Source organism: Terribacillus saccharophilus, from assembly GCF_002272745.1.
In the GTDB taxonomy this organism is placed as follows: Bacteria; Bacillota; Bacilli; order Bacillales; family Amphibacillaceae; genus Terribacillus; species Terribacillus saccharophilus_B.
This window is the reverse complement of record NZ_NPBD01000011.1, coordinates 1-115,343: the sequence shown is the minus strand read 5'-3', so window position 1 is coordinate 115,343 and position 115,343 is coordinate 1. Positions and strand designations below refer to the sequence as shown.

Sequence of the window (115,343 nt, the reverse complement as noted above, 5' to 3'; positions counted from 1 at the left end):
ATTGCTTCATCTCCGCTGCTTGCTCCGGTGAAACGATACCGCCTCCATAGAATAGCAGCGTGTTTGAAAGCTGATTTTTCACCTTTCTGACAAGTGCAGGATCAGCATATGCTCCGCTGTTTTCTAGATAAAATATCGGGAGCTTGTACATATGTTCCGCCATATAAGCGTAAGCAACCGTATCTTCCTCAGTTGGCAGCATACATTGAGTGTGGGTGAAAACCTTCGCTTCCGGATTGATGACACAATAGCCTTCCATCATGATTTCATCCCAGTGCATCATATCCCGATACGCTTTGACTGCTTCATGATGCAGCCCCATAACCCATTGCTTGTCCTTGCTGTTCATCACCATTGGCACATAATAAAAATCGAAGCCAGGTGTCAAAGCCTCCATCGTGCTAATCTCCAGAATGACCGGTACTGTGTGACGTCGAATCCGCGCGAGCAAATCGAGTACACCATCCAGAGTTACATTGTCTGTACCGCCGACAATGATGGCATCTGTACCGGACTCACAGATTTTCTCCAAATCTTCATCGCTTATTTCCTTGGCTGGATCGAGTTTGAATATATGTTGCCACTCTTTCATGTTATACACGTGTATATCCTCCATTACTTGCTTCCATAACGTTCATTATAGCAAAAATCGACTGGATAATTTAGTGGTTAAGGCGAGGAAAATACGAAGAGTTTGCAAATGAAGAAAGCCCGGCAACCGATTGCCAGGCTTCAGTGTGTCATTGGATCCGATCAGCTGGGTAAATCAAGCCAAACTGACTTCGCGCTTTCTCCATAATTTCGGCTACAGATAGTGCTAGTTCATGTGTGTTGATACTTGATTCCCGCTTTCCAGATTGAATCAGGTTTACGAATTCCTCTATTTCATATTTCATGTTATGGTCGTTATCCTGCGGACCGCTGATGGTATGCTCTGTGCTGTCGTGATATTGGATCGTTACGTCCTCAAAATGTCCAATATGATCGATCCGAATCGTCGCATCTTCTCCTTGAATCTCAGAAGGCAACGTAGAGCTGGTAATTTTCGAATAGTAAACAAGCGCCTCCATACCATCATACGTCAGCGTTATTGTTGCTTGGCCATCCACACCGGACTCAAGCAAAGTTCCGCTCGCCTTGATTTCCTTCGGTTTGCCGAACAAAGCAACAAGTGGATACAAGCAATAGATACCGATATCCATTGTTGCACCATTACTAAGTTCGGGATTGAACGCATTTAGAATCGTCCCTTGCCGGTAAGCATCGTAGCGTGACGAGTACTGACAAAGCTGTGCCACATAGCGGCGCACCGGTCCGATTTTCTCCAGATTCTCCTTAACGGCATGGAAATTCGGAAGAAACGTCGATTTCATCGCTTCCATTAGTAATACATCATGTTGCTTTGCTGTTTGAATGAGATCTTTCACTTCAGCAGTATTGGATGCCAGCGGCTTTTCACATAAAACATGAACACCATGCTGCATGAAAATCTTGGCTTGTCCCGCATGCAAAGCATTCGGACTCGCAATATAAACTGCATCGATTTCCCCGCTCGCCGCCATTTGTTCAATGTCGATGAACGTATGTACTGCTTTATGCTTGCTGGCGAATTCCTCCGCCTTTTCAAGCTTTCGGGAGTAGACAGCCGTCAGCTCGAAATTATCGACCTTTTTACTTGCTTCCAGAAATATTTCTGTAATCCAATTCGTTCCGACCACACCAAAGCGTACCATCCAATGTCAGCTCCTTATTCTTCTGGTTTTTCTTCCAAACGCTCAAGAACCGTATTATAGCCATCGTTCCCATAATTGAGGCAGCGTTTCACACGGGAGATCGTTGTGGTCGATGCACTCGTTTCCTGAACGATTGCATGATACGTTGCTCCATCACGCAGCATCTTCGCCACTTGGAGGCGCTGTGTAAGCGATTGTATTTCGCTGATTGTCGCAATATCATCGAAGAAGCGATAACATTCCTCGACATCTTTTAATGAAAGTATTGCCTGAAATAGTTCATCTAAATGCTCACCACGGAGCTTATCAAGCTGCATACAGCTTCCCTCCCCCATACGCACGTATGTGCTTCTTACCTTATCCTTTATCATACATCATCTCGGCCCATTTGCGTAATACGATGTGCATTGGAATTTTTATACTAGCATAAACACCTGATATAGCAGGAAAAATAGAGTTAATAAAGGAAAGGGGTGCATCAAGCTTGAAACCGAATATTGGAATAATCCAGGCAATGATTCGGATTGCGGCTGGCGTCAGCATGGTCGGGTATGCCACTGCTGCACTTGTCACAAAACCGAAGCAATTAACTGCCCATTTGACTTTGCTGGCAGGCGCCATCAAGATCGCTGAAGGTATTGTGCGTTATTGCCCAAGCATGACTCTCATCAATCAATTTCGCCAAAAACAGGATTCTCAAGGGGAATAAAAAAGAAGAACTGGCCCGTGTACCAGTTCTTCTTTGCTTTATTTCCCGAATCCAATATCAGTCCGGTAGTGGAAATTCGGATTATCTTTAAAGATGGTAAGTCCTGTTTTGACACTTTCCACCGCATCCGTACGATTATGGTGTACAGAACCGATGAACAAGATGCGCCCTCCATTAGAAACATAGCCTTCCGCTGTTTTTTCCGTACCGGCGTGAATACAGTATACGTCCTGCGGAAGTTCTGTTAAGTCAGGAATCAGAAGCTGCTTGTCATAGTTTCCTGGGTAGCCGCTTGCTGCAATAACAGTACCAGTAGCATAAGCGTCCTTCCATGTCAGCTGCGGATCGTTACCAGCAGTAACATCCCGCATTACTTGCAGCAAATCATTTTCTAACAGTGGTAAAATGACCTGTGTTTCAGGGTCTCCAAAACGGGCATTGAATTCAATTACTTTCGGTCCGTCTGTTGTTTCAATAAGCCCTGCGTACAAAACACCAGTAAAGGAACGGTCTTCTTTTACAAGTCCAGCAGCAGCAGGCTTTAGAATTCGTTCGATTGCTTCATCAATCACTTTTTGCTGCAAATCTGGGATCGGAGCATAGGCTCCCATGCCGCCTGTATTCGGTCCTTGGTCATTATCGTAAACGCGCTTATGATCACGAGCAGGCACGAGCGGATAGACATCTTTACCATTCACGAAAGCCATAAGTGAAAATTCCTTACCGTCAAGGAAATCCTCAATAATAACAAGACTTCCCGCTTGGCCGAACTGGTTATTGACCAGCATGCTTTCTACAGCTTCATTTGCTTCCTCAACTGTGTTGGCAACGACAACGCCTTTACCAGCAGCAAGACCATCTGCTTTCACAACAATTGGCGCACCTTTTTTCGCAATATAAGCCTTTGCTTTCTCTGCGTCAGAAAAAGTCTCACTTGCAGCAGTCGGGATAGCATGTTCACGCATAAAGCTTTTAGCGTAATCCTTGCTTCCTTCAATCAAAGCAGCTTCCTTCGTCGGTCCGAATACGTTTAGGTTTTCCTGCTGAAAAGCATTGACGACACCTGCAAGCAAAGGAATTTCCGGTCCGACAAACGTCCAGTCGATTTGTTCTTCCTTTGCAAAATGGACAAGGTCATCTACAGCTGTTACATCAATTGGCACACAAGTTGCCAAATCGGCTATACCGCCATTACCTGGTGCTGCGTACAATGCCGTTATCTCAGTACTTAAAGCTAGCTTTGCGACGATACTATGCTCGCGGCCGCCGCTGCCTATCACAAGAACTTTCACAACGTCTCCCCCTGACAATTAGTGCTTAAAGTGGCGCAGATCTGTGTAGACCATGGCAATGTTGTGTGCATTACATACAGCTACAGAATCTTCGTCTCGTTTAGATCCGCCTGGCTGGATGATAGCTGTAACGCCAGCTTTAATAGCTGCTTCTACTGTGTCTGGCATCGGGAAGAAGGCATCCGATGCAAGAACCGCTCCTGTAGCTTTTTCACCAGCTTGTTCCAAGGCGATTTTAGCTGCTCCAACTCTATTCATTTGACCAGCACCGACACCGATTGTCTGATCATCTTTTGCCACAACGATGGCATTGGATTTAACATGCTTCACAACTTTCCAAGCGAAGAGAAGATTTTTCATTTCTTCCTCTGTTGGCTTACGATCTGTTGCTACAGTAAGTTCCGCTTCCGTAATAGCCCCTGTATCATAATCCTGCACAAGCAAACCGCCGCTTACGCTGACAACCTTTTTCGGCTGCTGAATCGCATCTGCAGCAAGTTCCAATAGACGGATGTTTTTCTTCTCTGTCAATAAAGCCAATGCTTCTTCTGTGAAGCTCGGCGCTATAACAATCTCAAGGAAGATTTCCTTCAGTTGCAATGCCGTATCTTTATCGACTGCACCATTCAAAGCAACAATGCCGCCAAAAATAGATGTCGGATCTGCTTCAAATGCTTTACGGAAAGCATTCGAAATAGATTCTCCAACGCCAACGCCGCAAGGGTTCATATGTTTGACTGCTACTGCGGCAGGCTCTTGGAATTCCATGACGATTTCAAGTGCCGCATTGGCATCCTGGATGTTGTTGTAAGAAAGCTCCTTACCATGAAGCTGTTTCGCATTTGCAACGGAAGCTCCTTTGACGATTGGATCCTTATAGAATGCTGCTGCCTGATGCGGGTTTTCTCCATAACGCAAGGATTGAACTTTTTCATATGTGAGCGTCAATGTTTCCGTATCATGCTCTTCGTTCAATTCGGCAAAATAACTTGCTATCATCGCATCATAGTTTGCTGTATGGCGGAATACCTTACCTGCTAAGCGGCGTTTCGCTTCATAAGAAAGCTCACCCTGTTGTAAAGCAGATAAAGTTGCGTCGTAATCTTCTGGATCAACTAGAACAGTGACACCTGCAAAGTTTTTAGCTGCAGAACGAAGCATTGTCGGTCCGCCGATGTCGATATTTTCGATTGCATCCGCTTCAGTAACGCCTGGCTTCTCAATTGTATTTTTAAACGGATAGAGATTTACCACGACCAAATCGATTGGTGTTATGTCACGCTCTTTCAGCTGCTGCATATGGCTTTCGTCATCTCTTCTAGCCAACAAACCGCCGTGGATGGCTGGGTGCAGAGTTTTCACACGTCCGTCCATGATTTCATCAAATTTCGTCACGTCAGACACTGCTACAGCTGGAATACCTTCTTCCTGCAGCTGTTTCAGGGTGCCTCCAGTCGAAATGATGTCATAATTCAATTCTGCTAAACCTTTGGCAAATGGGATGATTCCTGTTTTATCTGATACGCTGATTAACGCACGTGGCATTACAGTCATTCCTTTCTATCTCGTTCTTTGAGTATGTACGAAATCGTTTCCGGATAAAGGCGGTGCTCTATTGTTTGGATTCGTTGATGCAAAGTGTGGTGTGTATCTTCTTCCAGTACCGGAACTGCTTCCTGGGCGATGATATTGCCTGTATCCATTCCCGCATCAACGAAATGGATCGTCACTCCGCTCACCTTCACACCTGCTGACAAAGCCTGCCCGATAGCATCCTTGCCGGCAAATGCAGGCAGCAGCGACGGGTGGATGTTAAGAATCCGTTCTGGATAAGCTTCCAGCAAGGTTTGTCCGATCAAGCGCATGTAACCCGCCAGAAAAATCCATTCTATCTGTTTCTCCTGCAGCTTAGTAAGAATAGCTTGTTCATAGGCTTGTTTATCTTCAAAGGTTTTCGGGTTGCAGACAAAAACCTCTACGTCCCATTTTTTTGCCTTCTCTATAACAGGTGCTTCCGGTTTATCACAAACAAGCAGCTGGATTGTGCAAGGTAATTCCGAAGCCTGCACAATCGCTTCTGCGTTGCTGCCGCTGCCGGAAGCAAAAACAGCAGCTGAAATCATGCGGTAAACTCCACGCCTGTCTTATCCGTTACATCACCAATAATCCAGGCGCTCTCGCCAGCTTCTTGCAGGATTGTCATCGTCTCTTCCGCGTCTTCCTTGGAGACAATCAGCGCCATACCGATTCCTGTATTGAATACACCAAGCATATCTTCGAATACTAGCTGTGCTTTTTCCATTAGGAATTCATAGATAGCTGGCAGCTCCCAGCTTCCGGTTTGTATTCGAACACCTAGATCCTCTGGTACTGCACGCGGCAGGTTCTCGTGGAAGCCGCCGCCAGTAATATGAGAGATACCATGAATATCGATTTTCTCTTGGACAGCACGCACTGCTTTCGAGTAAATTTTGGTCGGCTCAAGCAAGATTTCTCCTAAAGGACGATCAAATGGTGCGTACACCTCGTCCAGGCTCAGTCCATGCTGGTCAATCAAACGGCGCACGAGGGAGAAGCCATTGGAATGCAGGCCACTTGAGGCAATACCGATAATGCTATCTCCTGCTTTAACATCTGCACCGCTAATTAGCTTTGATTTCTCTCCGATACCAACGACAAATCCAGCTAAATCATATTCTTCCGCTCCGTACATACCTGGCATTTCAGCTGTCTCGCCGCCTATCAAAGCAGCACCTGCTTCGACACAGCCATCAGCAATACCTTTAACGATCTGCTCAATCTTCTCCGGTTCATTTTTGCCGCAGGCAATATAATCAAGGAAGAACAACGCTTGCGCACCTTGAGCGATAATGTCATTTACACACATAGCGACAAGATCGATTCCGACTGTATCATGCTGCTCCATATCAAAAGCCAGCTTCAGCTTCGTGCCAACTCCATCCGTTCCGGAAACAAGTACCGGTTCTTTATAGGAGAAAGACGACAAGTCAAACAGTCCGGCAAACGCGCCCACACCGCCAATCACTTCCGGACGGTTTGTACGGTTTATATGTTTTTTCATTAAATCTACTGCGCGATAGCCTGCTTCAACATCCACACCGGCTTGTTTGTATAGTTCGCTCATGCTTGCCCTCCTAACATTTGTACGCCGGAAGTACTGTATCCGGATAGATTTCAGTTGGATAGTTTCCTGTAAAGCATGCTTTGCAAATACCATGTGTCATCGTATCGTTGTCTCCGACGATGCAATCTTCCAGGCCTTCGACTGTCAGGAATGATAGAGAATCTGCTTCAATCAGCTCGCGCATTTCCTCAATGCTGTGGTTAGCAGCAATTAGCTCAGATGTTGTCGATGTATCAATACCATAAAAGCATGGATTTTGAATCGGAGGGGAAGCGATGCGCACATGTACTTCTGTTGCGCCTGCTTCTTTCAACATCCGGACAATCCGTTTGCTTGTTGTCCCACGCACGATAGAATCATCGACCATGACTACCCGTTTACCTTCGACAATCCCGCGTACAGCCGACAGCTTCATTTTCACGCCTTGTTCACGAAGCTCCTGAGAAGGCTGGATAAAAGTACGGCCGACATAACGATTTTTGATCAAACCAAGCTCATATGGAATGCCAGAAGCTTCGGAAAATCCGATGGCGGCAGAAATACTTGAATCAGGCACACCTGTCACAACATCCGCTTCAATTGGGGCTTCCTGTGCGAGCACTTTACCCGTTTTTTTACGGGAAGCATGAACGTTCTGGCCGTTCAAATTAGAATCTGGACGGGAGAAGTACACATACTCCATGGAACAAAGCGATCTTTCAAGAGTAGAAGAAAAACGCTGCGTATGAAGACCAGTATCGCTGATCGTTATCAATTCGCCTGGCTCCACTTCGCGTACATATTCCGCGCCTGTTACATCAAAAGCACAAGTTTCAGAAGATACAACCCAAGCATCACCAAGACGGCCAAGTGACAACGGACGCAATCCCTTGGGATCGACTGCCACAAACAGCTGTGTTTCGGTAAGGATTGTAAGGCTATACGCGCCCTTAACCATGCTGAGTGCTGACTTGATTGCCTCTTCCAGTTCTATTTGGCCGCTGCGTTTGATCAGATGGGCAATCACCTCAGTATCAGAAGATGTTTGCAAAATGCTGCCTTGCGCTTCCAGCTGCTGTTTCAGTCCGTATGCATTGACGAGGTTTCCATTATGCGCGATTGCCAGACTATCTCTTTGGGAACGGAACAGCAATGGCTGTACGTTCTCATAGCCTCCTCCGCCAGCAGTAGCATAGCGAACATGACCGATGGCAGCATTGCCGTTGAGCTTGTTGAATTGTCCTTCCGAAAATACATCATTGATCAGGCCGATACCTTTGTGCAAATGAAGGTTTTCCCGGTCAGTCGTTACGATTCCGGCTCCCTCCTGCCCACGGTGCTGCAGGGCATGAAGGCCATAGTACGTTACTTCTGCTGCTTTCTCATGTCCCCAAATCGCAAAGACGCCGCATTCCTCATTCAAGCCTTTGATTTCAGCAAGCATGGAATAGCTCCTTTCCAAAGTGCCTCGAGTGTCGGTACTGTTTCTGAGATGATAGATTTTCCGTCTTGTTCTATAGCAAGCTCTGTTTCTTCTGTCACCAAACCAATTTGCTTGGCCCCTGGTACTGTCTGTTCAAAAGCAGCCTGATTTTCTGGAGAAACTGTCAAAAGAAATCGGGATTGTGATTCACTGAAAAGCGCTGCTGTTACATCACCGTCTATTGTTACTTTAGCTCCAAGCTCTGAACCGAATAGGCTTTCTGCCAATGCAACAGCAAGACCGCCTTCTGCAAGGTCATGTGCAGACGCGATTAACCCTTGCTGAATACTAGTTAGTACTGCTTGTTGATTGCTTGCTTCCACATCTAGATCGATAGCAGGTGCTTTGCCGTAATAACGTCCTTCCAGCACATTCTGCAACTCGCTTCCACCAAATTCAGCCTTCGTTTCACCTAGTAGATAAATAGCATCACCAGCTTGTTTGAATTGGCTTGTCGTTACATGTGCCAAGTTCTCTACCAAGCCAACCATTCCGACAATCGGTGTCGGGAAAATCGCTTGCTGGTTGGATTCATTGTAAAGCGATACGTTACCACTGATAACTGGAGTTTTCAAAGCTAGACATGCGGCGCTCATACCATCGACGCTTTTTTCCATTTGCCAGAAGTTCTCTGGTTTATCCGGATTTCCGAAGTTCAAACCGTCTGTCAGTGCAAGCGGCTTCGCACCAGAGCTGATGATATTCCGAGCTGCTTCAGCCACGGCAATTTTGCCGCCGGTTTCTGGATCCAGGTAGATATAGCGGGAGTTACAATCTGTCGTCATCGCTATTGCTTTCTCTGTTCCTCGTACACGCACGATTGCAGCATCACTTCCAGGTGCGACTACTGTACTTGCACCAACCATGGAATCATATTGATCATAAACATATTCCTTGCTGGCAATCGTAGGCTGCTGCAAAAGCTGCTTCAGCGTCGCTGCATGGTTCATGACAGCTGGCTTATAATCGATAGTTTGGAATTCTGTGTAATAGTCTGGTACCTTTGATTCTTTGTAATAAACTGGTGCATCTTCTGCTAGGCTGTCAACTGGAATCTCTGCTGCAACTTCACCGTGATGTAAAAGACGGAACTGCTTGTCATCCGTTACAGTACCTACAGCAACAGCTTGTAGTCCGTATTTTTCGAATACTTCAATGATGCCCTGTTCTTCACCCTTCTTCACGACAAGAAGCATGCGCTCCTGAGACTCCGAAAGCATCAGTTCATATGGCGTCATATGCTGTTCACGCTGCGGCACAAGGTCTAAGTTCATTTCCATCCCCATACCAGCTTTGCTTGCCATTTCACTTGCACTTGATGTCAAACCAGCTGCGCCCATATCCTGGATACCGACAAGTGCTTCATGCTGAATTACTTCCAAGCATGCTTCGATCAAAAGTTTTTCCATGAATGGATCACCAACCTGAACAGAAGGACGTTTTGATTCGGACTCTTCGCTCAAGTCTTCTGATGCAAATGTCGCACCATGGATGCCATCACGACCAGTTGGAGCACCTGCGTAGATAACTGTATTACCGACACCAGCAGCAATCCCTTTTTGGATATCCTTTTGGTCGATCAAACCAACACACATCGCATTTACAAGCGGGTTGCCTTCGTAGCTATCATCAAACTGGATCTCACCGCCAACAGTCGGCACACCGACACAGTTACCGTATCCGGCAATACCGTGGACAACTTCCTCAAGCAAATATTTAACACGCGGTGTAGTCAGGTTACCGAAACGTAAACTATTCAGTAACGCAATTGGCCGGGCTCCCATGGAGAACACGTCACGGATGATACCGCCCACACCTGTAGCTGCGCCTTGGTAAGGCTCGACAGCTGATGGGTGATTATGACTCTCAATTTTAAACACAACCGCTTTGTCATCTCCGATATCAACAATCCCGGCACCCTCACCTGGTCCTTGAAGGACATGGGGTCCTTCCGTTGGAAACTTACGCAATAATGGCTTTGATGTTTTGTAGCTGCAATGCTCTGACCACATAACGGAGAAAATGCCTGTTTCCGTAAAATTCGGCTGCCTGCCAAGGATATTTTTGACGGATTGGAATTCCTCATCTGTCAAACCCATATCCCGATACAGACGATCTTGTTCGATTTTTTCCGGACTGATTTCAGCTTGTTGTAACATACATTTCCCTCCAGTGTTGTAGTACGGATTGGAACATTGCAAGTCCACCGCTTGAACCGAGCAGATCCTCAACAGCTCGCTCAGGATGTGGCATCATGCCTAGCACATTACCTGCTTTATTGACGATCCCGGCAATATCATCCCGGGAACCATTCGGATTGTTCTTGTAAGTAAAAACAATCTGATTATTCTGCTTGAGCTCATCCAGCGTTGCATCGTCACAATAGTAATTTCCTTCACCATGTGCAATCGGAATTTGAATTTGCTGTCCTTTTTCATAGCCGCTTGTGAACATCGTATCGGCTCTTTCGACAACGAGTGTCTCGTAATGGCACATGAACTTCAGCTTTTCATTTCGGAGCATTGCACCTGGCAGCAAGCCTGTTTCCAATAAAATCTGGAAGCCATTGCACACACCAAGAACTGGTGTACCAGCTTCTGCTTTAATCTTGATTTGGTTTAAGACATTCGATACAGATGCGATTGCACCGGAGCGTAAATAATCACCGTAGCTAAATCCGCCTGGAAGCAAGATAGCATCATAGTCTGCTAGATTCGCATTTTCATACCATACTAGATCGACTTCTTCTCCTAAACCATCTTTGACCGCATGGTACATATCCCGATCACAGTTAGAGCCTGGAAAAACGATGACAGCAAATTTCACGAGCGTATACCCTCCTCGACTGTATAGCTGTATTCCTCCATGACAGGGTTGGCAAGCAGCTTATCACACATACGCTGTACTTCCAGTGCTACATCAGCTTCATTCGGCAGTGTTATTTCGATGTACTTACCGACACGAGTATCTGCTACATCCGGGAATCCATTCGCCTGTAATGCTTCCTGTACAGCCTTACCTTGCGGGTCTAAAACCCCTTCTTTCAGCGTGATAAAGATTTTTACCTTTTTCATTTTGCTGCCTCCAGTCGATTTAAGATTGCATCGTATACGTCGATCAAGTTACCAAGGTCTTCACGAAATACATCCTTGTCCATTTTGCCGCCATTCTCCTTGTCCCAAAGCCGGCATGTATCAGGGGAAATTTCATCCGATAAAAGGATGGAGCCGTCTTGGTCACGGCCGAATTCCAGTTTGAAATCGACCAGCTGCAGACCGACTCTATTGAAGAACGTCTGCAGATGCTGGTTGACTTCCAATGCTGCTTGCTTAATGAAGTCAAGCTCTTTCTCATTCACATCCGTCAGCAGTAATGCATGGGCATCATTGATGATCGGATCATCCAAACTGTCATCCTTATAGTAAAGCTCTGTCAAAACGGGTTGGAAAACGGTCTTCTCTGGAATACCAAGTCTTCTTGTAATGCTTCCTGCTGCAACATTTCGAACGACTACTTCAAGCGGTATGATCGTCGTCTTCTTCACGAGCTGCTCTGTTTCACTGAGCGGCTTGATGAAGTGCGATGAAATACCCTGCTCCTGCAAGTATTCGAAAACATGGGTCGAGATAAGATTGTTGTAGCGGCCTTTTCCTTCAAAGCTTGCTTTCTTCTTACCATTGAATGCTGTTGCATCATTTTTATAAGAGAGCACTAGCTCTTGCTCATTTTCGGCTGATTGAAACACTTGCTTAGCTTTTCCTTCGTACAGCAATTTTCCTCTCACGTTCTCCACCCCGTTTGTCAAAGTTTATTCTAATCCAATCTTATGGAAAATCTGATCTACGTTTTTCAAGTGGTACGTATAGTCGAAGCAGTCATCAATTTCTTCCTGGCTAAGGAAGGCTGAGATTTCTGTTGTTGCTTCGATAAGCTGCTTGAACTGTGTTTCTGTTTCCCATGCTTCCATCGCTTTCGGCTGAACGATATCATACGCCTGCTCACGGCTCATGCCTTTATCGATCAGCGCAAGCAATACACGCTGAGAGAAGATGACGCCGTATGTCCGGTCAATATTACGCTTCATGTTTTCTGGGAAGACCGTCAAATTCTTTACAATGTTGGAGAAGCGGCTCAGCATATAATCAAGCGCAATTGTTGCATCCGGCAAGATGACACGCTCTGCAGATGAATGGGAAATATCGCGTTCATGCCAAAGTGCAACGTTCTCGTAAGCTGTGACCATGTGACCGCGAATCAGACGGGACATGCCGACCATGTTTTCAGATCCAATCGGATTACGTTTATGCGGCATTGCAGAAGAACCTTTTTGACCTTTAGCGAAGAACTCTTCCACTTCACGCGTTTCTGTTTTCTGAAGCCCGCGGATTTCAGTCGCAAACTTCTCGATGCTTGTAGCAATCAATGCCAATGTGCCCACATATTGCGCGTGACGGTCACGCTGCAATGTTTGCGTAGATACTGGTGCTGGTTTCAAGCCTAGTTTCTTAGTAACGTATTTCTCTACATACGGATCGATATTCGCATATGTACCGACCGCACCGGAAAGCTTACCGTATTGAATCGTATCAGCAGCATCATCAAAGCGCTCTAGATTACGTTTCATTTCTTCATACCATAATGCCATTTTCAAACCGAAAGTCGTTGGCTCAGCGTGAACACCATGTGTACGTCCCATCATGACTGTATGCTTATGTTCCTTCGCTTTCGTTTCTAAAATCTCGATGAAGTTGACGATGCCTTTGCGAATGATTTGGTTTGCCTGCAGCAAAAGATATGATAAAGCTGTGTCGACTACATCCGTGGATGTCAGGCCGTAATGCACCCATTTCCGCTCATCGCCCAAAGTCTCGGATACAGCGCGAGTGAAAGCAACAACATCATGGCGTGTCTCTTGCTCGATTTCTAAAATGCGATTGATATCAAAGGATGCATTTTCACGCAATGCTTTTACATCGGATTCTGGGATGATGCCTAGATCACTCCATGCTTCACATGCTAGAATCTCGACCTCAAGCCATGCCTTGTATTTATTTTCATCCGTCCAGATGTTACCCATTTCTTCTCTTGTATAACGTTCAATCATGCTTTGTTTCCTCCTAGTGATCGTGTAAAAGCGTCGGTTGCATCCAGTAAGGTCTTACGTGACGTTCCAACCATTGTGTAATGCCCCATTTTCCGTTTTGGCTTTGCTTCTTGCTTGCCGTAATCATGGATGTGGGCGAGTGGTCTGTCAGGCTGCTGCCAATACTGGTCCAGCTCTTCTCCTAATAAATTTATCATAACGGCGGCCCCGATAAAATGGACTGGCAAAAGAGGCAGTGCGCATATGGCGCGGATATGCTGCTCGAATTGCGATACCGTACAAGCTTCAATTGTATAATGACCGGAATTATGAGGTCGCGGTGCCACTTCATTCATATAAAGCTCATTGCCTGAGACGAACATCTCGACGGTGAAAGTTCCAACAACCCCAGCTGCTTCTGCCAGCTTGCCGGCAGCGTCGCGTGCTTGCTCGGCTACCTCTTTAGCGATGGCGGCAGGTGCAATTGTCCGATAAAGAATATGGTCACGGTGTTCATTTTCTGCTACCGGAAAATAAGTGATCTCCCCATCCTTGGCTCTTGTCAGTACAACCGATATTTCTCTATCGAATGTAAGCCATGATTCTACAATGCAGCGTCCATTCTGCCGAACGAATGCAGCAGCTTCTTGCAAGTCATCCTTAGATTCTAGTTTTAGCTGTCCTTTGCCGTCATATCCGCCGCGGCACGTTTTTACAACAGCTGGAAAACCGATTTTTCTAACGCCTGTCAGCAGTTCCTTCTCGTCTGAAACAATCGTAAAAGGCGCTACTGGAAGATCCAGTTCCTTCATGAGATTCTTTTCATTCGCTCGATCTCGGCTGATTTCCAAGAGAAGGGAGCCTTGAGGAAGCTTACCCTTTTCCTCCAGCAGTTTCGCTGCTTCCAGATCAACATTTTCAAATTCATATGTGACAACATCGCTTAAGCTCTCAAGTTTTCGGATAGCGTCCCTATCATCATAGGCCGCTTCAATATGCAAGTCCGCTACTTGTGCAGCTGGACAATCGTGCGTTGGATCGAGGACAATAATTCGATATCCCATATGTTTAGCAGCTGTCGCCATCATGCGGCCAAGCTGCCCGCCTCCAAGAATGCCGATAGTGACGATATTATTTGGTCGCAAGCTGATTCCTCATTTCCGCTACTTGTTTCTTCATACCTTGCTGATATCCCAGCAGACGTTCAGCAATTTGTTTGTCATGAGTACCGAGAATTTGGGCCGCCAGGATGCCAGCATTTTTAGCTCCTGCTTTTCCGATTGCTACTGTAGCTACCGGAACGCCGCCTGGCATTTGAACGATAGAGAGCAAAGAATCCATTCCATCAAGTGCTTTAGTTTGTACTGGAACACCAATCACTGGCAACGTAGTCTTGCTGGCTACCATTCCTGGCAGATGGGCTGCACCGCCTGCGCCAGCAATAATTACCTTCAAGCCTCTTTCTCTAGCACTCGCTGCATAGTCAAACATATCCTCAGGTGTCCGATGAGCTGAAATCACTTCTTTCTCAAAGGGAATATCCAGCTCTTCCAATAGCTTGCACGCATGCTCCATTGTCTCCCAATCAGAGATGCTGCCCATGATGATTCCAATCTCCGCCATCTCAATCCCTCTTTCCTCTTTTTGCCGTAAAAAAAGCCTATTCACCTCTCCCGCTAACTGAGAGAAGACGAATAGGCATACGGTGTCGTAGGCTCATAATCATGCAGTTCATCTTCCCTCATAGTCCGCCATTTACGGTAGCAGGTAGAGACTTCCGGACCATATTTCCGGAAATATATGAGGTACGATCTATAAAGCACAGCTTCACATCTCACGCTGTAGTGTTGTCAAATCTAGCCGTGTCTTTCATGCATGTTTATGATAACAATTCTGACACACATCGTCAATGAAAAAATCGAACGATGGTTATATTGTTATATTTAATGTTCGGTTTTTAGTAATTTTGTATCAAAAATAACTTTTCTTCCTATCGGTTCTACCTTCTTTGCACCATTCTCAGTGGTTTCCCGAAAGATTGGTTCTTCCACTTTCCGGACTGGCAGGTAACCCTCTGCTTTAATACGATCCAAGCAAGCTTCGATTGTCTCATTTTCACCAAGCTCAAATCGTTTCTTTGTCGGCTTCTTTTCTTTTGGCATTACGAATACGCTCCCTTTTAACACTTTTCACCCAGAAACCGCCGAAGATCTGACGAGGCTCGTAAGCAATGATAAAAGCCTTCGGATCGACTTCCTTAATAGCCTCATACAACTGGAGTTCGTATTTACGAGGCGTCAGAATCTGCATGGCGAGGCGGTCCCCATCCATTCCATAAGCAAACCAGCTGGTGACACCATACCCTTTTTCACGAAGTCGTCTAGTAAATTCGATACTAGGATCAGAAGAAATGACATTGACGGTAATATAACCAAGCGCCAGCTTCTCCTCTATCTTCGAACCAAGAATAACACCGATGCCGAAACCAAGTGCATAGGCAATCAGGTTCTGAATTTGATCCAAGTTATCTAGAACTAAGCCGAGACCAATCGTATAGATCGTAATCTCGAAAACACTGACGGATGCTGCAATATAACGCCTTCCTTTTAGTGTCAGGATGACCCGTAATGTATTAAGGCTCACATAGACGATGTTGACGACAAAGATGATTAGCAGCATGACGATTGGTATTTCCAGCAACTCGCTTCCTCCTCTTACACATAAAAATTATTCCTTTAATGAATCAATAGCCATACTTACGTTTTTTTCTCCGGAACAAATGAATCGGTATGGCAATTAAAATGACCACTGCCATAATACTTGCTACCGCTGTAATAGCCGGAAATTCTTCTGCTCTCGCAGCAGCAATGGCCAAATACGCCCAGATAAATACGAGCGGATAGATACTATCACGGAAAACGTGCATAAATGCAATTGCAAGAACCGCACCGACGATTAATATAATAATTGTCCAAACTTCTCCTGACAAAAGCCATCCTTCAATATTATCTATTCCTAGTGATACTAATAAAATTCCGACGTTCAGAATTGTAGCGACGGAAACCCAGCCGATATAGATAGAAAACGGAAACAAATCAAATTTCCGGCGGTCTGATGAAGTGGCGATGGTTTGATACAGGATAATCAAGGAGACCAGCAGCGCCACCATCGGAATGATGGAAATGCTGAACAGCTGATAATGAAAGCTGAATAGCCAGGCAATATTAAAGATACAGCTTGCAATGAATGCTCCAGCTGCTCTTCCATACCACTCTGTTTCACGTGTCGACCGCAGAAATAAGCGGATGACCCAAATAAAAGCGAATAGATAGATTACTCCCCAAATGCTGAAAGCATATCCTGCTGGCTGAAATAATACGCCAAGTTGATCAGATAATTGACGGGTGTTCTTCCCACCGAGCGGCAAGGCGTTGGACAGATAATTGACGACGATGGCTGCGATAAATGCCAGTAAACTGAGCCAAGCCAGTTTCACTGAATGGTTACTCATAAAAACTCCTCCTCCTCGCCCGCTGACAGACGATTATAATCTTTCGTAAGTATAATACAATTATACCCGCCACCGTCGCAATCAACGCATAAAGGTAAAATCCGACCAGAAATTTGTCATATTTCGCCTAAATAAAAAGCCGCCCCGATAGGAGCGGCTTCTATTTATGCCAAAAAGATGAAGTATAAGAGGAATACGACGAACAAGAACCACATAACTGGGTGGATCTCTTTTACACGCCCTTTTACAAGCAACGTAAGCGGGTAGAAAATAAATCCGACCGCAATACCAGTAGCAATACTGCCTGTGAGCGGCATCATGAGAATTGTGAAGAAGGCTGGTACAGCCAACTCTACTTTATCCCATTCAATTTCCTTCAAGGAAGAACACATCAGTACACCAACCACGATCAAGGCCGGCGCTGTTACTTCGTTGGTAATGACAGACAACAGCGGACTGAAGAATAGTGCCAAAAGGAAACAAATCGCAGTCACGACAGCTGTAAATCCTGATCTTCCGCCTGCGCCTACACCAGTTGTTGATTCAACATATGCAGTTGTGTTGGAAGTACCAAGCACTGCACCTGCAACAGTAGCACCAGAATCCGCAAGCAAAGCCTGACCTGGATTTGGAAGCTTGCCATCTTTCATCAAACCAGCTTTCGTAGCTACTGCAACCAATGTACCGGCTGTATCAAAGAAATCCACGAATAAGAAAGTCAAGATGACAGTCAGCATTTGAATAGTGAAGATATCACCGAAATGTGCAAAAGCCGCTCCGAATGTTGGAGCAAGACTTGGTACACTTCCGACAACGTCTCCTACCGCTGTTGGCGGGTCAATCAATCCGACAATCATGCCGGCTGCAGCCGTAATGATCATTCCAATGAAGATTGCTGCGCGGAATCCTTTAACCAAGAGAATTGCTGTAACAAAAATACCAAAGATAGCTAACAGAGCTGGCCCACTATGGATATCTCCAAGAGCTACTACTGTATCCTCACTCATAACTACGAGATTAGCGTTTTTCAAACCGATGAAAGCGATGAAAAGTCCAATACCAGCACCGACTGCCAATTTCAAAGTCGGCGGGATTGCATTGATCAAAAGCTCACGCAAACCAGAAAGAGAAAGAATCATGAAAATCACACCAGAAGCAAGTACGCCTGCCAATGCAGTTTCCCATGGAATTCCGTAAGTAAGGACAACCGTGAAAGCAAAGAATGCATTCAATCCCATACCAGGAGCAAGCGCGATCGGCAATTTAGCGAATACACCCATGATCAGGGTGCCGATTGCGGAAGCGATTGCTGTGGCAGTAAAGATTGCACCAGCGTCCATCCGGCCGCCTGGCAGCGCACTATCAGGAACACCTTGCAGAGTCAGAACATTAGGATTAACGAACAGGATGTACGCCATCGACAGGAATGTCGTGATACCGGCAATAATCTCAGTCCGGTAAGACGTGTTTAATTCGTCAAAACGGAAAAAACGTTTCATAACTTGTTACTCCTCCTGTTGCTTCGATTGGGCAGGATAAGCTTTCAAATAAAAAACACTTCTGCCCTAAGAGCAAGAAGCGTTTCCTATCTACACCACATCTGCGTATGTAACTCAGATCGAAATGTCAGCGTAGTCAGGTTAATGACGGTAACCTGGTAGAAACTCATGGGCCATATTCCCAAAATTATACGAAGACGAAAATATATAGTATTAATACTCTTTCACTATAAAAGCATTTTGCCTGCTTCGTCAATGTTTTTTCGGTAAATGTACCTAAGAATAGTATTAGTAATCGTTTCCAACTTATTCAGCTGATAGTGGATTGTACCTTTTCTGCATTTTGTTCTTCGAAATATGATTGAATAATTGCGTGGTCAGAATGCGGAATAGCCTTTCCTCTGACGAACTGTGCACCATTGATTTGTCCGCCTGTAAGCAGGACAATATCTCCTTCCCGACTCAGATCGAGCGCAAGACAGACAGCTTTGGCTCTCGTCTGTGCCGTGGACACATTCTGCACGCGGTCACTAAAACCCTTACATACCGCATCGATGATGTTTTTTGGATCATGATGACCTGGATGATCAACAGACACAACAATCTCATCTGCTCTTCCCTCAATTGTCTGCGCCATTTTCGGCATCTTCCCGAAATCCCTTATGCCGACTCCCAATATCATTACGATCAAGCGACGATGCGGAATAGCATTCACCGCTGTTAATAACTGATCCAATGCAGCTGGAGTGTGGGCATAATCAAGAATAATTTTCCTGCTGCCGTACTGTTCGATTACTTCAAAACGCCCTTCAGGATTCTCCATTGTAACTAAGACATCCACGATTGATTCCAAATCGTAACCAAGATGCATTGCTGTTCCAACTGCAGCAAGAAGATTAGACACGTTGTACGCACCATAAATCGGTGCACGAATCGTATATGTTTTTCCATTTGTATAAAGCTCAAATTGGATACCATGCGCATCTGTCTGAAGATTTGATGCAATCAAATCTGCCTCGCTATTTTTCTTAAGACTATATGTCAGCAGCTTCCCTTCGAACGTATCCAGAATATCCTGCGCCATTCCTTCGTCGTCGATATTTACGATTGCAGTAGCGGCTTGCTCAAACAATTTCATCTTCGCCTGCTTGTAATTATCCATTGTTTCATGGTATTCCAAGTGCTCTGGAGATAAATTTGTATGAATTGCAACATCAAATGTCATGGCTGCCGTACGCTTCTGATCCAATGCAATAGACGTTGCCTCCATAACTACCGCTTTTTCGCCCTCCGATTCCAGCAATTTGAAAAGCGCATGCAAATCAGCAGATTCAGGCGTAGTAGGCGTGCTTTTAAAGAAGTCGAGCTTCTCTTTGGACGTAACAATACCGCATGTTCCAATTGACGTTGTCCGAAGCTGGAGCTGATTCAACAAGGAACGGACATACGCCGCTACTGTCGTCTTCCCATTTGTTCCGGTGACAGCAACTGTAACAAGCTTTGTCCAAGCCTCATCTGATAGCAGCACTGCCAACTGTGCCATCGCCAGCCGGGCATCCTCTACAACAAGGAAGGTACAATCCTCATACTGGCGATAATAGGATTTCAGCAGATCTTCATTTGTTCCTACAATGATAGAAGCACCTTGTGCAATGCTATCCTCTATGAAAGCGTGCCCATCATGGTTATCCCCTTGGATACAAACGAAAACATCATGTTTCGTTACGTAACGGGAATCAAATCGGACACTATTAGCAATAGTACTGGAAGTACCGTAAATACGCTTGAAATTAACTTTATTCTGTTTCATTAGATTGATTAACATGGCTACCCCCTGTATTTCCGGTCCAAGTTTTCTTCTTTTACCCGAAACACACGGCGTTTATACCATCACGTCAATAATCATGCTTCAAGCCCTATAAGTCTTCCAGTTACAACCATTGCCTGTCTGCTTTATTCACTTTATAATGTAAACACGCTACATCAAAGGTGTTGACATAAAGTGAAAAAGTTTTTCATCGGCAGCCGTGTCATCAAGACAGGGATTGCTGTGTTTTTTACTGCATTAATTTGTGAAATTGTACACATATCTCCGGCTTTTGCGGTAATTGCCGCTATCGTAACGATTGAGCCGACAATTCATGCATCTATACAAAAAGGACTTATTCGTTTACCAGCCAGTATGGTCGGAGCAGCATTTTCCGTTCTTTCGATCTATTTATTCGGAGCTTCTCCGCTGACCTACACGGCAGCGGCTTTTTTGACGATTCTGGTCTGCTATAAACTAAAGCTCCATGCAGGTTTGATTGTAGCGACAATTACAGCAGTTGCTATGATCGATGTGGAACATACAAGTTTATGGGCAGATTTCTGGGCACGGCTCGGCGGAAGCATCATCGGAATTATTATTTCTACATTAGTCAATATGCTTATCCTGCCGCCAGATTACTTTAAGAAATCGCGTCAGCAGCTAGATTTAGTTATTTCGCATACGAATGAGCTGCTTCATGCTTTCGTTGATATAAGGATCTGGAAAACACAAGGAGACCAGCCAGTCCACAGTTTAACAGCATCATTTCGCCAACTGACAGACGAACGGCTGCTCTTGGAACAGTATGTGCAGCACCAGCAGCTGGAAATACGTTATCATCTCCCCAATTCAAACGCAAAAGCGGTACTGGATAAAGAGGCTGTCCTAACTCAGAAGCTAAAGCTAATCCACTACCATCTTTGGAATTTGATTCACGCCGGGCGAAGTGGCAAGCAGCTGCATTGGAATACAGAACAGCAAAACTGCCTCACTGCCGCAGCTGAAGCAATTCAAGAGAGGCTGTCACATTGGATGAAGGAAGATCAAGTGTCAGACGAAAAGCAGATTCATGACTTGTTCCAGTTATTATGGAGCATCGATATGCCGAAGGATCCGTCAGATGGTTACTTCCCGATTGAAAGTATCTATCTGTACGAACTGCTGTCCATACACGAGCTTGTTTATGACCCACAATCAAGTAAAACTCATCTGCTCGTACAAAAAGAGGCCATGCTATCTGATTGATAGCATGGCCTCTTTTTTTATTCCCACTCGATTGTTGCTGGTGGCTTACTCGTAACGTCATACACGACGCGGTTTACATGTTTTACTTCGTTGACGAAGCGTACAGAGATACGCTCCAATACATCCCAAGGGATACGAGCCCAGTCGGACGTCATACCATCAATAGAAGTTACCGCACGAATTCCTAGCGTGTAGTCATACGTACGAGCATCTCCCATTACACCGACGCTCTTGAATCCTGGAAGGACAGTGAAGTACTGCCAGATATCACGTTCAAGGCCAGCTTTCGCAATTTCCTCATGCAGGATTGCATCGGATTCACGTACGATTTCCAGCTTTTCTTCTGTAATCTCACCGATAACACGAATTGCTAGTCCAGGACCTGGGAATGGCTGACGGTGAACGATTGCATCCGGCAAACCAAGCTCAGTTCCTAGTTCACGTACTTCATCTTTGAACAATGTTTTCAATGGTTCGATCAATTCGAACTGCATATCTTCTGGCAGTCCGCCCACGTTATGGTGGGATTTGATTGTCTGTGCTGTTTCTGTACCACTTTCTACGATATCCGTATACAGTGTACCTTGTGCAAGGAAGTCCATGTTTTCAAGCTTGGATGCTTCATCATCAAATACATAGATGAACTCATTTCCGATGATTTTACGTTTTTCTTCCGGATCAGAGACTCCTTCTAATTTGCCCAAGAAACGATCCTGTGCATGAACAGCAACCAAATTGATTTTGAACTGGTCACGGAATGTTTTCTCAACCATTGCACCTTCGTTTTTACGAAGCAAACCATGGTCCACAAAAATACATGTCAGCTGATCGCCGATTGCTTTGTGGATAAGGGCAGCTACTACGGAAGAATCTACACCGCCGCTCAATGCGCAAAGAACGTTTTTATCGCCGACTTGCTGGCGGATTTTTTCTGTTTCCATTTCGATGAAGTTTTCCATTGTCCATTCCGCTTTTGCATGGCAGACGTCGAAAACGAACTGCTTCAGCATATGGTTTCCGTACTCGGAATGGCGCACTTCAGGGTGGTACTGAACACCATAAAGGTTACGTTCCTTGTTGCTGATGGCAGCAACTGGGGTGGACGGGCTTGTCGCATCGACGCTGAAGCCTGGTGCTGGATCCAATACTTTATCACCATGGCTCATCCAGACTAGCTGTTTTTCCGGTGAATCTTTAAAGATGACAGACGGGTTTGTCAATGTAATCTCCGCACGGCCGTATTCCCGGCTGTCAGCACGCTGAACGTTTCCGCCGAAATGCTGCGTCATTAGCTGCATACCGTAGCAGATACCCAATACTGGAATTCCTAGTTCGAAGAGTTCTTCGTCACAGCGGAAGCTATTTTCGTCATATACACTGTGCGGTCCACCGGAAAGGATGATTCCTTTCGGGTTCATCTTACGAATCTCATCTGCTGTCAGTTTGTGGGAATGTAATTCGCTGTATACACCGAACTCCCGGATCCTTCTTGTGATCAATTGATTGTACTGGCTGCCAAAGTCCAGTACCAATATCATATCTGTATCGATATCCAAAGTCTGTCCACTCCTTCATTATTCTCTAGATATAAGCAGGTCGGGTGCATGCACCACATTTTACCTTTATCACGTCTTGAAAAAACAGAAGCTGAATCCGCGCCGTGTTTAAGGCGGAATCCAGCAAAAGTAACGTTGTCGGCTCAAGCCTTCACAATCGTCAGCAGCATTGTACTGCGTCCTTCTGAAGGTGCTTATTGCCTCTTATTCTATCAATGTGCCCAAAATGGGTCAAGATGCCGCTTGTTTAATTAAATTTTCCCACAATTCGACAGCATTTATCCATGCAGGCGCGCTTTTTTCGTTTCGGTACAAGATTCTTTCGTATTCGCTCGTCAGTTCAGACATCTGTTTATTGCCAAATTCCCGATCAATTGTAATGGCATATTCCCTGAGCGTCTGACCAGAATGACGTTTGAAGCCCTTATGTGCCAGCAGGCGCAGTAAATAATGATAGGCTTTTTCATACGTCTCCTCAGATCGCTCATTCCGGTATTTTCGAATGTAATATGCTGTCAGCCATTTGTAGCGAGTGACATACAGGGCGAGTGCTGCTATAAGAAGTACTGCCGACGGAATAATCCAATACAGTGGATGAACTGAATTGCTATCCGTTTGACTATCTGCCACCTGTTCTTCTTCCTGCTGCTGCTCTTCTGGCTGCTCTGGAGCCGGGCTTTGTTCTTCTTCTGGCGTTTCTGTTTCTGCTTCCGGAGTCTCTGGCGCCTCATCTTCTTCGCTAGTAAACTCCGCTGGGTTTGCAAATCCTTGAGTTGGTTCAAATGGAACCCAACCAGTTTCCGGGAAATACACCTCTACCCATGAATGAGCATTTCCGTTCGTAACGAGATAAGAGGACATACCATCAGGAGTAGATACACTTGGGTTCGACCCAGGCTGTCCTGCCGTGAACCCTTTCACCCAGCGCGCGGGTATATCTGCTGCTCGTAACAGTACAACCATTGCAGACGAGAAGTTATCACAATAGCCGATTTTGCTTTCAAATAGAAATTGATCAACATAATCCTGATCATCTTCTGGTACAGGAATATCCTGTGTCTGGTATTGGAAGCCATTTTGATTGAAATATTGTTCCACTGCCTTTGCCTTATCATACCGTGTATCGGCAGAAGAAGTGATTTCGTCGGCTAATTCACGGACACGCTCCGGCAAATATTCAGGCAGCTGCGTATAGCGGTAATGGGTATTGTCATCATCCAACTCTGAATCATTGCGTAGATCATCGATATTATACTGTGGTTCTTCAAAGGCTATCGTGTAATTCTCATCTGGATATTGCGCACGATTAAATGTTTCTACGACACCGAAATCAGAATCGACAGCAGCTCCTACCTGCCCGCTGAAAAATGTCTGCACACCATATGGATATACGAGCCTGTCCAGTACTTGATTTTGACTTGGATAGACAATTGCTTCCCGCGCTTCAGTGGCTACATTTTCTGTGTAGAGATCAATACCGACCTGGTCTCCGCTTTGGAAGCTTTGCGGTTCTGCATCCCTTGAACGTTCCCAGCCTTTGCCTGTATACACATCCTTACTGTCAACACGCCAATAACCACTCGCTTCTGTCGCTGCCCAGAATGCGATTGAATTATCCTGAACAAACGGACCTCCAAGACGGGAATCATTTTCTCCGTAGCCTACTTTTTGGATGCCGCCTTCCCCTTCATTTTCATTGTTGTTATCTGACATCGTTTGGATAAATGGCACAGGGTCAGCCCATTGTGGCGGCAGCTTCGGTGCTGCATAGCCTACTGCAGCGGAAACAGCAAGTATGGAAAGTAGCGGGATGCTCCAAAGCAGCACTTGCTTCGGAAACTTCCGTTTTTCTCTGCCTTGATAAAGTCTTGCAAAGGTAGAAATCCCCATCGCAAAAAAACTGATAAGAAAGACACGGACAATTGCTCCGCTGCCATCGTAAGGGGTAAATGTATCAAGAATCCCGATGTAAAGGAAAGTCATAATAATAAAGAAGAAAATACGATTGGCTACAATGAACCAGTAATAGAGCAAATAGCTCATCAGCCAAAGCAAAGTCAAAAATAGTAACGTTCTAAAAAATGGTGTCAGCGAGACAAAGTCACCAGTAAACAGGAATTGAAGATTATTTTGCAGCTCCGTTAGGATAAACGTGAACCAGCTTCCGGATATTAAGTTTTCCTGTATAAGAAAAACTTGAAGAACTATTAACATTAAAACAAACTTCAGCAAAAAGCTGACCCACCAGCGCAGTTTAAGCGCGGACAGCAGGAAGCAGATCGCTGTGAACACAACGAAGATGGGCAAATTGCCTGTATCGCTAATCTGATCAAGCGGACGGAGCCATTCCCAAAACAAGAGGAATCCACAAACAAAGATAAGATAACGCAGCCACTGTATTTGACCGATTTTTCTACGCATTTCGCTGAACCTCCGTTTGTACCGTTTGCTGTATCGGATAGATATCCATCTGATGACCAAGCTGTCGAACTTCCCGTATTAGGTTCTTTTCCTTTGTTCCAACTTCTGCATGACGACAGATGTATAAAACGGTCAGTATATAACCGCTTTGCCTTAATTTGCGGAGCACTGCCAGCTCCCGACTGTCCAAATCCGTTGTTACATAATAAACTGTTGAACCTTTAGGCTGTCGGGACAGTTCTGCTGCTAAAGCGTGTAACCGCGGCTGTTCCTGCTCCTGTTTCACAGTAGTCAAATACTGCTGCACACGCTGAAGCTGAGCACTGCCCATTGCGGCTGGCAGCCACTTAGCTGAATTGCCGATGCTCATGAAGCCGACTTGCTCATTTCTGCTTTTCAGCTTCTGGTAGACAGAAAAAGCAATGACGACGCTATATTCAAAAAGATCTTCTGCCTGCCTTGCTCCCCTTCTGTCGAACGCCACGAGTACATCCGCACTCTTTTCCTGTTCAAATTCTTTCGTCATCATATCTTGTTTTCTGGCAGATGCTTTCCAGTCTATCCAGCTGAACCGGTCACCCGGGGTGTACTCCCGAATACCTGAAACAACGCTAGTCTGCTTTGAACGCGGAGCATAGGCAACAGCAGCACCTTCTTCAAAGACGCTTTGCGGATTCCCAACTGTAACCTCCCTTTCAGCTGGATAAACATGCAGCTTCTGTAAGACTTCAAAAACCACTTCTTTTTCGACCAGCTGAAACGGGTCGCCAGTACGCAGACGAATTTGATAGAAGCTATGCTCCCCTCGTGGAAGCCTGTCCAGCACATATTGGATTTTAATATTCCTCCGAAACCAGGGAAATAGAATATGCTGCTTCGGCTGACGCGATTGGCCAATCTGCAGTGTTCCGTCTGGTCGGCTTACTTTCAGCAGAGATCGGTCATAAAGATCTTCCATTTCCAAATATACAAGCGGGAAGGGAAAACGGCGGGTCAAGCTGACTTCAACAGTCACTTCTCCACCGCTCCTGATATATGTTTTGGAAAGCGTACGATTCACCTTCCAGCTAGCAAGCGGGTAGCACAGCACCAGCAGCACATAAAGCAGAATTGGAAGAAAAGCATAAAACAGAAACCAGCTGACAAAACCGCCTTGGAACATGCTGTAACAGAATAAGATGGCAGCCAGCAAGACGATGCCTCCGAGCCTAAAGGCAAAGCGGAACTTACCTTTCATGTACAGATTCCCTCTCTACAGGTACGTCCACTGCTCCCAGCAAACGGTGGACCAATCTTTCAGGTGTCAGGCCATCGTAGCGTGCTTCTGAACGGATTAAAATTCGGTGACCAAGTACAAAAGGCGCCAAAACTTGCACATCATCCGGTAAACAATAGTCGCGATTATGAATATAAGCATAAGCCTTCGCTGCCCGCATCATAGCAATGGATCCGCGCGGGCTAAGTCCTAAATAAACATCCGGATGACTGCGGGATATCTGCGCTAAATCCACTATATATTGCTGTATCTGAGGAGCGACATACACATTGGCTGCCGCTTCCTGCATTTTTAGTAAATCTGCTTTAGTCATAACTGGCTCAACACGATTAATTGGATGTTTCATACCAACAGCATCAAGCATCTGCATTTCCTCTTGTGCATTCGGATACCCCATCCGCAGCTTGAGAAGGAAGCGATCCAGCTGTGCTTCAGGCAGAGAATACGTACCTTCGTAGTCGACAGGGTTCTGTGTTGCCATGACAAAAAACGGATCTGCAAGCGGCAATGCATTCCCCTCTACAGTAATATTTTTCTCCTCCATCGCCTCAAGCAAAGCAGACTGTGTCTTTGGAGAGGTACGGTTAATCTCATCGGCAAGCACGATATTCCCTAAAATCGGTCCGGGACGGAACTCGAATTCCAGCGTTTTTGGATTGTAGATAGAAACACCTGTAACGTCAGATGGCAATAAATCAGGTGTGAATTGGATACGTTTGAAATCACAATCAACTGAACGTGCAAGGGAGCGGACCAGCATCGTTTTACCGACACCCGGTACGTCCTCCAGCAAAACATGACCGCCAGCAAGGAGTGCAGTCAGACTAAGTACAATTGGTTCTTCTTTTCCAATGATCACTTTATTAATATTATCTATAATCCGCGAGACTGACGGATGATAGGTTGATAGCTTCGTCATACAAGCATTCCCTTCAAATTGGATTCGACAGAATATTTTGGACAAGTGTTCCTTATATGTTACCTGCCATACACGGCTTGCCGCAAGCTATTTACTTGTAAAATTATTGGCATAACAAAAAGAAGGCACACTCTGTGCGCCTTCCTTTCAAATTAGGATTCACGAACCCTTTTCGGTTTGACTTCCTGCCATTTGAATATTTTATTAAGGAAATTAAAGATATGCTTGGATTCTTTTGTCATCAATGGGCCAAGTATGGCAAGAATCAGCACGTACAGCGCTGAAAACGGCTGCAGCACACCCATAAGTCCTCCGGCCAAACCTATATTGGCCATGATAATGGAAAACTCTCCACGAGAGACAATAGTTAGACCGATGTTCGTGGACGCTTTATGTGATAGACCTGCCCGCCGGCCAGCGATCATACCAGCAACAAAGTTACCGATTATCGTGATGGCTACAGCTCCGAGTGCAAGCCATACAGCGTCTCCCAGTGTCGTCGGATCGATACTCAGACCAAAGCTGAAGAAGAAGATGGCCCCAAAGAAATCACGGAATGGGACTACCATATGCTCGATCCGCTCACCTTGATCTGTTTCAGAGAATACAAGTCCGAGTAAGAGGGCCCCGATTGCTTCGGCTACATGGATTGTCTCCGAGAAGCCTGCGATAAAGAATAGTGATGCGAAAATGACGATGATAAATATCTCATTAGAGGAGATACGTAGAAGCTTGCTTAAAAGAGGTGCTGCCTTCCGTGCGATGACGAAGAACAACAGCATATAACCTAGCGCGATCAGAATGGACAGGATTGTTCCTCCCAAAGAATTGGAGTCTCCTAATACCAAGCCTGATACAGTGGATAAATAAACAGCGAGGAAAATGTCCTCAAACATAATGATACCTAGGATCAATTCAGTTTCCGTATTACCGGTACGACGCAAATCTACAAGAACTTTTGCAACGATCGCACTGGAACTGATTGTAATGACACCTGCAATAATCAATGTTTCTTTGATTGGAAAACCGAGTATAAACGGATACAAGAAGCCTAGGGCAAAGTTGATACCGATATAGATACTGCCGCCTACAACAATATTTTTACCTGATTTAATCAGTTTCCCTATTGAGAATTCCAACCCTAGATAGAACAGGAGGAATAGAACACCAATTCGTCCGAGGAATGCAATTATATCTTCACTGTGGACAAACTGGAGATTAATAATGCCAAAACTAGGTGCATGTGGTCCGACCAGCATCCCGATGATAATGAGGAACGGGATGATGGAGAAGTTTAACTTGTTGGCAAGTATGGCTGCGATTGCGATTAAAACAAGCGCAGTCCCTACTTCAAATACTAAATGGTCCATAGCCTATCCCCTTTCTTTCAAGAATAATTCACTGTTGGCACGTTTAATATCGGCCCGCTCTCCTGAGATAACAATCGTATCTCCACTTTTGAATACTGTATCTACACCAGGGTTCAGTTGCTTCGAATGATTCTTGCGAACGATCCCAATGATGTTGATGTTGTAATTCTGACGGATACCGATTTCTCCAATGGTCTTACCGATGATCGGAGCACTCGGGCCAAGCTTATACCATTCGATTACAAGGTCATCGAATGCGACTTCAATTGTTTCCACTGCCTTCGGCTTATAAGTCATACCGCCGATGATAGAAGCGAGCTGTCTTGCCTCAGAATCGGTGAAAGTAACACCGGAAATGCTTTCATCCAAATCTTCGTCATCGTAATGGTAAACTTCCCGACGGCCATCGTCATGGATGATAACGACTACCTTATCGTCATTATCCGTCATAAGCTCGAACTTTTTTCCGATACCTGGCAAATCTGATTCACGGATGTTCATACTGATGCCTCCTATTTCAATTGTTTTGCCTTCCGGACGACTTCCTTGAACTTACTGTCACTTAGTATTTCTTGCAAATCATGAATCGAATCAAGATCCGCTTTCGCCATGAACACAATACCGCCTTCTTCAACAAATGCGACATGCTCTCCTTCTTTGACGCTGAGCACATCCCGGATATGTTTCGGAACGGTGATCTGCCCTTTTGAACTAAGCTTTGCTAACTCCATGATTTCGCCCTTCTTTCAAGTATTCCTTACATTCTTTACTTTCCTTACAACTAAAGTTTACTATACATCCAGGATAGGTGCAAATAGCGCGCTTACAATACTGAAAATTTTCTACATCTGCTGTTCAATAATTTGTCACAATCAATCAGGGATTATTTTGCCAATTTACACTAGTCACCTTATTGCATATCCTTTATACTATAAAAAAAAGAACAAACGTTCTGATTAATAGAGCATACCTAGGAGGACGAACAGCCAGATGCAATTTCGATACGCATATACTGCAGGCAAAGAAGCAGTTATCCGGCATGAGCTAGAACGGAGCATTTCCGATTATGTAAAGGAAATCATCCCGGATGCACATCGACTCTATTCCAAGAAGACAGCTTCCACTAATAAAGGACAAATTCGACAGGATTGGCGCAATATCATCAATAGAGATGGCCAGGAAATAAACCAGATCTATATTGAGATGTACAAAGAACTAACAGATGGGTCTTCCTATTACATTGCTGATGTCGAATTGACAAAATAAAAAACGATGCGGAGTTACTCCGCATCGTTTCGTGTTTTTATTGATAATAGTTCTCCAGCCCCTGCACAATTCCAGAAGCAGCTTTTTCCTGATAGCTGCTTGTTGCCAGATTAGCAGATTCTGCTGAATTGGTGATATAACCAATTTCCGCTAGGATCGCTGGTGCATTGGTATTACGCAGTACGCTGAAATCAGCTGCCTGCGTCCCCCGGTCAATCGACCCAAGCTGAGAAGAAAGATTCTCCTGTACTGTCGAAGCAAGCTGGACACTCGTATCGCCATCCGGATAATAATAAACTTCTGTACCGCTGACGTATTCCTCTGAAGTAGCATTCAAGTGAATACTTACGAACATGGATGCATTCGCAGCATTTGACATAGCTGCCCTCGCTTCCAGCGCTACAAATGTATCATCGTCTCGCGTCATGATTACATTCGCTCCCATATTCTCCAGCTGTGCTTGTGTTTTTAATGCAATGGACAAGACAACGGACTTCTCATAAAAGTAATCCCCGATTGCGCCGCTGTCTTTTCCGCCATGACCTGCATCAATCACAATTGTTTTTCCTTTTAACGGTGACAGGCTGTAAGATGCTTCATTTTCACTTGTTGTTATGAAATCCATGCTCACATAACCCGTTGTACCATTATGTTCAATTTGTGCCCAATTATTTTCAATCGAAAGAATAGAGACAGCATCTCCATTGTACAGACTATCTACCACAGAAGCTGACATATCCGGAGTTGATCGGACATTCAACGAAGTGGCAACTTGGACATAGCCTTCTGTTGCATCAGCAGACTGTGACGTCTGCTGCACATCTGCTTGTGCAGATCCCGAGTCTTGGGCTCCGCTGACAAACACCATACTTATGTATCCCTCTCGCCCATAATAATCTATCTTGCCCCAGTCATGATTGACTTCCTTAATTTCAATTGCTTGCCCGCCTTGCAGTTTACCAATTACTTCTGCATCATTAGAAGGCTCTGCTCTTACATTCAGAGACGTCGATACGTCGATAGTTCCGCTATTCGCATAACTCGTTGCCGGCATAAAAGCAACTACTGCTATAAGTGCGATAATAAAGACCAACAGCGAGCGGTGCGTCAGATGTTTTCCTAGCATACGATTCCCCTTCCGTCTTTGTAGAATTTTGTAGATTCGCCATCCATTATAGATGAATATGTTACCAATTAATAGTCTAATAGTCTTGCCAAATAATTTACAATTCTCGCTTCTCAGAAGAAATCTAAGCTTTTACGGGCTACTTGACCAAGTCATGGAAAGTAAAAGGCAGCAAATACTAGATTTGCCGCCTTACACCCGAATGAATAAATAGATTATTCTGTGTATTCTTTTACTCCTTGCACAAGTCCAGTGGCTGCTTTGTCCTGATATGCACTCGATGCTAGCTTCTTCGCTTCTGCAGCATTTGTGACGAATCCGATCTCTGCTAGCACAGCAGGCATGCTTGTGTTTCGAAGAACATTGAAATCAGCACTCTTAATGCCTCGATTACGTGATCCAAGCTGGTTCACGAGACCACTTTGCACACTGTTCGCTAGTGACTGGCCGCTGGATGAGCCAGGATAATAATAGACTTCCGTACCGCTTGCTGATGTTGCCGAGGAAGCATTTGCATGAATACTCACAAACACATCAGCTCCTGCTGCATTTGCCTTAGCAGCTCGGTCTTCCAGTTCAATGAATGAATCCCCGGATCTAGTCATGATCACATCAGCACCTTGTGCTTTGAGCTTCGCTTCTGTTTTCTGTGCAATAGGAAGAACAACATTCTTTTCGAGCACACCGTTGGCGACAGCACCGCTGTCTTTGCCGCCATGCCCAGCATCAATAGCAATTGTCTTTCCTTCTAATGCACCTGAACTCGTCTGTATATAAGTCATGCTTACATAGCCTGTTTTGCCTTTGTATGTAATCTTGCCCCAGCTGTTTGTCACTCCTAACAAATCAACCGTTTCTCCCGGATGCAGACTTCCAATAATGGCAGAAGAAGTGGATGGCTCTGCCCTAACATTCAAAGTCGTATCAACATCGACCGTTCCGCTTTGCGCGAAACTTGTCGACGGATAGAGCAGGATAAACGCACCAAAAAGAACTAAAACCCCTATTAATAACTGTCGTTTCATATACATGCATGTCCTCCTTTGCTGATACTAATCAGATGTTGTCACAATTATAGAGGACATGCTGTATAGCAGATAGACCCAAACCAGTAAAAGGTGCAGACGTTCTAGATGACATACTTGTTTTTCCAGACATGGGTGTACCTGCATAACCTTTTCCCCATTACTAAACTGCCATAATTCGCTTAACGGTTAGCAAAAATCTGTTCTGTACTATGTGAATAAACTTCGATAATATTTCCGAATGGATCCTGACAGTAAACGAGATAATACGCCTTTTCTTCATCTAGCGGCCATATTTTGCTGATGATTTTTCCGCCTGTCTTCTCGATTTTTTTTGCCATGCCGTGCACATCTCCGCCTTCAGCCACTATACAAAGATGGAATATACCCGGTTCCCAAGGTTTTCTAGCAGTCTCCCCTTTCGTTTCCGGAACGACAAACTCAAATAATTCAATGCCAACCTGATTTGATGCACTCATATGGACATTCCGGATATGCTTCACTTCTTCTCCCTGAAGATCACGAGTCATGTCACCTTCTTCTGTTTTCATGTCGAATGGTCCAGCAATGATTCGGAAACCTAAGGCCTCCTTATACCAATTGATTGCAGCATCGAGATTGGAAACCGTCATGCCAATGTGCGTAATTGCTGTCATTTCGCATCTTCCTTTCCATTTTTCGGATGTTTTTTACAAAAAAATTATATCCTTCTCCTTTTTCACTTCACAAACGTTTTCAAACACCGATTATATAGGTGAACGGATCTATGTTCAGAGGGGGATTACCATGAAAAAGAGACATGGCTTAGCAACAAGGTTAATGATTGCCGTTGCAGTGATCACAATCATCTGCGGCGCGGCTGTCGGTACAATCAGTTATATGACGGCCAAAAACGAGCTGATTGATGCTGGAAAGATGGATTTGCAACATATGGCCAACAGCGCCACCAGTCTTCTCACAGTGTTGAACGAACGCGTGGAAAATGGTGAAATGACCTTAGAAGAAGCACAAGAAGAAGCTCGAAATATATTGAACGGTCCTATAGAGGATGGCGCCTATGATTTATCGCAATCAAATTTTAATTATAAAAATGGTGCCGGCTATATTATCGCTTACGATAGCCAGGCAAATATGGTGCTTCATCCAAGTGAGGAAATTGGTTCGCCGCCAGGAGATGACAATACAAAGAAAAACAGGAAAGACATGATTTTATTAGCACAATCGGAAGATGATAACGACAGTTTCCTGAGCTACGACGACACTGACGAGAAAACAGGAGAAGTAAGAGAAAAGATGGCGTATGTGAACTATTTCCAGCCTTGGAACTGGACGGTTGGTATTACAGTCTATACCGACTTGTTCTATAAGGATCTGGAGACAGTCAAATGGATCATCATCGGAGTTACGGCCGGTATTACAATACTCAGCCTAATTCTTTTCTACTTCCTAATCCGTCCGAAACTGACACAATTAAAAGCGGTGACCGACGCAGCTACACAGCTTGCTGCCGGTGATTTCAGAGAACAGGAATTGAAAGAAACGAAGGATGAAATCGGTGTCTTGAGTAATGCTTTCACCAAGATGTCTGGCGAACTGCGCACATTGGTACAAAGCATCATCCAATCCAGTGATAAAGTATCAGATGCAGCTTCAGAGCTCTCTGCAGTAAGTGAGGAAACATCTGCAAGCAGCGAACAAGTCGGCGTGGCAGTAGATGATATTGCCAATGGAGCCAGCTCTCAAGCATCTGATCTGGAAACGACAACATATCATTTAAGCGGATTTAACGATAGCATCCTGACGATGACTGCACAAAGTGATGCAATTGCCCAAGCCGCGCTCCAAACAAGTGAAGCGACGACAAAAGGCAGCGATATGATGCATAATCTGACGTCGGCGAATAATGCTTCCATGCAGTCAGTAGAAGCTATCTCAGCCGGAATGCAGGAACTCGATAAGAACTTGCAGAAGATTGTCCGAATTACTGATGTAATCGAGAATATAACAGAAGAAACGAATCTACTTGCTCTTAATGCAAGTATCGAAGCAGCACGCGCAGGAGAACATGGCAAAGGCTTCGCAGTCGTTGCTAGTGAGGTTCGAAAGCTTGCTGATCAGTCAAATGCGGCTACGAAAGAAATCCAGCAAATGATTAGCTCTATTACGAAAGAAGCAGCTGAGAATGTAGCTCGGATTGAATCGAATAAACAGCAGGCAGAACAACTAAATCACTCCGTCGTTGCTACAGCTGCTGAGTTCACAGCCATCGAGGCGGCAGCAGAAGCCACAAAGAATGCCGGCAACAGATTACTCGAAGAAATCAAGCGAGTCACTGCACAAACGAATGACATTACGGACAGCATCCAAAATGCATCCAGTGTATCTGAAGAAACAGCTGCCAGTGTAGAAGAAATCGCAGCCTCGATCGCCGATCAAATCCAGGCTGTCGCAAATATCGCAACATCCGCAGAAGAACTGACGCATATAAGCCGTCAGCTTAATGAATCAATTGCAGTATTCAAGCTATAAAAAAAGCGACCATGAGCCTTAGCTCATGGTCGCTTTTTAATCAGGTGCATCCTTCACATTCGTAGTATTGTTTGCTTGCATCCAATGTACGCAGCAAGCTGCCGATTTCGACTTCTTCTGGTTCAACGAATTCCAAGTCTGCCACACGTTCCTTAATGGACTGGCGCGCTTCTTCTTCAGAAGCTGCAACGTGACTGAATTCACTTGTTTCGCCAGTTGGCAGGATTTTGTACTCGAATAGGTATCTTTGCATATTAACGGCCTCCGTAACACAATATCTAGTGTACATCCACTATACACCATCCCATATATACAGGTCAATTGTAAAAATGCACTTCTAATATATTGCTAGTTTTCTTAATAATCTGTTTCCCACCCCCGCCGCCTGCTAAACAGTTTTTCTGCTCATAAAGGAAATTTAACTCCATCCTTAATAAGTTGGGACAGCCTAGCATACGTTATACAAAGGAGGTAGGGACGTTGGAATTTCCTATGATTATGACGAACTTCTGGGATGCCGTGCTTGGTGTGCCCATCGTTCTTATTTTTACGCAAATCGTAAAGCACCTGCTGCCACTTTCCGGCAAGTATACGCCTACGATTGCCTTACTGAGCGGTTTGATTTTATCTATCTTTTTCAGCCATCCCAACAATTTGATTGCAGCCATATTTATGGGCTATTTTTATGGCTATGCTGCTATTGGAAGCTATGCAGCCTTACGATCTACTCTTCGCGCCTATCGGAAAGACAAGCATGATTACCGTTAACGACACGAACGCCGGACAGGCGTTCTTTTATATTCCGTATACGTTCTGGAGAATTGTATCTTTAACTCGCCCGAATGTTTCTCCATCATAAGCATATGGATAGCTCATAAGCTGCAAAGGAAGAGGTGCTTCTCCCTGCCGCAAGGGCGGCTGTTCATAAGGAAAATCATGAAGGTGAAACCCTAACTTTTCATAAAATCGCACACGACGTGCAGCATTCTCTTCCCTGTTTGGCGGCTCTACCTCGAGAATGATTGGTTTTTCTGAGCTAATTATGACTTCTTTCATGATCTTACTGCCCATCCCTTGGCCTCGAAAATCTTCATTGACTGCAATATGTTCAATAAACGCTAATTCCGGCAAAGTATAAATCGCATAAAATGCCGCAAGTTTACCTTGTTTTTCATATATGTGAATGTGATAATCTTCCCTCTCAAGCAACGCTTTTTGCTCCGCATAACTGCGATACTCCTCAGGAGGAAAAGCATTTTCCATCAACTTATATATTGTATTGAAATCCTGCATTTTAAAACGTCCCTTTTTTTCTATTATTATACATGAAAAAAAGCGTCAGCCGCAGCTGACACTTCTTTTTTTTCAACCTTTAGGACACTACTTCAGAAATACCTTTCACTACTGCAAAGAACGTAACCCAAAGAGGAATACTCAAGCCTGTACCATATAATAATCCCACGAAAAAATTATTCTCATTTTTCTTCATTACTGTCCACTCCTTCTTTTTTGAGGATGCAGAACTTGCTTATATACATTCTACAATGAAAGCGTTTACATAGCAAAGGTTTTTCTTATGCCAAATTTCTGCACCATACGCTTTCTTACTTCAAGCTTTCCCATATGTAGACGTTGATAAACGCTTCAGCTCTGGAACAGGACATTTGCAGGATATAAGCAAGAAAAATACCAGTCAAACTACCGAACATATTTTGACTCTATTTTGAGAAACTAATGACTATATGGAAGGAGGAATACAGATGGCTAAATCAAAGCAAGAAACTGCCAATGAAGTAGCAGAAAAGATGTATGACGCAAAAGATTATGGCTATACAGATCTTATCGATAAGGGAACAGCCCTTACACATGAACAAGTTACAGATACTTACACCGAAGGCACCATAGACGGGAAGATCGATAATGTAAGAAAAGATGGATCTCTTAAAAATGGAGAAGGAAGAGAAATCCCTCGAGAGGGGTTTTGAATGAAAAGGGACAGCACGTATTGAGCTGTCCCTTTTTCCCTATTGCCTCCGGACATCTTTTGTCCGTTGGTGAAACCATTCATAAAAACGGTTCGCTTCACTTGCTGGAATATCTTTGATTTTATTATGCAGAACCGGCTTGGCCCGATTGATGGATTCGATTGTTGCCAATTTAAGCCAACGCTGCAGCGGATTCTGATTTCTAGCTACCTCAATCATTTTGTTTCTTTTGGTCACAAACAATGTCGTTGTTAATGCTCCCGTCTTAATCTGGAAGAATTTCTCGCTGATTAGATAGCTCGTATGTTTAAAACTCAAATAGCGATGCCCTTCTATCAAGATAAGCAGGACAATAGAGACAATCCACCACTTTATTTCATATCCTAGCAGTTCTGGACGCCAGAAATACAAGGTGATGGTCACTCCGAGCCAAATAATACTCGGCTGCAGTAAGCGGTAAAGCAATACCTTCTGCTCCAGTCTCTCCATTGAAAGCTGCACCTCATACTCCGGCAATATCTCGGTAATCAGGATCTTTGCCTGTTTCAGCGGAAAATAGGGATAAAGCGAGTTGATAGTTTCCGTCTCGTCGCTAATATCCAGTGAACCTGTACTAATCAGCTTCACCTTCGCTAATCCTAACAGACGATGCAAAATCGGCTGGGTGATTTCAATGCCCTGTACCCTATTTTTCCGAATGGAAAAGGCTGATTCACTTAAAAGTCCTGTCTGGATATAAATATGCGTATCATCTGATGCCAGCTCATAGTTGCCGTATTTCAGTACGACCCGCCACATCCCGATAAGCAGGGACACCGAAATAATTCCAATGAGTCCAAACGCCGTAACCCACCAGACTTTCAATAGCGGTAAATACTGACGTATCTCGCTCCAATCGAAGAAAATATCGAATTTCAACAAAAAGGATATCAACAGTGGCGGAACCAGTAAAAAGCTCAACGAAGTGAACGATGCTCTGATAAGTTCCTTCTTTGTAGGCTTGAAATGGATTATTTTCTTCTCAGTATGAGGAACTGTCTGTTCAGATACTCCATCTTCTTCTTCGACATCGTCTCCACTTATCTCTATTTCCTGTATAGCAGCTTGCTCCTGTACATTTCCTTTCGTCAGCTGTTCTAATCGAGAGGCTTCTTCTTTGGTCAGGACTTGGAAGTCTACAGCTTTCTCCTTCGATCCTGTTTCAAATTTAATCGCAGTTAATCGAAGTAAGCGATGTAAAAGATTTGTATGCTTCGTTACATTTTGGATTTTTTCGTACGGAACAGTTCGACTTGTTTTTGAAAAGATGCCGTTATACAAGTGAAACGCTCGCTCATCGGCTGTATATTTATCTGTAAACCATTTTAGAATACTACTGATAATAGAAAGCAGTATTATTCCTAGAATGCCGTATTTTGCATATGCTCCCCAACCATCTGTATTGTTGAAAAAGAAAACAATTATAAGCGGTACAATCCAGCCCCTAACTGTTTTCACAATAGCAAACAACATATTAGCCGGATGATAACGTCTCTTCTCCATCAGTCATCCTCTTCCTTTGCCTTAGCATACGCTGCGATTTCATCCCTCAATGCATAGGCTTCTTTATCAGGCAATGCCGGGATGCTGTATTCGCCAGCCATTGTCTCGATCTCTACTGCCCGAAGTTTGTATCTCCTTAAAAGTGGTCCTTGCTTCGTTTCGACAGATTGGATTTTCGTGACCGGAATAAGCTGATCTTTCTGGAACCATGCCCCTTGTCTTAGTTGGACATATTCCTCGTCTATATCATAGCGCCAGTTGCGATGGTCGATGATAGTTCCTAAGTAGCCAATAATTAAGAGCGGTACAGAGATGATTAACAGAATTAAAAGTACTGTTCCAATCCAATCCGGCCATTCGAAAAGAAAATCTAGTCCAAACAGAACAGCAAAAATCAGCAGTATGACAGCATCAAAAATGACATCCCCTATCAATCCGACGCGCAATGATTCCTTTGGCAATTTATGCTGGGGTTCTTTTACTTGAGTTTGCATCGGTTTCCTCCCTTTTATCTCTCTACTAATTCTTTACGAGAAAGAAAATGAATAAGTTCCAAAATTGTACTAATGAAATAGTACACCACTACCAAAAGGCAAGCAATATAATTTTGGTAAAATATTCTTATTTGTAAAGAGTTAAGGGATAGAATGTACAAGCAAGCGAAATGCGTCTATGGCTTTCTTCCTAACGGCTGTAACATAACGGAGAACATATTATCTACAAAAAAATGGACCCGGTACGAGACCGGATCCATTCTTTTATTTTGCGGGCTCAGGATTTACCTGACCGCTCCTATCTTGTTTTTCAATTTTCCTTACAGCATCACTGCTAGTATCCACACGTTTTACAAATAGTGCAAGCACCAATGCCACAATATTAATCGCTAGTGCTACCCAGAAGGCAGCTTGGATACCTGCCAACAGTGCCTTCTGCGTCATTAGCGCAGTAGATGCTTCTGTTAAAGTGGCTGGGTCAACTCCAGCCATCAAACTTTCACCTTCATTTTTCGTTACAGAGTTCATGATTGTTACTAAGATGGCTGTACCGATTGAACCGGATACTTGCTGAGCCGTGTTGTTCACTGCTGTACCATGCGGGTTCAGAACAGTTGGCAACTGGTTCAGACCATTTGTCATGATTGGCATCATTACCATCGACATACCGAACATCCGCAATGTGTAGATGAAGATGATATAGGCATAGCTGGAATCTAGCTGTAAGTGTGCAAGCATATAAGTAGAAACTGCTGTTATAGCCAATCCAACCACTGCCAAAATTCGCGGTCCGAATTTATCAAATAGACGACCGGTAATCGGTGACATCACACCCATGATAATGGCACCAGGAAGCATCATCAATCCTGAATCCAATGGTGAAATTCCGCGTACATTCTGGACATATGCTGGTGTCAAAATCATACCAGAGAACATTGCCACAGCATTTACGACAGAAATAACCGAGGAAAGTGCAAACATTGGATGCTTATAAACACGCAAGTCCAATAACGGTTTGTCCATGCGCAATTGACGCATGACAAAGATAATTAAAGCAACTGCACCGACAATCAATGTCGTTAGAACGATTGGATCTGTCCAACCGTCAGAACTTGCAGAGCTGAATCCATAAAGCAATCCACCAAATCCAATGGATGAAAGCACAATGGAAAGATAATCAAGTGTTGCATCCGTATTCTGCTGCATGACATTCTTAAGCTTCCAGACAGCAAGTAACACACTGATAATTGCCAATGGAAGAATCATTTCAAACAATACGCGCCAATCGTAGTATTCTACAATGTAACCAGACAAAGTAGGCCCGATAGCTGGTGCTGTAATCATAACAAGACCGAAGATACCCATAGCTGTACCGCGTTTTTCACGAGGGAAACTAACTAGCATAATGTTCATCAGCAAAGGTCCCATTACAGAAGAACCTGCCGCTTGGATCATACGTCCAGTCAGCAATAAGCCGAAGTTCGGCGCGAATGCTGCCAAGGCAGTACCTAATGTAAAGATAATCATTGCTGTAATGAACAACATACGGTTGGAGAACCGAGTAACTAAAAATGCGGAGGCTGGAATTAGCACCCCACTGACCAGCATATAACCGGTCGCAAGCCATTGTACTGTTGAATAATCCTTGATATCTAAGTCAACCATGATAGATGGCAAGGCGACATTCAGCAATGAGTTATTCAAGAAGGAAACAAATGCTCCTACAAATAAAATCGCAAGCATCAAATATGGTACTTTTCTAGGTTGTGTTGCTTCGGTGTTCAAATTTCTATCTCCCTTTATTCATTTTTTAGTGCTGCATAAGCGGCCGTTTGCAGAGTGTTGCGTTGATTCCTTGCTTTTGAAGTGTCTCAACTAGCTTCTTCATCAAATCATCGCTTTTTTTGATTACTGTGCTGTACATCAGTCGACCTCTTTTCTTTGCAGTCCTTTTTTTATCAAGCTAATTTGTGCATCATAATTGAAGATGGCTTCTTCATCCGTAAGATCATGGACGAATACCTGCACAAGATTATGAAAAGTAATAGCTCCGACAATCCTAATGACATGCGATAGCTCCTGCTTATCTTCAATGTTGAGATAAGAGGTATCCACCATCTCAAGTGTTTGAGAGCGTTCATTCTTTAAGCTTTCTTTATAAATGTTGTTTGCCATAGTATTTTCTTTCCTATGGTTCATATTCAGAAAAGCATATCGAAGGAAGTCTTTATGCTCCTCATCATGGCGTAAAGATATCATATAGCGGAACTGATCCGCTAAAGCATCCATTAAGTTCCCTTTCTTTTCCTGAAGAATAGAATTCAACTTTTTATTATTCTCCTGCGCTACCTGATTCAGCAGATAATAATACAGATCCTCTTTATCCTCGAAATACTGATAAAAGCTGCCTCTAGGTATTCCGGCATCTTTAATGATGTTTGCTATAGACGCTTCATGCAGAGGGACGCGAGAGAATTCTTTTTTAGCTGATTGAATCAATGTATTTTGTTTATCTTCCGGTAAAGAAAGAAAGGTTTGCTTCGGCATTTCTTCCCTCCTGCCCAAACATATGACAGCATGTCACAATTGATGATTATTTGATTATATGTGACACCGTGTCACATGTCAAGACTATACTACTAGTTATTACTATACGAAGAGAAACGGATGCCCGATAGACAATCCGTTTCTCTTCTTTCCTATAATTAAGGCAAGTTATTACCTGCTGTTCGATACAATTTGTACCACTCTTCCCTAGTCAGCTGAACATCCTGGGCCTTACAAATAGACTGGATTCGTTCCGGATTCATAGAACCAATGACAGCTTGAATAGAAGCAGGATGGCGCAGTATCCAGGCAATCGCAATTGCTGATTTGCTTACAGCATACTTATCCGCCAGCTCCTGAAGTGCTGTATTTACTTCCGGGAAGTCTGGGTTGTCGACAAATACGCCTTCTATCATACCAAATTGGAATGGAGACCACGCCTGAACCGTCATCTTGTTAAGCTGACTATACGGAAGTAAACCGCTGTCCCTCACGACTGACTCTCTGTTCTGCATGTTCACATTCAATCCAGCGTCAATTAGAGGCGTGTGCATCAAACTGAGTTGAAGCTGATTGATTATCAGATCATCTTTTACATAGTGCTTCAGCAGTTCTATTTGTTGGGGATGATGGTTGCTGACACCGAAGTACCTTACCTTTCCGGTTTCCTTCAGCTTCTGGAAAGCCTCCGCTACTTCCTCTGGCTCCATCAGTGCATCCGGACGATGCAGCAATAAGATATCGAGATAATCTGTCTGCAGCCTATTGAGGATAGCATCCACACTGGACTGAATATGTTCCTTGGAAAAATCGAAATATCCCTGGCGGATTCCGCATTTTGACTGCAGAATCAAATCCTCACGCTTTATCGTACTCTCTTTGAGTGCAGCAGTAAAAACCTCCTCTGACGCACCTGCTCCGTAAATATCAGCATGATCAAATAGGTTGATGCCAGCCTCTGTGCTTGCTTCAATCACGTTAACAGCTTCCTGCGTATTCAAATCATTCATACGCATACAGCCGAGGGCGATCGGGGCAGTGTTCAATTCAGTTGTTCCAAGCTTCATCGAATCTCTCCCTTTTGTCTTTTACTGTAATACTAGCTTCAATCGTTCCAAAGCCCATTCCAGTTCATCTTCGGTGATAATTAACGGCGGAGCAATGCGAATTACTGTCTCATGTGTCTCTTTGCAAAGCACACCAAGCTCTTTCAGTTTTTCGCAGTACGGCCTTGCCGGCTCCGTCAATTCGATACCAACAAACAACCCTCTGCCTCTGATTTCCTTGATCTTATCCGAAGTTAATTGCTGCAACTGTTCCTGGAGATAGGTTCCGAGACGATAAGAACGAGCAGCAAGATTTTCTTCTTCAAGCACATCCAGCGCGGCAATTGAAACTGCACAAGCTAACGGATTTCCGCCGAATGTGGAACCGTGTGAACCAGGGTTGAAAACACCTAAAACATCTTTATTGCCTGCTACACAGGAAATAGGAAACACTCCGCCTCCTAACGCCTTGCCAAGAATAAACAAATCAGGAGAGACATCTTCCCAGTCACAAGCAAAACGCTTACCCGTACGTCCCAATCCTACTTGAATCTCATCAGCGATAAATAAGACATTCTCTTGCCTACACAATTCTGATGCTGCTTTCAGATACCCTTCTGGCGGAATAATAATGCCAGCTTCCCCTTGGATCGGTTCCAGTATGAAGGCAGCAGTGTTTGGCGTGATGGCCGACTTCAAAGCATCCAGATCACCATACGGAATAATTTTAATTCCAGGTATCATCGGACCGAATCCGCGGCGATATTCTGCTTCTGAAGATAACGAGACTGCAGTCATCGTCCGGCCGTGAAAGTTTCCGCTGCACACGATAATTTCTGCATGGTCATCAGCAATCCCTTTTACATCGTACCCCCAGCGTCTGGCCGTCTTGAAAGCTGTCTCCACGGCTTCAGCACCAGTATTCATTGGCAGAATCATATCCTTGCTAGTTAAAGCCGCAACTTTTTCGTACCATAAGCCTAGCTGATCATTGTGGAAAGCACGGGATGTGAGCGTAACCTTTTGTGCCTGCTCAATGAGTGCTTCGATAATTTTCGGATGTCGATGACCCTGATTCACCGCCGAATAGGCACTGAGCATATCCATATAGCGCTTGCCATCGGTATCTTCTACCCATACTCCCTCTGCCTTTGAAATAACGATAGGAAGCGGGTGATAATTATTCGCTCCGTATTGGTCTGTCAATTGCATCAAATCCTGTGCATCTGTAGCCTTCATCCCAACTGCCCCTTTCCAGGTTCATTTGGCGCCCATGATACAGCGCAATCATTCTGCTTTTATTTTAACAAAGTAACAACACTATGTAAGCGCTATATCAGAAATAAAATAATGAATCGTCTTCCATTAGGATTTAGACGATTCATAGGTTGGCATAATTCCGAGGCGCTGAAGAACAATAAATGCATATTGCAGCAAAAAGCCTCCTAATAATACAGTCAGTACAGTACCCGGTCCAATCGGGCCTGCAAGTAAAAAGGCAGAAACAAGGCAGACTGCATACAAAAATGTTTTAGTAACAGCTACACTTGTATGTAACTTATCGATTAATACAAGCATAAGCCGATCAATCGGAATAGGTGCGAACTTTGTATGCAGATACAAAGCTGTTCCAGCAGCGAGGAGCAGCTGTGCACAAAGAAATAAACCTGCCCGGCTGATTATCGACTCTAGATGCATCCCAGCCAGCAGAAATAACCACCCATCGAGGAAAAGACCAGTTGCGAATGCAGTCAGCAAGCCCGCTAATTCGGGTGCTGTACGAGTGAGCAGGGAATTTATCAAAATAAAAATGCCCGCAAGGATAATTTCCCAGACTCCTACCGTCATACCCGCACTTTCCGCTAATCCAACAAGTACCGCATCGAACGGCGATGTTCCCAAGTCCGCTTCGATAGTTAAGGCAATTCCAAGGGTCATGAAGAGAAGACCTGAGAAAAAGAGTGTTCCTCTAGCCCACATTCTCCTGTTTTTCCATAATAACATGAGGAATTCCATCCTCCTCAAATTCATCTGAAACGCCCTTATAACCGAGCTTTTCATAGAATCCTCTCGCTTGAACTTGAGCATGGAGTTTGTATTTCTTTTTACCAGTTTGTCGAGAAATTTCTTCAAGACTTGCAATGATTACTCGGCCCAAACCATATTTTCGATATGGCTCCAGCATACAAATACGCTCCAATTTAGCATAATCATCGACATAGCGAATACGGCCCGTTCCAACCGCTTCACCCTCATGGTATACAAGAATATGCTGGCAGCCCTCTTCTAACCCATCGAACTGATCGAATTCATCCTCTAACGCGACTCCTTGCTCCTCTACAAATACCGCTAAACGTATCGCCTTTGCTTTCTCTAGATCATTCTTATCTTGTATAATTTTATATGAAGCCATAATACACCCTACTCTCAATATTGATAAATCTATTTAAACAATATTATGTTGCAAGTGCAACATAATAAAAAGTGAAATCAGGGTTTCTTACTATTTTTCCACATATAAATCTCCTCCTTTACAGAAGAGTGTATAGATGAAATTCTATAAAAAAAGAGCTGCAAATTATATTTGCAGCTCTCTTCAACCACGTATCTCTTTCCCTTCCAACGGCTTATTTCGGAATAAAGCATATATCCCCAAAATGACTCCTCCGAGCAATCCAGCAATCAAATCCGTCATTGTATCCGTGTTCCCGCTCCGCTGCATGACACTCGTTACTGTCATATCTCCAATGAATTCGATACTTTCCCATATCGCACTTCCTATCGTGGCCATACCGCAGACAAAGAGGAAAATGATCCACCGTGAAATATAAATGCCTGCTGGCCGCAGTACTTTATAGCGATAGATGGCTAAGGCAAGCCAGGCAATATACATGCTTCCAACCACATGAAGCGTAACATCCCACCACTTGTACTTATCATAAAAGTGGAATATGGCTCCCAAGATGAACGTACAGACAAGCAGACCATAAAATCCAAGAATATGCGGTATACGGAACGGAGAACGCTGGAGAAAGAGCAAGCCTAGCGGTAGCGCACTCATAATTACCCTACCCCCGCCTTTCGTCCAGGAATTTGTATCTCCGTTCTTCAGCTCTAGTACAAAGGAGACTACCATGAAGCATATGAATAAAAAGCTTAAGACAATTATCGTTTTCTTCAAACCTCATCTCTCCTTAACTCTTTTTCCATAGTCTAACCAGTTAAGGATGATTCTAGTGCGAAAATGATAAAGAGGCTGAGACAAAAGTGTTTCAGCTAGACGAAAACCCGAACTCACACAAATCTTCAAGACTTGTGTGAGCTCGGGTTCTTATTTACGATCAGCTATACTAGCGTAGGCAGAACACGGTGACTCCTCGAAAATACCAACCAATTTTCTTCGTGCGAAGTAAAGCTGTCGAAGTATTCCTTGTCCAACGGGAACAGCACGAGCCGAAGACCCCACAGTGGTGCCTTTCCACGAGGAGGCTGAGGCCGTGCCCGTGGAAAGCGGAGTGTTCTGCCGGAGCGGTGCTATTATGCGTTTATTAGCATAGGCAATTTAGTTTTTTCCTGGTTTTTTCTATTGAAGGAATTTCTCCATGTCCTCATCTAAGTAAACCCAGCCCTTCCAGCCGATATGAATCGTGTCACGCATGAAATGCGGATCGTATTCATGGTCAGAATAGTCGGCATAGGTAAAACCATTATCATCAATCTGTTTTTTGATGCGATTATAATAGTCTTCTCGTCCTTGTTTCGGGAATCCAGTATAATCGTAATACTCTCCGTTAACCGGAATGATGACAAAGAGCGGTTCAGCGTCTGCTTTTTTTAGAATATCGAGCATAAGCTGGAAATCTGCATATTCAGGCGATTCCGCATAGGAATGTCCTTTGTTTTTGCCTTCCATCTTTTTGATGTGATTTTTTTTATGTTTGTATACTTTATAGTCGATATTAAATTTTGAATCCTTCGTGCGTTTTTCGCCGTAGGCATCAGCTTGAGCTTGCAGTTCCTCCCAAGTCTTGTTCTTAACTTTATCAGACTGATGCCGGTTCGATGGATCATCCTTGACGAGTGTGTAATATAGATCCTTCTTCTTTAGCATTGATATGTAAGCTTTAGCTGGAGAGGCTAATAAATTAAACTTGATTTCCTTCTCATTCAAGTACGCATCATAAAGCTCATAGAGCATTGTGTCATTCTTCACGGCATCATATGACATAAGCCTTTTCATCAGATCCTGCTTTACCTGCTCATCTATTTCTTTATTGAATGGCAGCTGGTAGGCCTGCAACGAAGAATAGTTTGGTGCGAAATGCTGTTCATCGGTACCGTGTTTGACAAACCACTGCGGCGATACGATGATGACCATTTGCTTATCTTTTAGCTCTTCTGCGTGTGTTGCAAAGTTGAGATCGTTGATGATGGAGGTTGTACCGCCTTTTCCAACTAAGTAAGGAGTAAAATCAGCTCCAGTTGCTTTGAAGTAATTCGATGGGTGAAACGGGTCCCAGCGTGACAGCTCGGAGGATCCGTAAATTGGAATATATCCTGGATCAGCAAGCATCTCACTTTGTAAGTATGTCCCCTGAAACATATTAGGCTCCAGACTGGTTGCTGACTCTTCCAAACGATCCGCTGGCACCAGTTTAGCCAGCCAGGAAGCCGGCACAAAAACGAGGGCAGCAAACAGGACCAATGCTAATATAATCGGTCCGAATAGATACTTCTTCTTCATTATTTCAGCTCATTCAGACGATCGATAATTGCATTTGGTGTATTCCACGTATCACGGTCGAACTCTGTAATCGGCACATTGATGCCCAGCTGTTCTTCAAATTGCACAATCAGCTCCACTGTAGCAAAAGAATCCAGCAATCCTGCTTCAAAAATATCAAGATCGTGCTCCTCTTTTACAACATCATCTTCACAAACTTCTGCAATTACTTGTAGTACTTTCTCTTTAAAATCCATTAGTATAATCCCCTTTTATTGAAATGGTCTTCCGGAAAAAAGATAGAATCCGAAACAGACGACATGGAAAGTGATGACAATCGATACAATTGTCATGGTTTTGCCGGTCGGCCAGCGTTTATGTTTTTTGTTCCACGTCTCAAAATAATTGAAAGCTGTCATCATCAAGGCATGATAAGCACCATAGATGATGTACTGAATCGCTAATCCATGCCATACTCCCATCAGCAGGAATAAGAGGATATAGCCTAAATTTGAGACGAGCATTTTATTTTGGATCCATTTTTTCTTTTTCATCAGGAAGACAAAACGCATAAACACATAATCTCGGAACCAGAACGACAACGACATATGCCATCTGTTCCAGAAATCCTTTATGTTCCGGCTGATGAATGGCATGTTGAAGTTCTCCGGTGAACGTATGCCCATAATATAGCTGACGCCTACTGCAAATAACGTATACCCGGCAAAGTCGAAGAACAGATATAAGCTGTAGCTGTACATGTACAACAGATGATAGCTGAACCTTCCATCTGCTATATGATCTAGATTCATGATGAAATAAGTGTTGATTGCATACCCGATTATGAACTTGTACAAGAAGCCCAGGAAGATCTTATTGATACCTTTATAAAGCAGCTCCTTGTATTCTTCTGGCGTCCATCGTTTCTCCTCATCCTTCTGAAAGCGGCGGAACCGATCGATCGGACCAGACGAAATCGTTGGGTAAAACAGCATGAAATTCACAAGCTGATAAATCGACAGCTGCTGTTTGATCAGACCATCTCTCGTTTCGATAATGATTTGGACAGCTCGGAACGTCAGATACGAGATTCCGAGAAAGCTTGCCCAGTTATCCACTGCCAGGAACGGCAGGATTTTCGAGAGGATTAAAGGCAGAATCGATAAGAAACTCATTAGATAGAATACAAGACTACTATTCTTTTTCTGCCGGTATGAAATATAGCCTTTAATCAGCACTAGCTGCAGGATAGTGAAGATGACGAGTGAATAAAATCCTTCATCTCCGCCTGAAAAAATCAAGGCTAGTACAGCAATCGAAACAAACACATTGTAATAACGCAAACGCTTGCCCATGATGCCTAGTATCATCGTTGGCAGCAGCAGGATGCCTAGTATAATGAAAAAAAGAAACGAACTATACGGGGTCATGCGAATACCTCTTCCTTCATCTTCTTACGATCCGCTTTCCCATTCATCGTCATCGGAATAGTGAAATGATAGGTAAATTTACGCGGAATCATATAAGCTGGCAAACGCAAAGCAAGATCCTTTCGAATAGCTGCTGTAAGCTGATATTCCTTTTCAAAATCATTTGCTTCTGGTACGACTGCGGCAATCAAGTATTCAATTTCCTCTTCCGGCGCATACGGAATGATGATGGCAGATTTAATATAATCGGATTGCTGTAAGTGAAATTCAATTTCCTCCAGCTCCATCCGGTAGCCGTGCAGCTTGATCTGATAATCCAGTCTACCCTGGCAATAGACTAAGCCGTCCTTTATCAAACCAGCATCTCCAGTTTGATAAGCTTGCATATCGTACACAATGCCGTAGGCTTTTCCAGTCAGCAATGGCTCACCAAGATAACCTTTTGTCACACTCGGACCTACGAGAATAAGCTCTCCTTTTTCTCCATCCGGGAGCGGATTACCTGTTTCGTCCACGACAAGAATACGCATATCCGGTTTCGGGCGGCCGACCGGCAATGCTTCTTCTTTTGCCAGCAATTCCTCTGTAATTTCGATAGAAGTCACGGCAACTGTTGCTTCTGTTGGTCCATATGTATTGAAAATCCTCGCTTCTGGGAAACGTGCCTTCAATTCTTTTGCTACTGCAAGTGGAAGTACTTCGCCACAGAAAAGGAAGGTATCAAGCTCTGGAAGCATCTCCGCATTAAAATCAGGATTAGGAAAACACATTTGAACAAAGGATGGCGTGGAAGTCCAAATTTCCAAAGCAGAACCGCTGAGATTCTCGAAAAGCTGCTTTGGCTTATTGATCACGTCCTTAGTCAGCGCATGGATGGTACCTCCGCTTTGTAATGCGGGATAAAAATCCATCACAGATAAATCAAATGAGAATGGTGCTTGATTCAAGAATACTTTTCCTTTTTCGAGCGGAAAGTCACTCGTCATCCAATCGGTAAAGGATTGCAGGTTCGCTGCTGTTACCTGTACACCTTTCGGATTTCCTGTACTTCCGGATGTGTAGATGATATAAAACACTTCATTTTCCTTCACCCATAAATCCCGATCGATAACCTCTACTTGTTCCAGCTGCAAAGCTGCTGTATATAAAACAGCTATATTATCGAGTCCAAGATCAGAATCAGTTGTATTGATGACCAAGCCCGCACCGGATTTTTCCACGATAAGACGCACCCGCTCCATCGGAATGGATGTATCAATAGGTATGTATGAATAGCCAGCCTTCACACAGGCAAGGAAGGATACCGGCATATCCGTCCCCATATGGCCGTACACAACAATTGGCGTCTGTCGTTCAAGCTGACAGCTATTACGGATTAGAGCAGCCAATCTGTCCGAGCGGTCCCAAAGCATCCTATAGCTGATCGCATCCTCTCCATTACGGAATGCTGTCTGCTCTGGGCTTACTGCCGCATGTTGTGCGATGGTTGTTAAAAGTTTCATTGTTATATCTTCTCCAATTAAAAATCGTTATATATGTAGTTACCTGTATTAGCTGTATGGAAGCCATACAGCATGAACAAGGTGATAAGGATTGCCAAATAGAAACACGTATGCACGACAAAGCGAACACCTGTATGCGCATACAGCTGCTTGATCTTATTCATTTTTTCCTCTGCCTTCTATTCAAATTTATATCCAGTACCGATAACGGTCCGAATATGATGAGATTCATCCCCCAGTTTGGCACGCAGCTTCTTAATATGCGTGTCTACTACTCGGTTATCTCCTTCAAAGTCTATGCCCCATACATGGTTCAGAATTGTTTCACGTGAAAGGACGTTGTTTTTATGCAGCAACAGGAGCAGCAAAAGATCATATTCCTTTGGTGTCAACTCGACTTGCTGTTTATCCAATTCCAGCTGACGTGATTTTGTATTGACCACTGCATGACCGAAGCTGAGCATATGTCCATTCGGTAAATAATGTTCTGTTGCCCGCTTCATCAAGGAATTAGCCCGCGCAACCAGTACTTTCGGACTAAACGGCTTCGTTACATAATCATCTGCTCCTAAATCAAAACCATGAATTTTATCATCATCACTGGATTTAGCTGTCAACAGGATGATTGGTACACCTGATTTTGCTCGAACCTCTTTTGTAACAGCAAATCCATCCATCTGGGGCATCATGATATCCAGAATGACAAGGTCAGGATAAATAGCGTCAAACCAATCAATAGCACTGCTGCCATTATCTGTTTCATGCACTTCCCAGCCATCCATTTTGAAGTAGTCCGCCACTACTTCCCGGATACGTAATTCATCCTCGACAAGCAGTACTTTCTTTCTCATCGTGAATCCTTCCTTCCAACTGATATACATAAATTAACAAGCTCATATGTCCTTCATGTGTCCATATAAGTAATTTATCCCATTACTTATAGAAATTCACTATGAAGCGTACTCCATCTGGTGTATTCTCCACCCCATAGCTGAAATCGTGCAAATCGAGTATTTGCTGTACGATAGCAAGTCCCAAACCTGTGCCGCCTGTCATTCTGCTTCTAGAAGTTTCTGTACGGTAAAAACGGTTCCAGATTTTATCAAGCTGCTCCTCTGGTATTTGAATTCCTTTGTTGTCTATCATGAACACACTGCGCGAGGTGTCCAAGTCAGTTTCGATACGGATAGTAATGACAGAATTTGTTTCACTGTGACGTACTGCATTAACAAGCAGATTCCGCATCACCCGCTCCATCCACTCATAATCCGCCGTAATTGGCATTTCATTCCTCGGCATCACTTCAATGGAAACTTGTTTCTCTTTTGCCATGCAATACAGTTTATCGGAAAGATCCTCTATCATTTCACTCAGCAGAAATGATGATTTTCTTAGTTTAATAGCTCCGTTCTCAAGCTTGGCCAAATCCAGCATATCTCCGATCAGTACTTGCATCTTGTCGGATTCCTCGATGATTACGTCAATATAGTGATCGTGTTTGTCTGGACTAATTCCATCTTGCAGCCCTTCTGCAAAGCTTTTGACAATACTGAGCGGTGTCTTGAGTTCATGAGAAGCGTGCTCGAAAAATTCTCGCTGCGCTTTTTCCATCTGTTTGCGTTTCTCCATATCCTGCTTCAGCTTTTCATTGGCACGTTTCAAATCGTCCAGTGCTATATCTAAGTTCTGTGCCATGATCAGCATGTTATTGGATAGACTGCCAAGTTCATCTTTTTGCTTGATTGGCTTCACCGATGAAAAGTCCAGATGAACCATTTTTTTAGCCATTTCATTCAGCTTGATTAATGGGCTGCTCACAAGACGAGAGTAAAACAAAGAAAGCAAAAGAATGAGGAAGATGCCAGCAATACCGATATACAGATAAAATACCCGCAGTGCTTCATTTGTATCTTTGGTTTCCTGTAAAGATGTGACCGAGAACAAATATTGCATTTCTCCGTCTTTTTTAATCGGCTCTATCAGTACTAGATTATGCTTTCCAGTCCATGGTTCCACCCAGTTCAGCTGCTGGCTTTTCCCATCGTTAAGCTGCTTCAGCAGATCTTCATCAAGTGGGAACCATTCCAGCAGGGCATCATAAAGCAGGCCTAATCCTCTATTGGACATACCGGCCTGAGGAAGCGAAACACTTTTTACTTTTCCTTCGAGTGTTATTTCATTCTCTTCCAGATGTTCACCGACACTTTCCTCATCCTTCGTGATAACAGATGGGTAAATGACCGAAGTGACCGACAAATCTGATTCTCCATAAATCTCTAGCGTATCTCCTTTTCTGATGTTCAACGCATTCAAGTCGTTGCCATAATCAGTGACAAACAAAGATAACGCCACTTCGAGAACCCCTCCGTCCTCTGTTTCCAGCATAATGTGGAACGGATCTTGTACCAGCTGATATCCTTCTGCATCGACAATCGTTAAAGGACTCTTCGCCTCCTGCATATAAGACAGCGTGTGTTTTGTCAGCTCCTCTGCATTCCAGGAATTCTCCTCATAGCCTTGTGCCATTGAATGCAGATGTTCGGCCGCTTCTTTTGTTTTATATTGCTGGTAAAAGCTATCAAAAAACACAAGCTGGAAAATCATGATCATTGCGTAAAATGCCAAGAAGAATAAAGCTGTCACAGCGAACAGCTTGATAGTAATACCTCGTTTTCTCATGTGGTACTCCTTTATGTACTACGACAGTTAGTTATGTATACTGTAATTTACAGATATGTTTTCTGTGTGTCCGCACACAGCTTTCATCAGCGTACACGCATTTACACAAATACGGAACCCTTTTTTTGTAAAATCCAAAAGCCCGTCTCCTGCATAATCTAAACCGTAACATTTCAATAGAAAGAAGGGGAAGGCATGGGGAAAGAAAATGAGTACATGGACTACACCAAGGGCGATGTCCAGTATTTTAGTGATGTAAATAAAAACCGATTATTCACTAGGAATAACCGGAACTATATCAACCGGCTCGGCCGGGATGTATTGAATACACTGGGAGATGTGTCCCTTCTCGATATCTTTTTGAGCAAAGGAAAAACAGTCGAACCTCATTACCACCAAAATGCAGCTGAACTTGTCTATTGTATTAGCGGTTCAGCTCAAGTTTCCCTAATCAATCCGTTCACGAATAAGGTCGAAAATATCCGCATCACCCGCGGTCAAGTCGCAAATGTCCCTCAAGGCTGGTGGCACTGGGAAACAGCAGCAGAAGACCAAACGCATCTGCTGGCCATTTTCGATGCGCCATACCCTGAATATATTTTCGGCTCTGATATCCTAGCTAGAACACCAGCAGAAGTACTCGCTAAAACCTATTGTCTGGATAAAACGAAGCTTCAGGAAACACTTCGTCCGCTCAACAACCAGACCATTATCATTGGTCCGCCAGATGAATGCAGTCAGCAACGGTCTGACGAACAAGTCGCTTATCAAGAATCAAAGAATCCGAGTCAATCAGATGACTACACAGACGGCTATCACTATTATCGTTTCAAATAAAAAACAGCCCCTCCTTCAACAGGAGAGGCTGTTCTTATTTGAATAATGTATAAGTGCAAAATTAATTTGTTTATCGAAGCAGCATCCGTAAATCTGCTTCATTCTCTAGTAGATCCTGTAGGGTATACGCATCAAGCACCTGCAGATATGCATGCAGTGCTTTACCTAAAATTCCCCTTAAGCCGCAAACAGAAGCAATTGGGCATGTATTGTTCTCTCGGTTGAAGCATTCTACCAAATGAAAATCATCTTCCATCTTCCGCACGACCGCACCGATATTTATCTCTTTTGGTTCACGTGCCAGTCTGATACCGCCCGAACGCCCCCTCACCGCTTCAATATAGCCGGCTTGGCGCATTTCGTGCGCTACTTTCATCAAATGATTTTTGGATATATTATATGCTGTCGCGATCTCTTGAATCGTCGACAGCTTGTCTTTTTCTTTTGTTCCCAAATAAAGAAGGACTCTTAGGGAAAAATCGGTATACATCGTCAATCGCATCTTGATTACATCCTCCTCTTCTTGAGGATTATAGCATAACTGAATAACGGATTGGGCATAAAGAGAATGTGACACTTTTGTTAAAGTGGTATTTTAAATATATCTTTTATCTGCAGTTAGTTCTATGATAGAGATAGATCAACGAAAGAAGGAATCCAAAATGTTATCACAAGAAACTATCGACATCATCAAAAGCACTGTACCTGTGCTAGAAGAACATGGAACTAAAATTACAACTGTCTTTTATGAAGAATTGTTTAAAGCGCATCCTGAACTACTGAACATTTTCAACCATGCGAACCAGGCAAGAGGCAAACAGCAAACAGCACTTGCTAATGCAGTCTATGCAGCTGCGGTACATATCGATAAGCTGGAGGCAATACTGCCGACGGTCGTACAGATTTCTCACAAGCATGTCAGCTTAGGTGTAAAACCCGAACATTATCCAGTTGTAGGCGAATACTTGCTTAAAGCAATCAAGATGGTTCTAGGAGATGCTGCGACACCTGAAATTTTGAAAGCATGGGAAGAAGCATATGGCGTCATCGCAGATGCTTTCATCGGTGTAGAAGCCAATATGTATGAAGAAAATGAAAAGAAAGAAGGCGGCTGGGCATTCTTTAAAGACTTCGTTGTTGAAAAGAAAGTCCAAGAAAGTAATGTTATTACTTCCTTTTACTTGAAACCTGCTGACTCTGAACGTGTGCCTGATTTCGAACCAGGTCAGTATATTTCCGTCCGTGTTTCCATACCTGGAGAAAAGTACACGATGATCCGTCAGTACAGTTTATCTAAAACTCCTTCAACGGATACGTTCCGTATTTCTGTGAAGAAAGAAGACGATAATAATCCGGATGGCAAGGTTTCCGTCTACTTACACGAACAAGTAAAAGAAGGAGACAAACTAGAAGTAAGTGCACCTGCTGGTGTCTTCACTCTTGAAAAAAATGCTGATAAACCGATTACCTTCATCGCAGGCGGTGTAGGTATCACGCCAATCATGAGTATGCTTGAGACTCTTGCAGCAGAAGATTCCAAACGAGAAGTCGTCTTCCTGCAAGCTGCCCGCACTCCAGAGTTTGCTGCTTTTACCAAGCAAATCCAAAGCATTCAAGAAAGAATGCCTAATTTAACGTATCAGACATATTATGAAGATAAGAGAATCGATGAAACTGTCCTCAAGGATATGGTGAAGACTGACAGCGGTGTTTATGTCTGTGGTCCAGCTGGTTTCATGGAATTCGTCATCTCTACCTTATACCACTCTGGTATAAGTAAAGAACAAGTTCATTTTGAGTTCTTCGGCCCTGCCGCTGATCTTGAAAAAGCTCAATAAAAAAATTAAGCGCACTGCCTCGGCAGTGCGCTTAATTTTTTTATTCAATCTGCTTATCTTGCTCCTCGATACTTTGTACAATATCCTCAATCGTCACATGTGCCAATGCTTTTTCCATGACCGCCTGTGCTCCAGCGAATATTGGTAGAACGGCTGCTTGGATATTCCTGCCGACCGTACACTGTGGATTCGGATTTCCATGAACACTGAAGAGTTCATTTTCTGGGACTGCTTCCACTGCTTTGTACACATCAAGCAGCGTGATTTCATCAAGCTTACGTGCTAGTTCCGCTCCTGCTACTCCTGGCCGTACATTGACCAGCTCCGCTTTTTTAAGCATACCCATGATCTTACGGATAACGACCGGGTTCGTATTGACACTGGCTGCGATGAACTCAGACGAATTCACTTCGTCCTTATTCACTTCCAGAAGTGTCAGTATATGAATACCAACAGCAAAACGGCTGCTTATTGACATAATTTCCAGCTCACTTTCAAATGAATTCCTATCTCTATAGTATAACGCAAAATGAAACGGGTAAAAGGAAAGTGTTGACAAGTTATCACCTGTAACTTATTATACTACATGTAACCAAATAAATTACAAGTTAAACACAAGGAGGATTCCTCATGAAAATAGGGATTATCGGAGCCACAGGTAAAGCAGGCAGCTTAATTACAAAAGAAGCATTGGAGCGCGGTCATGAAGTGACAGCAATTGTACGCAACGCTGCAAAAGTAAAACAAGACATTAACGTACTAGAAAAAGGCATATTTGATATCCATACATCGGATATCAAGGACTTTGATGTAATCGTTAACGCCTTCAATACTGCTCCCGGCCAAGAAAAACAGCACATTGAAGCTGGTCGAAATCTGATGGAAGCATTAAAGAAAGCTCCTTCCACTCGTATACTCGTTGTCGGCGGAGCGGGAAGCTTGTTCGTAGATGAACAGAAAATTACTCGTGTATTTGAAACACCTGGCTTCCCGGATGCTTATTTGCCGACAGCTACCAATATGGCTGAAAACTTAAAAGAGCTGGAAAGCAGTGAAGGTATCCAGTGGACATACATCAGTCCTGGCGGATTCTTCGATGCAGAAGGAAAACGTACCGGTAGCTATCAAACTGGCGGTGATGTCATGATTTTGAATAAGAAAGGCGACAGCTATATCAGCTATGCTGACTATGCTATCGCTGTCTTGGATGAAATCGAAAAACCTGCTCATAACAATGAACGCTTCTCCGTTGTCGGTGAAAAAGAATAAATAAAAGCGCTAGACCACGTGGTCTAGCGCTTTTCTCTTACTTATTTCAACAGGTTCAATGATTCGCGGTTGAATGCTTCTAAATCATCAGGTGTTCTGCTTGTTACGATATTATGGCTTACGACTACTTCTTCATCTTTGTAGTTAGCGCCAGCATTAATCAAGTCTTTACGAACACTGCGGTAGCCCGTAATATCTTTGCCTTTTAGCAAGTCTGTGTCAATCAATACTTGCGGACCATGGCAAATAGCGAATACAGGTTTTTCATTTTCTACGAAAGCTTTCGCGAATTCACCAGGACGGTCATCTCCACGAAGCAAGTCAGGAGAAAATCCTCCAGGAATCAATAGTGCATCGAATTCACTTGCATCCACATCGGAAATCGCTTTGTCGATTTTCACTTTCTCACCGTGCTTACCGTTAACTTCTTTACCAGCTTCGAACTCCACGTTTACGACACTGTGCCCAGCTTCTTCGTATGCTTTTACCGGACTTGTATATTCGATATCCTCAAATTCATCTGTAATTAAAACTGCGATTTTTTTGCTCATATATAGTCCCTCCTATTTTATCTTTAATTTAAGACTAACAGAGGCTTCTCACTCTATTCAACTATCGTGCTCACAGCTTTTCATCCAATACTAATAACTCCGAATATCAGTGCTGCAATCGTCATTACGATCGTCGACCCGAATGCCCAGAGCATAGCATACCGCTGCAACTCCCCAAATTGGATGCCTACCATACCGATTAATAGATGGGCTGCGGCTACTAGTGGGCTTAGTACGTGCACTGGCTGGCCGAGTAATGCTGCACGACCGATTTCGACTTTGCTCACTCCATATGCCTGCGCTGCTTCAGCCAGAATTGGCAGTACACCAAGATAAAATGCATTATTGGACATAAAGAAAGTAAACGGCGCACTGATAATGGCAATGATGACAGCGAGATAAGGAGACATGAACTCTGGGATGATTGATACAAGCGTATTCGCCATCGCGTCAATCATTTCCGTTCCGGACATGATACCGGTGAAGATACCAGCGGCTATGACAATTGTTGTTACTGCCAATCCATTTTTCGCATGAGCTGCCATTCTTTCCTGCTGATCACTCATGCGTGGATAGTTGATCATAAGAGCGACAGCGAAAGCAACCATAAATAGGATTGTCAAAGAGACGAAGTCCAGGATTAAGCAAACAAGCAATATGATTGTAAGCAGGAGGTTCACCCAAACAAGCTTTGGACGGCGATAAGCAGGCACCTCTTCTGCTGCACTGATTTCCCGCTGCGTTTGATTATCCAGCTGCACAACGCCTAGACGCTTTCTTTCCTTTCTTCCAAGGATGAAAGCTACAGTTATCGCATAAATAAGTCCTACTCCCATCACTGGAATAATCGGTATGAACAACTCAGATGCTTCCAAATTCAAAGCAGCCATGGCCATAGCCGAAGCCCCGCCCCAAGGGGTGATGTTCATGACACCCATTGAAAGCATAGCAACTGTAGCAAGAATCAAACGGTTCATCCCTAATCGCTTGTAAAGAGGCAATAAGGCAGAAACAGTAATCATATACGTTGTTGTACCATCTCCATCCAGAGCTACCATCATGGAGAGAATGGATGTACCAACAACAATCTTGAGCGGATCTCCTTTTACTACCTTCAGAATAAAATTAATCAGGGGATCGAACAACCCAGCATCAATCATGACTCCGAAGTAAAGGATAGCAAACAGAATCATAATAGCTGTGGCCGCAATTCCTTCTACACCTTCCAGCATCATTGGCCCTAATGAAGAAGTGAAGCCGCCAATTATAGCAAAGAGAATAGGAATAAGCGTTAACGCCACAAGCGGCGATAGCTTTTTGGACATGATCAAATACATAAATACAGCAACCATGGAGAAGCCCAATAAAGATAACAAAAGAAAGTCCTCCTTCAAACAGCGCCAATTGTTAGCGCTTTCAATTGAAAGAAGTGTAACATTATGTTCACAAAATGCACAGTTTACTTACATTAAGTGCATTTTTTTCATTTTTCTCACGAAAATCAAATAGCGTTCTCGGCTCTGTATTTATACTTGCGGACAGGCCTTCCGACTGTTCCATAGGTGACTTCCACTTCCGCTTCTTTTCTCGACACCATATATTCCAAGTAGCGGCGAACTGTAGAATGGCTTACCCCTATTTTCGCTGCTATTTCCTCTGCCTTTTCGCTGTTCTGCTGCTCCTTCATTGCCTGTCGTACCGATTCCAAGGTAAGGCGATCGACTCCTTTTGGATAGACCTCCTGTTCCACTGATTCTGCTGTATGTATATTAGGATGAAAGATAGCATCTACTTGCTGCTGACCGATTTCATTGCCAGATTGAAGTTCTTTCTTATAGATAGCATATTCCTGGAGCACACGCTGGAAGCGATCACCATCTATCGGTTTTATCAGATAACTGTACACTCCTCCACGCATCGCCTCACCAACTGTTTCCGTATCATTCGCTGCTGTCAGCAGAATTACATCCGTCTTGCGGTAATTCTGGCGGATGAACCAAAGGATATCGATACCATTCGTATCAGGAAGATAGACATCAAGCAGCACCACGTCAGGCTTTAATGCCTGAAGCAGACTTTTCGCCTGTTCTCCATTTTCTGCAACACCAATCAGTCGATACCCTTCCATCTCATTTAAGTAATTCTGAAATATCATTGATGCTTCTACATTATCTTCCACTATCAGAACGTTCATCCGGTCCATTTTCCACGCTTCCTTTCGGGAGAACAATCGTCGCGAGAGTTCCTCCTGCTTCGCTATCTCCATAATACAAAGCTCCATTCAGTTTCTCCAGTGCTGCCTGTACAATAGTCAGTCCAATACCATGCCCATCGCCAGCTTCCTTTTTAGTTGAATATCCATCCACCAATACTGTCTGTTTTTCCTTCTCAGACAGCCGCTTGCCATTGTCCTCGATATCGACTATCACTTCTTGTCCTAGATCTGTGAAAGATACAAAAACCTTTCCTTCCGTACCCTGGTGCTTCGAAGCGGACTCAAAGGCATTCTCTAGTAAGTTTCCTATGATAGTCACAATCTTCTCTGTTGCTTCCGGTCGCAGGTCAATGTTCATGCTGCTGCCTTCATCAATCATTAATGACACCTTTAACTCTTTGGCACGATTGAATTTTCCTAGCAGGCAGGCTGCAATCATCGGTTCCTTTATGCTTGCCATCAGCAAATTGACGACGCTCTGCCGTTCCTCTACTTCCTCTGAAATGAGTACGAGTGCCTTGTCATATTCCTGTAAGCGAATCAAGCCGTACAAAGTATTTAACTTATTCATAAATTCATGATTAGAAGCACGCATCTGATCTGCTTGCTGCTTCATTTTTGCAATTGTCTCTGATACGTCAATCACTTCTGTTTCAGGACGTAATGTAAAGACGACTCCCAATGTTTCTTCCGCTTCTTTTATCGGAGAAGCATCTACTATATAAATATCGCCAGCAACAAAAGTATATTTGTTATACCTTCCTTCCCCATCTGCCAAAACTGCTTGATAAAGAGATTGCAGATTCTTCTGGTCGATTGCATCCTCCAGCACGGATTTACGCTTAAATATCTCTTGGGCTCTACGATTAATAGATGTAATATGACCTTTGCGATCAATCGCTATGGTAGCATCTTTGATTGATGCCAGTGTCGTCTCCTTCTCTTTAAATAAGAAGGAAATCTCTTCTGGCTCTAATCCATAAATCAGCTTTTTCACCCGTTTCGCAACAAGATAGGCACCAAGAAGACCAACAGCAAAGATGAGCAGGAACCAGATGATTACCTCCTGCAAATAGGAAAGTATCTGATCATTTAAGTTCTGCTTCAAAAAACCGACTGATGCTACGCCAATGATATCACCTGATTCATTTCTTATCGGTGTTTTTGCCTTAACCGCATAGCCGGAAATACCATACCCTTCGTATATGACTTCCTTTCCTTCTTCTAATACCTGGTCATTGCTCGTCTTGGTTGGTTTACCGATTCTCTCCGGTTCTGGATGTGAAATTCGGATTCCATTCGTATCAGCAATTACAACATAATCTGCACCGCTATTTTGCTGGATCTTTAACGACTCCTGCTGTATCGCATCGTCATTAACCCTCTCCTCCAGATGCTGAAGAATTGTGTCATCCTTGGCAGCAAGCTTAGCGACGGCCATCGCAGTGTTCCCTGCATCTTCCTCGACTATCTCATCAACCTTCCTTATGAATAGAGCGCTTACAAATAATAGACTAATCATAAGCAATATTGTCACCAATAAGACAATCTGACCTAGTAAACCAAAACGCAGTCGTCTCCGCAGTTCCCCCATATAAGTCGTCCCCTTTGTTCTCCTCTACTATTATCTTACTACTTTACAGCTAGGAAGAAGAAAGGTTATGAAAATTAAAAAGCACCCACTCAAGGAATGGGTGCTAAACTCGTTATCTGCTTGTATAACCTGCATCAGCATGAATAGTCGTACCAGTCACATAAGAAGATTGATCAGACGCTAACCATAGGCTTGCTTGAGCAATCTCTTCTGGCTGACCAAATCTGCCAAGAAGGCTTAGCATCGGTGCGAATTCTTCTTCTGTCTGGCCCGTTTCTTCCAGGGAACCTCTAAGCATCGGTGTATCAATTGCTCCAGGAGCGACTGTGTTTACACGAATGTTCATCGGACCGTTTTCAAGAGCTGCAACCTTGGTCATACCTACAACGCCATGCTTAGCTGCAACGTATGCGATGTTATTAGGCTGTGGACGGAAGCCGCTGACAGAAGAGATGTTTACGATACTGCCGCCTTCTCCCTGCTTGATCATTTGCTGTAATTCATATTTCATACAAAGCGCTGTACCTGTTAGATCGACCGAAATCAAACGGTTCCAGTACGCTTCATCGAATTCTGCTGCTGGCGCATTATCCGGTGTAAGAGCTGCGTTATTAATAGCAGCATCCAGACGTCCGAACTTTTCTACTGTTTTTTCTACCATCTGTTTTACTTGTGCTGAATCAGATACATCTACTTTCACGAAGAAAGCTGTTCCGCCAGCTGCTTCAATTTCTTCCACTGCAGCTTTACCTTTTTCTTCATTGAAGTCTGCTACAACAACTTTTGCTTTAGCTTCGGCAAATAGTTTCGCAGTAGCTAGACCCATCCCCATTGCTGCGCCAGTCACGATTGCTACCTTACCTTCTAAAACTGGAAATGTCACTGTTTCTTCCCCCTTATGTTCTACGCTTACATTTCTATCATAGAGGAATCCTTTTGTTGCGAAAATATGCGATAATAGAGATAGAAAGTTATTTTGAACAAGAAAAACCGAACTGTTCAATAAAAGTGAGGAGAAACATGTGAGCATTACCTATCCTGACAAACGAGTAGAAAGAACCCAGCAGGCGTTAAAAGAAGCTTTAATGAAACTGATGGCAAAGAAAACACTGCATAAAATCCATATTTCTGAAATAACCGAAGAAGCTGGTGTCAGCAGGGGATCCTTCTATACCCATTATGAAAAGAAAGAAGATCTGCTGGATGAACTTTTTGAGGATATGCTTGATGAGATGACCATAGCTTTCCGAAAACCTTACGAGCAGTTAGGAATGGTAGACTTTCGGAGCCTGCCAGCAGAATCTATTGTTCTGTTTGATCACTTCCTGGAAAATAAAGCATTCTACCAGCTAATGCTTGGTAGCACTTCGGACAATTTTTTTAAAGAAAAGATGACAGATCAGCTTCATTATCTTTTCCGAAGAGACTATGCTTTTTATTTTCGTCAAATTGATGCAGAAATAGATCTTGAACTGTTCTGTACGTATCGCATTCATGGCATAATTGGATTGATTGTTGAATGGATTCAAAAAGGGTTCGATAAACCTGCTCCCTTCATGGCAGAACAGCTGCTGCATATTTTCAGGTTTCATACCGAGAGTGTTATGATCAGGCATTAATTATTCGCTTAAAAGCATAAATAAAAAAGCCCTCCAAAAGAGGGCTTTTTCTAATCAATTACTTGCTGCATTATTCTTCGCTTTTACACGAACCTGATAAACAACCAACAAAATAATGAACCATATAGGTGTGACAAACAAGGCAATACGTGTATCTTCAGCTAATGCTAGTACTACGATAACGAATGCCAGAAATGCTAGGATTAGATAGTTGGATATCGGTGATAACGGCATTTTGAATTTGCTTTTCTTTGCTAGCTCTGGACGTGTCTTACGATATTTCAAGTGGGCTAGAACTGTAATACCCCAGATGAAGATAAAACAGACTGTCGAAATGCTAGTAATTAAGGTAAATACACCTTCAGGTATAACATAATTCAGAATAACCGCAATTAATATGACGATTATGGAGAAGAACAATGCGTTCTTCGGTACTTTACGCAAATTCAGCTTCTTGAATGGCTGCGGTGCGTGGTCTTCCTTGGCTAAACTATAAACCATACGGCTTGTACTAAAGACCGCACTGTTACAAGCTGATGCTGCTGATGTCAAAACGACGAAATTGACGATACCTGCAGCTGCGACGATTCCAACTGCTGTAAATACTTGGACAAACGGACTTTCCGCAGGATTGATGGCATCCCATGGATAGATACTCATGATAACGATGAGTGCACCAATGTAGAATACAAGAATCCGAATCGGAATATTATTGATTGCCCTTGGAATGACTTTTTCCGGATCTTCTGTTTCTCCCGCTGTCAGACCGACAAGTTCAATTCCGACAAAGGCGAAGACAACCATTTGGAACGATAGAATAAATCCGTGAATGCCATTCGGGAAGAAACCGCCATGATCCCAAAGGTTCGCAAAGCTGGATGGTCCAGCATCTGTCGAGAAACCGCGGAGAATCATGAAGACACCAACAACAATCAATGCCAAGATTGCAACAATCTTTATTAAAGCGAACCAGAATTCCATCTCACCGAACAGCTTTACTGTCGCTAGGTTCATAATGAGTAAAATCACAAGTGCAACCAACCCTGGCATCCACTGCGGTACTCCCGGGAACCAGAATTGTGTGTAGATTCCCACTGCAGTCAAATCTGCCATCGCAATCGATATCCAGCAGAACCAATAGGTCCATCCCGTAACGAAGGCAGCTCGATCACCAAAGTAATCACCGATAAAGTCCACAAAGGATCCATATCCAAGATTACTTAATAGAATCTCCCCTAACGCTCGCATGATAAGAAAACAGAAAATACCGGTAATTAAATATGCAAATAGAATGGATGGTCCAGTCAGGTGAATTGATTTTCCGGCACCAAGGAATAATCCTGTACCAATCGCTCCGCCAATCGCAATCAATTGGACGTGCCTGTTTTTCAACCCTCTGGCTAACTTTTCTTCAGCCATATATATGCTCCCCTCTTCCTTCATTTCGAGCATGGAAATATGTGTAGTAAAGCCCTGACTCAAAATAAGTATACTAGTATATAGTATCCGAACAGAAAGAGGGGTGCAATAATCAAATTTTTCTAAAACTTAACTTTACAGGTAAGGATTATAGCCTATTTTTGCGCTTCTTGATAAAGAATGCTCCTATAATAACCAAATATATTGTTAACGTCACTCCTGTTATAACTATAGATGTTGTCCAGATTACTCCTATGAGTATGAGCAGTAAAGCAATGATTGCAAGCCATGTCGTTACCGGAAATGCTTTGACGTAATATGTGCCTTTATCAGGCTGAACTTTCCGTGATTTCAAATGGGCAAAAGCAATGATCAGCCAAATGAACAGAACCGTGTAACCAAGAGATCCCATTAAATAATCAAATGTCTTACTTCCTATAAACAAGGAAATAAGCACGCCTACATATAAGAAGGATGTACAAACAAGTATAGCGACTACCGGCACTTGTCTTTTTGACAGCCAAGCAAACCGTTTCGAGATTCTGCCGTCGAGTGCTTGCGTATAAAGCACGCGTGATGAGCCATAAAGACCTGAATTCATGGACGAAATAATCGCCAGTAAAATGACTGCGTTCATGACATGGTCTGCTCCCGGAATTCCGATAAGCTGGAAGACAAGTACAAATGGACTTACTGCCGAACTGTTCACTTCATTCCATGGAATAAGGCTCACAATAATGAAGAACGGAAACAGGTAGAATGCAATGATTCGAGTCAGTGTGCTGCGTACAGCCTTTGGTACAACCTTTTCCGGATTTTTCGTTTCTGCCAACGTTACACCAATGATTTCTGTTCCTCCATAGGAATAGATAACGACAAGCATTGCTGTAACCAGTCCTCCGGCACCATTTGGGAAAAATCCGCCATGTGCTGTTAAATTGCTGAATCCAGGAGCTGTATGATCTCCGAATGAAACAAGCAACAGGACAACACCAGCAAGAATGAATAGAATAATAACACTTATCTTGATTAATGCCAGCCAGTATTCTGTCTCAGCGAATGCTTTTACGGAGAAAAGATTGACAGCTGTCACAAGCACTGCAACAATTAGCGTCAAAAGCCATACCGGATAATCAGGCAGCCAGTATTGCAGGAAGATAGCTGCAACGACAGCTTCTGCAGCAATGTTCAATACCCACATCTTCCAATAAATCCAATCCAAGAAGAATGCCGGAAACTTTCCGATACTATTCTGGACCAAATCACGGAATGTTCTTGCTTCCTTATTTTGTACTGCCATTTCGGCAAGACCTTGCATGACGAATAATAGAATAATGCCTCCAATTAAATAAGCAAGAATGACAGATGGTCCAGCCATATCGACAGCGGAGCTTGAACCTTTGAACAAGCCGGCCCCGATTGCCCCGCCCAACGCCATCATCATAATATGGCGTGCTGTCATTGTTCGTTTTAATCCATGTTGATCCTTCTTCATGATGTTGCCTCCTTGTTGTTCTCTAGCATTTCTCCAAAGAAAAAAGCCTTCCGTCTCATCTCCATCTAGGATGGAAAAGAGACGGAAGGCTTCTTCACTTCCGCGGTACCACTCTCGTTGGTTTTATAAAAACCCACTCTTCACCTTGTAACGAAGGTCACTCGTCAAAACCTAAAGAATAAATCTATCAGTTCTGCTGCTCCAGGGTGAGTTCGAAGGTAGACATAGTCTGCGTTTCACCAACCCGCAGCTCTCTATTGCTATGCCTATCCTACTACTACTCCCATTCGTCGCTTTTGTTAAAATATTTCGGTCAATTTAGAATTATTCATAACTATAATCGCAGCAGGATAGTTTGTCAACATTTCTTACAAATTAATTGACTGGAAGCTTTACCATGCCTAATAAACTGAACTCAGCTTCATACAGACCCGATTTTCTAATTTTCAGTAAAATTTCATTTAACACGATTTGTTTACGAGTATTACCTCTGTCCAATACACACTTAGCTCTGTAACCACGCAACAAAAAAGCACCTATCTGTGATAGATGCTCCCATTTTGCCCTTATTTTTCGATTACTTTTGCATTCGTCACATTCGCAAGATTAACTACTTCTCCAGCTACACCGAACCAGCCGTTTTCGCTTGCCTTAATCTCGTTGACAACGTGAACATAAGATCCAGACTGATAATCTGTGAATGTGTATTTCTCTCCACCAATGAACGTAAATTCTACATCAAACTTTTCCTGCACGAATAGTGCCTCCTTCAATTTTATCTCATAAGTCCTTTTCCCTTCATTGGCTTAGTTAAACGTTTATTTGCTTATTGTCAAACTATTTAGTAATCTTAACACATAGCATTTTTGCTTAAGAGGGAGATTATGATGGAAAAGTACATATTTTTGCATCTTGTTGGAATCTTTATCCTGATTGGCGGTATTTTCTTATCTCTAACAAATACATTTGTCGGTGTGAGTATGGCTATTTTTGGGGCTCTTTTGCTTGGAGCTGGAGCCTACTTGGTGCCGAATAAAAAATCGAAGTCTTAGTTTTCAGGCATTATAAGTTCCATGTTATAAGCTCCAAAAATATATCCGAGCCTTATTCGCAAAGTTACTTCCAGCGCTGATGCTGGATTTTTTCTTTGGACAAAGCAACCATCTTAAAACCTGTTTGCCCCCGAAACCAGTTTCTCTCTACTATCTTTCTAAGGATTCTTCCAACAACATCATTTCTATTATTCGACTCTTTCTTTCAAAGAACTACAAATTAAGCCTCTATAAACAAATTGTCAAACCGCTTACAATATTAGTAAGACAAGTATATAGCGGAAGGATGATGCAATGTGGTGCTTAAAATGAAATGTATCTCCATCTTACATACTTTTAAGAAAGGTGATCCAGGCGGTGCGTCCATTCTTTACTCGCGTTATTTTCTTGTAACTTCCAATTAATTCACTAGAAAGACTCTCTATTACGGATTAATTAAACTTAACAATATTGGTTGATCCTTCCATTTATGTTACAGTGAACTTAAACATTGTAAGTAATTAGGAGGACCTTTTTTGAAACGACAAAGCAATCTTATTATTACATATCTTGTTTTTCTTTTGCTGCTCGCTGCAGGCTGCAGTAATATGGAAAAGACAGCCCAAGCAACGACCCCAGAAGCAGAACTACATACTAAGGAAAATCAAATGCAACATAAAGAACAACCGGCAATAACAAATGAAGTTGAAGCTGAGGAAGAAACAGCAGCTGCAAAAGACCTAGAAACAGACCAGGATAATGAAGCTGAAACAGGTGCTGAAGGCACGAAAACTACCGAAGAGGAAATGGCTCAGCAGATCCAGGATCTTAAAGCAGTTGGCAGTTCAGACGAAGCAGTGGCATTGCTTTCCAATAATCTTGGTATTACAGCAAATGAAGATCTTGAGTTTGATTTGACAGCCGGTGGAGAGGTTACAATGGATGGAACCGGTAACTACTATACTTTGGTTCTGAAGTCCAAATCCATGATAGAAAATGGCGGCTCTGGAACTGCAGGCATCTATCGTGTGTATGAAGATGGTACGATTATCGACGAATACGCAGAAGGCTCCCAATAAGGGAGCCTTCTCATTTTAAAAATCATATTCTGCTTCTTTTTTCGTTCGTATGGAAGCTTGTGCTTCCGCCAAGTCGAAGGCATCTTCAATAAGTCTTTGCAATCGGAAGTGCACATCATCATTGATGATTTTTCCGTTCAGAAAATCCTTCTCTTCTGCAAATACGTACGACGATACAAGATGAGCTTTCATATACGAAAGAATCGGTTTTAGCTGCTGCTCTGCCACTAAGAAATGTCTTGCTGAGCCAGCAGTGACTATGATAGCTGCGACTTTATCGCGTAATGCCTGTGTTGGCAGCAGGTCGAATACATTTTTCAATGTGCCGGGAATGGACGCTTGGAAGATTGGTGTACCGATAAACAGAATGTCTGCTTGCATGATTTGCTCGGTGACATATGCCGTATCACCAGTGTAATCCAAGTAGTTTCTTCCATCGCTGAATTGCAGTTGATAGTCCGCTAAGTCCAATAGCACGTGTTCTGCATTAGGATAAGCCTTACTCATCTCTTCCCAAAGAAGCGACATTGCTGTCTTTGTCTTTGATCCGACAATCGAGCCGGATATACCTACCACTTTCATTGCTCAGCGCCTCCCTGCTTTGTATATTTCTTAATAGCCGGCAAAATTTCAGTGCCAATATACTCGATGTTCCGCGCCATTTTCTCGAAAGGTACACCCCCGAAGTCAAGCTGAGCTAAATAACGCTGATGTCCAAATTGCTCGTGCTGATAGAGAATTTTCTCAATGATTTGCTGTGAGCTGCCGACATTGATGATGCTTCGGTGATCGGCACCTTGTGCGAATAATTGTTTCGGGAATCCTTGTCCATTCGTCTTTTTCATACCTTCATTAATGTGCGGATAATAATCGCGTAACGCTTCCTGAGTCGTCTCCGCTGCATAGAAGAATCCTGTCGTTGCTACTGGCAGCTGAGTTGGATCGAATCCACGCGCTGCCAACGCTTCCCGGTAAGTATCAATTGTCTGTTTGAACACGCTTGCCGGTCCGCCAAGCATTGCCAATGTCATTGGCACACCAGCATAACCTGCTTTGATTGCGCTGGCAGGTGTTCCGCCAACAGCACGCCAAATAGGCAGAGAGCCATTGACTGGACGAGGCAGTACTTCTGCATTTCGCAAAGGTCTGCGGAATTCACCGCTCCAATTGACGACTTCGTCCTCATTTAGTTGAAGAAGCAAATCGAACTTCTCTTCGAAAAGCGCCTCATAGTTTTGAAGATCGTATCCAAGCAATTCAAACAGCCCAACACGTGATGCACGGCCGGCGATAATTTCTGCGCGTCCATTGGATATCAAGTCGAGCGTTGCAAAGTTCTCATACACACGTACAGGATCTGATGTACTAAGGATTGTCGAGGAACTGCCGATTTTGATTTTTTCCGTAGCTTGCGCAATTGCTGCCAGTATAACAGCATGAGCCTGCGATGCAAAGTAAGGTTGATGGCTTTCACCAACACTGAAGAAATCGATGCCAGCCTGGTCTGCAAGCTCGGCGAGCCGAACCATCTGTTGGATTCTTTCTTTGGCAGAGATACGTTCGCCTGTTCGCGGGTCAGCCAAGTGGTCTCCTAATGTATATATTCCAAATTCCATACCCTTACTTGGGTCAATGCGGTATTTTTCCATAGTCCTGTCTCCCTAAGCTTTATCGTACAACCATTATCCTCCAAAGAACTCTTATTGGAAAGTACGCACTTCAAAGTGGTATAGTATAGAAAAGGATACTGTGGATGGGGGATATAAAATGAAAGATCTACCTGTAGAAATACAACCGGAAATGTGTAAAGTGACGGATGCGCTTGGTATTCTTGTAGGAAAATGGAAACCGGTCATCCTTCTACATCTGCTAAACAGTGGCACGCAGCGCTTTAATGAACTGAAGCGCAGTTTACCCGGTATCACGCAGAAGATGCTTACAAACCAGCTTCGTGAATTAGAGGAAGAGGATATCATTGAGCGTAAGGTATACGCGCAGGTTCCTCCGAAAGTCGAATACAGCGTTACAGAATACGGCAGAAGCCTTGAACCAATCTTGCATGCGATGCATGAATGGGGAGCCAAACATACGATTCACAAGCAATCGAAGAAACATAATCAAGCAGAAGCTAAATAAATAAATAAATACAAAAAAAGATGAACTGTCGCCAGTTCATCTTTTTTTGTATTATGCTAAAGTTTTCAAACGTGCAGCTGCTTCTTTCACTTGTGCAAGACCAGCTTCTACGATTGAAGCTGCTTCGCTAGGAGAAGCATTATGACCTTCGATGATTACTTCATCGATGATTTCCATTCCGAAGATACCGCCGAATACATTACGCATGTAGTTAACAGCCATTTCCATTGGTGCAGCTTCTGGTGCAGAGTATACGCCGCCGCGTGCATTTAGGAAGATTGCTTTTTTGTCAGTCATCAATTGGATCATGTTGCCTTCTGCATCATATTTGAATGCAAATCCTGCAGCATAAACGTAGTCGATGAATGTTTGCAATTTAGCAGGAATAGTCAAGTTCCAAAGTGGGAACGCGAATACTACTACATCAGCTGCTGTAAGAAGATCCATCGCTTTTTGTTTTGCAGCCAATAGACGCTGCTCAGTATCGTTTAGTTCAGCACCAGTTTGTACTTTACCGAATGCATCGAACAACTCTTGGCCGAAATAAGGTGTATCCTCTGCGAATACATCATAAGTAGTAACAGAAAGATTTTCTGCACCTTCAATTTCTTGCATGAAAGACTCATACATTTTGCTAGAAATCGCCTCGGAAGCCGGGCGGTTATTTGCTTTGACAACTAATACGTTCATTCTGTAAAACCTCCATTATTCCTCATTCAGGATCGTATTCCCCTAAATCCCCTGTTATCTATTATCAAGTTTTTTAGACACTACAACAAGTACGCACTTAAAAGTGGCATAGTATCTTTTAGGATACTATTGGGAAGGTACAACAAAAAAACAGCCTATCCAGGCTGCTTCTTCATCTTAATCTTCTTTATTTTGATGCAATGGCGGCGGAATCAGCCAGCCTTTTTCCTTCAAAAGCTTCAGGAATTTCGCACCTAACATCGCTTTGTTTGTATGGAACTGTCCGAACATCATGCCAACATCTTCTCTGATAGACTGACCCATCATCGTACTGCAGCTGACAAGACCAGCCGCTGTAGCTGCAGAAGCTGTAGCTGCAACATCAGGATCAATAAAGCGTGCTCCGACTGGGATAGATTCTAGATCTACTTTCGGGGGTTCCGGAGCAGCAGGAGGTAATGCAATACCATTAGCCTTCAGTATTTCCGATACTTGCTTAACCTCTGCCTGTGCGCCATCAATTGCTTCGCCGATCAATTTCTTCAGATCATCATCACCAACATGATTCAACAGCATCTGATGATTTGCAATCATCTTATTACCTGTCAAAACAAACGTCCACAGACCATATACTTCTCCATAATGCAACGGCTCATCCTGCGGGTTTCCGCTCAAAATTCCCATTGTCATCCTCCTAAACAAGTTCATACTTGTGCCGCCTTTCCCTTGCACAGATATTAGGATGAGCCAATTCAGGAAAAATTATGTACAAAAAAAGCCGGCCCTTAGGCCAGCTTTTCTACGCTTGTTCCTTTATCTGTTCAATTCCTTTACGAAGTGGCGTCACTTGTCTGCCAAGCAATTTTTCGAAATCATCACTCGCTACTTCCAAAGCACCCTCACGGATTCCTTTTTGGATATCAACAAGCATAGGTAGAAGAAATTCAGGGACACCTGCTTCTTTCATGATTCCTGCATAAGTCTGATCGTCCACTTGCTGGACTTGTACTTCCTTACCAAGGACATCGCCTACTTCTTTTGCAATTTCTGCTTGAGTAAGGAGTGGTCCTGACAGTTCATAGATTTTATTCTCATGCCCTTCACCTGCCAATACAGCTGCCGCAGCTTCTGCATAATCCTGCTGCAGTGCCCAGCCGACTTTCCCTTCTTCTGCAGACGTCACCCACGGCGCTCCTGCAAGCACCCCTTCAATACTTGAAGCTTCATTTTCAAAATACCAGTTATTGCGAAGGAATGCGTAAGGAATTCCTGTGTCCATGATCGCTTGCTCTGTAGCTTTATGCGTCGGAGCCAGGAACAACTCACTTTCCTGCGCATTTACAACGCTTGTATAAGCAATAAATTTTACATTGGCCTTAGCAGCTGCTTTCACTGCTTGGGTATGCTGGCGAATTCGCGTGTCATTATCTCCATCTGCAGAAATAAGCAATAGACGATCGACCCCAGCAAATGCTTTATCCAAAGAATCAGGCTGATCAAAATCCCCCTGCCGCACCTCTACTCCTTGCGCTTGCAAGTCTTCAGCTTTTTCTGGATTACGAACACTTACCGCTACATTTTCAGCAGGAACTGTTTCAAGTAGTTTTTTTAAAGTTTTGCTTCCGAGATTTCCGGTAGCTCCAGTTACTAAAAGTTTCATATATATTGCCCCCAATTTCATGTAATTAATTACGTTACTTGTAATCAATATAGTTACCAGTTGGTCTTTTGTCAAACGGTAGGACTTATAAGAACAAGAAAAACACGTGTAAACTTATAGTATTTCATAATATAAATGTTTTATCTTTTGACTGGAACCTCTAATGGATAGCTCATCACAATAAGCATCCCTTTCGAACCCATAACCCGACGGCCCGTATCCTGATAACCAAACTTCGTATAAAGCTTACGAGCAAATTCATTTGCGACATTCACCGCAAGTACTATCTCATCTATGTGCGGAAATTGAAGCTGTACAAATTCGGGTAGCCGTTGCATTGCAGCTTTTCCGAGTTCATGATATTCAGTGGATAAAGTGCGTAGCAGTATTGCTTTGAGATTATCTGAATATGGCTGTACGCCTTCCTGTTCATGCAAAGCGAAATAAACTACAAGGCGATCATTTTCTATACCTAAGATAGCATGACGATTCGGTTCCGCCTTACATAAGGGGATACTTTTGGATGGATGTGCAGTAAAACGAAGCTGTTCTTCTGATAGTACATAGGCATCAACCAAGCTTGCATGTGTTTCTTGAAAGCGAATTAGTTTCATATTGTTTCCCCCTTTCAGTAAATTTGATGAACTAAATTTAAACTGTAAAGCAAAAATGCGCAAGAATTTCGAATAATAAGAATAAAAAGCGGAATTCGGTAAAGTTATTTGTATTAAATTTACAATTATATACTTGATTGAAGTATATAACTGAATTAATCTTATATCATGAACAAAACAAGTTTACTCAAAGGTCACTTAGAAATGTGTGTATTATCGATTTTAAAGAAGAAAAAAAGCTATGGATATGAAATTATGAAAGAATTGGAGAAATACGATTTAAAGCTGAAAGGAGTAAGCAGCATTTACCCTATTCTTAATAAATTGAAGGAACAGCAATGGGTTGTTGTCAGCAGTGAAATTACCGATAGCGGTAAAGCGCGTATCTACTACACGATAAATCACCAAGGGCCACTGGCGAAGATGAAGATAATGTTACCCCAAAAACACCCTTTGCTCTAGGTTCCATCAGTAAATCTTTCACTGGTCTTGCAATCGCAAAATTAGTCGATGAAAAAAAGCTTACTCTTGATGATCCTATAAGTAATTACCTTCCGTCGTTGCAGCTCAATGGAGCTGAAAGCAAGATAACTATACAGCATTTGCTGACACATACAAGCGGCATAAGCAGCTATGACGGGTTAAAAATCGCTGATTTAGGTATTGAAGAACAAATTGAACTAAAGACAATCGTTCAAAAGCTGTCCAGTATATCACTCACACATGATCCAGGTTTCGTTCATCAATATAGTGCTGCTAATTATTTAATTCTGGGAGCGATCATAGAAGAAATTTCAGCTCAGAAATTTGCGGATTATATGGAAAAGCAAATTTTCTTTCCGTTACAAATGACACATACCGCAGCTGATGTGGATATGGCCAATCGTACTGGTTATCACACAGGGTATCAATCCTGGTTCGGCTTTCCTGCTAAAAGTAAACTCCCATATGACAACAGCGGTGCTCCATACAGCACCATCACATCCAGCGCGGAAGATATGAGCCAACTCATCTTATTACTTTCTGGCAGACGTAATGATACTTTTGAAACATCTGTTTTAAATAGATACACAGAAAGACTTTACGAGAGAAAATCCGAAGACTATTACGGTTATGGACTTCGGCACACGAAGCTTGATTCAGGAAAAGACATCGTTTGGCATTCTGGATCCACTCCTGATGCACATGCAGAATTGTTTTATATCCCAGAAGAAGATTGGGGAGCTGTCATTCTAACCAATAAGAATCACATTCTTGAAGAATCCTCCTTGCCTTTACTCAAACAAGGTATTATTGACATCATGCATGGCAATGAGCCTGAGAAAATACCTAGTTACTTTCCAACCTCACAATTGATATTAGGTCTTATTGTAACTGGACTCTTTCGCTGGACTATTATCTTGATAGTAAAAAGGAAGAAGCTCAAGAAGAGAAAGACTATGCTAATGATAGGCGTCCTCTCTTTAATGATTGGAGCAATTCTAATACCTTTTTTGATCTATACTATGCAGTCACCATGGCACAGCATCTCAGCATTCGCTCCGGATATCGCCTTCCTGACAGTAATAACTGTACTATTACTAGCAATAAGCGGCATGCTTTGTTTCCTGAACTATTTTCGCAGAGCCACTAACTAGTACTCTAAAAGTAAAGAGCACAAATTGTGTGCTCTTACTTTAATTTTTAGTTCATAAGCCATGTGAAATATCTGCCGTGACTTTCTGTCTCTGCTATCGTAGCAAAATGTCCTTTACCATTTTCATAATAATCCAAATGAAGCTTATCATCTTGGATATTATTGTAGATATGATAAACATCTCTTGTTTCCCCAATCAATTCGACCTTTCGTAGCAAATACTTCTTATCTTCAATGGACATTTGATTCGCAACATGCGTATGGTAGATGCAAATTGTTTGAGTCGATGGGATATCCTCTACATAGTGATCTAATAATTCCAACCCATCGCCCTCTATTAAGGTCAACTTATTCTGCAGCACATACTCTGTTGCTTGTTTGAATATCACTACTCTGTCCTCATGCTCCGGCCAGATGAGTGATCTGAGCCATAATTTTTCCTCTTCATCATGTAAATTTACGATATTCAAATCGAACCCTATTCGCAAACCTACTTTTGGGGATTGATTAGTCATCTCAGGAAACTTATCACCATTTACACCTACTACGATTCTTAACTTTGAATCGTTGTTACCATACCATTTGTTATTACCATATGAGTATGCATAATGATCCCATAGCAACTGGAAGCCTGCACTAGTTCCGATTTCAATCAATGCCAGCGGCTTATTGATATTCTCATAAATTGCAGAGAAAACTGGATAAAGATAACCACAACGCCTTACCTCATTGGTTTGGACAAGTCTCACCTTTAACAAATATGTTATTTCATCTTTATAACAAAGACAAAACTCTTTGAATTTAGGATAGGCTTTCTTTGGATTTTTAGGTTGATTGACTATGCTGGCGTAGTATTCCTTTAAAGGATGATTCTTACCTTTCAATAAAAGATAGTGCACAGATCCAAAAAATAGGTTAGGGATAGGTTGACCAGAACGTGCATATTGACATAACTCTAATAATTCCATATCACTTGATACGCCCCTTGCTAATGCAACATAAAGAGGACTGGAACCTTGACATTCGTTCTCTGAAAAATCAATAAATGTTTTTGCAATGTCTTCATGGCTTTTCATTCTACCTCTCCCTTTCTTCTTTGGTTTCTTCATACACTTCTCTTCTACTCTCTCACTCTAAAACCCTCTCATAAAAAAAGAGCATATTAATATACGCTCTTTGCTCAATAATAGTAATGCTTCCCATTAAAAGATCCCTTTCTATTCTATGAAACTTACGAGGTTACCCGAACATAATATCCATCAGGATCCACTATGCGAAAATCAAGTTTCCCCCATGGCTGAGAAGCAATTGCAGATTCAATAAAGTCTGGATATATACGATTTATCTTGTTAAATACCAATTCCACGTCGTTTACAGGGAGAATCAGTTCTACGCCCTTTCCTTTCTTGGATTCTGCCATAGCGGCAAAATAGTGATTACTACCTAGCACAGATTCATCTGTCAGCAAAAGTGAAGTGCCATCTTCATCCTTAAAGACTGCTCTTTTCTCGTTATAATCCACACAAGCTTTTCCAAACAAACAACGATAGAAAACAATAGATGCAGATAGCTTATGTACGAACAGTTCAGTATGAAACATACTAATCACCACCACATATTTTTTGTACTATCAGAACAATGGTCCCTTGAATCCATTCAACTTGGCAATAACTCCAATCTGACCAGCATGATACGCTTCATGAGAATAGACATGATGGAACAGCCAGCGTATCGTCGGTTCAGATGGGGGTTTCCATCCATCTGAGAAGTCAGGAACATCTACCAGCTTGTCCCAGTCATTTGCTTGTAAAGATTGCAGAACTTGATCAGTTTCTTTCCTGATTTGGAGATACTGTTCTAACGGATTCTGATCACTTCCCGATAATCTGCTTTCTTCACTCAGTCCAATCTGAAATACCCAATAATCCTCCGTTTGAGCCATATGTTCGATTACCCAGGAAATAGTATTATGGTAGGCATCGGCATTCCATTGCTGCGGAGAGAGTTTCTGCAAATAAGGAATTAGAATCTTTCTGACATCATTTCGATAAGTAAATATGAAAACAACTCCTTCCATGAAGGGTACCTATGAATTTATAAAGAATATTCTATCAACATAAACATTATTTGGAAAGGATGAGACATTGGTAGATCTCTTCGGAAATAAACTAGAGCTGATGGAGTTTTCCAAGGAAAAAGAAACAATTGCTTAAATGGAAAAGGTCGTATTCTTTTTGTCGCTCTTTCGTTTAGGATAATAAATAAAAGCTGTCGAAATTTTCCGGCAGCCTTAAAAACAAAAAGTTATATTAATGAATTAATGAGGCTCTCAGACTACTAATGTCATTTTCCAAATAACCCTTCAAACAAGTTAACGTATATACCCAGCCTTCTTTTTGTCCTAGCATCTTTCTTACTATATCAGGGTCGCCTTCCTTAAACCCTGATTCAACCACTTCAATGACTGAACTTGTATCATCCAATTCTTTCAGTGTAATGGTAACAACTGTTTTTTCATTGGATTCTTCTCCCCATAAAAAACGATTTTCCTATCTTCTTCGACTTCCAGAACTTCTATAGTTACTTCTGCATTGTATTCATCATATTTTAATGTAACAGTCGTGCCTTCCTTCCATACTTCGGAACTCGACGAAAACCAGAAGTTGCCTATCTTAACGGGATCTACTATAGGATCATATACCACACTAGCTGGCTTATATTTTCATTTTCGAAGTTACTTGGGTATCCATTAAAACCAACTCGCCTTCGCATTTTATTTCTTCCATTATATCCTTCTAGAGATACGCTGATAGCATGTCAAAAGAGCTCCTATCTCATTCTTCAAGCATAATAAAAAAGCTGGAGGTTATCCCCAGCTCATTTATTGGCCAAAAACAGTCCTAACTCTGACAATAGGGCACTGCCGACATATGTTCCTGTAAAGACAAACACTGCTACAATACCGACTTTCCAGGAAGTTTTGCGCAAATCCACTAATCGATCCACTACCGAGATTCCTGCAAAAGTTAAGATAGGTGTTGTAATAGCAAGAAAGTCCACATAACCAATTGCCTCTACAAAGAAATCAAAGCACATGCATAGAACAAGGGACGTAACTGCGACCCAGCCAAGCATTGGAAATTCCTGCAGTATCTTTATTGGCGTTTTTTTCATCAAATCAGATAACAGCACACCAATCATCGAGAATAGCCATAGAGTTAATAAACCCATGATTGTCATCCATTCTACTGGTGTAGATGCAGGATCTTTCAACAGCTTGATTTGCTGCGTAAATAGAATCAGAGCCGTACTAAGGAGGATGACTAGTCCATATTTAAAATATTTATTCAGCTGCACGGACATCTGCTGGCACCTCCGGTTGTTTTTTCGTTTTTGTCAGTTTGTTGTACAAGAAACGCTGCAACGGAACGGCTAGGAATACCATCGTGAAAGTCCCTAGGAAACTGGTGAGCAGCTGACTGGCTGCGGCATAGCCAAGGATGGTGCTCTCCATTTCTGGAACTCGCTCTATTAATGTAGCGGATGAAGCGGTCATCATGCTCGCTGAGCCTACCCCTGATGCCATTGCCAATGCTTCTACACGGAAACCGATATCAAGCATTATCGGTGCAATCAAGCTGAAGAAAATGGTACCGAAAAGTGTACCGATAATATAAAGGGACAGTACTCCCTGCCCTTCCTTTGATTCAAGTGTATACTTCTCAGATATATATGCGAGCTCTCCTTCTCGGCCAAGACCAAGCGTTGCTCCAATCGCTTCTCGACGCAATCCGATAAGCAGTGCCACTGGCAAACCCAATAACACAGTTCCGAGATTTCCGAGTTCCTGGGCAATGAATACCCACCCGACATTAAGGATTTCCTTTAGCTGCGGTGCAACATCGGCACCATATCTCGCCATTAGCGGCAACATGATAAAAATGAGATACTTGCTGGAGAATTGCACATTCACCTTGCTATATATTTTCTTGATGAATCCCTTACGAACAAATGGCAAGCCAAGAATCATTGTAATTAAAATAGCAAAAGCAAGAGGCAGTAGAGAAACAGAAAATGCCCCGAATGATAGAGATTGTGTCCCGATCATTTCTGCTGCAGTGATAACAATAAGTGCGAAGACAAGTAAAATTACATAATTACGCTTCAATTCCATGCCCCTCCTTTTGTTCTAAGATAGATTGAATCAACTCGAGATATTCCGCGTAAGACCTTTTATACAGCTTGCTTCTATCAATCTTGCCATTCATCTTGCCTAGCACCTGAAACAGGAATTTCGGAAAGATATCATAGATATATTCCGGATCGACATCGATGAAATCATCACCATGAATCGTACCTGTAAACCCACTGTAGCCAATTTGGATACAAGGCATCATATAGGACAAATCCCCAATATCACCAGCTGCACTGATGCTGTTATCTTCACAAATATCCTCGATTTGTTCCACTTCTTCATAAACTGCTTTCACAAACGTGGATAAATAACGATCCTGCTGAAACGGTAGATAACCCATTTGCGTATCAATGTTTACTTCACCCTGGAGGGCCATCGCACTGCCTTGTGCCGCAGCATCCAATCGTCTTGCGACAGTTTGCATATACGGTGTCGATAATGTGCGTAAATCAGTTCCTACTTTTATGTGATTTGGTATGACATTTGTCGACATATCCGATTCCATCACAATTGGGTTTAGACGGACTTTTTCCTTTTCGTCCAGCTGCTGTCGGCCAAGACTGATTGCCGTGTGAAACAACGTAGAAATATTGTAGGCGTTAACCGAAGAAAATGGGTCAAACCCAGCATGTGTCGACTTACCTTTAAAAGTGTAGCGCTTATATAGGAAGCCCGCCAAATCACAATCAATTTCGATTGTCCGTTTCGCAAATTTCCCACCCATTGCATGCACACAGATACTCACATCAATATCATCGAACACACCAAGCTTCATTGCTTCCGGTTTTCCGCCATAATGTGAAATGACTCCTTTCTGCATCAGCTCATCACGAAAAGCAAGATCCAGATATTCCTCTGCAGGAACAAAAATAAAACTGATTGTATAATCAAATTGTTCATATGCCTTTGATTCGACTAACTGACGATAAAGGGAAAGTGCAATGGCCACCTGCGTGTAATGTCCGCAATTATGAGCAGCTCCTGTTTCTGGGTTTGCTCGGAAATGTGACGGTGCATAAACAGCATCCAATTCAGCCAAAAAAGCAATATGGATAGGCTTCCCTTCTCCGAGAGTCGTTCGAAGACCAGTCGTGCTGAATTCTTGAATAGCACACTCTGGATTACATTTCTTTAAGTAATCAATGACTGCCTGTTTCGTATGTTCCTCTTTGAAGCCTAATTCCGGGTTCTCGTAAATAGATTCACCAAGCTTCTTAATTTCCTCGTAATATGTACTGGACAAAAATCCGCCTCCACCCACTAAATATTTTAACAATTAAGATTAATTAAACTATTCATATTATGTAAAGTCAATAGAGAAAATGTGATTTACTATGCAAAAAACCGAACTATCGAGAGATTTCATTAAATAAAATCTCTCGATAGTTCGGTTTTTTGGTTTTATTTAGTTTAAGCACAGGTGGAACTCAGAGTGCTTACGAGTATTATTCGATTGATGTTCCATCTCTTACAACTATTGATTTCTTAACTCGTTTTCACACAAAAAAATACACCGCAAAAGCCCTGGCTTCTACGGTGTATCTAAAGAATACTTTAAAAATCTCCTTGTTTAACTCGCTTGATTAACTCTTCCAACCAATGAATGGTATGTTCCGTTCTTGTTGTTACATAGCCACTCATAAAATCAATGAATTTTTCTTTATCTTCATCCTTTTGCACAAGCTTATCGAAGGTTTTGATTTGCTCCCAGCGATCCGTAATTCTTTCTAGCTTATCTTCTAGTATACTGACTACTTTATCACGATCAACATATTTAATATTAGCTAAGCAAACGACCATGTCGCTAATCTTATCTGCATTTTTCATGACTTTATAGATCTTTTTCGGCAGCTCTTCGCGACCCTTTGCTGTTATCTGAAACACTTGCTTATCGGGGCGATGTTCTTCTTTAATGATTTCCACTGCTTCAATTAATCCTTGCTTAGCTAAGGAATCGAAATGATAGTAAAGCTTGCTTTCTGTCAGCCCGCCAAGCTTATCTAATGGGATAGGCTCGGATAGCTGTTTTTTTAGTTTATAAGGATAATTATTATCCTCCATCAGTTTGCTGAGTATGAAAATTTGAATGGACATTCTCTGTGCTCCCTCAAGCAGAATGATCTTATTATATCAAATTTAAACTGTTACTTTAATAGCTTCAGCTTCTTCGCTGCTATTTCCGCCTTCTGCCGCCTTAGGCTTATGAACGAAAGCAACAATGATAATGTTAATGAGCATTGCAGCAGCACCTACCGCAACCATTGACCAGATAAAGGGACTTGGGCTTGTGCTTCCGAACAAATTAGCAAAGTATGCTTGAACAGAGTAATACATTGGAGAGATATGACTCATCCATTCATATGGAGCATACATCATATCACGAGACATCGTAGCACCATTTGCTAGTGTTTGCATCAACAGAATTGGCAAGTTTAGAATCATACCAGCTTGACCAAGCAAGAAGATGAAGATTGCTGTGAAGTTGAAGCACACCATATAGTTCAAGATTTGCTGACCTAACATACCAAAGTACAAATCACCGCTTGGATCATTTACTAGGTAGACGATTCCTGTCGCAACCAAACCAGCAAATACTGCTATTAACAATGCAGTCAATTGGACATATAGGAATAGACGAGTTCTGCTTGCCTTTCCTTGGCTTTCTTTGAATGCACCTACTAATTGCATTGCACCAATCATGGCTCCGACATAACCAGCCATTGTTAAGAACATAGGCAGCATGTTGTTGTTCATGCCATCTGGCATTTCGTTGATGGTTACAACGTTACCTTGATAAGCTGTTTCAATTTGATTGCTTAATGCTGCAGCTTGATCTTTCGGTACGTTGAAGTTCATCAATACACCTTCAGCAGTCTGCTGCGAGAACTGGGCACTCAATTGGTTGTTAATTTGCCCAACCACTGAGCTCATTGTAGAAGAGACAGTCGTTGCACCTGCTTCATTAATCGTAAAGTCGATACTAGAGGAAGCTTCTCCGCTTTGTATATTTTCGGAGAAATTCTCCGGGATATGCACAACTAAAGCCAGATCATTTTTATCCAAATCATCTAATGCTTGTTCATTCGTCAAATCAGTTTCGATATCTTTAAAAGGCAGCTTTTCTGTCAGCTGATCTGCAATTGTAGCACCAACTTCTCCAGCATCATCATTTATGATGGCAACTTTTAGTTGATCCACGTTTCCTGGTATTGCTGAATAACCGGGCAAGAATATCCCGAGCATAAAGATGGCATATAGAATCCCCATGAAAATAGCTCCGATAGCCCCTTTAGATTTTAAGAACTGTGTATATTTCATATTTGCATCCTTCCTTAAGTAAGAGAGTAATTTATTTTATTCAAAGTACTCAAATTAGAGTACTTTTGTTAGAGTAATTAACATTTTATTTCACTTTCTCTCTAAAGTCAATTGGAATTTGCTCTTGTTCAGGTTGTTAATGGTGAAATACTACCTCCTTCACATAAATGTCACATGAATCACTTTTTAAAAACCACAAATAAAAAAGTGCACTCGTTTTTTAACGAATACACTTTCTAAATTCATTTCCATATATCTTTTAGTTTCCACAGATTAAAATCATTTATCTTAGCAGTGCCATTTTCAGCAAACACTTCCACACCAAGCATTTCATTTTCCGGATAAATGCGACTCGTCATGGTCGCCTGACCTTCATTTATAAAAACCTCAATAGATGATCGATCAACAAACACTCTTAACGATAGGACTTCATCTGTATAAAGTTGTGTACGTCTAATTCCATCATCACGTTTACCTGACCGGGAACAGTCAAGCGTAAATATCCCTGTACTCTTTTCAAATGATAATACAGTTTGTTCATCTTTTTGCCCACGTATCTTAATTCCTGCTGTCTCTGCATTTGTGTTTTTTAAATCAAGTTCTATTTGGAACTCAATTAATTTTTCTTTTGTTTCTATTAAATGACTTTCACCAATTATCTTATCTTTAAAGGCTTCCGTTTTTGATTCCCTCAAAAGATCCATCTCATCCGGTGGATTCATGTGAATTTTGTTATCTTCTGTTAAAGTAAGTACCCTTGGCATTGTTAGTGCTCCACACCACCCGTCTTCCTTAGTTGACATAAGGGATTCCCACATATCCATCCAGCCGATTGCAATACGTCTTCCCTGCGCATCTAGAAAAGTCTGCACTGCATAAAAATCATGACCATTGTCCAACTCTGTAAATGTTCCATGATTATAAGTATTTCCTTCGTAATCATAATCTCCGATAAAGTAACCAGTCTGAAATAGATTACGATACTTGTTTCCATCTGCTTTCATTCCTTGCGGCGAAACTAACAATACTTGCTTTCCATTCAGCTCAAAAAAGTCAGGACATTCCCACATATAACCTTGGGTTCCGTCACTTTCCGCCACTACCCCTACATATTCCCAATCATATAAGTCGGAAGATTTATAGAGAATTACCCGGCCTCTCTCTGTTTTAGAAGCATTTCCGATTATCATATACCACGAATCACGATACTTCCATACTTTAGGATCTCGAAAGTGATGGCTGCTATCCACCGGCGGAATAGATATAACCGGATTAAATTTCGATTTCTTAAAAGTAATTCCATCTTCGCTGGTTGCAATATTTTGATTCTGATAAAAGATATCATTTTCCTTATCTATATAATGGTGCCCCGTATAAATTAGAGTCAATTCCCCATCATTATCAACTGCAGACCCTGAGAAACAGCCATCACGGTCACATTCATCTCCTGGCACCAGCGCTATAGGTAGGTGCACCCAATGAACTAAATCTTTGCTCTTGACGTGCCCCCAATGCATCGGGCCCCAATTCTCATCATACGGATGATGCTGATAAAATACATGATATTCATTGTTGAAATAAATTAGTCCGTTAGGATCATTAATCCAATTCGCCGGAGCCATGATGTGATAGCCAAGCCGGAATCGTGTGGTCATATTCTCTTTCGCAGATTGCAGTGCAGCCTCAGCCTGCTGTTTTTTTTTCTGTGTTAGCATTTTGTATTTCCTCCTAGATCACTTTTTCTATTATGTTTTTATTTTTGGTTTTTGAATTTAAGAGTGTAAACATGGAAATTACAGTGAAACAAAGCACCAGTAAACCTATGATGATGTATGTTTGGCGAAAACCGATAGTATCATATAGATTTCCTGCTATCGGCGATAAAATAGAAGCTCCCACTTGTGACGCAAACTGAAAGCCTACAAGATACAATACAGAAGATAATCGAGTATCAAAGTTTGCGGCAAGATATTTAAAAATAGCGATTAACATAATCGGCAGCTCTAATGCATGAATTAATTTCATTGCTGATATACCGATCGGCTCAAATGCCATCCCGGAACCAATGATTCTGAAAGCCATCAAAAATCCTGCTAAAATCAAACTATTTTTAGCACCAAGCTTATTAACAACAAATGGCGCAAGGAACATCATCCCAGCTTCTAAAAACACTTGAAAAGAGTTCAGATACCCAAACACCTGATTTCCAGTGGCCTCAGTGGGAAATAAAGACGAATAATATACGGGAAATTGCTGGTCATAAACGCTGTATACGCACGTCACACCAACCACGTATAAGATAAAGAACCAAAAATCTTTTAGAAGAAACAATTCTCCTACATCTTTTAAACTTACTGACTTCGCACTCACTACTTCTTCATTGGTCATTTCTATCCTTATCGAAAGGATGATACCTACTAAAACTACTGCTGAAACTGATGCGACCCAAAAATTAATATTCGGATTAATATTGAATAGCTGTCCCGCAAAAAATGTAGCTGCCGCCCATCCCAAAGACCCCCACATTCTTGACTTTCCGTATTCGAATCCGTACTTTCTGCTGATTTTTTCGATATACGTTTCAATTGCGCCTATGCCTGCGAGGAAAGCTACTCCTAGGTATAATCCTCCAATTATAGCTCCCAAGAATGCATTATATTGCAGCAATGGACCGTAGACATAAATATAAAAAGGTCCAGTAAAAACTAGTAATATACTGATAAAAAATAAGATGTTTTTCTTTAAACCAATCTTGTCAGAAATGTAACCATAAAGAGGTTGTATGCATAAGGCAAAGATAGCGTTTACAGAAAAGATCATGCCTGTCTCTGCCCCGCTTAAATTAATCTCTTGCCCTAACCAGATAGCAAACAAAGAATAACTGGCTGACCATGTGAAAAAGAAAAAGAAAAAGTATGCACTTAACTTCCAATAAAGTTTCTTTGATTTTTCCATTTCCTGCTCCTCCTTTAAGGACTTCAGTAAAAAGAAAACGTTTTCAAATTTAATATATGTCAACCGGTTTCATATGTCAACGGGTTGACATATGAAAATTAAAAAAACATTGCCTAAGGCAACGCATTTTTATGTAGTGGACCCTTCTATTAAACTGATTGGAAGTTTAGTTTCATGCAAAGGATCTGTAAATTCACCCTCTATCTCCTTCAGCAAAATGTTAATTGCCTCTTTAGCAATCATCTCAATAGGCTGTCTGATTGTTGTAAGATCTGGTAAAACAGTTCGTACCGTTTCCGTACCATCATACCCAATAACTTTAATATCTTCAGGAATTTTCTTGCCGTGTCGCTTTGCAGCAGTTATAAAAGATGCAGCAAATATGTCGTTTGTAGCAAATACTCCGTCCACTTCGGGGTGTTCGCTAAATATGTTTTCAATAATTTCTTGCTGACTCTGCACATTAAATACTTCCGGTATTTCATAAATGATTGGTGTTTTCCCTATTTTGTCTAGTGTATCTATGTACGCTTCTCTTCTAAGATAAGACTTCTCTATCTCTTTTACTCCGTCAATTAGTACAATATGTTCGCAACTCTTTCTAACTAAAAGTTCTGTTGCTAATTTTCCTCCTTCGTAATTATCTGAACTCACAACAGGAATCGTTTCAGACAAATACCGGTCTATCGATACGACAGCTAAATTTTGCTTCTGATAATTTAATATGCCTAAATTATGAGTACCAACAATAATTCCATCAACCTGATTGCGCATCAGCATATCTAGATATTTTTTTTCTTTATCTTTTTGGTTCAGACTATTACAAAGAAGCACTTTATAGCCTAAAGAAGCGCAGATACTTTCCAAATGAAATGTAAGCTCTCCGAAGAATGGATTGCTTGTTGTTGGCATGATAATGCCAAGTAAATTCGAACGCTTCGTATACAATGATCGGGCAATATCATTAGGAAAATAATTCAGTTTGGTCATTGCATCTTGCACTTTCTCTTTCGTCTCATTACTTATGTATCCACGATCATTCAAGACTCGAGAAACTGTTGTAGGAGATACGCCTGCTAATCTTGCTACATCATCAATTTTGGGTTTCAATTGTCACCATCCTCTTTCACAATTCCTTTACAAATTATAATATCAGAATATATGAACTCCTGCCTTTATCAACCTTACTTATTACTACGTATCATTTAGTTCAATGTTTGTATTTATATTTACCTCCTCACAATTATTAGATACTTCAAAAAGTCCTTATACAACTGTATAAGGACTCCCATTTACTCAATTATTATTGTTGCTTTTACCTTGCTCAAATCTTTAAGCCTATATCCTGGTTCACCGAAATACGGCATTCCATCCTTCCAGAAGAAACGCTGGATGCGGGCATGACGGTTCGGGTCATATAGAGGGTTTCCTTCAATATCCTTATAAGGTCTAGCATGATAGACAAGCAGATCAAGGCCTTCCTCTGTTACTGTAAAGCTATTATGGCCAGGTCCATAAAGACTGGTATCCTCCGAACTTGTCAGCACAGGATCTGGCAGCTTTGTCCATGATGCAGGATCAAGCAGGTCAGCATTTTCATCTGCATATAGGAGACCCATTGCATAGCGATCATCCGTTGCACTGGCAGAGAATGTCAGGAATACTTTTCCGTGGCGATGCAGGAATGCTGGGCCTTCGTTAACGTCGAAACCGTCAGTCTCCCATGGATGCTCAGGTTTTGCCAGCAGCACTTGCTCACCCTTTATCTCCCAAGGATTTTTCATTTCGGCAATATAAAGATTGGAGATTGTATCGTTCTCTGTTTTCTGAGCCCAAACAAGATATCGTCTGCCTTGATGCTCGAACGTTGTGGCATCCAATGAGAAGCTTTGGAAATCTGTATTGATTGCTCCCTTTTCCGTCCATTCATCAGTAAACGGATCACCTGTACACTCCAGCACATATGGACGTATTGCCCACACATCCTCTTTATCTCCTGCTGCAAAATGTATGTACCATTTCCCATCTATATAGTGCAGCTCCGGAGCCCAAATATGCTCTGACAATATGCCAGATTCACGTGCCTCCCAAACCGTATGTTCCTTTGCCTCACGCAAACCTTCCAATGTCTTAGCGCGGCGCAGGACTATTCTGTCATATCTAGGATAGGAACCTGTAAAATAGTAGAATCCATCCTCTGCTTTCAGAATATACGGATCAGCACGCTGCTCGATGAACGGTTCAGGGAAATCTTCCGTTTCAATCTTTCCTTCTAATTCATATGTTCCAGCTTTACTTAGATCCGGCAGTTTCGGCCAGCTGACGCGATATGCTGCTTGTACACCCTCGTCAATATATACGTCGACTGTCTTTGGAAGCTCTACAAGCTCTCCTTGCTTCACACGAACTTCTATATGTTCGACATCAATTGTTTTCATCGTATCTCCTCCATATTCCTAAGTGAATGGAAGTTCCTTGATGGATGGCAGAATCAGATCTGGCTTTATACTAGAAATATCCGCCTGTTCTTTTGTTGTATTTCCAGTGAGCACTAAAGCTGTCTTTAGACCGAACATAGCGCCCATGGCTATGTCAGAAGTCAGGCTGTCTCCGACGATCATTGTCTTTTCTGGTTCACTGCCAGCTTGCTGCATTACCTTTTGATACATGAAGTGTGATGGCTTGCCGACGATAATATCGGTTTTCTTGCCTGTTGACGCTTCAATTGCTCCAATCAATCCACCAACATCCAGCTGTAAGCCATCATTTCCTGGGAAAACAGGATCCTGGTTAGTTGCGAGAATCCTGGCGCCGTGAATGACAGCCCGAAAAGCCTGGTTCAGATCATGATAAGTGACACCTGTGTGCAACGAAATCACGAGCCAATCGGCATCCTCCGGTTCTTTAGCAAGTGTCAGACCTGCTTCACTCAGTTCCTCCCGTAAGCCTTCTTCTCCGAGCACCCACACAGGCAGTCTTGGGTAATGAGTCTGCAAATAATCAGCTGCAAGATAGGAGGACAGAATAATATCTTCTTTGTCCCACTTAATACCCTGCTCCCTAAAATAATTTGTAATCTGTTTTCGGGAATGCGTGCCTCGATTACTCAGCCCAATCACCCGTTTACCCGCTTCCTGCAGCGTCCGGATTGTTTCAGCAGCTCCGTCAATTAACGTGAAATCCTTCCACACTGTTCCGTCCAAATCGAATAGAATGCTATCTAATGTTTTATAGTAAGCCATAACTATCGCCTCCTTGCTTAGATTATACCTGCTGCCAGCGGTCTCCGTCAGGATCTGGGCAGCGTTTATCCGGTAGGGAGGCTCGGAACGCCACAAAACAGCCGCAGCGCGCACAAGTATGATCTGCTGAAAGCGATGGACAATCTGAACAGATTGCTAAACGAGCAGACACTGTGCCTTTTTCAGCCAAAAAGGGTTCCAATGCTAATTGATCTGCAACAAGTGCTGTTGCTTCCTCCACTGTATAGCTTTTCTTTTGCAGACAAGTCCGGCAAGTCATCGACTGCCAATCCTATCCTGCAGCGGGTAGCTGATATGCTCTTTCTTAAATTGATTGATGAGAAGCAGACCAGTGCAGCGATCACGCAAATGGTACGCTTCATTCAAGCTGTTTTGTACAAGCTCTGATCCTATCCCAATTTCCTCAGCTGTAGCAGGTGCTCCGACCTGGTACAAATAATATTGCAGTGCTTCCGGCGTCGGCAGTGCAGCAATCAATAAACTGATTTCTTTCCAATTCTCCAGTAATCCTGCAGCATAATCTCCATTTGCCTCAGAAGGATCAAACTGTTCAATCCAGTTTTTGTACAATTCCGTAATGATACTGCAAGCAACACCAACTTTAGCTCCATGAAGAAGCTGCCGTTTATCTGTTTCGAGTAAATGCATCTCCCAATAATGGGACAAATGATGCTCCGCTCCTGAAGCAGGTCGGGAGAAATCCAGCACTTGCATGACAAGACCAGACTCGATTAATGCTTCCATTAAAATTCGTATGCCCGCTTCATCCGCCTTGGCTATTTCCTCGACATGATCGACACAAGTATCAAGCGAATGTCGCGTCATTTTGGCAGCCAATGCATTATAGGCTTCTCCTCCGACTCTTGCGGAGATTTCCCAATCAAGCAGTGAAGTGAACTTTCCTAAAATATCTCCGAAGCCAGCTGCTGTAAGTGACTTAGGAGCTGCACATAACACATCCAAGTCGGCAAATACTGCCACCGGGGCAGCTGTCTGAATCGTCTGCTTCACTCCCCGCAGGATCAGTGGCGCTCCTTTGGAGGTGAAGCCGTCGACTGATGCTGCTGTCGGAACTGCCACGAATGGAATCGAAAGCTTCTGACTGCAGAAACGCGTAATATCATGAATCGTTCCCGCCCCTACTGCCAAGAGGACATCTGTATCCACCGGTGTTTCAACAAGTACCTGTACAAGCGAAGCTTCATCGGCGTTCACTTGGCCATGGTGATTCGCTAAAAGTTCGATAGCCTGGACATGGATGTTCTCTCCTTCAAGCAGCGCTGCCAGTTTGTCCCCTGCGGCTGCTCTAGTCTGGGCATCCATAATAAGGACAGCTTTGCTCATGTTCTTCTCATTCAAGTAAGCTCCAATTGATGAGAGTGCTCCAGCTTCCACTTGCAAGCGCGGAAAAGTGTCCGAACTTATCCCGTATTCATCTGCTAATGCCAGCATATCTGCCGATAACTGCATCAGGCACCCTCCTCGATTGTCAAAACCGTTACGCTCATTGCTGGTAAAGTAACTTGTAATCCGCCATCCTGCTCGGCGAAATTCGTAAACGGCACTACTTCCACGTCATTAGGCGCATCGAACGTATTACGGGCATCTTTCTTATCTGATGTGAGAATTTTGCCGCTTACAGTTCCGAGTGTTGCACCGCGAAGCTCTGTATCTACTGTAACCTCATTTGTGTGATCCAGATTACAGAAACTAACATGAATCTTGCCATCTTTTCCTCTGGATACAGAAGTACTGACAGTTGGATAAGCCAATTCACCATGCTTTATTTCATCTGATTCCAGATGAGACGAAAGACGTTCCGCATCTTGATGCACTTGATACAAATCAAATACATGATACGTCGGTGTCTTGATCATTTCCTGTCCTTCTGTCAGGATCATCGCCTGCAATACGTTGACTGTTTGCGCAATATTCGCCATCTGAACTCGTTCGCTATGGTTATTGAAGATATTGAGTGAAGCACCAGCTACAAGTGCATCACGGATTGTATTTTGCTGATACAGGAAGCCTGGGTTAGTGCCTGGTTCCACGTCGAACCAAGTTCCCCACTCATCGATAATGAGCCCGACGCGTTTCTCAGGATCGTATTTATCCATTATGGTGCCGTGCTTCTCGATCAATTCTTCAATATGAAGTGCGCGCTTCAGCGTCAGATGCCATTCGTCTTCGGAGAAATCAGTAGCAGAGCCCTTACCAAGCCAGAAATCACCTGGAATCGTGTAATAATGAAGACTTAATCCATCCATCATTGGTGCTGCTTCTTGCATAAGTATCTCTGTCCACTTGTAATCGTCAATATTGGCACCGCCTGCAATCTTATATAGCTTGTTGTCGCCGTAATTGCGTACATACGTCTGATAGCGACGATAGAGATCTGCGTAATATTCCGGCCGCATATTTCCACCGCAGCCCCAGTTCTCATTACCAACACCGAAATACTTCAGCTTCCACGGCTCCTGGCGACCGTTCTCCTGGCGCCAAGCCGTCATCGGTGATTCGCCATCGAATGTCATATACTCGACCCACTCAGACATTTCCTGGACGGTGCCGCTGCCAACATTTCCGCAAATGTATGGCTCTGCTCCGAGCAGCTCGCAAAGCGTGAAGAATTCATGTGTTCCGAAATGGTTATTCTCCACAACTCCTCCCCAATGGGTATTAACCATACGCTTGCGCTCTTCACGAGGTCCTACTCCGTCTTTCCAGTGATATTCATCTGCAAAACAGCCGCCTGGCCATCGTAGTACCGGGATGTTCAGCTTTTGGAGTGCCTCCAGTACATCGTTGCGGATTCCTTTTGTATTCGGTATGGAAGAATCCTCCCCGACCCAAATTCCTTCATATATACCTCTGCCAAGATGCTCCGCAAAATGACCGTAAATATTTTTATTTATTTTTCCTTCTGTGACATCAGCTTGAATGATCAATTTTGTCGACATGCTTATCGCTCCAATCTATCAAAAATAAACTAACTGGCTAACTGTTCTTCGTGTTTCATCGTGGAGAACACCTTCATGCTCAGCCACATCCAGCCAAACGCACTGATACTGAAACAGAAGAACAGCAGCAGCACCGGCAAGCCGATGCTATGATACAAAAGCGCGAACAGAAGTACACCGATCGATAGCGTCATATGGAACCTTGTCAGTCCAATGATGAACGCACTCCTGATGACCTGGAACGTACCTGACTTATAATTCGCAAGTAGCGGAAAGCTCCAGAGCACAACCGTCATATAGCAGAATATGAGCACATAGAAAAGGAAAGGCACCAGGAAGAATAACTGTCCATCCGCTTGTCTGATAAGCAGATAGTTTGTATACAGGATGAAACCCGCTGCTCCTAGGAGCCACCCTAACTTGTTTGCTGACCAGAACTCCTGTTTAAATGCTTTGCGGAATGCTTGGTGCACCTTTACTTCCTCTCCATTCAGAAACCGGCGAGAAACCTGCAATGCAGCTACCGTTGCCGGAGCTGCTCCGGCAACGACCAGCCCTAAGAGGCTATATAACAGGAACAATGCATTCAAGTGTGCAAATCGGGTGATCCACAAGAGAGACTTATCGAGATTACTCATCGCTTTCTTCAGCATGGTTCTAACTCCTTTCTAATCAAAACTAGAGATTCAGCCTTTGACGCCGCCAACAGTTAATCCGGAAATGAAATAGCGCTGGAAGAAGATGAACAGTATCACAATCGGAATAATTGTCATAACAGACCCAGCAATCAAGACGTCATAGTTATTTCCGTACGGTGTAAGCAGCGTTGCCAGCCCGAGCGGCAGCGTGAACATATCGTTCGAACGAAGTACGAGCAATGGCCACAGGAAGTTATTCCAGCTGCCAAGACCTTGCAGGATTGCCATCGCTGCTAGTGAAGGTCCCATCAACGGGAGCATGATTTTAAAGAAGATGCCGTATTCGGTCGACCCGTCAATCCTTGCAGCATCCATTAGCTCTTTTGGCAAACCAAGCGCATATTGCCGGAAGAAGAACACTGCCACCGGTGCTACGATACCTGGCAGTATCACCCCTAGATACGTATCAATCAGCATCATATCCATCATAAGACGGAATAGCGGCAGCATTAGGATTTCAAATGGCACCATCAAAATAAATACCACCGCAACGAAGAAGATATTGCTTCCTTTGAAATCGTACATCGCCAGCGCATAACCAACCATGGAAGAAAAGAACAGAGACAGAACAATCATCAACGCTGAAATCCAAAGGCTGTTTCCATACCAAGTCCAATATTCTGCTGATTGTGTAAAGATGTATGTGTAATTGCTAAGCGTCAGTTCATCCCAAGGGAAACTGAATGAAATACCGTTTCGCATCAAGGAGCCGGAAGGAATGAACGAAGATAGCACGATACTGATGATCGGGAATAGCGCTATCAAACTGACAATAGCCATGACAACTGTAGCGACAACTCCCAGCAGTTTGTTATTATTCTTTTTCATCATCTATCTCCTTTCTTGAATGTACCGGTAGCGATCAAATAGATAATGCTGATCACAAAGATGATAAGCATTAGTACGACACCAAGTGCAGCTCCGAAGCCCATGTCATTTTGCTGAATACCTTGCTGGTATATATAGGCCGCAATCGAAAGGCCGATGTTACCAGGAGATCCTACAGCCCAGAACACATAGCTTTCTTCGAACATACGGAAGCCATTGATGATTGTAATCGTACTGACGAAAATAATGATCGGTTTCAGCATCGGCATCGTTATGAAACGAAAGCGCTGCAATCTGGTGGCGCCATCAATTTCAGCCGCTTCATACATCTCATCCGGTACATTTTGTAAGGCTGCTAAGAAGTAGAGGATATTCACACCGATCCAGCGCCAGCAGGCAAGCATGACCATAAGACCGATTGCTGCCCATGGAGTAAACATCCACTTGAGTGGATCAAAGCCGAACACCCCAATGAGCTGGTTTGCGACCGCCCCTTGCTGCTCACTAAACATGAAGCGGAAAATCATACCGCCGACAATCGTCGATGTAAGCGCCGGTATGAAAAGCGATGCCCGGAAAAGCGTTCGGAAGCGGACATGCTTCGAGTTCAGGATAACCGCGAGTACCATCGGAATGATGGTCAGAATTATTACGGTAAGAACCACGTAAGCCGTCGTATTCGACACAGCCCGATAGAATGTCGGATTCAGTACTCGCTCATAGTTACTCATTCCGATGAATTCCACTTGTCCAGGAAGTACACTCTGGAAACTCATGATTACTCCCTGGATAGCCGGATACACTGTGAAAAGGAGCAGCGACAGTACAAATGGCGATATGAAAACGAATGGTACTACCTTTTTTGAATTCAGAAACCGGAGGAACTTATTCTGTTTCTTCCTTGTTCTCACCGGTGATACTGGCGTAACTGTATTCATCACAATCCCCCCTCACCCTTAATTTGTTCTGGCTTTTTGCAGCCGGATGACATTCCAGGAAGTCTGATTCAATTGAGCCTTCAGCCTACCGTCTTCTAAACTTGATTCTCCTTTGCCATGCGGTGCAACACGTGTCGTGTCTTTTGTATTGGCAGCCTTCAGATCATGATGCTCCAGCACGATATGCTCTGCAATTTCATAATCTTCAAAGCTCCTTACATCAACATCGAGCGGGATAGATTCTTCCAAGTGCTTATTCACTAGGAAAATCGTCAATGCTTCTTCCTGCTCATCATAGACAGCAGCACTATCAATGAACGGTACATCTGTGAAGTCTTTGCTATCATACTTAGGAGAAGAAAGGATTGGCTGCAAGCTGATTCCCCGACCGTAAACGGATGCGTGCAAATAAGGATAGTAGATTGTCTGTTTCCAAGATTGGCCATTGTTTTCAGTCATAATCGGCGCAATGACGTTCACCAGCTGTGCCATGCAAGCCATTTTCACGCGATCAGCATGACGAAGCAAAGTGATTAACATGCTTCCTACTAAGAGAGCGTCTTCGAAATTGTAGACGTCCTCCAGCTGTGGTGGTGCAACCGTCCATGGATCCAGCTTTTCATCATGCTCTCTGGAGTGATACCATACGTTCCATTCATCAAAGCTCAAGTTGATTGTTTTCTTGCTGCGATGCTTCGCTTTAATGTAATCACAGGTAGCAGTAACGGTTTTGATGAAATGATCCATATCCATGTTCTTCGCCAGGTAGTTGGCTGGATCATTGGAGGTGTTGCCGTAATATTGGTGCAGTGAAATATAATCCACTTCGTCATATGCGATATCAAGCGTTGTCGCCTCGTACTCCGGGAAAGTCGGCATATCCGTATTGGAGCTGCCGCACGCAACAAGTTCAATACTCGGATCAACGAGTTTCATAGCCTTGCCAGTCTCTTTGGCAATTCTGCCATATTCAGCAGCTGTCTTATGCCCTACCTGCCACGGTCCATCCATTTCATTTCCCAAACACCAGGTCTTGATGTTATGCGGCTGCTCATAGCCATGCTCTCTGCGCAAATCACTCCAGTACGTCCCGCTAGGATGATTTGTATATTCAATCAGATTACGCGCTGCATCAATACCTCGCGTACCAAGGTTCACTGCCATCATGACTTCCGCTTGTGCTTTTTTCGCCCAATCCACAAATTCATTTGTTCCTATTTCATTCGTCTCGATTGTGCGCCAAGCCAGCTCCAGCCGCTTTGGTCGACTTTCCTTTGGTCCGACACCATCTTCCCAGTTGTAAGCAGATACCATATTTCCACCAGGATAACGAACGATAGGCACTTGCAGCTCTTTCACCAAGTCAATAACATCTTTTCGAAAACCTTGTTCATCTGCATCGGGGTGGCCCGGCTCGTAAATACCGCCATATACTGCTCTACCTAGATGTTCAATAAATGATCCGTAAATTCGCTTGTCGACTTCGCTTATTTGATAACTCTTATCTAAAACCATCTTCGCTTGCAATTTTTCTGCCATTTATCCCCACTCCTCTTTCTTTTTGATAACGCTTACAATTGAGGTAAAAAAAGAAGGTGACACATATCGCATCACGTACGAACATATTCCACCTAAAATCTCCACAACCAGAAATATGTACGTATAAGTTTATATATTCAGTATAGACAGATGTGTCTGTAAAAACAAGCGTTTTTTGCATTAGATGGAAATAATATAAAAACCCCAAGCTGCTGAATTGCTGCTTGGGGTTTTAGAGTCCTAGCTATTACTTCATACTACTTTCAATTTTATCAGCAGCTTCTTTCATTGCTTCCTCAGGAGTCTTATTCTTCTGCCTCAGCACAGAATCTGCAATTATGGTATTATACTCCGTCGAAACATCCGGTGTATTTTCGGTAATATTCAGTGTATTGATCTCATCCTTTATCTCCAAGAGCATATCGAAGATACCTTCACCAAAGAATTGATAATACTCGTTATCTTCTTTGACTGCTTCACTTTCCCATACATCCCAGCGCGGCGGGTCAAATCCGAGAACTTTCCATAGATTGATACTTCCTTCTTCCGACAGCTTGGTGTACGCCAGGAATTCCTTCGCTAAGTCCGTCTCTTCTGACTGATTGGTCACGACTGTTCCCGTACCACCCATACCAGCGGAACGCTTACCGCCTTCTTCCCATGCAGGCAGCGGCTTGATGGCAATTTTCCCTTCCATTTCCGGCATGTTATCAAGGAAACGTCCCATGTACCAAAGCGGCGCTAGGATAGCAGCCGACTTTCCTTCTGAATAATACTTATAGAAATCCTCTGATTGGTTCATTCCACCAGGAGTAAGTTCAGCAATTTCCTCAGTATAAATAGCATCATACAAGAATTGAAGGGTCTTTACATTGGTTTCATTATCCAATGTCAAATTTCCTTCCGCATCAAAGAAATCTGAATCCTGCTGTGAAACCATTGGCCACAAATCCATCAGGAAGTCACCTGTACCGACGTTCCACATAACTGCATCTGTCTTTTCCGTCACTTGCTTGCCGGCTTCTACGAAGTCATCCCATGTCTGAATGGAATCGATATCCACTCCAGCTTGATCCATAATTTCTGTATTATAATACATGACAGTTGCACCTACGTGTGTTGGTACGCCGTAATAGTCGCCTTCTTTTGCATATAGATCAAAACGAGCCTCTACGGAATCAGCAAGCACCGGTTCCACATATTCGTTCATCGGCTCAAGCTGTGGTGTTCCTTGTAAAAAGTTTGGAAACTTACTTAATTCGATATCCGCAATATCCGGTGCACCTTTACCTGATTGCAGACTAAGCAGCAGGTTATTATGCATATTATCGTATGGATACGTTTCAGCTACGAGCTTGATTGGTCGATCCGGAAATTCTTCATTCCAGCGTTCGGCTGAATCCTTGAATAAATCCATATGTTGACCAACAAATGTCCAGTAAGTCAACTCTGTAGCATTCTCTAGATCTGCACCGACAACTTCCGTTTCATCCGCTTCACTGCCTCCACCACCACTGCCTTTGCTACAAGCTACCAGTACGATGATCATCAATCCGATCATCAGTGCCTTCAAGACCTTCTTCATAAAGCTACCCCCTCATTTTTAGAATCAACAAGCAGTATTTGAAAGCGTTTACTAAAGAGGTCATACCTCCCTTTCCGTACTCGGCTAACTTGGGAATAGTCTAGATGATAGCGCATACATTTTGGTGCGTCAGCCTATACGATGCGTGTTACATATATCCTATCACCGCTCTCCTAATCAGTCAATAAGTTTCACATTATTATCTTTATAACTTATACGAACAAGATTTTATAATGAGAAATTATATAGAAAACTTGTTCAACAAGTTATAAAAAAATGAAGCTGATTAACTCAGCTCCATCTGTTTACTTTATTTTTTCTAATGCGTCTGCTTTAATGGCTTGGGTTGACTGCCTTGGTACTAGCTTTGTCGGGAAGACAACACTCTCAATCGCCCCTTCAGAGCCTTTGCCTTGATTACTCTCGATTAAATCCAGAATCAATTTACCAGCTGCCTTGCCAAGCTCTGCTTTCGGGTGTTCAACAGAAGTCAGTTTCACTTCCGATAATTCGGTCAGGAAGGAATTATCAAAGCCTACAATCGACATATCCTGCGGAATTTTCATATTACGTTCACGCAGTACATTAATCAATTTAATTGCCAGTTCATCATTATAGCAGACTAATCCAGTTGGCTTGGCATCTGTTTGATTCAATAATGATTCAAGCTCCTGTACTGGCTTTTCATGCTTTTCTTCTGTGCTGTATGTCACGATATGCTTCGGATTAATTGGTATCTTATATTCTCGATGCGCTTTCAAATACCCTTTCATCCGCAGTGTTCCCTGCATGTCGTCCGTTTTGAAGAAACCGATGATATCCCGGTGCCCTTGTTTGATGAGATGCTCAGTTTGCAGAAAAGCACCGCGCTCGTCATCGACAAGTACTCGATACGGCTCAAGAGCATCATAATAAGCATTAATCATAATATATGGAATCTGCAGACGCTCCAAATTCAAATAATAGTTGATATTCGGGTTGGCAGATGCACTCTTGGTTGGCTCAATAATAGCACCGTCAAAACCGGTAGTGATAATTCGCTCTAAATACTCCCGCTCTTTTTCATGATCATTATTTGTATTGAACAAACTCACATTATAGCCACGATCACTTAAATAAGCTTCCGCTCCGCGAATGATCGATGGGAAAATATAATCGGAGATATACGTCGTTACGATGGCAATATTTTTATTTTGCATAGCGTTCTGCTGCAGCTGAAGTTTCGACCGATCAGCACAGAATGTACCAGCACCTTGTTCTCTGTAAAGCCAGCCTTCATTTACCAACTCACCAATTGCCAGCCGTACCGTGTGACGGCTCACATCGAATTGCTTCATCATCTCGCTCTCAGACGGAATCTTTGCATGTGGCTCATACGTACCATCGAGGATTTTGGACTTGATTGCCTGTTTTACAATTGCATACTTTGTCTGCATAACTTACACCAGCTTCCTTCACATGTTCGTATAAGTTAGCATAACACATGAGAAAGGATTGGGCACTATGTTGCTATAAATTACATTCAATCAAAAGAAGACAGATGATGGGGTAAGGGTTAGATTTCTTGCGACTTTTGCCGATTAGATAACGATATGATACGATCAGGACATATGTCCTTTCTTTTCCGATATACGTACATATAATATAAGTAAAAGGCAGGCCTGTTTATGCAACTTATACATGACGCAACGCTGCTAGAATCTTATATAGAGAAGTATGGAATCAGGCAGCACTTCCCATCTGAGGTTGTGAATCATTTTTGTTTATACAGCGCCAGTATCGGTGATGCCATCTGCACGCAAGGAGAACACGTAACGCAGTTGTATCTGCTCGTTAAAGGTAAAGCCACTGTATCCTATGTTGCAGAGAATGGTAAAAAACTGATTGTTTCTTTCAAGCAAGCTTTTGAATTATTTGGTGATATAGAATATATCAAACAGATAGATGCATTACATACGGTAGAGGCTGCGAGTGTTGTCCACCTGATTGGGATACCAATTGATTCACTACATACATATGCGGCTTCATATCCGCCATTTCTACAGCTTCTGCTCCGTGAAGTAACAGAGAAATTCCAGCTGAAATCAAGAGCGTTCAGCTTCAGTCTGACCCACGGAGCACTCACCAGGTTAGCAAGCTATCTAATGCGTGTGATGACAGCAGATGACGGCAGACAGCTGACCAGCCCATTGCCAACTAGCCGAACAAGCGATATTGCGGATCATATCGGTACAACCTCTCGGCATGTGAACCGTTTACTAGCTACGTTAGCTAAGGAAGGCATTATTGAACGCCGCAAGGATGCAATATCTATAAAAGACTGGGAAAAGCTTGAACAACTAGCACATCAATCAATCTATGCCTAATAACTGGAGGAAGACAACATGACGAAACAATATGATGCTTTATTTTTTGACGTTGACAACACCATTCTAGACTTCACAAAAACCGAGCAAGAAGCTCTGCCGCTTCTATTCAACCAACACGGTCTGCCAACTGATGAAGCAGCTATGACTGCGTACCGCACCATCAACCAGCGCTTGTGGAGTTCTTTTGAAAAAGGGGAAATCAATCGCGATACTGTCGTCAGTACTAGATTCACCGAGTTCTTCGCCCTCTACGACCAGCAAGTAAACGGAGCTGATCTGGATGCTGCTTATCGAGAGCTGCTTGCACAAGGAAGACATATGATAGCTGGTGCGGCTGAAGTATTGGAGAAACTATCGGAGCACTACCCTTTATATATCGTGACGAACGGCGTTTCCGATACACAATTCCGCCGTCTGAAAGCGACCGGACTGCTTCCTTACTTCCAGTCTGTTTTTGTTTCTGAAGATACCGGATTCCAAAAACCGATGGCAGGTTTCTTTGATTATGTGTTTGAACGCGTTCCTGAAATTAAGCCAGAGCGTTCATTGATCGTCGGGGATTCCTTAGTAGCAGATATCCAAGGAGGAAATATGGCTGGTATGGACACATGCTGGTTTAACCCTGGCAGACTGCCGAACCACCTTCCGCTTCATCCGGATTTTGAAATAACAAAATTAGAGGAATTGCTTGATATTCTGAAGTAGTAAAAGAGATACATGCACTATTAAGTTAATTTAAAATCGAAATCTAGCTGTAAATAGTGTGATATAAAAAAAGGGGGCTTTTACGCCCCTTTTTGCATTTTCTTTCGATAGTATAAAGAACTGCTGAATGATCTTATTTCCATACCACCTGGTTCCACTGCAATTCTTTCCGGAATTGCTTCAGAACTGTATTATTATCAATCGTCACACATTCGATGCCGACCAATTCTGCGAAGTCCTCAAGCTGCTCTGCTGTGAGTGCAAACGAAAGCGCAGTATGATGGGCACCGCCAGCATAGATCCACGCTTCGGTTGCTTCACTTAGTGACGGTTGCGGCTTCCAAAGTACTTTGGCAACCGGCAGGTTCGGTGTTTCTTTTTCAGATTCGACAGCGTCCACTTTGTTGATAATCATGCGGAAACGTCCGCCGAGCTCGATAATTGAGACATTGACCGCTTCACCGGCAATACCATCGAATACAATACGAGCTGGATCTTCCTTGCCGCCGATGCCAAGCGGATGCACTTGGATGGACGGTCGATTTGCTGCCACTGTCGGACAGACCTCCAGCATGTGTGATCCTAGAATTAGTTCATTACCTTCTTCTAAATGATACGTGTAATCCTCCATAAAGGATGTCCTATCATTATTCGCCATCGCCTTCAGCAAGCGCACGAGTGCTGCTGTACGCCAGTCTCCTTCTCCGGCAAAGCCATAGCCCTGTGCCATCAGATGCTGGACTGCAAGACCTGGGAGCTGCTTCATACCGTGCAGATCTTCAAAGTTTGTGCTGAATGCCTGATAGCCTCCGCGATCTAAGAAACGCTTCAACGCAACTCCAATGCGTGCCTGCTCCCGAACAGAAGCTAGCTGATCTTCTTCTGTCGGAAGATCATATGCTTCCTTATACGTCGATACCAATTCATCAACGTCGGATTCACTAACTTCCTTCATTTCGGCAACAAGATCACCTATACCGTAATAATCGACAGTCCAGCCAAATTTAATCTGAGCTTCGACCTTATCACCGTCTGTGACCGCTACCGTGCGCATATTATCACCAAAGCGCGCTACTTTGATATGCTGACTTTCATTGAATCCGACAGCAGTTGTCATCCAATCCGCGACCCGGTTTTGTATTTCCTTATTGCCCCAATAGCCGACAATGACTTTTCTGGCTTTATTAAGGCGGGTTCCCATAAAACCATATTCACGGTCACCATGAGCGGATTGGTTCAGGTTCATAAAGTCCATATCGATTGTATCCCATGGCACATCGCGGTTGTATTGCGTGTGCAAATGAAGCAATGGTTTTTGTAATGTTTTCAATCCGCCAATCCACATCTTTGCAGGTGAGAATGTGTGCATCCATGTAATCAGCCCGGCACATTCTGGATCCGCATTCGCTTCCAGACTTACCCGCTGAATATCAGCTGCATTCGTCAGCACTTCCTTGAAGGCGATTGGAAACGGTAATGTTCCTTGTTCATTCAGTTTGTTTACCAAATCCTCAGAGTTCCCCTGCACCTGATTAAGCGTTTCTTCTCCGTATAAGTGCTGGCTTCCTGTCACGAACCAAAATACATATGGCTTTACTTGTAACATCCTAGCTCCCCCTTTATTACTGTACTGTCAATTTTCTTTCAGACTGAGACCGAATCGCTTTCAGGCGTTTCATCACATCGTTTGCTCCCCGGCCAAAATAATCGTGCAACGTGTTATATTCCTGATAGATTAACTCATAGATCTCAACATTTTCCGGTATCGGCTGAATAACCTCTTCTTTAACTCTTGCCATCTTGTCAGCCGCATCAAGTACGCTGTCATATCCGCCTGCTTCTGCACCAGCAGCTACGGCACCGAACATAGCTGCACCGACAGCTGGCGTTTGCACTGAGTCAGCAATATAAATAGGTCGGTTCGTCACATCTGCGAAAATTTGCATGAGCAACTTATTCTTCTGCGGCAAACCGCCACATGCATAAAGCTCTTCTACCGCAACGCCACTTTGATGGAAAGCGTCTACAATTTTACGAGTACCAAATGCCGTTGCTTCGAGCAATGCGCGATATACTTCTTCCGGCTTTGTCGCCAGCGTCAGTCCGAGAACCATCCCGCTTAATTCCGTGTCAACTAGTACCGAACGGTTACCGTTCATCCAGTCTAGCGCCAACAATCCCGTCTCTCCCGGACGATACGTACTAGCTCGCTCCTCCAGCCATTGATGCACATTCTGCCCGGCAGCTTCTGCCTGACGATAGACATAAGCCGGCACCTGCTCATCGACGAACCAGCCAAAAATGTCCCCAACAGCAGACTGTCCAGCTTCGTATCCATAGTAGCCCTCGATAATGCCATCCTCGACGACACCGCACATTCCTTCGACCGTCCGCTCTTCTGTACCAAGCAGCATGTGACAAATCGATGTTCCCATCGCCATAACAAGTTTTCCAGGAGTAACAACACCCATTGCCGGAACTGCTGCATGGGCATCGACATTTCCTACTGCGATTGCAATACCTGGTGATAGATTCATAGATGCTGCAAATGAGTCTTGAAGCTCTCCAGCTTTTGTTCCGAGTGGATAAACTTCTCCTCGCAGCTTCGTATCAGCCAAATCCCGCATAGCTGGATGCAGGCTTTCGAAGAAATCTGCCGTTGGATAACCATCCTGCTTATGCCAGATTGCTTTATAACCAGCTGTACAGCTATTTCGTTTTAGTTCACCTGTCAGCTGAGAAATGACCCAATCTGTTGCTTCGATGAACTGATCGGCAGCTTCATAGATTTCAGGAGCTTCATCAGCAATTTGCCAGATTTTTGGTACCATCCATTCCGAGCTGATTTTCCCGCCATAGCGAGCTAAGAATTCCTCTCCACGCTCACCGGCAATTTCATTCAGCTTATTCGCTTCTTCCTGCGCAGCATGATGCTTCCAAAGCTTTACCCAGCTGTGCGGGTTATCACGAAATGCCGGATCAAAGCATAATGGTTCAAGATTTACATCCACCGGTAAAATTGTACAAGCAGTGAAGTCAATGCCAAGTCCGATAACATTTGCCGGATCCACCCCAGCAGCCTGCATAACCGCCGGAACTGATTGCCGCAGTACATCGAGGTAATCCATTGGATGCTGCAGCGCCCATTCATAGCCAAGCGCTTTATCCAAATGCGGCAGCTTTACATCCATTACACCGTGACGGTATTCCGTCACATGCTCTGCTATTTCCATCCCATCTTGAAGCCGAACGAGCACCGCTCTGCCGGATTGTGTTCCATAATCAATTCCAATCGAAAATTTGTCCGTACCCATGGAATTCTCCTCCTAAGTGGTCTGGCCGTAGTATGCGTCAGCCCCGTGTTTTCGTAGATAATGCTTATCCAAAAGCTGCTGGTCCATATCCTCCACTTGCTGATCCAGTTGATAGGACAAATGTGCAATCTTAGCCACTTCTTCCAGCACTACAGCGTTATGTACCGCTTCGGCCGGTGTTTTCCCCCAATTGAAAGGAGCATGTTTGTGTACAAGCACACTCGGCACCTGATTTGGATCAAGCCCCTTTGTCCGGAAAGTTTCCACAATCACATTGCCTGTCTCCAGTTCATAGTCCTGTTGGATCTCTTGTCCGCTCATCGGCCGGGTACAAGGAACAGTTCCATAGAAGTAGTCCGCATGAGTTGTACCAAGTGCAGGCACCCCTTTACCCGATTGCGCAAAGGATGTAGCCCATGTGGAATGCGTATGGACAATCCCGCCAATATCTTCAAAATGCTTATACAAAACCAAATGAGTTGCTGTATCCGATGAAGGCTTCATGTCGCCTTCTACTACTTCGCCATTCAGGTTAACAACTACCATATCCTTTACTTTCAGCTTCTCATATGCCACACCACTCGGCTTGATGACCACCAACCCGGCATCCCTATTGATACCGCTTACATTTCCCCACGTAAAAGTTACCAGCTCATGCTTTGGAAGGTCTAAATTCGCTTGTAGTACCTGTTCCTTTAATTCCTCCAGCATTAGGTCCACCTCTTCTTGTACGTATATTTGATTTCATATTGTGATTTTACCTTAATTGGTACGTACAATCAATTACTTTTTCTCAACATAAACGTACAAGTTGAATAATTGGCATAAAAAAGAAGGCATTTCCGAGGAAATGTCTCCTTGAACTTATTTTTTTCTTTTGATCGGAGCTGGTTTCGTATCGGACGGAATCAATGATCTATACGTTTCTCCGCCAAGATTGGTCCGGTGTTCTGTCTTTATTCCTTCAAGCAGCTCCGGCTTCTCTAATATTTCTATAGCAGATGCAGCCAGCACTTTACCTGTGAACAGCATGCCTTTATGGGCAATAGATGTTTTCCCTTGCGTAACAAGCTGCCAGCTATGGAATGGTGTCGCATAAGCACAGGTAGTAACATAAATCTGACCCGTTGGGACAAGCCAGCTGACATCTCCAACATCTGTTGATCCTTTGAAGAAGCCTGGTACTGTAGGAAAATCCAAAATTCCCTGTGCGATCGCTTTATTATCATTTTTCTGTATGACAGCTTTTTCTTCTACACTAAATGTTTGCTGTACCTCTTGCGCAAATGCAAACTCTTCTTCTGAATAGTTTGGAGCATCAGTTGCTTTCAAATGCTTATGTATCAGCTTTCCTAGCGTCTCATTTGGAATTAGATCCGCAGATGCCGCATCGAATTGGATTTCCAATTTGGTTCCTGTCATCAAGGCTGCTCCTCTGGCAACGTCTTTGACGCGCTCCAGTATCTCTTCAACCTGACCCATTTTTGGAGCACGGATTTTGTAAAGCACCTCTGCATTAGCCTGTACAACATTTGGGCTCATTCCACCAGTATCGGTAATCGCATAATGCAGCTGCCCTTCCGGAATGATATGCTCACGCAGGAAATTGGAACCGATGTTCATCAGCTCAACTGCATCCAATGCACTTCTGCCAAGGTGCGGACTGAATGCTGCGTGACTGCTTGTGCCTGTAAAACGGAAATATACTTGGCATGTCGCCAGCATTCTTGCATGATACACTTGATTTTCATCCCATGGATGCCATGTTAGGGCCACATCCACATCATAGAAAAGACCGGCACGAGCCATAAAGGCCTTACCGCCTCCGCCTTCTTCTGCAGGACAGCCATAATAACGCACTGTGCCTTGCAGTCCGGTTTCTTCTATCAGCTGCTTCACTGTAATAGCAGCTGCCATCGCACCTGTCCCAAGCAAGTTATGTCCGCAGCCGTGTCCGTTGCCGCCTTCTTCTATCGGATCCTTCGTTGCGCTATCTGCCTGCTGACTCAAACCAGATAATGCATCAAATTCTCCTAGAAATGCAATGACCGGCTTTCCGCTTCCGAAGCTAGCAACAAATGCTGTTTCTATTTCACCCGCATTTCGCTGCACTTCGAAACCTTCGTTTTCCAAAGTCGTCGCTAGTTTTTCAGCAGATTGGACCTCTTCGTATCTAGTTTCTGCAAAATCCCATATTCGATCGCTGACAGCAGTCAGTTCGTTACTTTTACCTTCTAAAATTTCCGATATTCTCGTATACACTTCGTGACTTGTTTGCAATATAGGGTTCCTCCTGATAGTAGAATTGTTCACCCCAATTATAACATTTATAATTCTGAAAATTTAGTCGTTTATCTGTATATCTTAAATAGACTCAAGCATTGGCTTGAGTCTATTTAAGCCTTATTAATAAGTGATCTGATGCTTCTCATTTATTTTGAGTGTTCATCTATTTTGACTGGCAGCAATTCTGTACACAGTGCCAAAAACTCACTTGCCATTATCTTGATAGTTTCACTAGATAACATCTGATCCTCCGCATGTGCAAGAAGCAGTGAAAACGGCAGCATTTCTCCTGTGGCTTCTCTCTGAATAAAGGAAACATGCACTTTATGGATCTGGTTATATGCTTTATCTCCGGATGCCATTGCTGACTTTGCTCCCTCAAAATCCCTTCCTCTTGCCAATCGCATGGCTTCTACGTAATGACTGCGAGCATCCCCCGCATGCGCTATGATCTGGAAGGCTGCCTGCTGCATTTCTTCTAATGTCTCTTTCACCAGATCCCCTCCTATTGTCTCTGACTTGCTAACTGCAGCGCTTTTTCCAATAACTTCTCTCCATCAGCAGTGCCATACAATTTCACATCCATTACATCCACAGGAATTCCATATGGTGCTGCTCGTTTTTCTGTCGCTCGTTTAGCAAATCTGACTTGAGGACCTAACATGATGACGACCACCTCATCGTGATGTGCTTGCAATTCTTCCTCTATTGCTCCTTCCGGGATAGCATAGATATAATACTCCTCTCCCCCTAAAGCATCTGCAGCCTTTTTCATCTTTGATACAACCATCGATGTTGACATACCTGCTGAGCAGGCTAGTAGAATTCGCTTCATACTGTTACCCCCTATTATTTGTATTCCTTATCTGCACAGTTCAGTAACCTTGAATGGATGACTTGCTGATACTTCAACATCTGCCGCCGTTTTTCCCCGTAAACGTAAATCTGATGAATGACAGTAGAACAAGATGTAGTAACTATACTATCTTCGTACTACTTTCATCTTTGTTACCTTCATCTAGCCTGCGTGTGCGGTTCGCGATGAAAATGAAAGGCAGGTAGATCAAAATGGAAGCAGCTATACAAATCAATTGGGTAACGACCGCTCCCCAGCTGCCGCCTGTAGATAACCATGCATTAATAATCGGCGGCGTTGTCCACGGAACCATGACGACAGCTTTATCTGCGAATCCGATAACAGTTGCAATATATCCAATTGTACCCGTAATTAGCGGAGTAATAATGAATGGAATCGCCAGAATAGGATTCAGCATGACCGGTACACCGAAAATGACAGGCTCATTAATGTTGAATACACCCGGTCCGGCGGATAGCTTTGCAATACTGCGCATCTCCTGCTTTTTCCCCGCAATGAATATCGCAGCCAGAAGTCCAATTGTGACACCTGAGCCTCCGATGTTCATGTAAACATCCCAGAAAGGCATCGTGATTATATTCGGGATTTCCTCACCAGCAGCGTAAGCATTCATATTGACTGCTATAGACCCGAGCAAAAGCGGTTCCCGAATCGGTTTGATCATCTGGTTCCCATGAATACCGATTACCCAGAAGAATTGAGCAACGAACATTAGCAGTAAGATCCCCGGCAACCCTTGTATAGCAGACTCCAAGGGACGCTGTATCACGTTATAGACTGCTTCATGTAAATAAATTCCTGTCAAACGATGGAATGCAAACCCGAAGCTGGCAATGATCGTTACCGTAATAATCGATGGAAATAAAGAAGCAAACGATGTCGTTACATTGGATGGAACACTGTCAGGCATCTTGATCGTAAGTTTATCCATCTTGGAAAACCAGGTGAACAGCTCTACAGATATGAGAGCAATGAACATGCCAAGGAAAAGACTTTTTGGATCTGAGAACTCCCTAGCTAATACATTGACTACTTCCTGCAAAGAACCGTCGACCTCTAGTAATACCGTTGTTGGTATGACGGAGATATACGAAATCAAGGCCATCAAGCCTGGGAATAATGATTTGTGACCATTGATTCTCCCAAGCTCTATCCCGATCAGTACCACTGCTGCAATGGTAATGAAGTTCAATGTCGCATAATTTATTGCGCCCATGATTCCTTGTAATTCAGCCAAGAATGAAAACATACTGAAGGCTGCTAAACCAGTCTCCGGATCCAGAATCATATTCTCGACCAGGACTGCAAACGCCCCGACAATAATGACTGGCATTAAGGTGACGAATGATTGCTTAATCGCCTTTATATGCTTCTGATTGGATATGGTATAAGCTACACTTTCCAAGGCACCTGTAAATTTATCCATTTTCTTGCCCATCTAACTCTCCCCCTTCGCTTATACCAGAGTCTATTATAAAAGCGCTTACATTTACATACATTGTTTTTCCTCATTCATAGGAAAACTATCAGCTTAACAGGGGGAGACAGGCTGCTAAATCCTGTGCGTGTATAAGCTGTTTCACTTTCTGTCTATCTTCGATGAAAACGACCATACTTTCGTAAAGCTGCTGTAAACCTTCATTATATTGTTTCGGTATACAGAAAAGGAATATGATTTGTACTTCATTTCCTCCCCAATCAATCGGCTGCTGCAGCGTACAGCAGAGCACCACTGGTTCATCCACGACTGGATAAATAGGATGTGGGACTGCAACAAGGTTCTCCTGGAATGTCGGAGCCATCTCTTCTCGTTCCTTTATAAGTGCCAGTAGATTCGATGGAACAACGAAGCGCTTTTCCATTTCCGCAACCAGAAACTGCAAAACATCATCCCGATTCGTATAGGTTTGCTGTAAGAAGATATGATCTGCCCGGATATAGGCTGATAGGGTCTGCTTTCTATCCGTGAGTATACGTTCAATCTGGCCTACATCAGACTCCCGAAGCAACGTATGAACATTAACAATTGGTGTAGACAGTGTACTCGTCAACGGCACTGTGCTGATAATGAGATCAATATCTTCAAGTGACCGTCTTTCTAAATCTGCAGCACTGCACGTACCTGCAACTTCCATCCTGCCGCTAAATCGTGCTCGCAGTTTATAGTACAGCAGTTGCGAACTAGCTATGCCAGTTGCACATACGACCAAAGCCCGTTTCTTCACACGCTGACTTTCTTGTCTCTCCATCGCAGCTCCGACATGTAACGCTAAGTAGCCTAGTTCATCTTGATTAATCGCCACATCTGTCAGCTCCTGCAATTTCTTTCCCATCAATACGCTGGCATCAAACGCTTCTGGATATGCTTGCTTAATCTCTGAAAGCATTGGATTCCGAATCGTGAGTCCGTATTTGAAGCGGTTCAATGCTGGTTTAAGATGCAGAGCGATACCAAAGAGAAGCTCATTATCCTTCGAAAGTGCAAGCTGCATATGGTTATCCACGATACGTAGCAGCTCTGTTGAGATTTCCATGACACGGGGCTCTACAACTTTTGTAAAATCTTTCACTCCTTTTTCTTCATAAGAAACCGACTTAGCTCCTAGTAAATGCATTGTCATGTATATAATCTCGTCTTTTGGCAGGTCTACTCCCAGTACCATCCCAACACTTTTCGCAAGCTTTTGCGCCACTTGGTATTCCTTCGATCGAGTAATAGATTCCTGATCTGATTGGGATATATCTGCAACTAAACCTGCATCCATTCGTTCACTAGCAATCCAAATATGAATTACTAGATTGTCCACACCTATATCCGTTACTAATGTATCTTCTTCCTTGAGAACTGAAACTACCAACTCCCGAAGCTCTTGATACCGTTCATCCTTAAGTCCAGGTATCATAGCATCTGCTTCAAGGAATGAACGATACACATTTCGCAGCTGTCGTTCAGATCCAATGATTCGTATCCCATATTTCGGCTTTGTGATAACAGCCAGACCTCTGGATTCCAAATCTTTTTTTAGCACTCTCAGATCATTCTTAACGGTAGATTCGCTAACATACAGTGTTTCTGCAGCTTCCTCTAATTTCAAGAAAGTCTTTCTTTGTAACAGCAAAAGTGCTAATTTTGCAACACGGTCTGATTGATCCTCCATCTCTTGCGTCTGCATTTTCATGCGATTATAGGCTTCAGGATCATGCACGGTCAGTCTATAACCCTTGCCCCTTTTCGAATCGATGACCGCTCCGAAAGTTGATAAAGTACTAGACAACACGCGCATATCAGCTCTTACTGTTCTCGCTGTTACGCCCAGCATACCTGCAATCTGTTCACCAGTATACTCGTCCCCGAGTTGCATCAATTCAAGAATTCCAATCTGTCTCTTTGACAGCAAATTCTATCACCCCTATCTATGAGTCCGCTCATACAGCACGGATCCCGACAACATATTTAACTTATATTCCATAGGAAAGAGGCATACTAAGTAAATGCCTCTTCCTAATGTCACAGAAAAGCTGTCTACTTCGAAAAAGCAATAGAACCTTCTTTAAAAAACCTATACCACGTATCAATCTTCTCGTCTTCCCGAATAGCCAGCAGTTTTAAGATATCTTGCGCAAATTCCAAAGGTGCAGTTCCATTAGCTGTAATCAAGTTTCCATCTCGGACTGAATGTGCATCAATATAATCTTCTTCCTCAGCATAAATTGGAGCACCTTCCTTTAGATATTCCAAGGTGTTGCTTGTATGCTTCTGGCCATCCAAGAAACCATACCTCCCAAGGAAAACAGTTGCATCACAAATGGCTGCAACAGGAATATTGTTTGCCACACAGTGTGCAACCAGCTCTTTTACTGGGACAGTTTCGGACTGTCTCCACGTGTTACCGCCTGGCAGAATAAGCATGTAAAAGTCGATAGTCTTTGTTTCTGCCAAACTATAATCTGGGAGAACCTTGAATCCTCCTATAGATGAAACTGGCTTTCCATTCAGCGTGACAGTCTTCACCTGATACTCTGAATGCGGTGCTTGCAGTTCTGCTGCTACATAGCTCGCTTCCCAATCCGCATATTGGTCGGTAAGAAAAATAAGGACTGTTTTTTTCATTCATGCACCCTCTTTTCTACTATTTTTTAAACGTCCCTGCTCATGAACATAATTCTCTCAATCTCCTTGAATCCGTTTCGCTTATAAAAAGTTTCTGCTGGTAATCCGCGGTCTGTCAGCAAGGAAATCATCTCTGCATCTGTAGTTTCAATAAGGTACTCCATAAGAGCCTTACCGACGCCTTTACTTTGCTGGTCAGTTCGTACACACATCTCGTTTATAAAGAATTCATCACCAGACCACCATTTCCTTTTCACACCGAAGAGAAAGCCAATCACTTCCTCGTTCTCTACTGCAACAACTCCTGTAAAACCAGGTGTATGATAAAAATCGTTCAAATAAGAAAATGCGGATTCTGTAGTCCAAGCTTCATTCCATGGAGCTTCATTGAAAACCTTAGCATAAATACCACTGCATGCTTTTAAATCGTTCTCCACACATAAACGTATATCCATAACATCCTCACCTCAAATTTTCTTTGTCTTGACCATTGATGCTGTCTCGTAACCTAGCCGACTATACAAATGCTGCGCACCCGCATTGTTAGCAAATACATTCAGTGCTATTGTGCCAATCCCTTCTCGCTTCGCCACTTCTTCTAAAAGCGTCAGCGCGGCACTGGCATAGCCCATCTTCCGGAATGTTTCATATATGTAGATATGGAAAATAAAAATCCTGTCTCTTTCTGGCTGAGTATTGTACCAAATGATACCGACATTCTCTTTCTTCTCTTTACAAAATACGTTACCAATAAAATGATCTTTCTTCCTGTTTTCTTCCGTTAACAAACTATGCAGCTGTTTCTCCCCATCCTTGAGAGCCGCTTCTTTTGGAATTCCGAGATTAGCAGATACACTTTCCGCATAGTTGGGAATTTCCCATTCAATATAGCGCTGTACTTCTTCCGTATTCATTTCTTTAAATGTGACTGGCATTGCGTAAGCCTCCTAATTCCATATTTTTCTTTTTATTGTACAGGAATGACATATAAAAAAGAACCCACCTAAAATTAGGCAGGTTCACTTATTCCCTTATCCGTCTTGAAATAGATGCTTCAAATACCCTTCCCGATTCTCCAAAAACCCTCTCGTAATCTGATAATGCTCTGTCTCTTCATAGTCCACAGACCGGATTCCTTCCTCACTGAAATGCAGAATCTCGGCTCCCGGATAACCAAGCAAGATCGGGGAATGAGTAGCAATGATAAATTGCACTTCTCCTGTTTTCTCCAGATCATGGATGATTCGGAGAAAAGTAAGCTGACGCTGCGGTGATAGGGCTGCTTCCGGCTCATCCAGCAGATAAATTGCCCGACCGCCGAAACGATTTTCAAATAAGGAAAGAAAGGCTTCCCCATGGGATTGATGATGCAGTGATTTTCCGCCGTAGGCATGTATGGAGCCGATGTCATCAATATGCGAAGCAAAATGATAGAAAGATTCTGCACGCAGGAAGAATCCATTCGTCACTTTTGGCAGCCAGGATAGCCGAATATGATCAGAAAGTGCAGCTTCCGATGCTTCCAGATCATAGGTGTTATTCCGTCCTCCGCCAGCTGTGTTGAAGCCGCATATATCTGCGATGGCTTCCATCAATGTTGATTTGCCGCTGCCGTTCTCACCGACGAAGAAAGTGATAGGTTTCTTTAAATCAAGCTCCTCTAATTGGCGAATAGCTGGAATGGAAAATGGATACATATCACTGGATTTATCTCCATTTTCACTCAGCAGCTTTACTCTTTTCAGAAACATGTTTTCCCTCCCTCGCGTGGTTGATTATTTACAACAAGAATATGGATAGAAAATGCGCAAGTCAAATAAATGCGTAAAAAGTCGCTTCATCCTCTTGTCATTTCAATCGCTGTCGGTAATGTAACAATACAGCATATTGCCTCCGGCTGGTTCCATATGATAATCGAGGTTCTATTTATTCTCTATTGATATTTGTATTTGCAAAGTTGATCACGACTTTAGCAAGCAAATTTCTACATTCTAAATAGTTCTAGAGGAGTCGTATTGGCTCCTCTTTTTTATTAGGTCTATTTTCTATATGACTGTAGCACCATTTCTCACCCTTCTTCATGTTTCACATGGAAAAAACAACCACCATCTATTAAACTATTGACTAGAGATACAGAGGAGGAGCCTTATGGATAGAGAGATGAAACCAGGCAGAACGAAGACCATCATGTACGATAATGACAAGAAAAAGATGGTTGAAATTGACCAGCGTTTAGAGACGTTTGATGATGTTGGCGGTTTGGAGAGTGTGAAGAAGAAAATCCGGACCGATTTTATCATGCCAATCCAAAACCCTGAGATTTTCGAGGCTTTCGGAAAGAAAGCAGGCGGCAGCCTGCTCTTTTATGGACCGCCAGGATGCGGGAAAACATTTTTAGCACGTACAGTTGCGGGAGAGATCAATGCCAGCTTCATCCATTTGGACATTCAAGCGATCCTGTCCAAATGGATGGGTGAATCGGAGCAGAATTTGCATGAGTTGTTTGAGGATGCCAGAAGACAGACGCCTTGTGTGCTGTTCATCGATGAGCTGGATGCGCTTGGTGGAAACCGCCAGAAAGTCAGCCATCACAGCCGCACACTTGTGAACCAGCTTCTAGTGGAAATGGACGGTTCCATGTCAAACAACGATGGAGTCTATATTATCGGTGCAACGAATACACCTTGGTATTTGGATCCTGCACTTCGTCGTCCTGGACGGTTCGATTCCCTTATCTTCCTCCCTCCGCCAGATTTAGAGGAACGTAAGGCAATCCTTTCAATTAAGACGAAAGGCAAGCCGGCAGAGGAGCTTCAGCTTGACTTGGTTGCCAAATATACCGAGCATTTTTCGGGAGCAGATCTGGAATATCTCGTAAAAGATGCTGTCGATTCTGCGATTACACGCTCCTTTGAAACAGGTACCATTCAGCCTATGACGAACGAGGACTTATTGCATGCGCTGGAAAAGCGAAAAGCAACAACTCTAGAATGGTTCTCCACTGCAAAAAGCTATGCCAAATTCAGTGATGCCAATCAGGAATATCAGGACGTGCTGGATTATATTTACCAGCACAATGTGAAGTAAGGAAGGATACGATGTCAAAATACGAACCTAGCTCAAACGAAGTAATGCTTCTCGGACATTATATTAAGCAAGGCGAATATGTCCGGGCTGAAGAGCTTGCGGAGGATGCTATCCGTGAAAACCCGGAAGCTCCCCGAGGCTATTTTTTACTTGGTCTTTATCATCATTTTATCAATCAACAGGAAGAAGCACTAGTTTGGTGGGACAAGGCACTGGCTTTAGCACCGACAAATGAGGATGTGCTTTCCACATATACACATTATCTTTTCCTTAGCGGGATTAATCCTGACAAATGGCGGGAATTGGTTTATACAGGAATAAAGCATTATCCTGATAACTCCTATTTTCATTTCCAGTATGCTCAAGCCAACCTGAATAGAGATCATGAAATATCCCTTGCGGCATATGAAGAAGCCATCCGGCTTGATCCGCAGCAAGAGGACTATTTGGCCAACTACGGCATGCTCCTGTATCACTTAGGCAGAAAAAAAGAAGCTGAAAAATACGAAGAGCTAGCGCTCAGCATCAATCCTGAGCATGTCCAGCATCTGCTTCGGTTTGGCGAGTTGGCCTATCATTTCAGAAAGTACAAAAAGGCACAGATGCTGATTGATGAAGCGATGCGGCTCGCACCTGATAATACGGAAGTACGGCAGGCATACGCACGTATCCACCCAACAAAGAATATTGTTGTCCGGACGAAGAATGACTTGGATTACTTTGCACTGATTCTTCCTGGAAAATGGATTTGGAAAGCTTTCAAGGAAAAAGTAAATATCTTCTGGATTCTGCTGTTTCTTTTCGTGATCGAAAGTACTGTTCTTTACTTACTCTTGGGATCTTCTTCGCTTATTCTGATTGGTGCCTATGCCGTCTCTTTCTATGCGGTACACCGTATAAAGCGATATATGCTGGATAAGAGCGGCATCACCCAAAAAGAAGAAGAACAGATGAAGGAAAAAACAGAGCAAAACCAGCGAGATGCTATCCAGGAGATGCAAGTAAATATCGCTTCTGCTAAACAACCTGAAAACGATGTCACTCCCTTATCTGAGGAAGAACTGGAGCAGCAGCTGGCAAAGATGTGGCAATCAGAGAATGTCACTGCAGTCAAGAAACGTATGGACGAAACCGAGGCAGAAGAAACGGATCCTAACAAACCGTTAGCTCCATTCCGTCCCGCACCGCCGCAAGAATACAGCCACTGGCCATTTTTTGCGATGTTTGCGGCAGTTATCATTCTTTTTGCCGTTCGTTCTTTGCCAGTGTTTAATAATGGGCCCGAGCCTGTTGCTGCCGATACCGATTTGCAGGAATCCATTCAGGAAGCACAGCCAGAGGACTTTACATTTGATACAGAGGCAAACGATGGTGTTGTACAGCATTTTATCGATCTTCTGAAAGAAGATGCAACGGAAGAGCAGCTGACAGAGCTTGTTTCCAGTGACTACACTGCCACCATCCTGGATAATATGGATTCACCTGTTATACAAGCTATTGCAGCTGCCGAAATTAAGAAAGAAATAGAGCCTTATAAAGGACTTCCTATCACTTATGCACTCGTTACGAACGAACAAGAAGATGTGCAGGCGATTATTGGCGTGTCTGACGGCACGGTATCCAGTATATACGCAGAGGGCTGGAGTACATCCGAAGCTGATGTGAACAAGTACGAAGAGTTGATGACAGAAATGGAGAAGTAACAGC

At 43.2% G+C, this 115,343-nt stretch carries 116 protein-coding genes, 2 pseudogenes, 2 riboswitches and 1 other annotated feature (1 of these 121 running past the window's edge); of the genes and pseudogenes, 19 read left to right on the top strand and 99 right to left on the bottom strand.

Annotated features, from left to right (window positions below; genetic code table 11):
• From CHH58_RS13280 to CHH58_RS13270, 3 genes are all read right to left on the bottom strand, one after another.
• Positions 1–601, bottom strand: the 5' portion of a protein-coding gene (locus CHH58_RS13280) for a heptaprenylglyceryl phosphate synthase (protein ID WP_095233323.1). The gene continues 89 nt to the left of window position 1, outside the view; only the first 601 of its 690 coding nucleotides appear in the window; the start codon lies at positions 599–601; its stop codon lies off the left edge, out of view.
• 139 nt (positions 602–740) lie between these two features.
• Positions 741–1,733, bottom strand: coding sequence for a Gfo/Idh/MocA family protein (locus CHH58_RS13275; protein WP_095230771.1), 993 nt, complete (start codon positions 1,731–1,733; stop codon positions 741–743).
• Positions 1,734–1,747: 14 nt separating this feature from the next.
• The gene (locus tag CHH58_RS13270; RefSeq protein WP_038558531.1) at positions 1,748–2,050 is read right to left on the bottom strand and encodes a YerC/YecD family TrpR-related protein; all 303 of its coding nucleotides are present in this window, start codon (positions 2,048–2,050) and stop codon (positions 1,748–1,750) included.
• Between the two features lie 167 nt (positions 2,051–2,217).
• On the opposite strand from CHH58_RS13270, the gene CHH58_RS13265 reads away from it, so the two are divergent.
• Positions 2,218–2,442, top strand: coding sequence for a YgaP family membrane protein (locus tag CHH58_RS13265; RefSeq protein ID WP_095230772.1), 225 nt, complete (start codon positions 2,218–2,220; stop codon positions 2,440–2,442).
• A gap of 38 nt (positions 2,443–2,480) precedes the next feature.
• Here CHH58_RS13265 and purD read toward each other — a convergent pair whose 3' ends face one another.
• The 17 genes from purD to CHH58_RS13180 form a co-directional block, all read right to left on the bottom strand.
• Complete coding sequence (gene purD / locus CHH58_RS13260; protein WP_095262650.1) at positions 2,481–3,734, bottom strand: phosphoribosylamine--glycine ligase; 1,254 nt, start codon at positions 3,732–3,734, stop codon at positions 2,481–2,483.
• A gap of 18 nt (positions 3,735–3,752) precedes the next feature.
• Entirely contained in the window at positions 3,753–5,279 is a 1,527-nt protein-coding gene (gene purH / locus CHH58_RS13255) for a bifunctional phosphoribosylaminoimidazolecarboxamide formyltransferase/IMP cyclohydrolase (RefSeq protein ID WP_430980840.1), read from the bottom strand.
• A 5-nt stretch (positions 5,280–5,284) separates the two neighbouring features.
• Positions 5,285–5,857, bottom strand: a complete 573-nt coding sequence (gene purN / locus CHH58_RS13250) for a phosphoribosylglycinamide formyltransferase (protein ID WP_095230775.1) — start codon at positions 5,855–5,857, stop codon at positions 5,285–5,287.
• Positions 5,854–6,879 carry a phosphoribosylformylglycinamidine cyclo-ligase gene (gene purM / locus CHH58_RS13245; RefSeq protein ID WP_095260958.1) on the bottom strand — a complete coding sequence of 342 codons (1,026 nt, stop codon included), beginning with the start codon at positions 6,877–6,879 and terminating at the stop codon, positions 5,854–5,856. Before purM ends, purN begins: the two co-directional genes overlap by 4 nt.
• Before the next feature lie 10 nt (positions 6,880–6,889).
• Positions 6,890–8,302, bottom strand: coding sequence for an amidophosphoribosyltransferase (purF, locus tag CHH58_RS13240; RefSeq protein WP_095230777.1), 1,413 nt, complete (start codon positions 8,300–8,302; stop codon positions 6,890–6,892).
• Positions 8,278–10,500, bottom strand: coding sequence for a phosphoribosylformylglycinamidine synthase subunit PurL (gene purL, locus CHH58_RS13235; protein WP_095262648.1), 2,223 nt, complete (start codon positions 10,498–10,500; stop codon positions 8,278–8,280). Before purL ends, purF begins: the two co-directional genes overlap by 25 nt.
• Positions 10,484–11,167, bottom strand: coding sequence for a phosphoribosylformylglycinamidine synthase subunit PurQ (gene purQ / locus CHH58_RS13230; protein ID WP_095262647.1), 684 nt, complete (start codon positions 11,165–11,167; stop codon positions 10,484–10,486). Before purQ ends, purL begins: the two co-directional genes overlap by 17 nt.
• Entirely contained in the window at positions 11,164–11,415 is a 252-nt protein-coding gene (gene purS, locus CHH58_RS13225; RefSeq protein ID WP_095230780.1) for a phosphoribosylformylglycinamidine synthase subunit PurS, read from the bottom strand. The genes purQ and purS overlap by 4 nt, the downstream gene beginning before the upstream one ends.
• Positions 11,412–12,125 (bottom strand): phosphoribosylaminoimidazolesuccinocarboxamide synthase, encoded by a 714-nt coding sequence (gene purC / locus CHH58_RS13220; protein WP_095230781.1) that lies wholly within the window; start codon positions 12,123–12,125, stop codon positions 11,412–11,414. The genes purS and purC overlap by 4 nt, the downstream gene beginning before the upstream one ends.
• Positions 12,126–12,149: 24 nt before the next feature.
• Positions 12,150–13,445 carry an adenylosuccinate lyase gene (purB, locus tag CHH58_RS13215; RefSeq protein ID WP_095262646.1) on the bottom strand — a complete coding sequence of 432 codons (1,296 nt, stop codon included), beginning with the start codon at positions 13,443–13,445 and terminating at the stop codon, positions 12,150–12,152.
• Positions 13,442–14,569 (bottom strand): 5-(carboxyamino)imidazole ribonucleotide synthase, encoded by a 1,128-nt coding sequence (gene purK / locus CHH58_RS13210; RefSeq protein WP_095230783.1) that lies wholly within the window; start codon positions 14,567–14,569, stop codon positions 13,442–13,444. The genes purB and purK overlap by 4 nt, the downstream gene beginning before the upstream one ends.
• A complete protein-coding gene (gene purE, locus CHH58_RS13205; RefSeq protein ID WP_095230784.1) occupies positions 14,556–15,047 on the bottom strand; it encodes a 5-(carboxyamino)imidazole ribonucleotide mutase in 492 nt (163 codons plus the stop codon). Before purE ends, purK begins: the two co-directional genes overlap by 14 nt.
• Before the next feature lie 101 nt (positions 15,048–15,148).
• A riboswitch (purine riboswitch) is annotated at positions 15,149–15,248 on the bottom strand.
• Positions 15,249–15,367: 119 nt separating this feature from the next.
• On the bottom strand, positions 15,368–15,586 hold the full coding sequence (locus tag CHH58_RS13200; protein ID WP_095230785.1) for an NETI motif-containing protein: 219 nt from the start codon (positions 15,584–15,586) through the stop codon (positions 15,368–15,370).
• Positions 15,549–16,124: a DUF2179 domain-containing protein gene (locus CHH58_RS13195; RefSeq protein ID WP_095230786.1), complete on the bottom strand. Its 576-nt coding sequence runs from the start codon at positions 16,122–16,124 to the stop codon at positions 15,549–15,551. Before CHH58_RS13195 ends, CHH58_RS13200 begins: the two co-directional genes overlap by 38 nt.
• A gap of 43 nt (positions 16,125–16,167) precedes the next feature.
• The gene (locus CHH58_RS13190) at positions 16,168–16,935 is read right to left on the bottom strand and encodes a tryptophan-rich sensory protein (protein ID WP_095233314.1); all 768 of its coding nucleotides are present in this window, start codon (positions 16,933–16,935) and stop codon (positions 16,168–16,170) included.
• A 164-nt stretch (positions 16,936–17,099) separates the two neighbouring features.
• Positions 17,100–18,434 carry an NCS2 family permease gene (locus CHH58_RS13185; RefSeq protein ID WP_095230788.1) on the bottom strand — a complete coding sequence of 445 codons (1,335 nt, stop codon included), beginning with the start codon at positions 18,432–18,434 and terminating at the stop codon, positions 17,100–17,102.
• A gap of 113 nt (positions 18,435–18,547) precedes the next feature.
• Positions 18,548–18,649, bottom strand: a riboswitch (purine riboswitch).
• A gap of 95 nt (positions 18,650–18,744) precedes the next feature.
• A complete protein-coding gene (locus CHH58_RS13180; RefSeq protein ID WP_095262645.1) occupies positions 18,745–20,259 on the bottom strand; it encodes a UDP-N-acetylmuramoyl-L-alanyl-D-glutamate--2,6-diaminopimelate ligase in 1,515 nt (504 codons plus the stop codon).
• A 177-nt stretch (positions 20,260–20,436) separates the two neighbouring features.
• Here CHH58_RS13180 and CHH58_RS13175 point away from each other — a divergent pair, with 177 nt between their 5' ends.
• The gene (locus tag CHH58_RS13175; RefSeq protein ID WP_095262644.1) at positions 20,437–21,489 is read left to right on the top strand and encodes an FUSC family protein; all 1,053 of its coding nucleotides are present in this window, start codon (positions 20,437–20,439) and stop codon (positions 21,487–21,489) included.
• A gap of 17 nt (positions 21,490–21,506) precedes the next feature.
• Here CHH58_RS13175 and guaA read toward each other — a convergent pair whose 3' ends face one another.
• The 7 genes from guaA to CHH58_RS13140 form a co-directional block, all read right to left on the bottom strand.
• The gene (gene guaA / locus CHH58_RS13170; RefSeq protein ID WP_095233421.1) at positions 21,507–23,027 is read right to left on the bottom strand and encodes a glutamine-hydrolyzing GMP synthase; all 1,521 of its coding nucleotides are present in this window, start codon (positions 23,025–23,027) and stop codon (positions 21,507–21,509) included.
• A gap of 249 nt (positions 23,028–23,276) precedes the next feature.
• Positions 23,277–25,466, bottom strand: a complete 2,190-nt coding sequence (locus tag CHH58_RS13165) for a DUF4129 domain-containing transglutaminase family protein (RefSeq protein WP_095262643.1) — start codon at positions 25,464–25,466, stop codon at positions 23,277–23,279.
• A complete protein-coding gene (locus CHH58_RS13160) occupies positions 25,459–26,703 on the bottom strand; it encodes a DUF58 domain-containing protein (protein WP_095262642.1) in 1,245 nt (414 codons plus the stop codon). Before CHH58_RS13160 ends, CHH58_RS13165 begins: the two co-directional genes overlap by 8 nt.
• Positions 26,693–27,661, bottom strand: a complete 969-nt coding sequence (locus CHH58_RS13155) for an AAA family ATPase (RefSeq protein WP_095230916.1) — start codon at positions 27,659–27,661, stop codon at positions 26,693–26,695. The genes CHH58_RS13160 and CHH58_RS13155 overlap by 11 nt, the downstream gene beginning before the upstream one ends.
• A 152-nt stretch (positions 27,662–27,813) precedes the next feature.
• Entirely contained in the window at positions 27,814–29,031 is a 1,218-nt protein-coding gene (locus CHH58_RS13150; RefSeq protein ID WP_095230915.1) for a cation:proton antiporter, read from the bottom strand.
• A 3-nt stretch (positions 29,032–29,034) separates the two neighbouring features.
• Positions 29,035–29,532, bottom strand: a complete 498-nt coding sequence (locus CHH58_RS13145) for a cation:proton antiporter regulatory subunit (RefSeq protein WP_095230914.1) — start codon at positions 29,530–29,532, stop codon at positions 29,035–29,037.
• An 11-nt stretch (positions 29,533–29,543) separates the two neighbouring features.
• Positions 29,544–29,762: an AbrB/MazE/SpoVT family DNA-binding domain-containing protein gene (locus tag CHH58_RS13140; protein WP_038558498.1), complete on the bottom strand. Its 219-nt coding sequence runs from the start codon at positions 29,760–29,762 to the stop codon at positions 29,544–29,546.
• A gap of 259 nt (positions 29,763–30,021) precedes the next feature.
• Here CHH58_RS13140 and CHH58_RS13135 point away from each other — a divergent pair, with 259 nt between their 5' ends.
• Positions 30,022–30,297, top strand: coding sequence for a hypothetical protein (locus CHH58_RS13135; protein ID WP_095230913.1), 276 nt, complete (start codon positions 30,022–30,024; stop codon positions 30,295–30,297).
• Between the two features lie 37 nt (positions 30,298–30,334).
• Here the strand turns inward: CHH58_RS13135 and CHH58_RS13130 are convergent, their stop codons facing one another.
• From CHH58_RS13130 to CHH58_RS13120, 3 genes are all read right to left on the bottom strand, one after another.
• Positions 30,335–31,423, bottom strand: coding sequence for an N-acetylmuramoyl-L-alanine amidase (locus tag CHH58_RS13130; protein ID WP_095230912.1), 1,089 nt, complete (start codon positions 31,421–31,423; stop codon positions 30,335–30,337).
• A gap of 215 nt (positions 31,424–31,638) precedes the next feature.
• Positions 31,639–32,454, bottom strand: a complete 816-nt coding sequence (locus CHH58_RS13125) for an N-acetylmuramoyl-L-alanine amidase (protein ID WP_095234532.1) — start codon at positions 32,452–32,454, stop codon at positions 31,639–31,641.
• A gap of 176 nt (positions 32,455–32,630) precedes the next feature.
• Complete coding sequence (locus CHH58_RS13120) at positions 32,631–33,104, bottom strand: VOC family protein (protein ID WP_095262660.1); 474 nt, start codon at positions 33,102–33,104, stop codon at positions 32,631–32,633.
• 130 nt (positions 33,105–33,234) lie between these two features.
• Between CHH58_RS13120 and CHH58_RS13115 the strand changes: the two genes are divergently transcribed.
• Positions 33,235–34,977, top strand: a complete 1,743-nt coding sequence (locus CHH58_RS13115; RefSeq protein WP_170937627.1) for a methyl-accepting chemotaxis protein — start codon at positions 33,235–33,237, stop codon at positions 34,975–34,977.
• A 40-nt stretch (positions 34,978–35,017) separates the two neighbouring features.
• On the opposite strand, the gene CHH58_RS13110 is transcribed toward CHH58_RS13115, so the two are convergent.
• Positions 35,018–35,230, bottom strand: a complete 213-nt coding sequence (locus tag CHH58_RS13110; RefSeq protein WP_095233306.1) for a hypothetical protein — start codon at positions 35,228–35,230, stop codon at positions 35,018–35,020.
• A gap of 227 nt (positions 35,231–35,457) precedes the next feature.
• On the opposite strand from CHH58_RS13110, the gene CHH58_RS13105 reads away from it, so the two are divergent.
• Positions 35,458–35,745, top strand: a complete 288-nt coding sequence (locus tag CHH58_RS13105; RefSeq protein WP_095230908.1) for a hypothetical protein — start codon at positions 35,458–35,460, stop codon at positions 35,743–35,745.
• Between the two features lie 27 nt (positions 35,746–35,772).
• Here CHH58_RS13105 and CHH58_RS13100 read toward each other — a convergent pair whose 3' ends face one another.
• Positions 35,773–36,270: a GNAT family N-acetyltransferase gene (locus CHH58_RS13100; RefSeq protein ID WP_095233305.1), complete on the bottom strand. Its 498-nt coding sequence runs from the start codon at positions 36,268–36,270 to the stop codon at positions 35,773–35,775.
• A 467-nt stretch (positions 36,271–36,737) separates the two neighbouring features.
• On the opposite strand from CHH58_RS13100, the gene CHH58_RS13095 reads away from it, so the two are divergent.
• Positions 36,738–36,962 (top strand): YozQ family protein, encoded by a 225-nt coding sequence (locus tag CHH58_RS13095; protein WP_095230906.1) that lies wholly within the window; start codon positions 36,738–36,740, stop codon positions 36,960–36,962.
• Between the two features lie 39 nt (positions 36,963–37,001).
• Here CHH58_RS13095 and CHH58_RS13090 read toward each other — a convergent pair whose 3' ends face one another.
• The 16 genes from CHH58_RS13090 to CHH58_RS13015 form a co-directional block, all read right to left on the bottom strand.
• On the bottom strand, positions 37,002–38,504 hold the full coding sequence (locus CHH58_RS13090) for a PH domain-containing protein (RefSeq protein WP_095262641.1): 1,503 nt from the start codon (positions 38,502–38,504) through the stop codon (positions 37,002–37,004).
• A complete protein-coding gene (locus tag CHH58_RS13085; RefSeq protein ID WP_095233303.1) occupies positions 38,504–38,998 on the bottom strand; it encodes a PH domain-containing protein in 495 nt (164 codons plus the stop codon). The genes CHH58_RS13090 and CHH58_RS13085 overlap by 1 nt, the downstream gene beginning before the upstream one ends.
• 264 nt (positions 38,999–39,262) lie before the next feature.
• Positions 39,263–40,741: a DHA2 family efflux MFS transporter permease subunit gene (locus tag CHH58_RS13080; RefSeq protein WP_095230922.1), complete on the bottom strand. Its 1,479-nt coding sequence runs from the start codon at positions 40,739–40,741 to the stop codon at positions 39,263–39,265.
• A 180-nt stretch (positions 40,742–40,921) separates the two neighbouring features.
• Positions 40,922–41,545, bottom strand: a complete 624-nt coding sequence (locus CHH58_RS13075) for a TetR/AcrR family transcriptional regulator (RefSeq protein WP_095230903.1) — start codon at positions 41,543–41,545, stop codon at positions 40,922–40,924.
• A 158-nt stretch (positions 41,546–41,703) separates the two neighbouring features.
• Entirely contained in the window at positions 41,704–42,612 is a 909-nt protein-coding gene (locus CHH58_RS13070; RefSeq protein ID WP_095262640.1) for an aldo/keto reductase, read from the bottom strand.
• A gap of 21 nt (positions 42,613–42,633) precedes the next feature.
• Complete coding sequence (locus CHH58_RS13065) at positions 42,634–43,830, bottom strand: ornithine--oxo-acid transaminase (RefSeq protein ID WP_095260945.1); 1,197 nt, start codon at positions 43,828–43,830, stop codon at positions 42,634–42,636.
• Between the two features lie 126 nt (positions 43,831–43,956).
• Positions 43,957–44,595 (bottom strand): YczE/YyaS/YitT family protein, encoded by a 639-nt coding sequence (locus CHH58_RS13060; protein WP_095230900.1) that lies wholly within the window; start codon positions 44,593–44,595, stop codon positions 43,957–43,959.
• On the bottom strand, positions 44,561–45,004 hold the full coding sequence (locus tag CHH58_RS13055; RefSeq protein ID WP_095262639.1) for a GNAT family N-acetyltransferase: 444 nt from the start codon (positions 45,002–45,004) through the stop codon (positions 44,561–44,563). The genes CHH58_RS13060 and CHH58_RS13055 overlap by 35 nt, the downstream gene beginning before the upstream one ends.
• A 183-nt stretch (positions 45,005–45,187) precedes the next feature.
• Positions 45,188–45,772, bottom strand: coding sequence for a membrane-spanning protein (locus tag CHH58_RS13050; protein WP_095230898.1), 585 nt, complete (start codon positions 45,770–45,772; stop codon positions 45,188–45,190).
• A 402-nt stretch (positions 45,773–46,174) separates the two neighbouring features.
• Positions 46,175–47,335, bottom strand: coding sequence for a D-alanyl-lipoteichoic acid biosynthesis protein DltD (dltD, locus tag CHH58_RS13045; RefSeq protein ID WP_095262638.1), 1,161 nt, complete (start codon positions 47,333–47,335; stop codon positions 46,175–46,177).
• Positions 47,335–47,571 carry a D-alanine--poly(phosphoribitol) ligase subunit DltC gene (gene dltC / locus CHH58_RS13040; protein WP_095230896.1) on the bottom strand — a complete coding sequence of 79 codons (237 nt, stop codon included), beginning with the start codon at positions 47,569–47,571 and terminating at the stop codon, positions 47,335–47,337. Before dltC ends, dltD begins: the two co-directional genes overlap by 1 nt.
• 15 nt (positions 47,572–47,586) lie before the next feature.
• Positions 47,587–48,744 (bottom strand): D-alanyl-lipoteichoic acid biosynthesis protein DltB, encoded by a 1,158-nt coding sequence (gene dltB, locus CHH58_RS13035; RefSeq protein ID WP_095230895.1) that lies wholly within the window; start codon positions 48,742–48,744, stop codon positions 47,587–47,589.
• Positions 48,741–50,246: a D-alanine--poly(phosphoribitol) ligase subunit DltA gene (gene dltA / locus CHH58_RS13030; protein ID WP_095230894.1), complete on the bottom strand. Its 1,506-nt coding sequence runs from the start codon at positions 50,244–50,246 to the stop codon at positions 48,741–48,743. Before dltA ends, dltB begins: the two co-directional genes overlap by 4 nt.
• A 17-nt stretch (positions 50,247–50,263) precedes the next feature.
• Complete coding sequence (locus CHH58_RS13025; RefSeq protein WP_095223398.1) at positions 50,264–50,410, bottom strand: teichoic acid D-Ala incorporation-associated protein DltX; 147 nt, start codon at positions 50,408–50,410, stop codon at positions 50,264–50,266.
• Between the two features lie 15 nt (positions 50,411–50,425).
• On the bottom strand, positions 50,426–51,097 hold the full coding sequence (locus CHH58_RS13020) for a response regulator transcription factor (protein WP_095230892.1): 672 nt from the start codon (positions 51,095–51,097) through the stop codon (positions 50,426–50,428).
• 82 nt (positions 51,098–51,179) lie between these two features.
• Positions 51,180–52,925, bottom strand: a complete 1,746-nt coding sequence (locus CHH58_RS13015; protein ID WP_095262637.1) for a sensor histidine kinase — start codon at positions 52,923–52,925, stop codon at positions 51,180–51,182.
• Between the two features lie 195 nt (positions 52,926–53,120).
• On the opposite strand from CHH58_RS13015, the gene CHH58_RS13010 reads away from it, so the two are divergent.
• A complete protein-coding gene (locus CHH58_RS13010; RefSeq protein WP_095234521.1) occupies positions 53,121–53,762 on the top strand; it encodes a cupin domain-containing protein in 642 nt (213 codons plus the stop codon).
• Between the two features lie 70 nt (positions 53,763–53,832).
• Here the strand turns inward: CHH58_RS13010 and CHH58_RS13005 are convergent, their stop codons facing one another.
• Positions 53,833–54,264 (bottom strand): RrF2 family transcriptional regulator, encoded by a 432-nt coding sequence (locus tag CHH58_RS13005; protein ID WP_095230889.1) that lies wholly within the window; start codon positions 54,262–54,264, stop codon positions 53,833–53,835.
• 160 nt (positions 54,265–54,424) lie between these two features.
• Between CHH58_RS13005 and hmpA the strand changes: the two genes are divergently transcribed.
• On the top strand, positions 54,425–55,600 hold the full coding sequence (gene hmpA / locus CHH58_RS13000) for an NO-inducible flavohemoprotein (protein ID WP_095262636.1): 1,176 nt from the start codon (positions 54,425–54,427) through the stop codon (positions 55,598–55,600).
• Between the two features lie 40 nt (positions 55,601–55,640).
• Here the strand turns inward: hmpA and CHH58_RS12995 are convergent, their stop codons facing one another.
• Entirely contained in the window at positions 55,641–56,078 is a 438-nt protein-coding gene (locus tag CHH58_RS12995) for an Rrf2 family transcriptional regulator (protein WP_095218877.1), read from the bottom strand.
• A 152-nt stretch (positions 56,079–56,230) separates the two neighbouring features.
• Between CHH58_RS12995 and CHH58_RS12990 the strand changes: the two genes are divergently transcribed.
• Positions 56,231–56,869, top strand: coding sequence for an NAD(P)-dependent oxidoreductase (locus tag CHH58_RS12990; protein ID WP_095262635.1), 639 nt, complete (start codon positions 56,231–56,233; stop codon positions 56,867–56,869).
• Positions 56,870–56,910: 41 nt separating this feature from the next.
• Here the strand turns inward: CHH58_RS12990 and CHH58_RS12985 are convergent, their stop codons facing one another.
• The 5 genes from CHH58_RS12985 to CHH58_RS12965 form a co-directional block, all read right to left on the bottom strand.
• A complete protein-coding gene (locus tag CHH58_RS12985; RefSeq protein WP_095218879.1) occupies positions 56,911–57,420 on the bottom strand; it encodes a type 1 glutamine amidotransferase domain-containing protein in 510 nt (169 codons plus the stop codon).
• Positions 57,421–57,500: 80 nt separating this feature from the next.
• Positions 57,501–58,796, bottom strand: a complete 1,296-nt coding sequence (locus CHH58_RS12980) for a CitMHS family transporter (protein ID WP_095230886.1) — start codon at positions 58,794–58,796, stop codon at positions 57,501–57,503.
• Between the two features lie 125 nt (positions 58,797–58,921).
• Complete coding sequence (locus CHH58_RS12975; RefSeq protein WP_170937626.1) at positions 58,922–59,623, bottom strand: response regulator; 702 nt, start codon at positions 59,621–59,623, stop codon at positions 58,922–58,924.
• A complete protein-coding gene (locus tag CHH58_RS12970) occupies positions 59,589–61,229 on the bottom strand; it encodes an ATP-binding protein (protein ID WP_095230884.1) in 1,641 nt (546 codons plus the stop codon). The genes CHH58_RS12975 and CHH58_RS12970 overlap by 35 nt, the downstream gene beginning before the upstream one ends.
• A gap of 112 nt (positions 61,230–61,341) precedes the next feature.
• A complete protein-coding gene (locus CHH58_RS12965; protein ID WP_095262634.1) occupies positions 61,342–62,112 on the bottom strand; it encodes an SDR family NAD(P)-dependent oxidoreductase in 771 nt (256 codons plus the stop codon).
• Positions 62,113–62,251: 139 nt separating this feature from the next.
• Here CHH58_RS12965 and CHH58_RS12960 point away from each other — a divergent pair, with 139 nt between their 5' ends.
• Entirely contained in the window at positions 62,252–62,848 is a 597-nt protein-coding gene (locus CHH58_RS12960) for a TetR/AcrR family transcriptional regulator (protein WP_095230882.1), read from the top strand.
• 54 nt (positions 62,849–62,902) lie between these two features.
• Here CHH58_RS12960 and CHH58_RS12955 read toward each other — a convergent pair whose 3' ends face one another.
• The 3 genes from CHH58_RS12955 to CHH58_RS12945 all read right to left on the bottom strand — a co-directional run bounded on the left by CHH58_RS12955 (position 62,903) and on the right by CHH58_RS12945 (position 66,517).
• Positions 62,903–64,267 (bottom strand): amino acid permease, encoded by a 1,365-nt coding sequence (locus CHH58_RS12955; RefSeq protein WP_095262633.1) that lies wholly within the window; start codon positions 64,265–64,267, stop codon positions 62,903–62,905.
• A 148-nt stretch (positions 64,268–64,415) separates the two neighbouring features.
• Positions 64,416–65,762 (bottom strand): amino acid permease, encoded by a 1,347-nt coding sequence (locus tag CHH58_RS12950; protein ID WP_095230874.1) that lies wholly within the window; start codon positions 65,760–65,762, stop codon positions 64,416–64,418.
• Positions 65,763–65,836: 74 nt separating this feature from the next.
• Positions 65,837–66,062 (bottom strand) — a binding site (T-box leader).
• 266 nt (positions 66,063–66,328) lie between these two features.
• Positions 66,329–66,517, bottom strand: coding sequence for a hypothetical protein (locus CHH58_RS12945; RefSeq protein WP_038558421.1), 189 nt, complete (start codon positions 66,515–66,517; stop codon positions 66,329–66,331).
• Positions 66,518–66,646: 129 nt separating this feature from the next.
• On the opposite strand from CHH58_RS12945, the gene CHH58_RS18445 reads away from it, so the two are divergent.
• Complete coding sequence (locus tag CHH58_RS18445; protein WP_170937625.1) at positions 66,647–66,814, top strand: hypothetical protein; 168 nt, start codon at positions 66,647–66,649, stop codon at positions 66,812–66,814.
• 515 nt (positions 66,815–67,329) lie between these two features.
• Positions 67,330–67,872 (top strand): hypothetical protein, encoded by a 543-nt coding sequence (locus CHH58_RS12940; protein ID WP_095262632.1) that lies wholly within the window; start codon positions 67,330–67,332, stop codon positions 67,870–67,872.
• 15 nt (positions 67,873–67,887) lie between these two features.
• Here CHH58_RS12940 and CHH58_RS12935 read toward each other — a convergent pair whose 3' ends face one another.
• Together CHH58_RS12935 and CHH58_RS12930 are read right to left on the bottom strand one after the other, a co-directional pair.
• Positions 67,888–68,454, bottom strand: coding sequence for an NADPH-dependent FMN reductase (locus tag CHH58_RS12935; protein WP_095230872.1), 567 nt, complete (start codon positions 68,452–68,454; stop codon positions 67,888–67,890).
• Positions 68,451–69,521: an LLM class flavin-dependent oxidoreductase gene (locus CHH58_RS12930; protein ID WP_095230871.1), complete on the bottom strand. Its 1,071-nt coding sequence runs from the start codon at positions 69,519–69,521 to the stop codon at positions 68,451–68,453. The genes CHH58_RS12935 and CHH58_RS12930 overlap by 4 nt, the downstream gene beginning before the upstream one ends.
• 118 nt (positions 69,522–69,639) lie before the next feature.
• Here CHH58_RS12930 and CHH58_RS12925 point away from each other — a divergent pair, with 118 nt between their 5' ends.
• Positions 69,640–70,008 carry a winged helix-turn-helix transcriptional regulator gene (locus tag CHH58_RS12925; protein WP_095230870.1) on the top strand — a complete coding sequence of 123 codons (369 nt, stop codon included), beginning with the start codon at positions 69,640–69,642 and terminating at the stop codon, positions 70,006–70,008.
• 51 nt (positions 70,009–70,059) lie between these two features.
• Here the strand turns inward: CHH58_RS12925 and CHH58_RS12920 are convergent, their stop codons facing one another.
• The 4 genes from CHH58_RS12920 to CHH58_RS12905 all read right to left on the bottom strand — a co-directional run bounded on the left by CHH58_RS12920 (position 70,060) and on the right by CHH58_RS12905 (position 72,972).
• Positions 70,060–70,698 (bottom strand): FMN-dependent NADH-azoreductase, encoded by a 639-nt coding sequence (locus tag CHH58_RS12920; RefSeq protein ID WP_095230869.1) that lies wholly within the window; start codon positions 70,696–70,698, stop codon positions 70,060–70,062.
• A gap of 177 nt (positions 70,699–70,875) precedes the next feature.
• Positions 70,876–71,382, bottom strand: a complete 507-nt coding sequence (locus tag CHH58_RS12915) for a DUF3231 family protein (RefSeq protein WP_095233288.1) — start codon at positions 71,380–71,382, stop codon at positions 70,876–70,878.
• Between the two features lie 115 nt (positions 71,383–71,497).
• A complete protein-coding gene (locus CHH58_RS12910) occupies positions 71,498–72,358 on the bottom strand; it encodes an SDR family oxidoreductase (protein WP_095262631.1) in 861 nt (286 codons plus the stop codon).
• 140 nt (positions 72,359–72,498) lie between these two features.
• On the bottom strand, positions 72,499–72,972 hold the full coding sequence (locus CHH58_RS12905; RefSeq protein WP_095262630.1) for a GNAT family N-acetyltransferase: 474 nt from the start codon (positions 72,970–72,972) through the stop codon (positions 72,499–72,501).
• A gap of 168 nt (positions 72,973–73,140) precedes the next feature.
• Here CHH58_RS12905 and CHH58_RS12900 point away from each other — a divergent pair.
• Both CHH58_RS12900 and CHH58_RS12895 read left to right on the top strand, forming a co-directional pair.
• Positions 73,141–73,389, top strand: a pseudogene (locus CHH58_RS12900) (PadR family transcriptional regulator); the annotation flags it as partial.
• Positions 73,390–73,439: 50 nt separating this feature from the next.
• On the top strand, positions 73,440–74,609 hold the full coding sequence (locus tag CHH58_RS12895; protein WP_249275131.1) for a serine hydrolase domain-containing protein: 1,170 nt from the start codon (positions 73,440–73,442) through the stop codon (positions 74,607–74,609).
• Between the two features lie 46 nt (positions 74,610–74,655).
• Here the strand turns inward: CHH58_RS12895 and CHH58_RS12890 are convergent, their stop codons facing one another.
• The 23 genes and pseudogenes from CHH58_RS12890 to CHH58_RS12780 all read right to left on the bottom strand — a co-directional run bounded on the left by CHH58_RS12890 (position 74,656) and on the right by CHH58_RS12780 (position 98,323).
• Entirely contained in the window at positions 74,656–75,684 is a 1,029-nt protein-coding gene (locus CHH58_RS12890) for a DUF2332 domain-containing protein (RefSeq protein WP_095262659.1), read from the bottom strand.
• 155 nt (positions 75,685–75,839) lie between these two features.
• On the bottom strand, positions 75,840–76,208 hold the full coding sequence (locus tag CHH58_RS12885) for a VOC family protein (protein WP_095230865.1): 369 nt from the start codon (positions 76,206–76,208) through the stop codon (positions 75,840–75,842).
• Between the two features lie 30 nt (positions 76,209–76,238).
• Entirely contained in the window at positions 76,239–76,685 is a 447-nt protein-coding gene (locus tag CHH58_RS12880) for a DinB family protein (protein ID WP_095230864.1), read from the bottom strand.
• 232 nt (positions 76,686–76,917) lie between these two features.
• Positions 76,918–77,358 (bottom strand): annotated as a pseudogene (locus CHH58_RS18665) (SRPBCC family protein).
• A 127-nt stretch (positions 77,359–77,485) separates the two neighbouring features.
• Positions 77,486–77,971, bottom strand: coding sequence for a hypothetical protein (locus tag CHH58_RS12870; protein WP_095260927.1), 486 nt, complete (start codon positions 77,969–77,971; stop codon positions 77,486–77,488).
• Entirely contained in the window at positions 77,952–78,782 is an 831-nt protein-coding gene (locus CHH58_RS12865) for a DUF3100 domain-containing protein (protein ID WP_095233282.1), read from the bottom strand. Before CHH58_RS12865 ends, CHH58_RS12870 begins: the two co-directional genes overlap by 20 nt.
• A complete protein-coding gene (locus CHH58_RS12860) occupies positions 78,766–80,046 on the bottom strand; it encodes a M20/M25/M40 family metallo-hydrolase (RefSeq protein ID WP_095262627.1) in 1,281 nt (426 codons plus the stop codon). Before CHH58_RS12860 ends, CHH58_RS12865 begins: the two co-directional genes overlap by 17 nt.
• A gap of 311 nt (positions 80,047–80,357) precedes the next feature.
• Positions 80,358–80,897 carry a PadR family transcriptional regulator gene (locus tag CHH58_RS12855; RefSeq protein ID WP_095230860.1) on the bottom strand — a complete coding sequence of 180 codons (540 nt, stop codon included), beginning with the start codon at positions 80,895–80,897 and terminating at the stop codon, positions 80,358–80,360.
• Positions 80,898–80,939: 42 nt separating this feature from the next.
• Positions 80,940–82,121, bottom strand: a complete 1,182-nt coding sequence (locus CHH58_RS12850; RefSeq protein WP_095230859.1) for a YhgE/Pip domain-containing protein — start codon at positions 82,119–82,121, stop codon at positions 80,940–80,942.
• 242 nt (positions 82,122–82,363) lie between these two features.
• Positions 82,364–83,836, bottom strand: coding sequence for a glycoside hydrolase family 32 protein (locus CHH58_RS12845; RefSeq protein ID WP_095262626.1), 1,473 nt, complete (start codon positions 83,834–83,836; stop codon positions 82,364–82,366).
• Between the two features lie 13 nt (positions 83,837–83,849).
• Positions 83,850–85,076, bottom strand: a complete 1,227-nt coding sequence (locus CHH58_RS12840; RefSeq protein WP_095230857.1) for an MFS transporter — start codon at positions 85,074–85,076, stop codon at positions 83,850–83,852.
• Positions 85,077–85,205: 129 nt separating this feature from the next.
• Positions 85,206–86,186 carry a LacI family DNA-binding transcriptional regulator gene (locus tag CHH58_RS12835; RefSeq protein ID WP_095230856.1) on the bottom strand — a complete coding sequence of 327 codons (981 nt, stop codon included), beginning with the start codon at positions 86,184–86,186 and terminating at the stop codon, positions 85,206–85,208.
• 182 nt (positions 86,187–86,368) lie between these two features.
• Positions 86,369–87,514, bottom strand: a complete 1,146-nt coding sequence (locus tag CHH58_RS12830) for a family 43 glycosylhydrolase (RefSeq protein WP_095235118.1) — start codon at positions 87,512–87,514, stop codon at positions 86,369–86,371.
• Positions 87,515–87,532: 18 nt separating this feature from the next.
• Positions 87,533–88,318, bottom strand: a complete 786-nt coding sequence (locus tag CHH58_RS12825) for an HAD-IIA family hydrolase (protein WP_095235119.1) — start codon at positions 88,316–88,318, stop codon at positions 87,533–87,535.
• Positions 88,319–88,340: 22 nt separating this feature from the next.
• Positions 88,341–88,598, bottom strand: a complete 258-nt coding sequence (locus CHH58_RS12820) for a DUF6171 family protein (RefSeq protein WP_095230853.1) — start codon at positions 88,596–88,598, stop codon at positions 88,341–88,343.
• Positions 88,595–89,809 carry a sn-glycerol-1-phosphate dehydrogenase gene (locus CHH58_RS12815; RefSeq protein WP_095230852.1) on the bottom strand — a complete coding sequence of 405 codons (1,215 nt, stop codon included), beginning with the start codon at positions 89,807–89,809 and terminating at the stop codon, positions 88,595–88,597. Before CHH58_RS12815 ends, CHH58_RS12820 begins: the two co-directional genes overlap by 4 nt.
• On the bottom strand, positions 89,809–91,299 hold the full coding sequence (locus tag CHH58_RS12810; RefSeq protein WP_095230851.1) for an alpha-N-arabinofuranosidase: 1,491 nt from the start codon (positions 91,297–91,299) through the stop codon (positions 89,809–89,811). Before CHH58_RS12810 ends, CHH58_RS12815 begins: the two co-directional genes overlap by 1 nt.
• 29 nt (positions 91,300–91,328) lie before the next feature.
• Entirely contained in the window at positions 91,329–91,952 is a 624-nt protein-coding gene (locus CHH58_RS12805; RefSeq protein WP_095230850.1) for a YesL family protein, read from the bottom strand.
• Between the two features lie 33 nt (positions 91,953–91,985).
• Positions 91,986–92,825: a carbohydrate ABC transporter permease gene (locus tag CHH58_RS12800; RefSeq protein ID WP_170937624.1), complete on the bottom strand. Its 840-nt coding sequence runs from the start codon at positions 92,823–92,825 to the stop codon at positions 91,986–91,988.
• Positions 92,825–93,763 carry a carbohydrate ABC transporter permease gene (locus tag CHH58_RS12795; protein WP_095230849.1) on the bottom strand — a complete coding sequence of 313 codons (939 nt, stop codon included), beginning with the start codon at positions 93,761–93,763 and terminating at the stop codon, positions 92,825–92,827. Before CHH58_RS12795 ends, CHH58_RS12800 begins: the two co-directional genes overlap by 1 nt.
• Positions 93,764–93,781: 18 nt before the next feature.
• Positions 93,782–95,302 (bottom strand): alpha-N-arabinofuranosidase, encoded by a 1,521-nt coding sequence (locus CHH58_RS12790; RefSeq protein ID WP_095262625.1) that lies wholly within the window; start codon positions 95,300–95,302, stop codon positions 93,782–93,784.
• Between the two features lie 247 nt (positions 95,303–95,549).
• Positions 95,550–96,887: an ABC transporter substrate-binding protein gene (locus CHH58_RS12785; protein ID WP_095230847.1), complete on the bottom strand. Its 1,338-nt coding sequence runs from the start codon at positions 96,885–96,887 to the stop codon at positions 95,550–95,552.
• Between the two features lie 305 nt (positions 96,888–97,192).
• A complete protein-coding gene (locus tag CHH58_RS12780; protein ID WP_095230846.1) occupies positions 97,193–98,323 on the bottom strand; it encodes a GntR family transcriptional regulator in 1,131 nt (376 codons plus the stop codon).
• A gap of 231 nt (positions 98,324–98,554) precedes the next feature.
• Between CHH58_RS12780 and CHH58_RS12775 the strand changes: the two genes are divergently transcribed.
• The gene (locus tag CHH58_RS12775) at positions 98,555–99,253 is read left to right on the top strand and encodes a Crp/Fnr family transcriptional regulator (RefSeq protein WP_095230845.1); all 699 of its coding nucleotides are present in this window, start codon (positions 98,555–98,557) and stop codon (positions 99,251–99,253) included.
• A gap of 18 nt (positions 99,254–99,271) precedes the next feature.
• A complete protein-coding gene (locus tag CHH58_RS12770; protein ID WP_095262624.1) occupies positions 99,272–99,961 on the top strand; it encodes a YjjG family noncanonical pyrimidine nucleotidase in 690 nt (229 codons plus the stop codon).
• A 133-nt stretch (positions 99,962–100,094) separates the two neighbouring features.
• Here CHH58_RS12770 and araA read toward each other — a convergent pair whose 3' ends face one another.
• The 12 genes from araA to CHH58_RS12710 all read right to left on the bottom strand — a co-directional run bounded on the left by araA (position 100,095) and on the right by CHH58_RS12710 (position 112,300).
• Entirely contained in the window at positions 100,095–101,567 is a 1,473-nt protein-coding gene (gene araA / locus CHH58_RS12765) for an L-arabinose isomerase (RefSeq protein WP_095230843.1), read from the bottom strand.
• A 16-nt stretch (positions 101,568–101,583) separates the two neighbouring features.
• A complete protein-coding gene (locus tag CHH58_RS12760) occupies positions 101,584–103,275 on the bottom strand; it encodes a ribulokinase (RefSeq protein WP_095262623.1) in 1,692 nt (563 codons plus the stop codon).
• Positions 103,276–103,287: 12 nt separating this feature from the next.
• Complete coding sequence (araD, locus tag CHH58_RS12755; protein ID WP_095233270.1) at positions 103,288–103,986, bottom strand: L-ribulose-5-phosphate 4-epimerase; 699 nt, start codon at positions 103,984–103,986, stop codon at positions 103,288–103,290.
• 153 nt (positions 103,987–104,139) lie between these two features.
• Positions 104,140–105,555 (bottom strand): amidohydrolase, encoded by a 1,416-nt coding sequence (locus tag CHH58_RS12750; protein ID WP_249275130.1) that lies wholly within the window; start codon positions 105,553–105,555, stop codon positions 104,140–104,142.
• A 152-nt stretch (positions 105,556–105,707) separates the two neighbouring features.
• Positions 105,708–106,055 carry a PTS lactose/cellobiose transporter subunit IIA gene (locus CHH58_RS12745; protein ID WP_249275129.1) on the bottom strand — a complete coding sequence of 116 codons (348 nt, stop codon included), beginning with the start codon at positions 106,053–106,055 and terminating at the stop codon, positions 105,708–105,710.
• A gap of 11 nt (positions 106,056–106,066) precedes the next feature.
• Complete coding sequence (locus CHH58_RS12740; RefSeq protein ID WP_095218946.1) at positions 106,067–106,396, bottom strand: PTS sugar transporter subunit IIB; 330 nt, start codon at positions 106,394–106,396, stop codon at positions 106,067–106,069.
• A gap of 142 nt (positions 106,397–106,538) precedes the next feature.
• Positions 106,539–107,876, bottom strand: a complete 1,338-nt coding sequence (locus CHH58_RS12735) for a PTS sugar transporter subunit IIC (protein WP_249275128.1) — start codon at positions 107,874–107,876, stop codon at positions 106,539–106,541.
• Between the two features lie 88 nt (positions 107,877–107,964).
• Positions 107,965–109,836, bottom strand: coding sequence for a BglG family transcription antiterminator (locus CHH58_RS12730; protein WP_095233269.1), 1,872 nt, complete (start codon positions 109,834–109,836; stop codon positions 107,965–107,967).
• A gap of 125 nt (positions 109,837–109,961) precedes the next feature.
• On the bottom strand, positions 109,962–110,549 hold the full coding sequence (locus tag CHH58_RS12725) for a type 1 glutamine amidotransferase family protein (protein ID WP_095262622.1): 588 nt from the start codon (positions 110,547–110,549) through the stop codon (positions 109,962–109,964).
• 26 nt (positions 110,550–110,575) lie between these two features.
• A complete protein-coding gene (locus tag CHH58_RS12720) occupies positions 110,576–111,004 on the bottom strand; it encodes a GNAT family N-acetyltransferase (protein WP_095262621.1) in 429 nt (142 codons plus the stop codon).
• A gap of 12 nt (positions 111,005–111,016) precedes the next feature.
• Entirely contained in the window at positions 111,017–111,484 is a 468-nt protein-coding gene (locus CHH58_RS12715; RefSeq protein ID WP_095262620.1) for a GNAT family N-acetyltransferase, read from the bottom strand.
• A gap of 96 nt (positions 111,485–111,580) precedes the next feature.
• Complete coding sequence (locus CHH58_RS12710) at positions 111,581–112,300, bottom strand: AAA family ATPase (RefSeq protein ID WP_095262619.1); 720 nt, start codon at positions 112,298–112,300, stop codon at positions 111,581–111,583.
• A 397-nt stretch (positions 112,301–112,697) separates the two neighbouring features.
• On the opposite strand from CHH58_RS12710, the gene CHH58_RS12705 reads away from it, so the two are divergent.
• Together CHH58_RS12705 and CHH58_RS12700 are read left to right on the top strand one after the other, a co-directional pair.
• Positions 112,698–113,636 (top strand): ATP-binding protein, encoded by a 939-nt coding sequence (locus CHH58_RS12705; protein ID WP_095235128.1) that lies wholly within the window; start codon positions 112,698–112,700, stop codon positions 113,634–113,636.
• 11 nt (positions 113,637–113,647) lie between these two features.
• A complete protein-coding gene (locus CHH58_RS12700; RefSeq protein ID WP_095262618.1) occupies positions 113,648–115,339 on the top strand; it encodes a tetratricopeptide repeat protein in 1,692 nt (563 codons plus the stop codon).
• Positions 115,340–115,343: the final 4 nt, after the last annotated feature.

Bases quoted from the DNA above. Each gene is read 5' to 3' on its own strand.
- CHH58_RS13165 (WP_095262643.1), bottom strand. From the start codon at position 25,466: ATGCGTAGAAAAATCGGTCAAATACAGTGGCTGCGTTATCTTATCTTT.
- CHH58_RS12845 (WP_095262626.1), bottom strand. From the start codon at position 83,836: ATGCTAACACAGAAAAAAAAACAGCAGGCTGAGGCTGCACTGCAATCT.
- CHH58_RS12735 (WP_249275128.1), bottom strand. From the start codon at position 107,876: ATGGGCAAGAAAATGGATAAATTTACAGGTGCCTTGGAAAGTGTAGCT.
- CHH58_RS12800 (WP_170937624.1), bottom strand. From the start codon at position 92,825: ATGAAAAAGAATAATAACAAACTGCTGGGAGTTGTCGCTACAGTTGTC.
- CHH58_RS13070 (WP_095262640.1), bottom strand. From the start codon at position 42,612: ATGAAGCTTGGAACAACTGAATTGAACACTGCCCCGATCGCCCTCGGC.
- CHH58_RS12950 (WP_095230874.1), bottom strand. From the start codon at position 65,762: ATGAAGAAGGATCAACATGGATTAAAACGAACAATGACAGCACGCCAT.
- CHH58_RS12855 (WP_095230860.1), bottom strand. From the start codon at position 80,897: ATGTCCATTCAAATTTTCATACTCAGCAAACTGATGGAGGATAATAAT.
- CHH58_RS12705 (WP_095235128.1), top strand. From the start codon at position 112,698: ATGGATAGAGAGATGAAACCAGGCAGAACGAAGACCATCATGTACGAT.
- CHH58_RS12865 (WP_095233282.1), bottom strand. From the start codon at position 78,782: ATGGAATTGAAGCGTAATTATGTAATTTTACTTGTCTTCGCACTTATT.
- CHH58_RS13180 (WP_095262645.1), bottom strand. From the start codon at position 20,259: ATGTTAATCAATCTAATGAAACAGAATAAAGTTAATTTCAAGCGTATT.
- CHH58_RS13015 (WP_095262637.1), bottom strand. From the start codon at position 52,925: ATGAGAAAACGAGGTATTACTATCAAGCTGTTCGCTGTGACAGCTTTA.
- CHH58_RS13085 (WP_095233303.1), bottom strand. From the start codon at position 38,998: ATGCAAACTCAAGTAAAAGAACCCCAGCATAAATTGCCAAAGGAATCA.
- CHH58_RS13115 (WP_170937627.1), top strand. From the start codon at position 33,235: ATGAAAAAGAGACATGGCTTAGCAACAAGGTTAATGATTGCCGTTGCA.
- CHH58_RS12770 (WP_095262624.1), top strand. From the start codon at position 99,272: ATGACGAAACAATATGATGCTTTATTTTTTGACGTTGACAACACCATT.
- CHH58_RS13090 (WP_095262641.1), bottom strand. From the start codon at position 38,504: ATGGAGAAGAGACGTTATCATCCGGCTAATATGTTGTTTGCTATTGTG.
- CHH58_RS12795 (WP_095230849.1), bottom strand. From the start codon at position 93,763: ATGAATACAGTTACGCCAGTATCACCGGTGAGAACAAGGAAGAAACAG.
- dltA (WP_095230894.1), bottom strand. From the start codon at position 50,246: ATGAAACTTTTAACAACCATCGCACAACATGCGGCAGTAAGCCCAGAG.
- CHH58_RS12955 (WP_095262633.1), bottom strand. From the start codon at position 64,267: ATGGCTGAAGAAAAGTTAGCCAGAGGGTTGAAAAACAGGCACGTCCAA.
- CHH58_RS12970 (WP_095230884.1), bottom strand. From the start codon at position 61,229: ATGGGGGAACTGCGGAGACGACTGCGTTTTGGTTTACTAGGTCAGATT.
- CHH58_RS18445 (WP_170937625.1), top strand. From the start codon at position 66,647: ATGATGGAAAAGTACATATTTTTGCATCTTGTTGGAATCTTTATCCTG.
- CHH58_RS12890 (WP_095262659.1), bottom strand. From the start codon at position 75,684: ATGAAAAGCCATGAAGACATTGCAAAAACATTTATTGATTTTTCAGAG.
- CHH58_RS12760 (WP_095262623.1), bottom strand. From the start codon at position 103,275: ATGGGTACGGACAAATTTTCGATTGGAATTGATTATGGAACACAATCC.
- CHH58_RS13075 (WP_095230903.1), bottom strand. From the start codon at position 41,545: ATGCCGAAGCAAACCTTTCTTTCTTTACCGGAAGATAAACAAAATACA.
- CHH58_RS12830 (WP_095235118.1), bottom strand. From the start codon at position 87,514: ATGAAAACAATTGATGTCGAACATATAGAAGTTCGTGTGAAGCAAGGA.
- purB (WP_095262646.1), bottom strand. From the start codon at position 13,445: ATGATTGAACGTTATACAAGAGAAGAAATGGGTAACATCTGGACGGAT.
- CHH58_RS12880 (WP_095230864.1), bottom strand. From the start codon at position 76,685: ATGGAAGGAGTTGTTTTCATATTTACTTATCGAAATGATGTCAGAAAG.
- purS (WP_095230780.1), bottom strand. From the start codon at position 11,415: ATGAAAAAGGTAAAAATCTTTATCACGCTGAAAGAAGGGGTTTTAGAC.
- CHH58_RS13060 (WP_095230900.1), bottom strand. From the start codon at position 44,595: ATGTTATTATGGAAAAACAGGAGAATGTGGGCTAGAGGAACACTCTTT.
- araA (WP_095230843.1), bottom strand. From the start codon at position 101,567: ATGTTACAAGTAAAGCCATATGTATTTTGGTTCGTGACAGGAAGCCAG.
- purM (WP_095260958.1), bottom strand. From the start codon at position 6,879: ATGAGCGAACTATACAAACAAGCCGGTGTGGATGTTGAAGCAGGCTAT.
- CHH58_RS13025 (WP_095223398.1), bottom strand. From the start codon at position 50,410: ATGAATAAGATCAAGCAGCTGTATGCGCATACAGGTGTTCGCTTTGTC.
- CHH58_RS12985 (WP_095218879.1), bottom strand. From the start codon at position 57,420: ATGAGCAAAAAAATCGCAGTTTTAATTACAGATGAATTTGAGGATATC.
- CHH58_RS12815 (WP_095230852.1), bottom strand. From the start codon at position 89,809: ATGCAGTTATCGGCAGATATGCTGGCATTAGCAGATGAATACGGGATA.
- CHH58_RS13055 (WP_095262639.1), bottom strand. From the start codon at position 45,004: ATGGCTTCATATAAAATTATACAAGATAAGAATGATCTAGAGAAAGCA.
- CHH58_RS12700 (WP_095262618.1), top strand. From the start codon at position 113,648: ATGTCAAAATACGAACCTAGCTCAAACGAAGTAATGCTTCTCGGACAT.
- CHH58_RS13080 (WP_095230922.1), bottom strand. From the start codon at position 40,741: ATGCTTGCGATTTTATTTGTAGGAGCATTTGTTTCCTTCTTGAATAAC.
- CHH58_RS12715 (WP_095262620.1), bottom strand. From the start codon at position 111,484: ATGCCAGTCACATTTAAAGAAATGAATACGGAAGAAGTACAGCGCTAT.
- CHH58_RS12840 (WP_095230857.1), bottom strand. From the start codon at position 85,076: ATGGAAAAATCAAAGAAACTTTATTGGAAGTTAAGTGCATACTTTTTC.
- CHH58_RS12850 (WP_095230859.1), bottom strand. From the start codon at position 82,121: ATGAAATATACACAGTTCTTAAAATCTAAAGGGGCTATCGGAGCTATT.
- CHH58_RS13135 (WP_095230913.1), top strand. From the start codon at position 30,022: ATGCAATTTCGATACGCATATACTGCAGGCAAAGAAGCAGTTATCCGG.
- CHH58_RS12905 (WP_095262630.1), bottom strand. From the start codon at position 72,972: ATGAAACTAATTCGCTTTCAAGAAACACATGCAAGCTTGGTTGATGCC.
- CHH58_RS13160 (WP_095262642.1), bottom strand. From the start codon at position 26,703: ATGAAAGGTAAGTTCCGCTTTGCCTTTAGGCTCGGAGGCATCGTCTTG.
- purN (WP_095230775.1), bottom strand. From the start codon at position 5,857: ATGATTTCAGCTGCTGTTTTTGCTTCCGGCAGCGGCAGCAACGCAGAA.
- CHH58_RS13275 (WP_095230771.1), bottom strand. From the start codon at position 1,733: ATGGTACGCTTTGGTGTGGTCGGAACGAATTGGATTACAGAAATATTT.
- CHH58_RS13065 (WP_095260945.1), bottom strand. From the start codon at position 43,830: ATGAAGGCTACAGATGCACAGGATTTGATGCAATTGACAGACCAATAC.
- CHH58_RS13270 (WP_038558531.1), bottom strand. From the start codon at position 2,050: ATGCAGCTTGATAAGCTCCGTGGTGAGCATTTAGATGAACTATTTCAG.
- CHH58_RS12975 (WP_170937626.1), bottom strand. From the start codon at position 59,623: ATGGACCGGATGAACGTTCTGATAGTGGAAGATAATGTAGAAGCATCA.
- CHH58_RS12725 (WP_095262622.1), bottom strand. From the start codon at position 110,549: ATGAAAAAAACAGTCCTTATTTTTCTTACCGACCAATATGCGGATTGG.
- CHH58_RS12910 (WP_095262631.1), bottom strand. From the start codon at position 72,358: ATGAAACTTTTAGTAACTGGAGCTACCGGAAATCTCGGAAGCAAAACT.
- CHH58_RS12775 (WP_095230845.1), top strand. From the start codon at position 98,555: ATGCAACTTATACATGACGCAACGCTGCTAGAATCTTATATAGAGAAG.
- CHH58_RS12995 (WP_095218877.1), bottom strand. From the start codon at position 56,078: ATGTCAATAAGCAGCCGTTTTGCTGTTGGTATTCATATACTGACACTT.
- CHH58_RS12740 (WP_095218946.1), bottom strand. From the start codon at position 106,396: ATGAAGCGAATTCTACTAGCCTGCTCAGCAGGTATGTCAACATCGATG.
- CHH58_RS13125 (WP_095234532.1), bottom strand. From the start codon at position 32,454: ATGTATATGAAACGACAGTTATTAATAGGGGTTTTAGTTCTTTTTGGT.
- CHH58_RS12930 (WP_095230871.1), bottom strand. From the start codon at position 69,521: ATGGAAAAATACCGCATTGACCCAAGTAAGGGTATGGAATTTGGAATA.
- CHH58_RS12805 (WP_095230850.1), bottom strand. From the start codon at position 91,952: ATGCTGAAGAAAGCGATGAGTAATCTCGATAAGTCTCTCTTGTGGATC.
- purE (WP_095230784.1), bottom strand. From the start codon at position 15,047: ATGGCGGAGATTGGAATCATCATGGGCAGCATCTCTGATTGGGAGACA.
- purH (WP_430980840.1), bottom strand. From the start codon at position 5,279: ATGCCACGTGCGTTAATCAGCGTATCAGATAAAACAGGAATCATCCCA.
- CHH58_RS13185 (WP_095230788.1), bottom strand. From the start codon at position 18,434: ATGAAACGTTTTTTCCGTTTTGACGAATTAAACACGTCTTACCGGACT.
- CHH58_RS13010 (WP_095234521.1), top strand. From the start codon at position 53,121: ATGGGGAAAGAAAATGAGTACATGGACTACACCAAGGGCGATGTCCAG.
- CHH58_RS12780 (WP_095230846.1), bottom strand. From the start codon at position 98,323: ATGCAGACAAAGTATGCAATTGTAAAACAGGCAATCAAGTCCAAAATC.
- guaA (WP_095233421.1), bottom strand. From the start codon at position 23,027: ATGATATTGGTACTGGACTTTGGCAGCCAGTACAATCAATTGATCACA.
- CHH58_RS12810 (WP_095230851.1), bottom strand. From the start codon at position 91,299: ATGTCGACAAAATTGATCATTCAAGCTGATGTCACAGAAGGAAAAATA.
- CHH58_RS13155 (WP_095230916.1), bottom strand. From the start codon at position 27,661: ATGACGAAGCTATCAACCTATCATCCGTCAGTCTCGCGGATTATAGAT.
- purL (WP_095262648.1), bottom strand. From the start codon at position 10,500: ATGTTACAACAAGCTGAAATCAGTCCGGAAAAAATCGAACAAGATCGT.
- CHH58_RS12915 (WP_095233288.1), bottom strand. From the start codon at position 71,382: ATGGGAATTTTGAGCGGAAACCCGCAGGATGAGCCGTTGCATTATGGA.
- CHH58_RS12720 (WP_095262621.1), bottom strand. From the start codon at position 111,004: ATGGATATACGTTTATGTGTGGAGAACGATTTAAAAGCATGCAGTGGT.
- dltD (WP_095262638.1), bottom strand. From the start codon at position 47,335: ATGAAGAAGAAGTATCTATTCGGACCGATTATATTAGCATTGGTCCTG.
- CHH58_RS13130 (WP_095230912.1), bottom strand. From the start codon at position 31,423: ATGCTAGGAAAACATCTGACGCACCGCTCGCTGTTGGTCTTTATTATC.
- CHH58_RS12870 (WP_095260927.1), bottom strand. From the start codon at position 77,971: ATGTCCGTGCAGCTGAATAAATATTTTAAATATGGACTAGTCATCCTC.
- CHH58_RS13005 (WP_095230889.1), bottom strand. From the start codon at position 54,264: ATGCGATTGACGATGTATACCGATTTTTCCCTAAGAGTCCTTCTTTAT.
- CHH58_RS12935 (WP_095230872.1), bottom strand. From the start codon at position 68,454: ATGAAAGTGGTAGGTATATCCGGCTCGATTGTCGGATCAAAGACAAAG.
- dltC (WP_095230896.1), bottom strand. From the start codon at position 47,571: ATGGATTTTAAAGAGAAAGTACTACAAGTAATTGCAGAAGTTTGTGAA.
- CHH58_RS12710 (WP_095262619.1), bottom strand. From the start codon at position 112,300: ATGTTTCTGAAAAGAGTAAAGCTGCTGAGTGAAAATGGAGATAAATCC.
- CHH58_RS13110 (WP_095233306.1), bottom strand. From the start codon at position 35,230: ATGCAAAGATACCTATTCGAGTACAAAATCCTGCCAACTGGCGAAACA.
- CHH58_RS13200 (WP_095230785.1), bottom strand. From the start codon at position 15,586: ATGCCAAAAGAAAAGAAGCCGACAAAGAAACGATTTGAGCTTGGTGAA.
- CHH58_RS13020 (WP_095230892.1), bottom strand. From the start codon at position 51,097: ATGAGAAAGAAAGTACTGCTTGTCGAGGATGAATTACGTATCCGGGAA.
- CHH58_RS12990 (WP_095262635.1), top strand. From the start codon at position 56,231: ATGAAAATAGGGATTATCGGAGCCACAGGTAAAGCAGGCAGCTTAATT.
- CHH58_RS12925 (WP_095230870.1), top strand. From the start codon at position 69,640: ATGAAAGATCTACCTGTAGAAATACAACCGGAAATGTGTAAAGTGACG.
- CHH58_RS13140 (WP_038558498.1), bottom strand. From the start codon at position 29,762: ATGGAGTTAGCAAAGCTTAGTTCAAAAGGGCAGATCACCGTTCCGAAA.
- CHH58_RS13145 (WP_095230914.1), bottom strand. From the start codon at position 29,532: ATGAACATCCGTGAATCAGATTTGCCAGGTATCGGAAAAAAGTTCGAG.
- CHH58_RS13120 (WP_095262660.1), bottom strand. From the start codon at position 33,104: ATGACAGCAATTACGCACATTGGCATGACGGTTTCCAATCTCGATGCT.
- CHH58_RS12790 (WP_095262625.1), bottom strand. From the start codon at position 95,302: ATGGCAGAAAAATTGCAAGCGAAGATGGTTTTAGATAAGAGTTATCAA.
- CHH58_RS13095 (WP_095230906.1), top strand. From the start codon at position 36,738: ATGGCTAAATCAAAGCAAGAAACTGCCAATGAAGTAGCAGAAAAGATG.
- araD (WP_095233270.1), bottom strand. From the start codon at position 103,986: ATGCTGGAGGAATTAAAGGAACAGGTACTACAAGCGAATTTAGACCTT.
- CHH58_RS12785 (WP_095230847.1), bottom strand. From the start codon at position 96,887: ATGAAGAAGGTCTTGAAGGCACTGATGATCGGATTGATGATCATCGTA.
- CHH58_RS12920 (WP_095230869.1), bottom strand. From the start codon at position 70,698: ATGAACGTATTAGTTGTCAAAGCAAATAACCGCCCGGCTTCCGAGGCG.
- CHH58_RS12820 (WP_095230853.1), bottom strand. From the start codon at position 88,598: ATGACTTGCCGGACTTGTCTGCAAAAGAAAAGCTATACAGTGGAGGAA.
- CHH58_RS13150 (WP_095230915.1), bottom strand. From the start codon at position 29,031: ATGGACCATTTAGTATTTGAAGTAGGGACTGCGCTTGTTTTAATCGCA.
- CHH58_RS13100 (WP_095233305.1), bottom strand. From the start codon at position 36,270: ATGCAGGATTTCAATACAATATATAAGTTGATGGAAAATGCTTTTCCT.
- CHH58_RS13190 (WP_095233314.1), bottom strand. From the start codon at position 16,935: ATGAGTAACCATTCAGTGAAACTGGCTTGGCTCAGTTTACTGGCATTT.
- CHH58_RS12885 (WP_095230865.1), bottom strand. From the start codon at position 76,208: ATGTTTCATACTGAACTGTTCGTACATAAGCTATCTGCATCTATTGTT.
- purF (WP_095230777.1), bottom strand. From the start codon at position 8,302: ATGCTTGCTGAAATCAAAGGCTTGAATGAGGAATGCGGCGTCTTTGCG.
- hmpA (WP_095262636.1), top strand. From the start codon at position 54,425: ATGTTATCACAAGAAACTATCGACATCATCAAAAGCACTGTACCTGTG.
- CHH58_RS12825 (WP_095235119.1), bottom strand. From the start codon at position 88,318: ATGGCTTACTATAAAACATTAGATAGCATTCTATTCGATTTGGACGGA.
- dltB (WP_095230895.1), bottom strand. From the start codon at position 48,744: ATGACCCCGTATAGTTCGTTTCTTTTTTTCATTATACTAGGCATCCTG.